Origin of the sequence: Klebsiella sp. S69 (genome assembly GCF_016516145.1) — a bacterium.
GTDB lineage: Bacteria > Pseudomonadota > Gammaproteobacteria > Enterobacterales > Enterobacteriaceae > Klebsiella > Klebsiella oxytoca.
On the sequence record NZ_JACVUU010000018.1, the window covers coordinates 1 to 115,343 of the forward strand.

At 56.8% G+C, this 115,343-nt stretch carries 102 protein-coding genes and 2 pseudogenes (1 of these 104 running past the window's edge); 39 read left to right on the forward strand and 65 right to left on the reverse strand.

Features of this window, described 5'->3' with window-relative positions; translation table 11 throughout:
* Positions 1-165: 165 nt before the first annotated feature.
* Positions 166-390, reverse strand: a pseudogene (locus IAE27_RS17720) (SDR family oxidoreductase); the annotation flags it as partial.
* Between IAE27_RS17720 and IAE27_RS17725 the strand changes: the two are divergent.
* Complete coding sequence (locus tag IAE27_RS17725) at positions 370-918, forward strand: TetR/AcrR family transcriptional regulator (protein ID WP_154022145.1); 549 nt, start codon at positions 370-372, stop codon at positions 916-918. The pseudogene IAE27_RS17720 and the gene IAE27_RS17725 sit on opposite strands and share 21 nt — an antisense overlap.
* Positions 919-920: 2 nt before the next feature.
* Here IAE27_RS17725 and IAE27_RS17730 read toward each other — a convergent pair whose 3' ends face one another.
* The 3 genes from IAE27_RS17730 to IAE27_RS17740 all read right to left on the reverse strand — a co-directional run bounded on the left by IAE27_RS17730 (position 921) and on the right by IAE27_RS17740 (position 4,477).
* Positions 921-1,664 carry a glutamine amidotransferase gene (locus IAE27_RS17730; RefSeq protein ID WP_154022146.1) on the reverse strand — a complete coding sequence of 248 codons (744 nt, stop codon included), beginning with the start codon at positions 1,662-1,664 and terminating at the stop codon, positions 921-923.
* Positions 1,665-1,768: 104 nt separating this feature from the next.
* Positions 1,769-3,688, reverse strand: a complete 1,920-nt coding sequence (gene mrdA, locus IAE27_RS17735; RefSeq protein WP_004102000.1) for a penicillin-binding protein 2 — start codon at positions 3,686-3,688, stop codon at positions 1,769-1,771.
* Between the two features lie 186 nt (positions 3,689-3,874).
* Entirely contained in the window at positions 3,875-4,477 is a 603-nt protein-coding gene (locus IAE27_RS17740; protein ID WP_004101997.1) for a helix-turn-helix domain-containing protein, read from the reverse strand.
* Between the two features lie 43 nt (positions 4,478-4,520).
* On the opposite strand from IAE27_RS17740, the gene IAE27_RS17745 reads away from it, so the two are divergent.
* Entirely contained in the window at positions 4,521-5,234 is a 714-nt protein-coding gene (locus IAE27_RS17745) for a B3/4 domain-containing protein (RefSeq protein ID WP_070557599.1), read from the forward strand.
* 31 nt (positions 5,235-5,265) lie between these two features.
* On the opposite strand, the gene IAE27_RS17750 is transcribed toward IAE27_RS17745, so the two are convergent.
* Both IAE27_RS17750 and IAE27_RS17755 read right to left on the reverse strand, forming a co-directional pair.
* Complete coding sequence (locus IAE27_RS17750) at positions 5,266-5,730, reverse strand: DMT family transporter (protein ID WP_070557598.1); 465 nt, start codon at positions 5,728-5,730, stop codon at positions 5,266-5,268.
* Positions 5,731-5,739: 9 nt separating this feature from the next.
* The gene (locus IAE27_RS17755; RefSeq protein ID WP_016809042.1) at positions 5,740-6,174 is read right to left on the reverse strand and encodes a DMT family transporter; all 435 of its coding nucleotides are present in this window, start codon (positions 6,172-6,174) and stop codon (positions 5,740-5,742) included.
* Positions 6,175-6,273: 99 nt separating this feature from the next.
* On the opposite strand from IAE27_RS17755, the gene IAE27_RS17760 reads away from it, so the two are divergent.
* Both IAE27_RS17760 and katG read left to right on the forward strand, forming a co-directional pair.
* Positions 6,274-7,206 (forward strand): LysR family transcriptional regulator, encoded by a 933-nt coding sequence (locus tag IAE27_RS17760; RefSeq protein ID WP_004101991.1) that lies wholly within the window; start codon positions 6,274-6,276, stop codon positions 7,204-7,206.
* Between the two features lie 265 nt (positions 7,207-7,471).
* Positions 7,472-9,655: a catalase/peroxidase HPI gene (gene katG, locus IAE27_RS17765; protein WP_154022147.1), complete on the forward strand. Its 2,184-nt coding sequence runs from the start codon at positions 7,472-7,474 to the stop codon at positions 9,653-9,655.
* Positions 9,656-9,705: 50 nt separating this feature from the next.
* Here katG and mgtU read toward each other — a convergent pair whose 3' ends face one another.
* The 5 genes from mgtU to IAE27_RS17785 all read right to left on the reverse strand — a co-directional run bounded on the left by mgtU (position 9,706) and on the right by IAE27_RS17785 (position 14,424).
* Entirely contained in the window at positions 9,706-9,792 is an 87-nt protein-coding gene (mgtU, locus tag IAE27_RS29885) for a magnesium transporter protection protein MgtU (protein ID WP_251009858.1), read from the reverse strand.
* Between the two features lie 11 nt (positions 9,793-9,803).
* The gene (mgtR, locus tag IAE27_RS17770; RefSeq protein ID WP_004101989.1) at positions 9,804-9,896 is read right to left on the reverse strand and encodes a protein MgtR; all 93 of its coding nucleotides are present in this window, start codon (positions 9,894-9,896) and stop codon (positions 9,804-9,806) included.
* Positions 9,897-9,914: 18 nt separating this feature from the next.
* Positions 9,915-12,647 carry a magnesium-translocating P-type ATPase gene (gene mgtA / locus IAE27_RS17775; protein WP_108703802.1) on the reverse strand — a complete coding sequence of 911 codons (2,733 nt, stop codon included), beginning with the start codon at positions 12,645-12,647 and terminating at the stop codon, positions 9,915-9,917.
* 155 nt (positions 12,648-12,802) lie between these two features.
* Positions 12,803-13,498, reverse strand: coding sequence for an MgtC family protein (locus IAE27_RS17780; protein WP_094298938.1), 696 nt, complete (start codon positions 13,496-13,498; stop codon positions 12,803-12,805).
* A gap of 413 nt (positions 13,499-13,911) precedes the next feature.
* Positions 13,912-14,424 carry an anti-virulence regulator CigR family protein gene (locus IAE27_RS17785; protein WP_070557596.1) on the reverse strand — a complete coding sequence of 171 codons (513 nt, stop codon included), beginning with the start codon at positions 14,422-14,424 and terminating at the stop codon, positions 13,912-13,914.
* A 289-nt stretch (positions 14,425-14,713) separates the two neighbouring features.
* Between IAE27_RS17785 and IAE27_RS17790 the strand changes: the two genes are divergently transcribed.
* Positions 14,714-16,123: an MFS transporter gene (locus IAE27_RS17790; protein WP_070557595.1), complete on the forward strand. Its 1,410-nt coding sequence runs from the start codon at positions 14,714-14,716 to the stop codon at positions 16,121-16,123.
* A gap of 17 nt (positions 16,124-16,140) precedes the next feature.
* Here the strand turns inward: IAE27_RS17790 and IAE27_RS17795 are convergent, their stop codons facing one another.
* A complete protein-coding gene (locus tag IAE27_RS17795; protein ID WP_154022148.1) occupies positions 16,141-17,304 on the reverse strand; it encodes an MFS transporter in 1,164 nt (387 codons plus the stop codon).
* Between the two features lie 104 nt (positions 17,305-17,408).
* Between IAE27_RS17795 and IAE27_RS17800 the strand changes: the two genes are divergently transcribed.
* Positions 17,409-18,308, forward strand: coding sequence for a LysR family transcriptional regulator (locus tag IAE27_RS17800; RefSeq protein ID WP_108703799.1), 900 nt, complete (start codon positions 17,409-17,411; stop codon positions 18,306-18,308).
* Here IAE27_RS17800 and IAE27_RS17805 read toward each other — a convergent pair.
* On the reverse strand, positions 18,305-19,210 hold the full coding sequence (locus IAE27_RS17805; protein WP_004101980.1) for a LysR family transcriptional regulator: 906 nt from the start codon (positions 19,208-19,210) through the stop codon (positions 18,305-18,307). The genes IAE27_RS17800 and IAE27_RS17805 overlap by 4 nt on opposite strands.
* A 156-nt stretch (positions 19,211-19,366) precedes the next feature.
* On the opposite strand from IAE27_RS17805, the gene IAE27_RS17810 reads away from it, so the two are divergent.
* Both IAE27_RS17810 and IAE27_RS17815 read left to right on the forward strand, forming a co-directional pair.
* Positions 19,367-20,179 carry a helix-turn-helix transcriptional regulator gene (locus IAE27_RS17810; protein ID WP_108703798.1) on the forward strand — a complete coding sequence of 271 codons (813 nt, stop codon included), beginning with the start codon at positions 19,367-19,369 and terminating at the stop codon, positions 20,177-20,179.
* Positions 20,180-20,263: 84 nt separating this feature from the next.
* Positions 20,264-20,881: a LysE family translocator gene (locus IAE27_RS17815; RefSeq protein WP_200092746.1), complete on the forward strand. Its 618-nt coding sequence runs from the start codon at positions 20,264-20,266 to the stop codon at positions 20,879-20,881.
* Between the two features lie 42 nt (positions 20,882-20,923).
* On the opposite strand, the gene IAE27_RS17820 is transcribed toward IAE27_RS17815, so the two are convergent.
* From IAE27_RS17820 to IAE27_RS17850, 7 genes are all read right to left on the reverse strand, one after another.
* The gene (locus IAE27_RS17820; protein ID WP_200092753.1) at positions 20,924-23,224 is read right to left on the reverse strand and encodes an FdhF/YdeP family oxidoreductase; all 2,301 of its coding nucleotides are present in this window, start codon (positions 23,222-23,224) and stop codon (positions 20,924-20,926) included.
* 190 nt (positions 23,225-23,414) lie between these two features.
* Positions 23,415-24,332, reverse strand: coding sequence for a bestrophin family protein (locus tag IAE27_RS17825; RefSeq protein ID WP_200092755.1), 918 nt, complete (start codon positions 24,330-24,332; stop codon positions 23,415-23,417).
* 326 nt (positions 24,333-24,658) lie between these two features.
* The gene (locus IAE27_RS17830; RefSeq protein WP_004112917.1) at positions 24,659-25,564 is read right to left on the reverse strand and encodes a cation diffusion facilitator family transporter; all 906 of its coding nucleotides are present in this window, start codon (positions 25,562-25,564) and stop codon (positions 24,659-24,661) included.
* Between the two features lie 201 nt (positions 25,565-25,765).
* Positions 25,766-26,635 (reverse strand): oxygenase MpaB family protein, encoded by an 870-nt coding sequence (locus IAE27_RS17835; protein ID WP_105890267.1) that lies wholly within the window; start codon positions 26,633-26,635, stop codon positions 25,766-25,768.
* 112 nt (positions 26,636-26,747) lie between these two features.
* Positions 26,748-27,179: an OsmC family protein gene (locus IAE27_RS17840; protein WP_004101962.1), complete on the reverse strand. Its 432-nt coding sequence runs from the start codon at positions 27,177-27,179 to the stop codon at positions 26,748-26,750.
* A gap of 80 nt (positions 27,180-27,259) precedes the next feature.
* Positions 27,260-27,739: a GNAT family N-acetyltransferase gene (locus tag IAE27_RS17845; RefSeq protein WP_154022150.1), complete on the reverse strand. Its 480-nt coding sequence runs from the start codon at positions 27,737-27,739 to the stop codon at positions 27,260-27,262.
* Entirely contained in the window at positions 27,739-28,641 is a 903-nt protein-coding gene (locus tag IAE27_RS17850; protein ID WP_108703795.1) for a LysR family transcriptional regulator, read from the reverse strand. The genes IAE27_RS17845 and IAE27_RS17850 overlap by 1 nt, the downstream gene beginning before the upstream one ends.
* A gap of 113 nt (positions 28,642-28,754) precedes the next feature.
* Here IAE27_RS17850 and IAE27_RS17855 point away from each other — a divergent pair, with 113 nt between their 5' ends.
* The 3 genes from IAE27_RS17855 to IAE27_RS17865 all read left to right on the forward strand — a co-directional run bounded on the left by IAE27_RS17855 (position 28,755) and on the right by IAE27_RS17865 (position 31,932).
* Positions 28,755-29,606 carry a Vmh family MBL fold metallo-hydrolase gene (locus tag IAE27_RS17855; RefSeq protein WP_023329672.1) on the forward strand — a complete coding sequence of 284 codons (852 nt, stop codon included), beginning with the start codon at positions 28,755-28,757 and terminating at the stop codon, positions 29,604-29,606.
* Between the two features lie 303 nt (positions 29,607-29,909).
* Entirely contained in the window at positions 29,910-30,050 is a 141-nt protein-coding gene (gene sra / locus IAE27_RS17860; protein WP_004101955.1) for a stationary-phase-induced ribosome-associated protein, read from the forward strand.
* Positions 30,051-30,234: 184 nt separating this feature from the next.
* Positions 30,235-31,932, forward strand: a complete 1,698-nt coding sequence (locus IAE27_RS17865) for an NAD-dependent malic enzyme (RefSeq protein ID WP_023329671.1) — start codon at positions 30,235-30,237, stop codon at positions 31,930-31,932.
* Between the two features lie 61 nt (positions 31,933-31,993).
* Here the strand turns inward: IAE27_RS17865 and IAE27_RS17870 are convergent, their stop codons facing one another.
* Complete coding sequence (locus tag IAE27_RS17870) at positions 31,994-32,668, reverse strand: response regulator (protein ID WP_023329670.1); 675 nt, start codon at positions 32,666-32,668, stop codon at positions 31,994-31,996.
* A gap of 984 nt (positions 32,669-33,652) precedes the next feature.
* On the opposite strand from IAE27_RS17870, the gene IAE27_RS17875 reads away from it, so the two are divergent.
* On the forward strand, positions 33,653-35,365 hold the full coding sequence (locus IAE27_RS17875; RefSeq protein WP_154022151.1) for an ABC-F family ATP-binding cassette domain-containing protein: 1,713 nt from the start codon (positions 33,653-33,655) through the stop codon (positions 35,363-35,365).
* 36 nt (positions 35,366-35,401) lie between these two features.
* Here the strand turns inward: IAE27_RS17875 and IAE27_RS17880 are convergent, their stop codons facing one another.
* Both IAE27_RS17880 and IAE27_RS17885 read right to left on the reverse strand, forming a co-directional pair.
* Positions 35,402-36,370: a helix-turn-helix domain-containing GNAT family N-acetyltransferase gene (locus IAE27_RS17880; protein ID WP_004101948.1), complete on the reverse strand. Its 969-nt coding sequence runs from the start codon at positions 36,368-36,370 to the stop codon at positions 35,402-35,404.
* 198 nt (positions 36,371-36,568) lie between these two features.
* Complete coding sequence (locus tag IAE27_RS17885; RefSeq protein ID WP_004101946.1) at positions 36,569-37,168, reverse strand: inorganic diphosphatase; 600 nt, start codon at positions 37,166-37,168, stop codon at positions 36,569-36,571.
* 257 nt (positions 37,169-37,425) lie between these two features.
* Between IAE27_RS17885 and adhP the strand changes: the two genes are divergently transcribed.
* From adhP to IAE27_RS17920, 7 genes are all read left to right on the forward strand, one after another.
* The gene (adhP, locus tag IAE27_RS17890; protein WP_004101944.1) at positions 37,426-38,436 is read left to right on the forward strand and encodes an alcohol dehydrogenase AdhP; all 1,011 of its coding nucleotides are present in this window, start codon (positions 37,426-37,428) and stop codon (positions 38,434-38,436) included.
* A gap of 294 nt (positions 38,437-38,730) precedes the next feature.
* The gene (locus IAE27_RS17895; protein ID WP_064351497.1) at positions 38,731-40,353 is read left to right on the forward strand and encodes a TIGR04028 family ABC transporter substrate-binding protein; all 1,623 of its coding nucleotides are present in this window, start codon (positions 38,731-38,733) and stop codon (positions 40,351-40,353) included.
* A 10-nt stretch (positions 40,354-40,363) separates the two neighbouring features.
* The gene (locus IAE27_RS17900; protein ID WP_154022152.1) at positions 40,364-41,308 is read left to right on the forward strand and encodes an ABC transporter permease; all 945 of its coding nucleotides are present in this window, start codon (positions 40,364-40,366) and stop codon (positions 41,306-41,308) included.
* Positions 41,305-42,156: an ABC transporter permease gene (locus IAE27_RS17905; RefSeq protein ID WP_004101938.1), complete on the forward strand. Its 852-nt coding sequence runs from the start codon at positions 41,305-41,307 to the stop codon at positions 42,154-42,156. The genes IAE27_RS17900 and IAE27_RS17905 overlap by 4 nt, the downstream gene beginning before the upstream one ends.
* Positions 42,153-43,757: a dipeptide ABC transporter ATP-binding protein gene (locus tag IAE27_RS17910; RefSeq protein WP_154022153.1), complete on the forward strand. Its 1,605-nt coding sequence runs from the start codon at positions 42,153-42,155 to the stop codon at positions 43,755-43,757. Before IAE27_RS17905 ends, IAE27_RS17910 begins: the two co-directional genes overlap by 4 nt.
* Positions 43,754-44,743, forward strand: coding sequence for a putative FMN-dependent luciferase-like monooxygenase (locus IAE27_RS17915; RefSeq protein WP_070557586.1), 990 nt, complete (start codon positions 43,754-43,756; stop codon positions 44,741-44,743). The genes IAE27_RS17910 and IAE27_RS17915 overlap by 4 nt, the downstream gene beginning before the upstream one ends.
* A 9-nt stretch (positions 44,744-44,752) precedes the next feature.
* On the forward strand, positions 44,753-45,844 hold the full coding sequence (locus IAE27_RS17920) for an alkylhydroperoxidase domain protein (RefSeq protein WP_154022155.1): 1,092 nt from the start codon (positions 44,753-44,755) through the stop codon (positions 45,842-45,844).
* A gap of 16 nt (positions 45,845-45,860) precedes the next feature.
* Here IAE27_RS17920 and araJ read toward each other — a convergent pair whose 3' ends face one another.
* The 5 genes from araJ to fdnG all read right to left on the reverse strand — a co-directional run bounded on the left by araJ (position 45,861) and on the right by fdnG (position 52,722).
* Positions 45,861-47,012: an MFS transporter AraJ gene (gene araJ, locus IAE27_RS17925; protein WP_108703790.1), complete on the reverse strand. Its 1,152-nt coding sequence runs from the start codon at positions 47,010-47,012 to the stop codon at positions 45,861-45,863.
* Between the two features lie 385 nt (positions 47,013-47,397).
* Entirely contained in the window at positions 47,398-47,739 is a 342-nt protein-coding gene (locus IAE27_RS17930) for a hypothetical protein (RefSeq protein ID WP_108703788.1), read from the reverse strand.
* Positions 47,740-48,129: 390 nt separating this feature from the next.
* On the reverse strand, positions 48,130-48,786 hold the full coding sequence (gene fdnI / locus IAE27_RS17935; protein ID WP_004112875.1) for a formate dehydrogenase-N subunit gamma: 657 nt from the start codon (positions 48,784-48,786) through the stop codon (positions 48,130-48,132).
* Positions 48,779-49,663, reverse strand: coding sequence for a formate dehydrogenase subunit beta (fdxH, locus tag IAE27_RS17940; RefSeq protein ID WP_004101920.1), 885 nt, complete (start codon positions 49,661-49,663; stop codon positions 48,779-48,781). The genes fdnI and fdxH overlap by 8 nt, the downstream gene beginning before the upstream one ends.
* Before the next feature lie 11 nt (positions 49,664-49,674).
* Positions 49,675-52,722: a formate dehydrogenase-N subunit alpha gene (gene fdnG / locus IAE27_RS17945; protein ID WP_135800187.1), complete on the reverse strand. Its 3,048-nt coding sequence runs from the start codon at positions 52,720-52,722 to the stop codon at positions 49,675-49,677.
* A gap of 226 nt (positions 52,723-52,948) precedes the next feature.
* Between fdnG and yddG the strand changes: the two genes are divergently transcribed.
* Positions 52,949-53,827, forward strand: a complete 879-nt coding sequence (yddG, locus tag IAE27_RS17950; RefSeq protein WP_004101917.1) for an aromatic amino acid DMT transporter YddG — start codon at positions 52,949-52,951, stop codon at positions 53,825-53,827.
* Here the strand turns inward: yddG and benD are convergent.
* The 7 genes from benD to IAE27_RS17985 form a co-directional block, all read right to left on the reverse strand.
* On the reverse strand, positions 53,824-54,597 hold the full coding sequence (gene benD, locus IAE27_RS17955; protein WP_023329660.1) for a benzoate diol dehydrogenase BenD: 774 nt from the start codon (positions 54,595-54,597) through the stop codon (positions 53,824-53,826). The two genes, yddG and benD, sit on opposite strands and share 4 nt — an antisense overlap.
* Before the next feature lie 9 nt (positions 54,598-54,606).
* Positions 54,607-55,623 carry a benzoate 1,2-dioxygenase electron transfer component BenC gene (benC, locus tag IAE27_RS17960; protein WP_154022157.1) on the reverse strand — a complete coding sequence of 339 codons (1,017 nt, stop codon included), beginning with the start codon at positions 55,621-55,623 and terminating at the stop codon, positions 54,607-54,609.
* A gap of 9 nt (positions 55,624-55,632) precedes the next feature.
* Positions 55,633-56,118 (reverse strand): benzoate 1,2-dioxygenase small subunit, encoded by a 486-nt coding sequence (gene benB / locus IAE27_RS17965; protein ID WP_004101914.1) that lies wholly within the window; start codon positions 56,116-56,118, stop codon positions 55,633-55,635.
* Complete coding sequence (locus IAE27_RS17970; RefSeq protein WP_126489096.1) at positions 56,118-57,500, reverse strand: Rieske 2Fe-2S domain-containing protein; 1,383 nt, start codon at positions 57,498-57,500, stop codon at positions 56,118-56,120. The genes benB and IAE27_RS17970 overlap by 1 nt, the downstream gene beginning before the upstream one ends.
* A gap of 104 nt (positions 57,501-57,604) precedes the next feature.
* A complete protein-coding gene (catA, locus tag IAE27_RS17975) occupies positions 57,605-58,531 on the reverse strand; it encodes a catechol 1,2-dioxygenase (RefSeq protein WP_004112858.1) in 927 nt (308 codons plus the stop codon).
* A 69-nt stretch (positions 58,532-58,600) separates the two neighbouring features.
* Entirely contained in the window at positions 58,601-58,891 is a 291-nt protein-coding gene (gene catC, locus IAE27_RS17980; protein WP_004101911.1) for a muconolactone Delta-isomerase, read from the reverse strand.
* Positions 58,892-58,903: 12 nt separating this feature from the next.
* Positions 58,904-60,070 carry a muconate cycloisomerase family protein gene (locus IAE27_RS17985; protein ID WP_162680301.1) on the reverse strand — a complete coding sequence of 389 codons (1,167 nt, stop codon included), beginning with the start codon at positions 60,068-60,070 and terminating at the stop codon, positions 58,904-58,906.
* A 121-nt stretch (positions 60,071-60,191) separates the two neighbouring features.
* On the opposite strand from IAE27_RS17985, the gene IAE27_RS17990 reads away from it, so the two are divergent.
* The gene (locus IAE27_RS17990) at positions 60,192-61,079 is read left to right on the forward strand and encodes an IclR family transcriptional regulator C-terminal domain-containing protein (RefSeq protein ID WP_162556072.1); all 888 of its coding nucleotides are present in this window, start codon (positions 60,192-60,194) and stop codon (positions 61,077-61,079) included.
* Positions 61,080-61,082: 3 nt separating this feature from the next.
* On the opposite strand, the gene IAE27_RS17995 is transcribed toward IAE27_RS17990, so the two are convergent.
* On the reverse strand, positions 61,083-62,573 hold the full coding sequence (locus IAE27_RS17995) for an MFS transporter (RefSeq protein WP_004112851.1): 1,491 nt from the start codon (positions 62,571-62,573) through the stop codon (positions 61,083-61,085).
* A gap of 119 nt (positions 62,574-62,692) precedes the next feature.
* Between IAE27_RS17995 and IAE27_RS18000 the strand changes: the two genes are divergently transcribed.
* The 6 genes from IAE27_RS18000 to narI all read left to right on the forward strand — a co-directional run bounded on the left by IAE27_RS18000 (position 62,693) and on the right by narI (position 71,595).
* Positions 62,693-63,268 (forward strand): TetR family transcriptional regulator, encoded by a 576-nt coding sequence (locus IAE27_RS18000; RefSeq protein WP_004101906.1) that lies wholly within the window; start codon positions 62,693-62,695, stop codon positions 63,266-63,268.
* A gap of 190 nt (positions 63,269-63,458) precedes the next feature.
* The gene (locus tag IAE27_RS18005) at positions 63,459-64,847 is read left to right on the forward strand and encodes a NarK family nitrate/nitrite MFS transporter (protein ID WP_023329658.1); all 1,389 of its coding nucleotides are present in this window, start codon (positions 63,459-63,461) and stop codon (positions 64,845-64,847) included.
* Between the two features lie 94 nt (positions 64,848-64,941).
* The gene (locus IAE27_RS18010; protein WP_200092757.1) at positions 64,942-68,682 is read left to right on the forward strand and encodes a nitrate reductase subunit alpha; all 3,741 of its coding nucleotides are present in this window, start codon (positions 64,942-64,944) and stop codon (positions 68,680-68,682) included.
* On the forward strand, positions 68,679-70,223 hold the full coding sequence (narH, locus tag IAE27_RS18015) for a nitrate reductase subunit beta (RefSeq protein WP_004101903.1): 1,545 nt from the start codon (positions 68,679-68,681) through the stop codon (positions 70,221-70,223). Before IAE27_RS18010 ends, narH begins: the two co-directional genes overlap by 4 nt.
* The gene (narW, locus tag IAE27_RS18020; RefSeq protein WP_108703785.1) at positions 70,223-70,918 is read left to right on the forward strand and encodes a nitrate reductase molybdenum cofactor assembly chaperone; all 696 of its coding nucleotides are present in this window, start codon (positions 70,223-70,225) and stop codon (positions 70,916-70,918) included. The genes narH and narW overlap by 1 nt, the downstream gene beginning before the upstream one ends.
* Positions 70,915-71,595, forward strand: a complete 681-nt coding sequence (gene narI, locus IAE27_RS18025; protein WP_004101901.1) for a respiratory nitrate reductase subunit gamma — start codon at positions 70,915-70,917, stop codon at positions 71,593-71,595. Before narW ends, narI begins: the two co-directional genes overlap by 4 nt.
* A 160-nt stretch (positions 71,596-71,755) precedes the next feature.
* On the opposite strand, the gene nhoA is transcribed toward narI, so the two are convergent.
* The 4 genes from nhoA to IAE27_RS18045 all read right to left on the reverse strand — a co-directional run bounded on the left by nhoA (position 71,756) and on the right by IAE27_RS18045 (position 76,156).
* A complete protein-coding gene (gene nhoA, locus IAE27_RS18030) occupies positions 71,756-72,601 on the reverse strand; it encodes an N-hydroxyarylamine O-acetyltransferase (protein ID WP_004112839.1) in 846 nt (281 codons plus the stop codon).
* A 76-nt stretch (positions 72,602-72,677) separates the two neighbouring features.
* On the reverse strand, positions 72,678-74,333 hold the full coding sequence (locus tag IAE27_RS18035; RefSeq protein WP_070557576.1) for an ABC transporter permease: 1,656 nt from the start codon (positions 74,331-74,333) through the stop codon (positions 72,678-72,680).
* Positions 74,334-74,489: 156 nt separating this feature from the next.
* On the reverse strand, positions 74,490-75,458 hold the full coding sequence (locus tag IAE27_RS18040) for an ABC transporter substrate-binding protein (protein WP_154022158.1): 969 nt from the start codon (positions 75,456-75,458) through the stop codon (positions 74,490-74,492).
* Positions 75,455-76,156: an ABC transporter ATP-binding protein gene (locus tag IAE27_RS18045; protein ID WP_154022159.1), complete on the reverse strand. Its 702-nt coding sequence runs from the start codon at positions 76,154-76,156 to the stop codon at positions 75,455-75,457. Before IAE27_RS18045 ends, IAE27_RS18040 begins: the two co-directional genes overlap by 4 nt.
* A 213-nt stretch (positions 76,157-76,369) precedes the next feature.
* On the opposite strand from IAE27_RS18045, the gene IAE27_RS18050 reads away from it, so the two are divergent.
* Entirely contained in the window at positions 76,370-76,951 is a 582-nt protein-coding gene (locus tag IAE27_RS18050; protein WP_004112829.1) for a flavin reductase family protein, read from the forward strand.
* Positions 76,952-77,108: 157 nt separating this feature from the next.
* Here IAE27_RS18050 and IAE27_RS18055 read toward each other — a convergent pair whose 3' ends face one another.
* Entirely contained in the window at positions 77,109-77,933 is an 825-nt protein-coding gene (locus tag IAE27_RS18055) for a helix-turn-helix domain-containing protein (protein ID WP_004112826.1), read from the reverse strand.
* A 203-nt stretch (positions 77,934-78,136) separates the two neighbouring features.
* Here IAE27_RS18055 and IAE27_RS18060 point away from each other — a divergent pair, with 203 nt between their 5' ends.
* Genes IAE27_RS18060 through IAE27_RS18070 form a run of 3 tightly spaced genes read left to right on the forward strand, consistent with a single transcriptional unit; the run spans position 78,137 to position 82,766 of the window.
* On the forward strand, positions 78,137-79,708 hold the full coding sequence (locus IAE27_RS18060) for a family 78 glycoside hydrolase catalytic domain (RefSeq protein ID WP_108703779.1): 1,572 nt from the start codon (positions 78,137-78,139) through the stop codon (positions 79,706-79,708).
* Positions 79,709-79,734: 26 nt separating this feature from the next.
* Entirely contained in the window at positions 79,735-81,117 is a 1,383-nt protein-coding gene (locus tag IAE27_RS18065) for a glycoside-pentoside-hexuronide (GPH):cation symporter (RefSeq protein WP_108703778.1), read from the forward strand.
* A gap of 44 nt (positions 81,118-81,161) precedes the next feature.
* Positions 81,162-82,766, forward strand: a complete 1,605-nt coding sequence (locus IAE27_RS18070; RefSeq protein WP_004101886.1) for a carbohydrate porin — start codon at positions 81,162-81,164, stop codon at positions 82,764-82,766.
* Positions 82,767-82,806: 40 nt separating this feature from the next.
* Here the strand turns inward: IAE27_RS18070 and IAE27_RS18075 are convergent, their stop codons facing one another.
* From IAE27_RS18075 to IAE27_RS18100, 6 genes are all read right to left on the reverse strand, one after another.
* Entirely contained in the window at positions 82,807-83,253 is a 447-nt protein-coding gene (locus tag IAE27_RS18075; RefSeq protein WP_064372056.1) for a hypothetical protein, read from the reverse strand.
* A gap of 78 nt (positions 83,254-83,331) precedes the next feature.
* Positions 83,332-83,628: a NadS family protein gene (gene nadS, locus IAE27_RS18080; RefSeq protein WP_004138143.1), complete on the reverse strand. Its 297-nt coding sequence runs from the start codon at positions 83,626-83,628 to the stop codon at positions 83,332-83,334.
* 75 nt (positions 83,629-83,703) lie between these two features.
* Positions 83,704-84,021, reverse strand: coding sequence for a type II toxin-antitoxin system RelE/ParE family toxin (locus IAE27_RS18085; protein WP_064372055.1), 318 nt, complete (start codon positions 84,019-84,021; stop codon positions 83,704-83,706).
* Positions 84,022-84,268: 247 nt separating this feature from the next.
* A complete protein-coding gene (pptA, locus tag IAE27_RS18090) occupies positions 84,269-84,496 on the reverse strand; it encodes a tautomerase PptA (RefSeq protein WP_004101884.1) in 228 nt (75 codons plus the stop codon).
* Between the two features lie 69 nt (positions 84,497-84,565).
* Positions 84,566-85,183 (reverse strand): glutathione S-transferase family protein, encoded by a 618-nt coding sequence (locus tag IAE27_RS18095; RefSeq protein ID WP_115239525.1) that lies wholly within the window; start codon positions 85,181-85,183, stop codon positions 84,566-84,568.
* A 125-nt stretch (positions 85,184-85,308) separates the two neighbouring features.
* Complete coding sequence (locus tag IAE27_RS18100) at positions 85,309-86,313, reverse strand: LacI family DNA-binding transcriptional regulator (protein WP_004112805.1); 1,005 nt, start codon at positions 86,311-86,313, stop codon at positions 85,309-85,311.
* Positions 86,314-86,617: 304 nt separating this feature from the next.
* Between IAE27_RS18100 and IAE27_RS18105 the strand changes: the two genes are divergently transcribed.
* Positions 86,618-87,814: an L-talarate/galactarate dehydratase gene (locus tag IAE27_RS18105; RefSeq protein WP_049592000.1), complete on the forward strand. Its 1,197-nt coding sequence runs from the start codon at positions 86,618-86,620 to the stop codon at positions 87,812-87,814.
* A 218-nt stretch (positions 87,815-88,032) separates the two neighbouring features.
* A complete protein-coding gene (locus IAE27_RS18110) occupies positions 88,033-89,343 on the forward strand; it encodes an MFS transporter (RefSeq protein WP_064396077.1) in 1,311 nt (436 codons plus the stop codon).
* Positions 89,344-89,408: 65 nt separating this feature from the next.
* Here IAE27_RS18110 and IAE27_RS18115 read toward each other — a convergent pair whose 3' ends face one another.
* From IAE27_RS18115 to IAE27_RS18150, 8 genes and pseudogenes are all read right to left on the reverse strand, one after another.
* A complete protein-coding gene (locus IAE27_RS18115) occupies positions 89,409-90,302 on the reverse strand; it encodes a transporter substrate-binding domain-containing protein (protein ID WP_162556071.1) in 894 nt (297 codons plus the stop codon).
* Positions 90,299-91,078: an amino acid ABC transporter ATP-binding protein gene (locus IAE27_RS18120; RefSeq protein WP_200092759.1), complete on the reverse strand. Its 780-nt coding sequence runs from the start codon at positions 91,076-91,078 to the stop codon at positions 90,299-90,301. The genes IAE27_RS18115 and IAE27_RS18120 overlap by 4 nt, the downstream gene beginning before the upstream one ends.
* Positions 91,062-91,991, reverse strand: a complete 930-nt coding sequence (locus IAE27_RS18125; RefSeq protein WP_200092761.1) for an amino acid ABC transporter permease — start codon at positions 91,989-91,991, stop codon at positions 91,062-91,064. The genes IAE27_RS18120 and IAE27_RS18125 overlap by 17 nt, the downstream gene beginning before the upstream one ends.
* A 9-nt stretch (positions 91,992-92,000) precedes the next feature.
* A complete protein-coding gene (locus IAE27_RS18130) occupies positions 92,001-92,510 on the reverse strand; it encodes a GNAT family N-acetyltransferase (RefSeq protein WP_016807839.1) in 510 nt (169 codons plus the stop codon).
* A gap of 11 nt (positions 92,511-92,521) precedes the next feature.
* Positions 92,522-94,795: pseudogene (locus IAE27_RS18135) on the reverse strand (NtaA/DmoA family FMN-dependent monooxygenase).
* A gap of 30 nt (positions 94,796-94,825) precedes the next feature.
* On the reverse strand, positions 94,826-95,947 hold the full coding sequence (locus tag IAE27_RS18140; protein ID WP_004101864.1) for an amidohydrolase: 1,122 nt from the start codon (positions 95,945-95,947) through the stop codon (positions 94,826-94,828).
* Entirely contained in the window at positions 95,944-96,945 is a 1,002-nt protein-coding gene (locus IAE27_RS18145; RefSeq protein ID WP_108703772.1) for an LLM class flavin-dependent oxidoreductase, read from the reverse strand. The genes IAE27_RS18140 and IAE27_RS18145 overlap by 4 nt, the downstream gene beginning before the upstream one ends.
* 491 nt (positions 96,946-97,436) lie before the next feature.
* The gene (locus IAE27_RS18150; RefSeq protein WP_023329650.1) at positions 97,437-97,976 is read right to left on the reverse strand and encodes an AAA family ATPase; all 540 of its coding nucleotides are present in this window, start codon (positions 97,974-97,976) and stop codon (positions 97,437-97,439) included.
* A 268-nt stretch (positions 97,977-98,244) separates the two neighbouring features.
* On the opposite strand from IAE27_RS18150, the gene ansP reads away from it, so the two are divergent.
* The gene (ansP, locus tag IAE27_RS18155; RefSeq protein ID WP_154022162.1) at positions 98,245-99,702 is read left to right on the forward strand and encodes an L-asparagine permease; all 1,458 of its coding nucleotides are present in this window, start codon (positions 98,245-98,247) and stop codon (positions 99,700-99,702) included.
* A 49-nt stretch (positions 99,703-99,751) separates the two neighbouring features.
* Here ansP and IAE27_RS18160 read toward each other — a convergent pair whose 3' ends face one another.
* Positions 99,752-99,973 carry a YgdI/YgdR family lipoprotein gene (locus tag IAE27_RS18160; protein ID WP_004101857.1) on the reverse strand — a complete coding sequence of 74 codons (222 nt, stop codon included), beginning with the start codon at positions 99,971-99,973 and terminating at the stop codon, positions 99,752-99,754.
* A 224-nt stretch (positions 99,974-100,197) separates the two neighbouring features.
* On the reverse strand, positions 100,198-101,259 hold the full coding sequence (locus tag IAE27_RS18165) for a YncE family protein (protein WP_115239519.1): 1,062 nt from the start codon (positions 101,257-101,259) through the stop codon (positions 100,198-100,200).
* Positions 101,260-101,522: 263 nt separating this feature from the next.
* Here IAE27_RS18165 and pqqU point away from each other — a divergent pair, with 263 nt between their 5' ends.
* Positions 101,523-103,634 carry a TonB-dependent receptor PqqU gene (gene pqqU / locus IAE27_RS18170; protein ID WP_004101853.1) on the forward strand — a complete coding sequence of 704 codons (2,112 nt, stop codon included), beginning with the start codon at positions 101,523-101,525 and terminating at the stop codon, positions 103,632-103,634.
* A gap of 73 nt (positions 103,635-103,707) precedes the next feature.
* Here the strand turns inward: pqqU and IAE27_RS18175 are convergent, their stop codons facing one another.
* On the reverse strand, positions 103,708-104,007 hold the full coding sequence (locus tag IAE27_RS18175; protein WP_017145949.1) for a DUF406 domain-containing protein: 300 nt from the start codon (positions 104,005-104,007) through the stop codon (positions 103,708-103,710).
* A 293-nt stretch (positions 104,008-104,300) separates the two neighbouring features.
* On the opposite strand from IAE27_RS18175, the gene rihA reads away from it, so the two are divergent.
* Positions 104,301-105,236 (forward strand): pyrimidine-specific ribonucleoside hydrolase RihA, encoded by a 936-nt coding sequence (rihA, locus tag IAE27_RS18180; RefSeq protein WP_200092763.1) that lies wholly within the window; start codon positions 104,301-104,303, stop codon positions 105,234-105,236.
* Positions 105,237-105,279: 43 nt separating this feature from the next.
* On the opposite strand, the gene IAE27_RS18185 is transcribed toward rihA, so the two are convergent.
* The 3 genes from IAE27_RS18185 to IAE27_RS18195 form a co-directional block, all read right to left on the reverse strand.
* On the reverse strand, positions 105,280-106,317 hold the full coding sequence (locus IAE27_RS18185; protein ID WP_004112778.1) for an NADP-dependent oxidoreductase: 1,038 nt from the start codon (positions 106,315-106,317) through the stop codon (positions 105,280-105,282).
* A 65-nt stretch (positions 106,318-106,382) separates the two neighbouring features.
* Positions 106,383-106,958, reverse strand: a complete 576-nt coding sequence (locus IAE27_RS18190; RefSeq protein ID WP_004101846.1) for a helix-turn-helix domain-containing protein — start codon at positions 106,956-106,958, stop codon at positions 106,383-106,385.
* Between the two features lie 165 nt (positions 106,959-107,123).
* A complete protein-coding gene (locus tag IAE27_RS18195) occupies positions 107,124-108,419 on the reverse strand; it encodes a porin (RefSeq protein ID WP_032728193.1) in 1,296 nt (431 codons plus the stop codon).
* Positions 108,420-108,912: 493 nt separating this feature from the next.
* Between IAE27_RS18195 and IAE27_RS18200 the strand changes: the two genes are divergently transcribed.
* Together IAE27_RS18200 and IAE27_RS18205 are read left to right on the forward strand one after the other, a co-directional pair.
* Positions 108,913-109,431, forward strand: a complete 519-nt coding sequence (locus tag IAE27_RS18200; protein WP_004112774.1) for a GNAT family N-acetyltransferase — start codon at positions 108,913-108,915, stop codon at positions 109,429-109,431.
* Positions 109,428-109,877 (forward strand): DMT family transporter, encoded by a 450-nt coding sequence (locus tag IAE27_RS18205; protein WP_004101838.1) that lies wholly within the window; start codon positions 109,428-109,430, stop codon positions 109,875-109,877. Before IAE27_RS18200 ends, IAE27_RS18205 begins: the two co-directional genes overlap by 4 nt.
* Before the next feature lie 8 nt (positions 109,878-109,885).
* On the opposite strand, the gene IAE27_RS18210 is transcribed toward IAE27_RS18205, so the two are convergent.
* Both IAE27_RS18210 and IAE27_RS18215 read right to left on the reverse strand, forming a co-directional pair.
* Positions 109,886-110,119, reverse strand: a complete 234-nt coding sequence (locus tag IAE27_RS18210) for a DUF2526 family protein (RefSeq protein WP_032728189.1) — start codon at positions 110,117-110,119, stop codon at positions 109,886-109,888.
* A 16-nt stretch (positions 110,120-110,135) separates the two neighbouring features.
* The gene (locus IAE27_RS18215) at positions 110,136-111,734 is read right to left on the reverse strand and encodes an ABC transporter substrate-binding protein (protein ID WP_017145954.1); all 1,599 of its coding nucleotides are present in this window, start codon (positions 111,732-111,734) and stop codon (positions 110,136-110,138) included.
* A 274-nt stretch (positions 111,735-112,008) separates the two neighbouring features.
* Here IAE27_RS18215 and IAE27_RS18220 point away from each other — a divergent pair, with 274 nt between their 5' ends.
* Positions 112,009-113,442 carry an aldehyde dehydrogenase gene (locus IAE27_RS18220; RefSeq protein ID WP_154022164.1) on the forward strand — a complete coding sequence of 478 codons (1,434 nt, stop codon included), beginning with the start codon at positions 112,009-112,011 and terminating at the stop codon, positions 113,440-113,442.
* A 3-nt stretch (positions 113,443-113,445) separates the two neighbouring features.
* Here IAE27_RS18220 and IAE27_RS18225 read toward each other — a convergent pair whose 3' ends face one another.
* Together IAE27_RS18225 and IAE27_RS18230 are read right to left on the reverse strand one after the other, a co-directional pair.
* Positions 113,446-114,702 carry a putative acyl-CoA thioester hydrolase gene (locus tag IAE27_RS18225; RefSeq protein WP_024274118.1) on the reverse strand — a complete coding sequence of 419 codons (1,257 nt, stop codon included), beginning with the start codon at positions 114,700-114,702 and terminating at the stop codon, positions 113,446-113,448.
* 80 nt (positions 114,703-114,782) lie between these two features.
* Positions 114,783-115,343: the 3' portion of an alpha/beta fold hydrolase gene (locus tag IAE27_RS18230; protein ID WP_135800800.1), read on the reverse strand. 210 nt of this gene lie beyond the right edge of the window; 561 of the gene's 771 nt are visible here — the last part of the coding sequence; the start codon falls outside the window, past its right edge; the stop codon is at positions 114,783-114,785.

The following is a 115,343-nucleotide window of genomic DNA, read 5'->3' on the forward strand; positions in this document are numbered from 1 at the left end:
TGAGGACGCGTAGCCCGGACAGATGCGCAGCATCGCCTCCGGGAAATTCTGCCACTTCGGGCGTTTTCCCCGAGGCGTTATATCTGCGCCGGACGTGCGATGGCGCGATGTTGTCGCACCGTGTATCGACTCTCCTTTCCGATACACGGTGAGACAAACAAACGATCAGGCGAGATAACGTGCCGCTGGCTCAGATTGCACGAAAGCGGGCAGCATAGCCTGACGCGTCGCGTTCAGCGTCTGCCACTGCGTTTCGTCCTGCAGCGGCGGTATGGTGACCAATTCGCGGCGGTCAAAACCGACCAGGGCGGCATCCACCAGTTTCTCCACCTCCATAACGCCGGGAATGGCGTTGACATCTTTACCGCTATGCTGCCAGATTTCGGTACGGTTGAAGAGAATAAGCAGACAATCCTGACCGCCGCCGGCCGGTTGTTTCGTGAGCGCGGTTTTGACGCGGTCACGGTCACCGATATTATGAAATCAGCCGATCTGACCCACGGCGGATTTTACGGCTACTTTAAATCGAAGGATGACCTGATCGCACAAACCCTTGCTGAACTGAAGATAGAGAGCGAAGCGGCGGATAACGACGTCGAATCGCTTATCGCACGTTATCTCTCACCCGAGCACCGGGATAATTTTGCCAGCGGTTGCCCGCTGGCAGCGCTGGCGGCGGAGACCATCCGCCAGTCTGAATCCGCACGCGATGAAATGACCGCGCGACTGCAGCAGCAGATAGCTTATCTCAGCGAAGCAATTAATGAGAAAAACCCGGAAAAGAGCCGTCGTGCGGCGATTGGCAACTGGTCTGCCATGGTCGGGGCGTTGATTCTGGCGCGAATGACCGCTGATTCGGCGTTTTCAGATGAAATCCTGCGAGAAACAGCGGCCTGGCTTGAGGAAAACCAGCGCTAACGTTACGCCGTTTCCCGATCCGGCGGCAGATAGCCGGCAACAAAGCGGGTCAAAATCGCCGAGGCCACCGGGCTTTCCTCAACCTCAAGGCTCAGCTTATCCGGGTCAATACCCTCGTTGCGCAGTGCCGCCTGACGGTACGCGATCAGCGAGCGGGCAATCGCCGGCGTGATTTCCGGGTGGAACTGGGTGGAGACGGCATGGGCGCCGTAGCGCACAATCTGGTGCGGATCGTGCTGCGACGAGGCCAGCACCGTCGTCCCCGGCGGTAATCGGGTGACCGTTTGCATATGAGTCAGATGCGCGCTGAACGGCGCCGGATGATCGGCCAGAAGACGATCCGCCCGCCCGCTTTCTGACAGCGAAATAGTTTTGCTTCCGGCCTCGCGCCCGGCAGGATGGTAATCCACCTCGCCGCCCAGCGCATGCGCCATCAGCTGATGCCCGTAGCAGACGCCAAACAGCGGCATCTCTATTGCCATTGCCTCGCGGATCCAGGTCGCGGTCATTTCGCTCCACGGCAGGCGTTCGGTCACCATATCCCATGAGCCGGTAATCACCGCGACGGTCGCGTTATCCGGGGCAGGAAGCGTCTCCCCGGCAAACACTCGCGCCACGCTGATTTTATTGCGCCACGGCGCCAGTAAATGACCAAACCAGGAGGGAAGATCGCCGTGGTCGGAGGCGATTTCATCCGGCGGGGTGCCGGTCTGCACAATAAGAAGCGTATTTCGGCTTAACGACATCGGAGGGCCTTTTTTCACAACAACACAGAGCCCTACTATGAGCAAAAGCGCCAGCGGCGGCAAATAACCAATCCGCTAACGCTTATGCTCCGGGCGAATAACGTCTACTGCGCGTCCGCGCTCTCCACCTGCGGCACCGCAGCCGCAGCACCCTGTTCAGCCGGCGCGTTGGCCGGGTCAAAGATATGGTCGAGGATGGCGCGTGCCGTCGGTCCTGCCACTACGCCATCGCCGCCGCCGTTCTCCAGAATCAGCGCCATCGCCACCTTCGGATGCTGATACGGCGCAAACAGGGTGTAGAAGATATGGTCGCGCAGGCGCACCGGGATCATCTTCGCGTTGTAGGTCTGATTCTCCTTCAGGCTGAAGACCTGGGACGTCCCCGATTTTGCCGCGATCTGGTACGGCGCGGTATGGAACAGCTTATACCCGGTGCCGTTTGGCAGGTTCGCCATGCCGTACATACCGTTGCGTACCACGTCCCAGTATGGCGAATGCGGATCGCCAATCTGCGGCAGATTCTGCGGTGGCTGATAGCGCTCGACCCTATTCCCCTGCTTCATGGAGTAAAGCAGATGCGGATTTTGCACTTTGCCGTTATTTATCAGGGTCGTCAGCGCTTTAACCATCTGGATCGGCGTGGCAATCCAGTAGCCCTGGCCGATGCCGACGGAAATGGTATCCCCCTGATACCACGGTTTTTTATGCACCCGCTGTTTCCACTCCCGGCTCGGTAGCACCCCGGCATACTCTTCGTTAAGATCGATACCGGTAGACTGACCGTAACCGAACTTGCTCAGCCACTCGTGAATACGGTCGATCCCCATCTCAAACGCCACCTGATAGAAAAACGTATCCGCCGACTCTTCGATCGCTTTGGTGACGTTAAGCATGCCGTGGCCGCTCTTCAGCCAGTCGCGGTAGCGGCGCTGGGTTCCCGGCAGCGTCCACGTCGGCGCGCCGAAGAAGGAGGTGGTTGGCGTGATTACGCCCGCCGATAGCGCCGACAGCGCCATGTAGGGCTTCACCGTCGACGCGGGCGGATAGAGCCCCTGGGTGACACGGTTAATCAGCGGACGGTCGGGGTTTTCGAGCAGCGAACGATAGGCCTGGTAGCCAATGCCTCTGACAAAGGGATTCGGGTCATAGCTGGGGCTGGAAACCATCGCCAGCACGCCGCCGTCGCGCGGATCGACGGCGACCACCGCCGCGCGCTGCCCCTTCAGCACCGACTCGATATACTGCTGCAGATGCAAATCCAGCGTCAGGTAGATGTTCTTCCCGGCCACCGGCGGCACCTCTTTTAGCAGACGCACCACCCGCCCGTGGTTATCCACCTCAACTTCCTGATAACCGGTGGTGCCGTGCAGCGCTTTCTCATAGTAGCCTTCGATGCCCTGCTTACCGATATTATGGTCGGCGGCGTAGTTCTCTTCTTCGCCGGCTTTGGCCAGCTTTTGCAAATCGCTGTCGTTGATCTTCGAGACATAGCCAACTACGTGCGCCAGTTCGGCACCGTAGGGATAAGCGCGCTGCTGGTAGCTCTCTACGGTAACGCCGGGAAAATGGAACTCATTGACGGCAAAACGCGCCACCTCAACATCGCTCAGGTCCGATTTTAAGGTCACCTCTTTGTAGCGGCTGGTGTGGTGCATATCGTCGCGGAAGTCGGCGATATCCTGCGGGGTTAAATCAACAATCGGCGTCAGCTGCTGCAGCAGCGCCGTCATATCGGCGATTTTGCTCGGGATCACCTGCAAACGGTAGAGGGTAATATTTTGTACCAGCGGGATGCCGTTGCGGTCGAAAATCAGCCCGCGGCTCGGCGCGATGGGCAGCATTTTAATGTCGTTCTGGTTTGAACGGGTCTGATAAAAGTCGTGCTGCTCTACCTGCAGGCGGTAGAGGTTAACAATCAGGACAGCAAAGCAGACCACCACCAGTAGAAACGCAATGACGGCACGGCGGATAAATAGCATCTCTTCCGCTGAATGGTCGCGAATTTCATCTCTCATAAGGGACATTAGCGGTCATTTACCTGGGTTACAAAGGGCCTGAAAAAGGAAAAGCGGGGAAGAATAGCGTTATCGCAGCGGGAGCCCTACCGAAAGGTTGCTAATGATTTGGCAGAAATGTATCAGCATGTTAGAGATTTAAAGTGACACCGTCACTGAAATAACCTCCATCGTAAGATCGACGGAGGCGAATGGCTAGCGCGCTTTTTCACTGACCGTCATGGTGAATCGCGTCACCGTCTCGCCGGCGTTAGCGTAGCTATGCGGGGCGTCGGTACGTGCGACGGCTGAATCACCGGCGGGAATCAAATAGAGGCTGTCGTTCACCGTTAATGTCAGGGCGCCCTCGGTCACAAAAAGCAGCTCCGTGGTCCCTTCTCCGTGGCCCGGAGAAGTAAAAATTTCGCCCGGATAAAGACTCCACTGCCAGAGTTCCACCATATCTGGACCGCTGGTTCCGGCCAGCAGTCGCGCGTGGCCGCCCTGTTCACCCTGCCACAGCGTGGGGATATCGCCTGCGGCGATCGCCTTTACCGGCGGCGCGGAGGCAACATTGACGAAATCGGCCACCGCAACGCCCATGGCTGACGCCAGACGGCATAACAGCGCAATGCTCGGGTTAGCCCGGCAGGCTTCAATGTCTACCAGCATCCCTTTGCTGACGCCCGCGCGCCTTGATAGCTCGTCGAGGGAGATCTTCTTTTCCGCCCGATAGCGCTTAATGCGCGCCGCAACGGCTTCATTGATGCTGGCGGCATCAGCGCCCGCCCCGGTCGTTATATTGACTTTTTTGGTCATCGGTCGATATCATGCTTTAAAATAGTCGTTAAAGGATTATCCAATGAATAACGTATTACCGTCAATCAGCCCACAGGTGTCGGCGCTGGCTCCCGGCTTTCGCGCCCTGAGCATTGATGTTATCTCTGCTCCCGTACGCGCGCCGCAGGTTGGCGCTGAAGCGCTCCGTTCCGCCTGCCGTGCGGTTATCTCCGGTGAGCCGCAGTGGGCGGAAGTACATTTGCAGGCCTGGAACGAGGTATTCCGCGCCTTTGGCGCAAAGCCTAAGCGCACGCCCTGCTCGGCGGAAGCCTTGCGCAGGCGGGTGCTGCGCGATGGCGAAATGGCAGCGCTCGATCCTATTGTCGATCTCTATAATGCGGTGAGCCTGCGCTACGCCGTGCCGGTCGGTGGGGAAAACCTGGCGGCTTACGTTGGCGTCCCGCAACTGAGGATCGCCGACGGCAGCGAGCCGTTCGATACCGTCAAAGAGGGAAAGATCGTCTTCGAAAACCCCGACGCGGGTGAAGTGGTCTGGTGCGATGACGCAGGGGTGACCTGCCGACGCTGGAACTGGCGACAGGGAGTACGCACTCGCCTGAGCGTAGAGAGTCCGCGGATGTGGTTTATTCTTGAAAGTCTGCCGGAAATGCCGCTTAGCGCGCTTCATGAGGCAGGAGAAATGCTGATGGCCGGTCTACTGTCGATGATGCCCGAAGCGAAAATGCATTCGCAGTTGATAACGGCCGACGTCTGGCTGACAGGGGGCGCCCGGTAGCGTATCGCTACCGGGCAAAACAGATGTCTCTCTACTGCTTATCTTCAGCTGCGGCCACTGAACTGGAGCGATAAATAAAGAACAACGCCAGCCCCAGACAGACGATCGCCCCCAGCCTGCCCGGGGAGAAAGAGATGGCGTCATTTCCCAGCCAGCCGAAATTATCAATCAGCAGGCTCATGGCCAGTTGGCCAAAAATCACCGCTACCGTGGCCGTCGCGGTGCCGATACGCTGAACCGCCAGCACCATAATCACGATATAGGGTACACCGCAAAACGCCCCCAGCAGCTGCCATTTCGGCACATCGAGCAGCGTCATCGTCTGGTGAGGCTCGAAATACAAAATCAGCAGCGCGGTGATCAATCCTCCCAAGGCGAAGGTGAGAAATGCGCTACGAAACACGCCAACCTGACTGCCTAAACGGCCGTTGATCGCCGCCTGCATACTCAGCATCGCGCCGCCGACCAGCGCCAACAAAATCATTATGCTACTCATTTTACAACCTCAGCTTGTGGCAATCAGAACCAGGGCGACAACGATTAACAGCAGAGCAATAAGCCGCCGCCCATCGATTTTACGTTTTGGCGAACCGAACAGACCGTAATGGTCGATCAGCAGGCTTTTACAGACCTGGCCGGCAAGAATGCCGATCATGGTCATAGCGATACCGATCACCGGTACGGCAACGGTTAAAATGACGACGTAAATGGGGCCCAGCACGCCTCCGGTGAGCTGCCAGCCGGGTAAAGAGAAAAATGAGGGGCTCTGGCGCGGGCCAAACAGCAGCATCAGCAAAAACGTGAGGGCGCTCCCGACGCCAAATATACTGAACGTCGCCCATAAATCCCCTACCTGACCGGCCAGCGGTCCCAGTAGCCCGGCTTCGACGGACAGACCCATGCCGCCGGCAATCACCAGAAAAATCAGTAATAACTGCATCATTAAATTCCGCTTATTAATCAGGCGGCAGAGCATAAAACAGCGAAGTAGTGTGAAAAACGGTACAATCAGGGAAACACTTTTGCGGATATTGCATAAATGAGCGATGCGGGTAATGTGAATTTTCGGGCGCTACAGCTGTTCATCGCCGTGTACGACAGCCAGAGCTTTTCCGTGGTGGCGCGACGGGAAGGCGTTTCCCCGTCCATGGTGTCGCGCGTCATTCATCAGCTTGAAGACTCCCTCGGCCAACAGCTGTTTTATCGTAATACCCGCGCAGTGGTGCCCACCGAAGCCGGACGTCTTTTTGCCGAACATGCCAGAGGCATCAGCGAACAGTTCAGCGCCGCCAGACGCGACCTGCAGGATCGGAGCCTTGAGCCTGGAGGGCTGGTGCGAATCAACGCCCCGGTCTACTTTGGCCAGCGCCATATTGCGCCATGGCTACCGGGTCTGAGCGAACGTTATCCACAAATGCAAATTGAGCTGGCGCTGACCGATGATTTTATCGATCCGCACCGGGAGGCGACCGATGTAATTTTCCGCATCGGTAGCCTGCCCGATTCCAGCGTTCATGCCAGAGTGCTGGGGATGCAGCATCACTATCTGGTTGCCGCCCCGCGCTATCTGCAGCGTCGCGGTGTTCCGCAGCGGCCGGAAGATCTTCGCCAGCACAGTACGCTGGTGTACAGCGGTTCAAACGGGCCTAACCGCTGGTTATTTCGCCTCGCGGAAGGCGAATGGGTTCACTATCCGCAAACCCCGCAGCTGGCATCCAATAACGCCGATGCGTTGCTGACCGCCGCGCTGGGCGGCATGGGGGTAGTACTTTTTCCCGACTGGATGGTCAACGAAGCCATTGGCGCGGGAAGACTGATTCATTTGATGCCTCATTACACCGCCGCGATTAGCAGCACGCCTTCGCCAGTGTCGGCGATTTATCCTCACGCTCGCCACCCTTCGCTAAACGTACGGACGGTAATTGACTATTTTGTCGACGTTTTTGGTACGCCTTTATACTGGCAGCGCTAAGCTTTTTTACGCATGAAAATTGTCGTAACGCAAACAATGCGTCTTCCCCGGCGCTGAAGCGGTTTTAACGATTCCTTTACCCTGAGGTTCCTATTATTGTGTTCGCGTTAATACCGAAAACTAATCATTCAACAATGACATATGTTCGGTTTTTACAAGAGCAATTGAACGGAATTATCTATTAAATCCGTAGTTTTATTCACATATCGTTTACTCGAAGCAGTGTATATCGTAATGGCATTCACAAAAGCAAACGGAGCCTGATATGAGCACGTCAAACGATCCATCGAACACCCCATCCGCAGGGAAATGCCCTTTTCACGCCGAAACGCCAACGCTAACGCAGAGCGCGGGCGGTGGTACCGGCAACCGCGACTGGTGGCCCAATCAGCTACGCGTCGATTTGCTGAACCAGCACTCCAATCGCTCTAACCCGCTGGGGGAGAACTTTAACTATCGGGAAGAGTTTAAAAAGCTCGACTATTCAGCGCTGAAAGCCGACCTGCATGCCCTGCTCAATGACTCGCAGGAGTGGTGGCCAGCGGACTGGGGCAGCTATATCGGGCTGTTTATTCGTATGGCATGGCACGGCGCCGGTACCTACCGCACCGTTGACGGTCGCGGCGGCGCCGGACGCGGTCAGCAGCGTTTCGCTCCGCTCAACTCCTGGCCGGATAACGTCAGCCTCGATAAGGCCCGTCGCCTGCTGTGGCCGATAAAACAGAAATACGGTCAGAAAATCTCCTGGGCCGACCTCTATATGCTGGCGGGCAACGTGGCGCTGGAAAATTCCGGCTTCCGTACTTTTGGCTTCGGGGCCGGCCGCGAAGACGTTTGGGAACCGGATATGGATGTTGACTGGGGTAATGAAACCGAATGGCTGGCTCACCGCCATCCGGAAAGCCTGAATCAGCAGGCCATTGGCGCCACTGAAATGGGTCTGATTTACGTTAACCCGGAAGGCCCCAACGCCAGCGGCGACCCGCTCTCCGCAGCCGCAGCGATTCGCGCTACCTTCGGTAATATGGCGATGAATGATGAAGAGATCGTCGCGCTGATCGCCGGTGGCCATACGCTGGGTAAAACGCACGGTGCTGCGGTGACCACCCACGTAGGCGCAGAGCCGGAAGCGGCGCCGATTGAAGCGCAGGGTCTCGGTTGGGCGAACAGCTACAATAGCGGCGCAGGCGCGGATGCCATCACCTCTGGTCTTGAGGTTGTCTGGACGCAAACGCCGACTCAGTGGAGCAACTACTTCTTAGAAAACCTGTACAAATATGAATGGGTACAAACCCGTAGCCCGGCAGGCGCGATTCAGTTCGAAGCGAAAGACGGCCCCGAAATTATCCCTGATCCTTTTAATCCAGAGATAAAACGTAAGCCGACCATGCTGGTGACTGACCTGACGCTGCGCTTTGACCCGGAATTCGATAAAATTTGCCGTCGCTTCCTTAACGATCCGCAGGCCTTTAACGAGGCTTTCGCCCGCGCGTGGTTTAAACTGATCCATCGCGATATGGGGCCGAAATCCCGCTATATGGGTCCGGAAGTACCGAAAGAAGATTTGATCTGGCAAGACCCGTTACCGGCAGCGATCCACAATCCGGGCGCAGAAGACATCGCCGCGCTGAAAACCGCTATTGCCGATGCTGGTCTGTCGGTCAGCGAGCTGGTTTCCGTGGCCTGGGCGTCGGCTTCCACCTTCCGCGGTGGCGATAAACGCGGCGGCGCCAACGGCGCACGTCTGGCGCAGGAACCGCAGAATGCCTGGCCGGTGAACGCTATCGCAACCCGCGTGCTGCCGACCCTGCAGGCGATTCAGCAGGCGTCCGGTAAAGCTTCGCTGGCCGATATTATCGTTCTGGCTGGCGTAGTGGGCATTGAGCAGGCTGCCGCTGCGGCGGGCGTTCAGGTTAGCGTCCCCTTTGCTCCAGGCCGCGTCGATGCGCGCCAGGATCAGACCGATGTCGAAGCGATGGATCTGCTGCAGCCGCTGGCCGATGGTTTCCGCAACTATCGCCGCATTGGCGGCGGCATTTCCACCGAAACGCTGCTGATTGATAAGGCGCAGCAGTTAACGCTGACGGCGCCGGAAATGACGGTACTGGTGGGCGGCCTGCGCGTGCTGGGCGCTAACTTCGACGGCAGCCGTCACGGCGTGTTTACCGACCGCGTGGGCGTATTGAGCAATGATTTCTTCGTCAATCTGCTCGATATGGGCACCGTCTGGAAAGCCGCTGATGAGCACGCTGAGCTGTTTATCGGTCGCGACCGTAAGAGCGGCGAAGAGAAATACACCGCGACCCGCGTTGACCTGGTCTTTGGATCTAACTCCGTCCTGCGTGCGCTGGCAGAAGTGTATGCCTGCAGCGATGCGCGGCAAAAGTTCGTTAGTGACTTTGTCGCCGCATGGACCAAAGTGATGAACCTCGACCGCTTCGATCTGTAACATCTTTACCGGCAGAAATGCACATCCCGGGCCACTGGCCCGGGATCCTCTTATCTAATCCAGATTGTCAGCAGAATAATGATGGCCGCAATAATCGCCACCTGAATAAAGACTTTATCCAGCGATCCTCTGCGCATCGCGCCCCCTTTCAGAACAGGATTTGCCAGATTGCTAACAGCAGCACCAGCAAACCCATCAGGAAAAATATCAGCGCGATGATGGTGTCCGGAGAACGATTCATCTCTGCGCCTCCTTATCATCAGAACCACTGACCGAAACGTTTGATATAGAAACGCTTCATGCCCTGCGCTACCAGGCAATAGCTGAGCAGCGTCGCGACCAGCCATGGGAAGTAGCTCAGCGGTAGCGGCTCCAGTCCGACCATCGCTCCCAGCGGCGAGAACGGAATGTAGATCCCGATAGCCATAATCACCGCGGTGGTTAGCAGCACCGGCAAGGTCGCCCGGCTCTGGATAAACGGAATTTTCTGCGTTCTCAGCATATGCACCACCAGCGTTTGCGACAGCAGTCCTTCAATAAACCACCCGGACTGGAACAGCGCCTGGGCTTCGACGTGATTTGCTGCAAACACGTACCACATCAGCGCGAAGGTGGTGATATCAAAAATGGACGAGGTTGGGCCAATCCACAGCATAAAACGGCCGATATTCTTCGCATCCCACTTGCGCGGCTTGCGCAGAAACTCTTTGTCCATTTTGTCCCACGGCAGCGAGAGCTGGGAGAGATCGTACATCAGGTTCTGAATCAGCAGATGAATCGCCAGCATCGGCAGGAACGGAATAAACGCGCTGGCCACCAGTACCGAGAAGACGTTGCCGAAGTTAGAACTGGCAGTCATATTCAGGTACTTAATGATATTGCCGAACGTCTCACGTCCTTTGATGACCCCTTCTTCCAGCACCATCAGATCCTTTTCCAGCAGGATGATATCCGATGCCTCTTTGGCGATATCCGCCGCGCTGTCAACCGAAATGCCGACGTCCGCATCGCGCAGGGCTGGCGCATCGTTGATGCCGTCGCCGAGAAAACCGACGGTGTGGCCGTTTTTCTGCAGCGTTTTCAGGATGCGCGACTTCTGCAGCGGCGTCAGCTTCGCGAATACCGAGCGCGTTTCCACTTCTCGCTCCAGGTCGCGATCCGTCATCGCTTCAATCTGGGCGCCGGTCAGAATACCGTGGGCATCGATGCCCACTTCCAGGCAAATACGCGCCGTAACCACCGGGTTATCGCCGGTCAGCACTTTCACCGCCACGCCGTTATCGCGCAGCGCGGTAATGGCTTTTCCCGCGCTCTCTTTCGGCGGATCGAGGAAAGTCAGCATCCCTTCAACCGTCAATCCCTGCTCATCGGCGGTGCATAGCGGCGTGGTCAGCGCGGAGTCATCCAGCTTGCGGGTTGCGACCAGCAGCACGCGGAAGCCCTGGGCGTTATAGTCCTTCGTTTTGGCTAACAGCAGATCGCGTCGGGTTTCATCCAGCGCCACAACGTTATCGCCTTCACGAAGATGCGTGGCGACCATCAGCATCTCTTCGACCGCGCCTTTGCAGATCAGGCTTTTGTCACCGTGGCGGACATCTTCCACCGACACCGAGACCCGACGGCGGACAAAATCAAACGGCAGTTCATCAAGTTTGACAAAACGCTCTTTGGTCGCTGGCGCAATCCGCCCCTCGCCAAAGCGCAGCACCGCCCGGTCCATCAGGTTGCGCGCCCCGCTCTGGCTGCTGCTGTTAAGCCAGGCCAGCGTCAGCACCCGGTCGCTCTCATGACAGCTGACATCAAGGTGATGCTCAAGGATGATATTGTCCTGAGTTAACGTACCGGTTTTATCGGTACACAGCACGTCCATAGCGCCAAAGTTCTGGATGGCGTTCAGCCGCTTGACGATCACTTTGCGCCGCGACATGGCGATAGCGCCTTTCGCCAGGTTGGAGCTGACGATCATCGGCAGCATTTCCGGCGTCAGGCCAACCGCTACCGCCAGGGCAAACAGCGAGGCTTCAACCCAATCACCTTTGCTGAAGCCGTTAATCAGCAGCACAATCGGTACCATCACCAGCATAAAGCGGATCAGCAGCCAGCTGACGCTGTTTACCCCGCGGTCGAACGCCGTCTGAGTACGCGTGCCGACGATGGATTTCGCCAGCGAACCAAACCAGGTACGGTTTCCGGTGGCCACCACCACCGCCTGTGCCCTGCCGCTGGTCACGTTAGTGCCCATCAGACAGATATTGCCCATCTCCAGCAGGCTTTTATCTTTGTTCGGCTCGGGAAGCCTGTCGCATCCTTTACCGGAAACGCTGGCCAGAACGTCATACTTTTCAACCGGCAGCGACTCGCCGCTGAGTATCGACTGGCTGACAAACAGGTCCCGGGATTCCAGCAGGCGGACGTCTGCCGGAACCAGATCCCCCGCCGCCAGGAAGATGATATCCCCGGGCACCAGCTCCTCAATGGCAATTTCTTCCTGCACCGGCCCCATATTCCCGGGACCGCGACGCAGCACCGTCGCCGTGGTGCGGACCATGGATTTCAGCGCCTGCGCCGCTTTGTTGGTGCGAAACTCCTGCCAGAAACGCAATAACCCGCTCAGGCTAACCATCGTGACGATAATGATGATCCCGGTCAGATCGGTCTCTTCGCCGTTACGCAGCGGTAGCCAGTAATCGGTCACGAAGCTGACGGCGGCCAGCGCCATCAGGACATAGATAAACGGGTTATTGAATGCCTGCAAAAGCTGGATCAACGCCGGCGGCGCCTGCTCATGCGCCACTTCATTGCGGCCGTATTCATCCAGTCGTTCAAGGGCATCTTCGGTGGTGAGCCCGTGGCGACTGCTGTTTAACCGCGCCAGCGTATGATCCGGGCTGTTAAATGCCTCGGTTTCAATGGCGAAGCTTTTTTTATGCTGCTTATCATTTTCTGACGCAGACCGGTTTATTTTCCGGTTTTCTATTTTCATGTCAGTCATGATTAATCCTCAAATTTAAGACGTCGTTATCCCTGCATAAATGACTTATGCATAATTCATTTTTACGTTATTAAACGCTTATTACTTTAATCGCCTGGGAATATCCATCATTCCCTCCTTAGACAAATGATTGTCAGAGTGAAATAGTCACGAAGTTAACTCCCCTCGACGCACCAGCGGACTGACGTAATCTTTTCGTCCCCGCCAATTCTTGTCATAATGAGATCTCGCGCTTTTCGACAGTCGGTATTTCCCACCAGTTCGATGCGGATTTCTTTATGCCCTTGTTCTTTTGCTGCCGTCGACACCAGTCCCTGAAGGCTGAGCGTCATCTCTTTACTGATATTAAGCAATAGCTGACGAATCGCGTTTTCATATTCGCTTTGACAGACAATATTCAGAACGTAGCATTTCTCTTCTTCTGTCGCGCCGGGGATCTGATTAATTCTCTGCGCCGCTTCGCGCAGTAGAATATTGGCGCAGAGGATTATCAGCGTTGCCGCCGCTGCTTGCCAGAACTGGCCTAAACCGCATAGTACACCAATCGCCGCAGAGCACCACAGGGTTGCGGCGGTATTCAGGCCGCGCACGTTCATGCCTTCACGCATGATGACGCCGGCGCCGAGAAAACCAATTCCGGATACCACCTGCGCGGCAATACGTCCGGGGCTGTCCGGCGATGTTGAAATGGAGCTCAGAATAAAAACCGCCGCGCCGGTGGCGACCAGCGAGTTGGTGCGCAGGCCGGCCATACGCTGACGCCACTGTCTTTCAGCGCCAATCAGCGCGCCCAACAGCATCGCGGCGAGTAAATTTGCGATATAAGGAAACATCAACATAGTTTCCTCCATTTTTGCTGGAAGAATTAACTATGTGCTTTATTAAGCACACGACAAATTGTCGCCCGGAAGGCGATTAACGTCGTGTTGACGGTGGAGGGAATAATGTATTTTTAAACATGAACATGACGATTATCCTCGCAGCCATGCTGCGTTATTTTTTATGGGATGCAATCGTCTGGATGAGGAGATTGCTGCCCGCCGGTTGGCAAGCAGCGCAGAAAAAATAGCGTCAGCTTGCCTTGATGTTTAAGTAAGGGTGACTGTCCAACATATTTCTCCTGTGTGAATTTGTGCTCATTATAGTCATTCAATTATTCGAGTAAAGTTAAAATCTCGCTTTAGTGACGATTTGTTTAGAATGACCTTAATGCGCAACTCCCGCCACGATAACCTTAACCCCGGCGCGAACCGGGGTTAATTTACTAATCAAAGACGCCATTAATTATCGACGTCACGATCGCCGTACTCAGCGCGATTAGCACCAAATCCTGGCCCACCACGCGCCATTCATAGCCAGGATAGTACGGCAGTTCGTTAAGCATCGATGCCGGAACCGCTTTTTTGGCAATCCCCGGCGGCAGAGGTTTTCCGCGAGCCAGATTTTTGGCGATTCCCGGCGGCAGCGACTGATAGCCGGTTAAGCCATAATTAACCGCCAGCGAGCGCGCTCTGGAGAAGCTGATATCGGCAGAGACATGATCGGGTTTGCCGTAATTTTTTCTCTGCCCCGGGTTTCCTTCTTTATGACCCAGGTTGCCCTTATCAACGTTGTTTTTACCGCTATTGCCGTTGTTACCGTTATTCCCATGGTTACCGCTATTACCATGATTACCGCCGCCATTGCCGTTACCGGGATTGGCGAAAACAGGCGTCGCTATCATGGTCAGCGAAAGCGCCGCCGCCAGCGCCGCTTGCAAAACTTGCTTTCTGGACATGATTTTTTTCCTGAGTGGGAGTACTCGCTTTGAATGTAGATGAATAACCTCAGCGCAACAATTTCTCGTTTTCCTAAATGAAATCCTGGTCAAAACTTAGCGGCATGATGGTGAATTCCTTCAACCTGCGGGCGGGTCAAACGCAGAAAACAGCATACAACGCCAACCAAACCATATTCACATTATTTTATTCTGCAAATGCCTTTTCCCCGATGCGATTTAAAATTTAAAACCATTAACAATCAAATAACATTAGCAGGCAAACATTTCATCTAAGGAAAATAATAATATGTCTACCACCCAGGTCCTGGGCGACGCCGCGTTCGCCTCTCCGGGACGCTCCCACTCCAGCCTGAACGCTCGCATTGATGCGCTGCCCGCCTCCGTTGGCCTGTGGTCTTTTATCACCCTTCTGGCGCTGGGCGGTTTCTTCGAGCTCTACGATCTTTTTCAGACCGGTTATATCAGTACCGGGCTGCTGGCAGAGAATATTTTCCATACCGGCGAACAGGGTATTTTCGGGATTTCAGACCAGGCCGCCTTCGCCTCGTCCACCTTTATGGGGCTGTTTATCGGCGCCAGCCTGCTTGCGCCGCTGGCGGACAAACTGGGCCGCCGCCTGACGTTTATGTTCGCCCTCGCCTGGTACGGCGTGTTTTCCCTGATGATGGCCCTGCAAAGCAGCGCTGAAGGGGTTATCTTCTGCCGCTTTCTGGTGGGCATCGGTCTCGGTATTGAGCTGGTGACCATCGACACTTACTTAAGCGAATGGGTGCCGACGCATCTGCGCAATAAAGCCTTCGCTTTCGCCTTCTTTATTCAGTTTTTATCGGTTCCCGCCGTGGCGCTGATGTCGTGGATGCTGGTGCCGATTACCCTTTTTGGCCTGACCGGCTGGCGCTGGGTGATTATCTTCGGCGCGCTCTGCTCATTGATCATCTGGGTCATCCGCAAGAAGCTGCCGGAATCGGCGCGCTGGCTGGAGGAAAAGGGCCGCCATGATGAGGCCCATAAGGTCATGTGCGAAATGGAACAGCGCTGCGGCGTTTCTCCCTCGCCGCGCCATCAGGCGCAGACGCAGGATCATCCGCGCAGGCTGGGAAGTTTTAAAGCGATCTGGGCGCCGCAGTACCGCAAACGCACGATTATGCTGATGGTGATGAACTTCTTCCAGGCCATCGGCTTCTTTGGCTTCGGCAACTGGCTACCGGCCCTGCTTTCCGGCCAGGGAGCGAGCATCACCCACAGCCTGCTGTATGCGTTTTTTATTACCCTCGCCTATCCGATTGGCTGCCTGTTTTGTACCCGCTTCGTCCATCGTTTTGAAAACAAATGGCAAATTGTGCTTTCCGCGCTGATGACGGTGGTATTTGGTACCCTGTTTGCGCTTCAGAACAGTCCGGTGCTGCTGGTGATCTGCGGGTTTATGATCACCTGGTCAAACGCCTGGCTGACCATTAGCTATCACGCCTACCAGGCCGAAGTTTTCCCGACCCATATTCGCGCGCGGGCGGTCGGCTTTTGCTACTCCTTTAGCCGCCTGTCCACGGCGATCACCAGCATTTTGATCGGCATTATTCTGCAATACGCCGGTACACCCGGGGTAATTAGCTTTATCGTCGCCAGCATGCTGATGGTGATGCTTTCAGTAGGCATCTTTGGACCAAAAACCCGAGGGATTAGCCTGGAGAATATTTGATGACTGCCGCCGCCGGTTTAATCGGCGGCGCGCGCGGCTAATTTTTTCTCCTGAACCCGTAGTAGCCACGGCAGCGGCAATGCGCTCAGGGCGCAGAGCAGCAATATCCCATTCATCGCCCGCACGCCGTTCCCGGCAACCGATAACAACCATGACGAAAGCAGAAAAGCCGCCGCCGTACTTAATGACATCAGGGTATTCTGTAAAAGGGTAAACCCCGCCCTGGCGCCATCCTCTGGAAAACGCATCGCCACTGCCGATGAGGCCACCAGGCGACAGTAGGCGGCCGCCAGAAACAACACCATAAACAGCCCGCCGCAGTGGTTGAAGGTAAAAGCGATGCTCAGGCTCAGTATAAACAGCAGACTGGCCAGCAGGCTGATGCAGTAGCCGCTGTAATGCTGGCATAGCTTGCCGGTGAGTTTAGTGGCGCACAGCCCCGCCAGTCCGCCAGCGAAAAAGATCCACGGTAATTGATCGCCGCTGACCCCCATTTTCGCCGTCAGTAACGGAACCAGCAGCGGAATGATTAACATCGCACTGAACTGCGCGAGGGCGTTGCCGGAGGCGTAAAACAGCACCGATGAAGACCAGCGCAAATCTGCCTGGCGGTTCGCCGCAATGGTCTGTTCCGGCAGCGCGAGTTTTATCAGTGGCAACGCAATCAGGCAGAGTCCGCCGATCGTCGCGGGGGCTATCTGCCAGCCGATTTTTTCACTGAGAAATAACATCGTCGGCATGCCGACGATGCTGACCAGCGAGAATGCGGCAATCGTTGAGGCCAACGCCCGAGGACGCAGGTGTACTGGCATAATGTTGACCAGCAAACTGCTGCCCACCCCCATCGTTGTTCCGCCGACCAGACCGGCGAGAAAACGCCAAAATAACAATCCGCTAAAACTGGTGGTGGTCAGCGTCATTATCGTTAATCCCCCCAGCAGGGCCATGTTGCAGAGCAAAAAGCGCTGCGGTTTAACGTTACCGACCCATCGCCAGACGCTGACCCCCGCAATGACGGAAGCCAGCGTATAAATGCCGGTGACGTAACCCGCCTGGCTTACCGGCACCTGAAACGTCGGCGCCATCCAGGCAAATAAGGGATTAAAAATCATATATTCGAGCGCGTTGATGAATTGAACAAAAGCCATGATCAACGTTATTCGTACCAGATATCCGGGCATGTAACACTCCTGACTGTGTAATACGGGGAGTCTAGCGTCTGGTAAAACCGGACATAAGACGGTAAAAATGGGGTTGTTAGTTATCAATATTGGGATAATCGAGAGTGAAAAGATTGGATCTCAACGCGCTGCGGGTCTTCGTCACCGTGGCGGAAAATGGCTCGTTTAGCGCCGGCGCAAAAGCGCTGCAGATGCCCTCATCGAACGTGAGCCGACAGATATCCCAGCTTGAGCAGAGCCTTCAGCTGCGCTTGATACAGCGCAGTACCCGACATATGAAGCTGACCTCTGCCGGTCAGACGCTGCTCGCCAGTATGCGACCCGTGCTGGAGCAGCTAGCCGCTACGGAAGCTGAGCTAACGCAACAGCAGGCAGAACCCGAAGGGCTCCTACGCCTGTGTCTCCCTAACGAAATTGGCCCCTCGCTGTTTGCGCCGCTAATGGCGCAATTTGCCCTGCGCTACCCAAAAATAACCGTGAGCTGTACGACTAATCTGGCGGGAACGGAGGTGTTAAAAGAGGATGTGGATATTGCGGTGATCATCACTCGCGGCAAAATGGAAGACATCAGCGTTATTGCGCGCCCGCTCTTTTCTTTTCCCTGCTGCGTGGTCGCTTCCCCGCAGCTGATAGCCAGAACGGGTATGCCGACAGACAGCGAGCAATTAACCTTGCTACCCTGTATCACCACCGTCAGCGCCCTCGCGGGGCAAGCCTGGCAGTTTGTCGCGGCGGACGGGAGCTTTAAAAAGGTTAACGTCAGCGGACACTATCGCGTCAACAGCGGCGAAATGGCGCTGCATGCCGCTCTTGCCGGCGTCGGATTCGCTATTCTGGGGGAACAGCCCTGCCGCCCGTTTATTAATCGCGGGGAGCTACAGGAAGTCACGCTTGAGTTACCGCCGGCGCCGTTACAGCTTTCAGCCCTCTATCGGGAGCGCCATTTTATGCCCGCCAGAATGCGCGTCTGGCTTGAATTTATCCAGAGGCAGATGGCAGGCTAAGCGCCTTCATCCTGCTGGCGTTCGCTAAAAATCGCCTGGGCATCGGCAAAGCATTTTTCCGCCAGCGACGATACCGGCTCTTTGTTGCGCATGATCAGCGCCAGCATCGAGTCGACCTCCGTTTCGGCGATCGGCCTGATTTCCAGGTTATCGCTTAACGCTTCCAGTCCGTTATTCAGCGGCATAATCGCGCAGCAGATCCCGGCCTGCACCGCCTGGATGATCTGAAACGTGGAGTCGCTTTCAAAAACGTATTTTGGCGCCAGCCCCTTGGCCTTAAAGCTCATTTCAATCGATTCTCGGTAGTACATGCCTTTGGTCAGAAAGCCCAGCGGCAGCGCGGCCAGCGTCTCCCACTCCGGCGTCGCATCGGTAAATTGATAATGACGTTTATCATGCAGCAGCCCCATACGCGTATGCGGCAGCCAGAGCACGTTGAACAGCTGGCTATCGACGTGGTGCAGGTAGCAGATCCCTAAATCCAGCTGGTTGCGGCTGACGCCGTCGATAATCTGTTCCGACGTCATGGACAGCAGGCTGAACTGCAGCTCCGGATAGTTCTCCGCCAGCGGTTTTATCAACTGCATCGGATTAAGGCTGGCTAAAGGCACCATCCCCACCCTTAGCTGGCCGACCATCTGCCCCCGACAGATAGCCGCCTCGGCTTCTAATCCGTCATGCGCCGCCAGCAGCGCTCGCGCCCAGGCCAGAATACGCTCGCCCTCCGGGGTAAATCCTTCAAAACGCTGTCCGCGCTGGATAAGGGTTAAATTGAGCTCTTCTTCGAGATTGCGAATACGCATTGATAACGTAGGCTGAGTAATGTGGCACGCCGCTGCGGCCTGGCCAAAATGTCGTGTTCTGTCGAGCGCAATCAGGTACTTAAGCTGTTTAATATCCATTATCATCCACTGTTTGCGCAATCTGCTGCCGGTGCAGCAGGCAAAATGTTAGTTAAATGTTATGTTCAGCGTTGATGAAATTCAAGCGCCGGTCAACCGTTGCTCGTCCTGCGTGCCTGAAGCTACACTCATGGGATGCACCGGCAGGAGATACCGTTGAAAACTCGCCTTCATCACGTTCAGCAGCACCGGCTGGCCATGCCAGGCCTGGAAGCCATATCGTTAGTCACGGATCAGCGCTTTCCGCGCCATTCCCACGACCAGTTCGGTATCGGGATTTTCACTCAGGGCGCGCAGCATTCATGGAGCCATCTGGGCAAAATTGAGGCCGTCGCCGGAGATATCATTATGGTTAATCCGGGCGAGATGCACGATGGTATTCCGCTGGATGGCCCGCGCAGCTGGCAGATGGTCTATCTCGACCCTGAGCGTGTCGTTGACGAGTTGCAGGGAGAGATGAAGGCTGAAGAGATCCTCCTGCGCCCGGTAGTCGAAGACCCGATGCTGCGCGGGCAAATGCAGCGGCTGTTTCGCGAGATCGTTGCCAGCGCGCCGGATGACGCCGCCGTGGAAGAAGCGCTGCTGCTCTGCCTGATGCAGGTTTGCCAATTTCATCTCTGCGCCAGGCGGCCGGGCAAAATCGGCTCCCCCGCCATCGTGCTGGCCAGACAATATCTCGATGATGCCCCCGAAGAGAAAATCTCTCTTGAGGCGCTTGCCAGGCTTTGCGGTCTCAGCCGCTTTCAGCTGATCCGCGGCTTCGCGCGCGCGACCGGCATCACGCCGCACGCCTATCTGATACAGTCCCGCGTTCGTCTGGCGCGTCGTCTGCTGATGGAGGGTCACTCCCTCGCCGATACCGCCTTCATGGCCGGTTTTGCCGACCAAAGCCACCTGACCCGCGCATTTCAAAAACAGTTTGCCGTCACGCCGGGCAGCTACCAGGCTATCGTTCAGGCGAGCCGCTAGCTGAAACTGTGCAATTTTGTTCAATACCCGCGCGGCGCTTTGCGAAATACTCAGGGCCTCGATTCTCTCCCACAGGAAGACATCATGGCATTTATCAGCCCTGAGTTTCTCTTAACGTCGCTTATCGCCGTCATCGCTCCCGGTACCGGGACGCTTTACACCATTGCCACCGGCCTGACGGCGGGCAGACGCATGAGTTTTGCCGCGGCCGTCGGCTGCACGCTGGGCATTATTCCACATATGCTGGCGGCGATAACCGGGCTGGCGGCCATCCTCCACAGTACGCCAGGCGCATTCGAGCTGGTTAAGTACGCCGGCGTTGCCTGGCTGCTGTATCTGGCGTGGGCCACCCTGACCCAGCGCGGGAGCCTGAGCGTGACAGGCATCGAGCAACGCAACTCGCGTCAGGTCATCAGCCACGCGATCCTGATCAATTTGCTCAACCCCAAACTACCGCTCTTCTTTCTCGCCTTTCTGCCGCAGTTTATCCAGCGCAACTCGACGTCGCCGATCGGCGAAATGCTGATCCTGAGCGCTGTGTTTATGCTGATGACGCTGCTGATTTTTCTGCTCTACGGCGCCTTTTCTGCGGCGATGCGCGGATACGTGCTGACGCGTCCGGGGGTTTTACAGGGGCTGAGAGCCTGCTTTGCCGCCGGTTTCGTCGGGCTGGGGGTTAAGCTCATTCTGGCGCAGAGGTAGCGATTTTGCCCACGACGCGACGATCGCCGTGGGCAAAAGGGGTTAGCGAAGCCCTGTCAGCGCGCGAATCTCTTTCGAGCGCAAGGTTAAGCGCACGGGCGCCGATTTATACGATGGCGTTCCACTCTCTTTATCAAGGTAATCCAGAGGAACCAGAACGTTAGCTTCAGGGTAGTAGGCCGCAACGGTGCCCGGGGAGATGTTGTAGGCAACCAGCGTGATATCTTCCAGCCGCTGATGGTGGCCAGGCAGCGCGGAGCGGATATCCACCCGGTCGCCGTGTTCAAATCCCAGCTCAGCCATATCCTGTTCGTTCATAAAGAGCACGTCGCGACGGCCAAACACGCCGCGATAGCGATCGTCCATGGCATAGATGGTGGTGTTGTATTGATCGTGGCTGCGCAGCGTCACCAGGCGCATCACCTCATGCCCTTCTACCTGCTGGTTTTCGTGCACCCCGTCGAAAACGGAGAACATCGCTTTGCCGGTCGGCGTGGGCCAGATACGCTCCGTCGGCGGCAGCGGCATGCGAAAACCGCCGGGATGGCGAATGCGCTGATTGTAGTGGTTAAAGCCGGGGATGGTCTGCTCAATCAGATCGCGGATCCGATCGTAGTCGGCGACCAGCGCCAGCCAGTCAATTTTGCTCTCCGTCAGCGTCGCCATGGCCATCCCGGCAACAATCGCCGGTTCCGAGCGCAGTTCAGGCGAACCGGGTTTCAGTTTGCCCGACGATGCGTGCACCATCGACATCGAATCTTCGACGGTGATCGACTGCCGTCCCGTCTCCTGCAGATCGAGTTCGGTTCGCCCAAGACACGGCAGGATGATGGTCTCTTTCGCCACCAGAAGATGCGAACGATTGAGCTTGGTGCCAATATGCACGCTCAAATCCAGTCCCCGCATCGCCGGAAAAGCCCGTTCGCTATCCGGCATAGCCACCGCGAAGTTACCACCAAGGCAGAGAAGCGCTTTCGATTCACCCTCGATCATCGCCTGCAGCGCTTTTACCGCATCATGACCATGCTCCTGCGGTGGCGTAAAACCAAACACCCGCTGCAGGTTGGCCAGAAACTGGGGGCTCGGCTTTTCCGTGATGCCGACGGTGCGGTTACCCTGCACGTTGGAGTGTCCGCGCAGCGGGCAGATTCCGGCACCCGGCTTACCGATATTGCCGCGCATCAACAGCAGGTCGGCTATCAGGCGGACGTTAGCGGTGCCCTTATTATGCTGGGTAATGCCCATGCCGTAGGTGATAATGGTGGCGTGAGATTTGGCATAGGCCGCCGCTACCCGTTCAAGATCGCCCCGCGTTAAACCCGACTCGCGCTCGATATCCTGCCACTGCGTCGCCTGTAGATCCTGCGCAAAGTCGGTAAAGCCCAGCGTATGCTCATCGATAAACGCCCGATCCAGCACTTTGCCCTGCTCTGCTTCCAGCTGCAGCAGCGCCTTCGCGATGCCCTTAAGCGCCGCCGCGTCGCCTCCCGCTTTGACCTGGAAGTAAGTCGATGCAATGTTGGTTGAGCTGTAGGTCGCCATCTCAATGACGTTCTGCGGATCGGCGAAACGTTCCAGCGCCCGCTCTTTTAGCGGATTGAAGACGATAATCGGCACGCCCCGGCGCGCCAGTTCGTGCAGCGTGCCCATCATGCGCGGATGGTTGGTTCCGGGATTGTGGCCGATAGAAATCACCAGCTCGGTCTTTTCAAAATCATCAAGTGAGACCGTCCCTTTACCGATACCGATGGACTGCGGCAGGCCGACGCTGGTCGACTCATGGCACATATTGGAGCAGTCCGGAAAGTTGTTGGTGCCATATTCGCGGGCGAACAGCTGGAACTGGAAGGCCGCTTCGTTAGAGGCGCGTCCGGAGGTATAGAACTCGACTTCATGAGGCTGCAGCGTCCGGAGAATGGCGCCGATACGGGCAAACGCCGCTTCCCATGAGACAGGACGCAGGGTATCGCTGTCCTTATCATAGGCCAGAGGCTGAGTTAATCGCCCGTAGCCTTCCAGCTCGAAATCACTCCTCGCCAGCAGCGACGTCACAGTGTTAGCCGCGAGAAACTCAGCCGTGACCCGTTTACTGGTGGCTTCCCAGGTCACCGCTTTGGCGCCGTTTTCGCAGAACTGAAACGTCGATTTATGCTCTTTGTCGGGCCAGGCGCAGCCAGGGCAATCAAAACCATCCGGCTGATTGGTCCGCAGCAGCGTGGCGGGAGCATCGAGCGCGTCCATTTGCGTACGCACGGCGATCGCGGTGGCTTTTAAGGCACCCCAGCCGCCCGCCGGACCATCATAGGGATGGACGCCGGGAACGACGCGTCTTCTATTACTCATGTTGACTCCTGATGCGCTTTCGGCGGCGGATTGCAGGTGAAATGCCGCCTGATGTCTTATCACCCGCTATCCGTCAAAATAGCGGGCGTTTTGTTAACGAAAGCATAACAATCAGGGCCATGACTGTATAATCAATGTTATCTATCACGCGTTAGATTTAACTTATTTAACGAATAATAAACACACAAAATCAGGTCAGATTGTAGTGGCGGTCCGGCACCAGTTTCTCCGGTAAGGGATACTGTCCGGTCATATCCAGCAGGTTGCGCTCAATGGTGTTACACATCGCGTTCAGCGGCAAATCGTTAGCGGCGGTACCGAACGGATCTTCCAATTCCTCCGCCAGCGAATCCCACGACAGGAAGGTGTAGGAGATAAACACCGACACGAACGGCGTCATATAGTGAAGATCGCCGACCAGCGCAAACGGCAGCAGCGCGCAGAACAGATACACCGTGCGCTGCAAAATAAGCGTATAGGCAAAGGGCACCGGGGTGCTGGCCAGCCGCTCGCAGCCCCCCAGCGCGTGGCCCAGCTCATCAAGTTTATTGTCCATCAGGCTGAAGGTGATATCGCCAATCTTCCCTTCTTCGCGCAGACGCCCCAGCTCATCACCTGCCAGCAGCAGAATACGGTTGGTCGGCATCGAGCTGGCGAGAATTTCCTTTACGCTGTGCGGCGGCAGCAGACGCGCTAAATCGGCGCTCGGATCCGTCTTACGCAGCTGATGCTTCAGACTCCAGCTAAACGCCACCAGATAGCTCACCAGGCGTTGATGGGCTGCGCTTTCCGTCGGCAGAATATTTTTCAGCTGGCGCACCAGCGTTCTCTGGGCAATCAGCACCGTCCCCCATAAATTGCGCGCTTCAACAAAGCGGTTATATCCGGCGCTATTGCGAAATCCGAGGAAAATAGCGATAGCGATCCCCAGCAGGCTAAACGGCGCGACGGTAAGATGGATCCCCAGCTGCTCATACCATTGATAGCTAATGATGGCGATAATCGACATCATTACGTTAAGCAGCAGGCGAAAAACAATTTTGGACAGCACGGAGCCGTGCCAGTCAAACAAGCGAAGGAACCAGTGTTGTTCTGGCCGGATAATCATTGTATTACTTCCTGAAATTTCGCACGGTTAATATCTCTGTCAAACGGCAAGTTACCTGGACATTGGCTTTCCTCGCACCCCGTTCGCTGACAGAAGTCAGATTCTGGGGACTCCCTGCGCCGCCGTCTTCCTGTAACTTGAATTATTCAGGCTATAGAGCGTTTCTATTAACCGATTGGATTCTTATATTGTTTAAAAACACGACATTGTGTCAGCCGGCTATTTATCAGCGATGAAAGAATAGCCGCTGAATTATGGTCCTTTTTTATTTCGCAGGCAATATTATCCGCAATCCGACATAACCCTCAAAAATCCAGGGGAATAATTTACGCGACAATCGCGGCGCTCTCTGCGCGACACGGGTCAATATGAATCATCATATGCAGAACGTTATGGTGGCTTAGCACCCGGGTCCGCACCAGCAGCGCAATATCGTGCCCCTCCGCTACCGATAAATGCCCGGGTACTTCGACATGCACATCGACCAGGATCAAATCCCCGGCACGACGGGTTTTCAGGTCGTGCAGCGCCACGACGCCGGGCGTTGCCAGGATAGTGGCGATTATTTGCCGCTCGCTATCGCTATCCACTGACCGATCCATCAGGTCATGGAGGGCGTCAGACGAAAAGGTATAGCCCATGCGGGTGACCAGCGCGCCGACAACCAGTGCGGCCACTGGGTCAAACCAGGCGTAACCGGCCAGATTACCGATGATGCCGACCGCAACGACTACTGAAGACGCGGCGTCTGAGCGGGCGTGCCAGGCGTTGGCAATTAGCATAGAGGACTGGATTTGCTTAGCCGCCCTTAGCATATAGCGGAATAAAATCTCTTTGGCGGTCAGCGCGGCGAGCGCCACCCACAGCGCGGTAATATGCACACTCTGAATAGATTCCGGTTGCAGTAGTTTGCCGCAAGCAGACCACAGCATACCCGCGCCAACCAGTAACAGCAGCGCGCCAATCACCAGTGAAGCGCCGTTTTCATAGCGCCGGTGCCCGTAGTGATGGTCGCTATCCGAAGGTTTGCCGCTTTTTTTATTGGCCAACAGCACAACGAAATCGGCCACCAAATCGGAAAGAGAATGAATACCATCGGCGATTAAGCCCTGCGAGCCGGAGAATATCCCGGCCAGTATCTGAAAACTGGATAAAAAGAGATTGACCATCACGCTGACCAGCGTCGTTTTACGCGCAACCTGGGAACGCTGCTTATCGTTACTTATTTTCATTACCGACATTTCCCCGAAGAAAAAGAGCCAGACTACGCGTTCAGGCTTAATTTTTCCTGAATAAGTCGCCGCCATTAAGAGAGTGTTTAATTATTTCTTCTTACCTTAAATATATAAATGAGAATAGTTTGTTTTTAAACAACATAGCCATATCAATAATAGCCATGGCTATATTTTCGCGTATTCAACAAAGGGGCAAAATTAAAACTGATTCATCCGGCGCATTGCGCAATGATACGCGCCGTTGCGCACCGAGGCGCGCAGTATGCGAGCGACGCCGTGAACCGCAAACCGCGCGCTGTGCCGCTGTAGCGTACTCATCGGCAAATTAAGCATCTCCTGTGCCCACGGCGGCAGCAGGTCAATTCCGGCGCGCATCATTATTCGCCCCACCGGCCGGCTCATAAGGCCCGGCAGACGGGTCGACAGCAGAACGTGGGCAACTTCCTGGGTTCGCTCATCGCAGCGCAGCGCCGGCCGCATATCCTGCAGGTAATCAGCAATCTGCCGCGGCGTCTGCGGGATATCCCGCGCCCCGAGGCGACGGGCAACTTCGGCCGCTTCCTCATAGTATTGCTCCTGACGCGCGGCGCTGACCACGGTCCGCTTGTAGCGCAGATGCGAGGCCATAAAGCTGCTGCATTCGGCGACGTGTACCCAGGTCAGCAAGTGTGGATCGCTGGCCTGATAGGGCGTGCCGTCTTTGTCCTGGCCGCCTACCCGCAGATGGATCTCCTGTACTTTTGCAATCAACCGTTCGGCATCGGCGGTGGTGCCAAAGGTGGTGGCGGAAATAAACTGGCTGGTGCGGCGCAGGCGGCCAAAGATATCTTCACGGAAATTTGAGTGATCCCAGACGCCCGCCAGGGCCAGCGGATGCAGCATTTGTAACAACAGCGCGCTGACCCCACCGCAGAGCATGGAAGTGAAATCGCCGTGAACCTGCCAGATAGCCGACTGCGGCCCAAAAAGCCCCGGTTCGCCTTTGGGATGTTCAAAATCGATCTCTTTTAGCGCCATGCCGGTTAAGCCCAGAACCTGAGCTTCAATTGTTCCGCGTATGCTGATCATGACCCACCTGCTCTCATTCGTGAGCGAGAAAGATAACATTAATCAACGGCGGGGGCATTGGCCTGAAACGGCTTTGAAGGAGAGCGCCCGCCGGAGGCGGGCACCCGAGAGGTCAGGAATTGAGCTGATAATCGAGGGTTATCTCAGCATTCAACACCTGAGAAACCGGACAACCGGCTTTTGCTTTCTGAATAATGCTGTCAAACGCATCGGCCTCAATGCCTGGCAGCACGATTTTGCTCTGTAGCGCGATCTGGGTAATGGCGAAACCGCCGCCGGATTTATCCAGCGTTACCACTGCCACGGTATCAATGGAGGTCGCGGTGTAGCCCTCTTCGCTCAGCATCAGCGATAGCGCCATGGAAAAACAGGCGGCATGTGCGGCGCCGATAAGCTCTTCCGGGTTAGTCCCCTTCACACCCTCAAACCGGGTGTTAAAACCATAAGGCTGCTGGTTCAGCGCGCCGCTCTCGGTAGAGACGGTTCCTTTACCGCTTTTTAGATCCCCTTCCCAATGCGCCTGACCTTTCTTATGGATTGCCATGATATCGCTCCTTTTGTGACATGAAAGGGTTAAGTATAGAACTCCCTTACGCATTTGGGCGGCACGCGGCGATTTTAGGATCAATCCGCAGCGATATTTTTACTCATATTGATGCCGGTAACGCGAAATCCGGTGACTTCATAGAGTCGGCGAGCGCGCGGATTATCGCTGGCGACGCGCAGTTTTATTTGGCGGATACCCAGGTTTTTTAATTCATGCTCAAAAGCCGCCATCGCTTGTTTACCCAATCCCTGCCCCTGCAAGGACGGAAAAATATAAAAATCACAGATAAAGGCGGAGCGTATTTCTGCGTCAGGCTTATACCAGAGATAGCCAACCCGCTTTTCTGTACCGTCAATTTCATCGAATAAGCAGCGTAAAGCCTGGCCGTGAGTATTGACGCCATCGGGCAGATCCTCGGCAATTTCGCGCTGCGCCTGGGCCAATGCCGCCTCCGGAGAAAGCGCGTAATTGGTCGCGATCTCCGCCGCATAATCGGCAATAAAATAGTTCAGGTACGCGGCGTACTCTTCATCGCGCATTGGGCGAATAACAATCATCACAAGGGTCCTTTTATATCGTTAGGTTGCGCCAGTTTTTGCTGAATCTCTTCAAGAAACAGCGGCAGCGCGCTCGGCTGGTAGTCCCGCGAGAGATAAATCCCATACACGTTTAAGGCTTTTGGCCGCCAGGTCGGTAAAACCTGTTTCAGCGCCCCGCTGTTGAGCGCCCGCTGCGCCTCCAGCTGCGGCAGCATTGCGATGCCGCAGCCGGCTACCGCCGCCTCCATCAGCAGCGAGGAGATCCCGGCGCTAAGGTTGCCGGAAACCGCCACCGCCACGCTTTCGCCGCTGGGGTCGCTAAACTGCCAGGTCTGACTGGCAAAATGGCTGTAATGCAGGCAGTTGTGGCGAGTGAGATCGTCCGGCGTTTGCAGCGGCCCATTCTGCTGTAGCCAGCGCGGCGACGCGCACAGCACCGAACGGCAAACGCCGAGACGGCGGGCGATAGCTCCCGGCTCCGGATTGTCGGTGATCCGAATCGCCACGTCGATCCTTTCGCCTATCAGGCTTACCGGATGATTGTTGATATCCAGCTCAAGACGCAGCTGCGGATAGCGGGCGAGAAAATCGGGCAAAAGCGGAGAAATCAGCTGCATCGCGGTAAAATGAGCGCAGGCTACGCGCAGCGTTCCGCTGGGGATCGCTCGTTCACTCTGCCCGGCGATCTCATCCGACAGCTGCGTCAGGGTGCGCGTTTTTTGCAGTACCTTTTCCCCCGCAGCCGTGAGCGTCAGCTTGCGGGTAGAGCGATGAACCAGTCGGGTGCCAGCCCACTGCTCCATCTGTTCCAGATAGCGGCTCACCATCGGCCGCGACATCCCCAGCGCCCGCGCGGCGGCGCTTAAGCTTCCCAGCTCACAAATACGCATATAGACCTGCGCGGCAATGACTCGATCCATAACTTGATTCCATCTGCACGTTTTATGAAACTCAGCATCTCTTTTTTCAGTAATTTTCGCAAATCAGGAAATCCGTAAAATAGCGCTTATTCACCTGACGAAGAGAAACGATCATGAAATTATCTGCCCTTGCCATCGCCACTACGCTGTTCAGCGCTTCAGTTCTGGCAGCCCCTTTAACGTTGCAAACCTATAACCCGCAGGAGAACGGTATTTTCGCGGTTAACTCCACCCTCGCCTCCGGCCCGCATGAAGCGGTGTTGTTTGACGCTCAGTTCAGCGTGAAGGATGGCGAGAAGCTGGTTGAAATGATTCAGAAAAGCGGTAAAAAACTGACCCGCATCGTGATTACTTCCGGCGATCCGGATTTCTATTTTGGCCTGCAGCCGCTGGTCAAAACGTTCCCGGAAGCCAAAGTGGTGGCAACCGCAGAAGTGGTTAAACACATTAACGCCACCAAGCAGGCCAAACTGGCGTACTGGGGCCCGCAGATGAAGGACGGCGCGCCGACCCTGGTTTATGTCCCGCAGGAGCTGACGGCTAATACCTTCACTATCGACGGCGAAAAGGTTGAGATCCGCCAGCCGCAAAATTATGCCGCCTATGTGTGGATCCCGGCGAATAAAGCCATTCTTGGCGGTACCGGCGTGGCGTGGGGTATGCACGTCTGGACGGCGGACACTCAGAGCGTCGAAAGCCGTCAGCAGTGGATAAATACGCTCGACGAGATGGCCGCGTTGCATCCGCAGCAGGTGATCCCCGGCCATTATCTCGGCACGCCGCCAGCCGGTGACCGGGCGATTACTTTTACTCGCGATTATTTGACCCAGTTTGAGCAGGCGCTCAAAGAGCATAAAGATTCCGCTGGCGTCATTAAGGCGATGAAACAGCGCTGGCCGGGGCTCGCGGAAGAGAGTTCGCTGGAGCTGAGCGCCAAAGTGAATACCGGCGAAATGAAGTGGTAAGTCTGGGTATTACGCGGGGATTTCTGCCTGGTGAAGGTTAATGCTATATCCAGGGGGTAAACCCGCCACCCGCCCGTCGGCCCGGAAAGGCGAACGCCTTACCGGGCACGATCCGCAGAAGCAGAGTGACCCCGGACCACTCTGAAAATGAAGCTGATTGTGCCGTCTCAATGTTGCTAATCCCGGCAAAATGGGCCACGCTAATGATCGCCGCGTGAAAAATAAGCGGCGTATTGAGGGTTAAATTTCGTCCGACAGTCGTCGGGCTTGTCCTTGAAACCGACACAGGATAAAGGAGTAAGAATGAAATCGAACCAACAGGCACGTCATCTTCTTGGTCTGAACTACAAACTTTCTCAGCAGAAAAAGGTCCTGCTGGAAGGCGATGCGGAAACCACGGTTAACCATGTTCGCGCCACCGGCCGCAAGCGCCGCGGTGGCTAATCTTTCAGCTAAGTGATGATAAAAACACCGTCCTTTCTCCAGGATGGTGTTTTTTTAAGACTATCCCCCTCATGTTTACCCTCCTTTGATGTCTTCTGCTTTATACTCTGCCCGCTGCCATTCCCTGCCAGCCCCCCGCCTGTCGCCGCGCCCGGGCTGAAGCGATTATCAAGGAGTTAGTGCGATGCAATTCATTCATAAGAAAAACCGCTCTCTTTACATCCCTTACGCCGGCCCCGTGCTGCTTGAATTTCCGCTGCTCAATAAGGGCAGCGCCTTCAGCATGGAAGAGCGCAGCAGCTTTAATCTGCTGGGCCTGCTGCCGGAAGTGGTCGAAACCATCGAAGAGCAGGCCGAACGCGCGTGGATCCAATACCAGGGATTTAAAACCGAGATCGACAAGCACATTTACCTGCGCAACATTCAGGATACCAACGAAACCCTGTTCTACCGTCTGGTCGGCAACCACCTCGATGAAATGATGCCGGTCATCTATACCCCGACCGTCGGCGCCGCCTGTGAGCGCTTCTCTGAGATCTATCGTCGCGCCCGCGGCGTGTTTATCTCTTACCAGAACCGCAATAATCTCGACGATATTCTGCAAAACGTACCGAACCATAACGTCAAGGTTATCGTGATGACCGATGGCGAACGTATTCTCGGCCTCGGCGACCAGGGCATCGGCGGAATGGGCATTCCTATCGGCAAACTGTCGCTGTATACCACCTGCGGGGGGATCAGCCCGGCCTACACCCTGCCGGTCGTTCTTGACGTGGGCACCAATAATCAGCAACTACTCGACGATCCGTTATACATGGGCTGGCGCCACCCGCGCATTACCGACGATGAGTATTACCAGTTTGTTGACGATGTTATTCAGGCGATTAAAGCCCGCTGGCCGGATGTGCTGCTGCAGTTCGAAGACTTCGCGCAGAAAAACGCTATGCCGCTGCTTAACCGCTATCGCCACGAAATCTGCTCCTTCAACGATGATATCCAGGGCACCGCCTCGGTCACCGTCGGTACGCTGATTGCCGCCAGCCGCGGCGCGGGCAGTCAGCTGAGCGAGCAGAAAATTGTCTTCCTCGGCGCCGGTTCCGCAGGCTGCGGTATCGCGGAGCAGATCGTCGCCCAGATCCAGCGCGAAGGGTTAAGCGAAGAAGAAGCCCGCAAACGCGTATTTATGGTTGACCGTTTCGGTCTGCTCACGGATGCGATGCCAAATCTTCTGCCGTTCCAGAGCAAACTGGTGCAGAAACGCGAACACCTGCAAGAGTGGGACACCACCAGTGACGTGCTGTCGCTGCTTGACGTGGTGCGAAATGTAAAACCGGATATCCTGATCGGCGTCTCCGGGCAGCCTGGGCTGTTCACCGAAGAGATTATCCGCGAGATGCATAAGCATTGCCCACGACCAATCGTGATGCCGCTGTCAAACCCGACCTCAAGGGTGGAAGCCACACCGCAAAATATCCTCAGTTGGACCGACGGAGAAGCGCTGGTCGCTACCGGCAGTCCGTTCGCTCCGGTAACGCTCAAAGGCAAGCAGTACGTCATCGCCCAGTGTAACAACTCCTATATCTTCCCGGGGATCGGCCTTGGGGTTATCGCTTCAGGCGCTTCGCGCGTGACCGATGAGATGCTGATGGCCGCCAGCGAAACGCTGGCGAAACATTCGCCGCTGGTGAATAACGGTGAAGGTCCGGTTCTGCCGGAGCTGAAAGATATCCAGAGCGTTTCGCGCGCTATCGCTTTTGCGGTGGGTAAAATTGCCCAGGAGCAAGGCGTGGCGGTGAAAACCTCCGCCGAAGCGCTGCTGCAGGCGATCGCCGATAACTTCTGGCAGCCGGAATATCGCAACTATCGCCGGACGTCAATATAACCACTAGCGTAACCGGGAGCGTTAATGCTCCTGGTTACCTGGGAAATAATTCTCTGGTTCGCTATTTTTTGATATCAAATCTATAGCCCTGCCGGCGAATCGTCACGATGGACTCAGATGAATAACACGCCCGAATCTTTTTACGTATCCGCCCAATAAGGACCATTAGTGAACTGCTGCAATATAGCTCACCTTCTGCATACAGCTGGCGCATAAGATCATCCTTGCTGGTAACTTTACCGCAGTTGCGGATTAATGTTTCCATAATAATATATTCAAAAGCGGTCAGATTTAAAGTAACACCATTTACCGACAATTCCCGACGCGAAAGATTTAGCAGAAATGGCGGTATTGAGATTAATTCTGATGACAATCCATAGTTGCGGCGAAAAAGCGCATTGATACGCGCAACCATAATATCAATATGAAATGGCTTACGGATGTGGTTGTCCGCACCGGCGTTGAGGGCGTTAACGCAATCCTGCCAGCACTCGCCTGTGCTCATAACCAATATCGGTACAGAAACCCCCTGGCCGCGCCAGTCGCGGATCAGAGCCAGACCCGCTTCATTTGTCGCGTCCAGATCAATAATTGCGATGTCAGGCGGATACTCTACGATATAGTAATTCGCTTCCTTGACGTTTTGTGCATCATCGACGATATGCCCTTGCTGCGTTAGCTGTACTTTCAAATGATGACGCAGCAGAGCCTTATCCGCAAAGACAAGTATGCGCATCTCCCCCCCCTATTTCGATAGTAATTAACAGGCGTGACCTTTTTATTTTTTAATAACTATATTGTGCGGCTGTTGCTGTACGTTAAGTAGCATGCGGCATTAAAAACGCTAATAAATAGTTTTTAGCGGTGATAATTAAATTTTTCATAAACCCGGCTCACGGCGAATAAAAATCCAAAGCGCTTTATAAGGATATAAAGCACCAGACAATTGATATAGTTATCTCAGGAAACGGCCTGGCTAACGTTTATTGAGGATAATCAGTCCTGCTGTCAGATTATCTCGCCAGGCTTATACAGACGAAACAAATATTAAACCACATGCCGTGGCTTATTCAACGTTAGCTATTGATGATCAAAATCTAAGCAAACAGATTTATTTAGCAGCATGAAAACAGTGAGCCCGGTTTTTAAAGTATATAAAACCGATAATCATTTTATCTGAAGCATAAATAGCTATAAGTATGACAAATAATTGATTTTGAACCATTACAGTTTGCAGAAAAATAATGATATATATCAATTGGTAGCGGAAATATTCTTCTTTTCTGTCGAATCGATTATGAAATGAGCGAGATTACGTAAGTTATATTGATTTCATGAATAATTCTTCTGCGTTATCGCTTTTGCGTTGCGCCAAAGCAGCGCTGCTAAGCCTGATAGGGTTCAAGCGCCCAGGATGTTAGTGGCAAAAGCGTGCCCGGCGTAAACGGATCGCTAGCCAAAACGGATTTCACCCATTACACTGCCTGCACCTATCAACTTACTGAATAAAAAAAGGAGGATCCCATGTCGTACCGTGAAATGTTTTTTTCACGTGCATTTGGCGATCGCACCTGCTCAAGCGTTATCGGTATCGTGCTGCGATAACTTCAGCTTGAGCGAAGAAACCAAAGACTGAATCCCTTCCCTCGGGCTTACCGGGTTATCGTCAGCGATGTTTGACGAGGCATAAACATGCCTGTAACTCTTGAGTAAGTTCACCATGAGTACATTACTAACTGCACAATCTCTCCATGTTGATACGGCGTTTGGCCCGCTGTTCACAAACCTCTCCTTTACCCTCAAAAAAGGCGACCGCATTGGCCTGATTGGCTATAACGGCTGCGGAAAAAGTACCCTGCTTAGAGTGCTGGACGGCACGATGATTCCGAATGGGGGCAGCGTGGCGCTGGCCAGCCACTGCCTGATGGCGCGGGTGGAACAGCATCTACCCGATACGCTGTTAGCGCAACCTCTGCTACAGGTGGTCCTGGAAAAACTTCCCGCCCTTGAGCGAGAGAACCAGCGCTGGCAAGCGGAACGGCTGCTGGCGGAGATGGGCTTTACGTCCGATGAAGCCCGGCTGCGGGCGTCAACCCTGAGCGGCGGTCAGCATACCCGGCTGCTGCTTGCCAGGGCGCTGATTCAGCAACCGGATCTCCTGCTGTTGGACGAACCGGGAAACCACCTCGACCTGCCGACCCTCCTGTGGCTGGAAAGCTTCTTGCAAACCTGGCAGGGGAGTTTCGTTCTGGTGTCTCATGACAACATCTTACTGGATGCTGTAACTAATGCGAGTTGGATCCTGCGCGACAAAACCCTGCATGCCTTCTCCCTGCCCTGCAGCGCTGCCCGTCAGGCGCTGGATGAGCGAGATGCCAGCGATGCGCTGCGCCATAAAGCCGAGCAAAAAGAGATTGACCGGGTCGCCGCCAGCGCCAAACGACTGGCTATCTGGGGGCGCACCTATGACAACGAAGATCTCTCGCGTAAAGCTAAGCAGATGGAAAAGCAGGTTCAGCGCCTGAAGGAGAGCCAAACCGATCTCACCGCCGGAACACCCTGGCGGCTAACGCTGCGCGGCGACATGCTGCGGGCAGACAGGCTGCTGGAGATGGATCAGCTTCCCGTCCCGCCCGCGCCGGGTCTGCCGGTCCTGTTTACTGCGGGTCTGGCTCGTCTGAAAAGCGGCGATCGGGTCGCGGTAATGGGCCGTAACGGCGGCGGGAAATCCTCCCTGCTGCGTCTACTGTGGCGACATATGCAGCAGGAATCAGCGGAGGACGGCTTACGCCTGCACCCGCGGCTGAAACCGGGTTATTACGATCAGACCCTGCATCAGCTTGCGGATGACAACACGCTTCTCGACGCGCTGGAGCCTTTTGAGCCGGCGGCGGACGCGCGCAAGCGGGCGCTGATCTCAGCCGGATTTAGCTGGGCTCGTCACGGGCAAAAGGTCGCCACCTTAAGCGGCGGCGAGCGTTCGCGTCTGCTATTTGTCGGCCTGTCTCTGGCCTGCTATAGCCTGCTGCTTCTGGATGAGCCAACCAACCATCTGGATATGGACGGCAAAACAGCGCTGGCGAGAACGTTGTGCGACTACCCAGGCGGACTGCTGCTGGTGAGCCACGACCGCGAACTCATTAACCATAGCTGCAATCGCTTCTGGCTTATTGACGAGCGCGGGCTGAGCGAATGGCACAGCGCCGAAGAGGTGTATGAGGTTTTACGCACTGCCGTTCGTTGTCCGGCCCCGGAGGTCGTGACGGAGAACCGCCGCGAAGCGGAGGAAGACCATGATACGCTGCTGGAACGGTTAGTGTCGCTTGAGCAACTGCTGGCCGACGATCTGGCCCGTAAACCAAAACATCAAAAACCGCAGCTGCAGGCGCAGTGGCGTAAGGAGATAGCCACCCTCAACGCTTTGCTAAGCTAAATGTTGTTCCCCGGCGCAGCCCGCTACGCCGGGGTTTTACTTAGTATGAGTCGCCGGTCGCGGTTTGATTCGACTAAACTGCTGCTCGGTCATCGTCCTGCCCCACTGTTCGCCCTGCCACTCTTTATCCAGCGTGAAACTAAAGGATTCATACAGCCTGCGGGCGGCGTGCAGGCCGCTGAAGGTCCATAGCTGTACTGATGCAAAGTCCCGGCTATCGCAAAAAGCCATGGCTTCGCTCAGCAGGCGCCGACCAATGCCGCTACCCCGGCAGCTATCGTCGAGAATAAACCAGCGCAGATGCGCCTGGTTATTCCCCAGATCCTCGCCGTCAATCGCTACCGATCCGACAATTTGCTCGCCCTGAACGGCCAGCCAAACACGGTTGCACGGTTTATCGAGACGAGCTGAAAATTCCGCCAGCCCGCTGGCGACTTTACTCTCGAAAAAAGCACCAAACTGATAATGTTTTGCATAATACTCGCCGTGCATTTGCGCTATGCGGCCAATCATTCCAGGCCGATAGCCGGTAGCGATATCAATCGTCTTTTTCGAGCCTGTAGCCTCGACGTCGCGGCATTTTTCCAACGCCCAGGCCCAGGTTGTGAGGCCCTGAGCGACGCACTGTCTTTGCGCATCGCTCAGGTGTTCCAGCGCATCCACTACCCGCATAGCGCCGTAGGCGTTAATTTTTTTGACCGTCGCCGCACCTTGCGCCGTTAACGCAAGCTGCTTAATCCGCCCGTCGCGGGAGGACGTTTTTTCCCGGAGTTCCCCGGCGGCAAGCAGACGGGAAAGCATCCTGCTGACGCTAGACTTTTCCAGCCCCAGGATCTGCACCAGCTGAGCGGCCGTCATCGCGCCGCGTAGAGAAATTTCCACAAGCGTATGTACCGCCGAAGGTGAGTACGCCGTAGCGGCCAGCGTGGTGCTCATAAAGCCCAGTTCACGCACCATCAGGCGGGAAGCGGTACGAATTTCATCAACAAGCGCGGGTGAGTTCATCTGAGGTCAGCTCTGTCAGAAATAGTTGCATGATACAACCATTTTCTGCTGCGTGCTGTCAAGCCGCCGTGTTGCCTCCTCCCTGAACTGGCCTCAGCTGAACGGGGTGAATACTTGCACTTTACTCGCGCGTGAAACCATGCCGATACCCATCTTACGGGGAAAAAAGAGGCCTGCCGGCTTTACCCGCTTTTGTACTTATTGCGGATTTTTCTCTTTCCACGCTTCCCATGCCGCTTTGATTTCCTGTTTCGCGGCGGCGGCATCGTTAAAGCCGTCCAGCTCGACTTTTTTGCGTCCGTCCGGCAGCTGTTTGTAAACCCGGAAGAAAGCCTGCAGACGCTCCTGCTCAATTTTCGGCAGATCGCTGATGTTAATCACGTCATCGTAGGTTGGGTCGATTTTACTTGCCGGAACGGCAATGATTTTGTCGTCCTTCTCGCCGCCATCAATCATCTTCAGCACGCCAATCGCGCGCAGCTTAATCAGCGTTCCCGGGGCCATCGGCGCGCGGGTATAAAACACCACGTCCAGCGGATCGCCATCCCCTGCCAGCGATTGAGTGAGCGAGCCGTAGTTAGCCGGATAGGCCACCGGCATCGACTGGAAACGATCGGCGATCAGAAAGCCGGTTTTGGCGTCCGTTTCGTATTTGATAATGCCGCCTGCCGGGATTTCGGTTACGGCGTAAAACTCTTCAGGGTTGTTGTTCGGCTGCGGAAAATCCAGCACGTTTTGCGCCTCAACGGCGGTAGAAAGCAGAAGGCCTGCGGCCAGGAGGGTTTTCGCCAGATGCATTGTCATATCGCTCTACGTTAATAAGAAATTGAAAAACAGAACGATAGAGATCGCGGATGAAAATTTCATGACATGCAAGTGACATAAATATGACGCGCAGAAACATAAGAAAAACTGTTCGAAAAACAAACAAAAGGAACCTTTAACCAGCATAAAAATCTATTATTACCTTGATTTATTGGCAATTTAAGCTATTGGTTAACATGCGTAAAAACAAATATTGTGTTAATACGCTTATGTTTAATAAGGAGAACAGAATGAAAGCTGCCGTCGTCACGCAAGATCATCAGGTCAATGTTACGGAAAAAACACTTCGCCCATTACAGCACGGCGAAGCCCTTTTAAAAATGGACTGCTGCGGCGTCTGCCATACCGACCTGCACGTTAAGAACGGCGATTTCGGCGATAAAACCGGCGTCATTCTGGGCCATGAAGGCGTGGGCGTGGTGCAGCAGGTCGGCCCTGGCGTGCACTCGCTCAAGCCGGGCGATCGCGCCAGCGTCGCATGGTTCTTCGAAGGCTGCGGTCACTGTGAATATTGTAACAGCGGTAACGAAACGCTGTGCCGTTCGGTAAAAAATGCGGGCTACACCGTTGATGGCGGGATGGCCGAAGAGTGTATCGTCATTGCCGATTACGCGGTCAAAGTGCCGGATGGTCTTGATTCTGCGGCAGCCAGCAGCATCACCTGCGCAGGGGTCACCACCTATAAAGCGGTAAAAGTTTCCCATATCAAACCCGGCCAGTGGATCGCCATTTATGGCCTCGGCGGGTTGGGTAACCTGGCCCTGCAATATGCGAAAAACGTTTTTAACGCCAAGGTCATCGCCCTTGACGTTAATGATGAACAGCTGAAACTGGCCGCAGAAATGGGCGCAGATCTGACCATCAATTCCCGCAGCGAAGACGCGGCCAAAATTATCCACGAGAAAACCGGCGGCGCCCATGCCGCAGTCGTGACGGCGGTCGCCAAAGCGGCGTTTAACTCTGCGGTGGATGCGGTTCGCGCCGGCGGACGCGTGGTGGCCGTCGGCCTGCCTCCGGAAGCCATGAGCCTGGATATTCCGCGCCTGGTACTGGACGGTATCGAGGTGGTTGGTTCTCTGGTGGGTACGCGCCAGGATCTGGCCGAAGCCTTCCAGTTTGCCGCCGAGGGTAAGGTGGTACCGAAGGTCACCCTGCGCCCGCTGGGTGATATCAACGCCATCTTTAAGGAGATGGAACAGGGACAAATTCGCGGTCGTATGGTGATTGATTTCCGCCGTTAATTTTCTCGCCTCTCTCGCTACGGGAGAGGTTTCATTTATCCCCTTATGCACGTAGCTCTGCTGCGCATATTTACATGATGCCCGGCAGAAATCCTTTCTTACGCTCATCATCGTTCAGCCGATAAATATCGAACCGGCTACCACCTTCATTAACAACGCTCTCCCCGCTATGCGCAGCCTGTGGTATGCAGGATATAAATGCTTTTTACGCAAATGCTTAGCGCAAATCCTTACTTCCTTTGTTAAAACGCGCGCCCGATGATGACTAAACAAGAGATAACAAAGGAATTCACCATGCACATCCGTTTTCGCCTGCCCGCGCTGGCGGCGCTATTTTTAACCGGCGCGTTTTCCGCCTGGGCCGCCGACGCCCCGGTTAAAGGCGGTACGTTAATCTATCTGGAGCAGCAGCCGCATACTAATCTTTACCCACCGGCCGGTGGCTTCTACCCCAACGGCGGCATTCTTAATCAAATAACCGATAAGCTCACCTGGCAGAACCCGAAAACGCTGCAGGTGGAGCCGTGGATCGCCGAAAGCTGGAGCGCCAACGCGGATAAAACCGAATATACCTTTAAGCTTCGCCCCGGGGTGACCTTCTCAGATGGCACCCCGCTTGACGCCAGGGCGGTCGCCAAAAACTTTGATACCTACGGCCTCGGTGATAAAGCGCACCGCCTGCCGGTGTCTGAGGTCATTAATAACTACGATCGCAGCGAAGTCATCGATCCGCTGACGGTAAAGTTCTACTTTAAAAAGCCCTCGCCGGGATTTCTGCAGGGCACCGCCACCATCGGCTCCGGTCTGGTATCCCTCAGTACCCTGGCGCGTAATTTTGAAGAGCTGGGCGATGCCCGCCATATTATTGGCTCCGGACCTTTTACGGTAAAAGATGAAAAGCCGGGGCGCGAACTCACTCTGGTCGCGCGCAAAGATTATCAATGGGGACCGAAAAATCTCGCCCAGCAGGGGCCAGCTAATCTCGATGGCATCACTTACATCGTTACCCCTGAAGATGGCGTGCGCATTGGCGCTCTGCTGGCGGGCCAGGCTGACTTTATCCGTCAGGTACAGGCCTACGATGAAAAGCAGGCCACCGGGCAGGGCTTTAAAATTTATGCTGCCCCCACGCGCGGCGTTAACGATAGCCTGAGCTTCCGGCCGGATAATCCGCTGGTTGCCGACCTGCGCGTTCGTCAGGCGCTGCTGCACGCCACCGACGCCAGGCAGATAGTCGAAACGCTGTTCTCCGCCAACTATCCGCAGGCGACCTCCGTCGTCGCCAGTACCGCCGCCGGGTACGTTAACCTCAGCGACAAGCTGGCTTTCGATCCGGCCAAAGCGAAACAACTGCTTGATGATGCGGGCTGGAAACCGGCTGCCGATGGTATTAGGGTCAAAGATGGCCAGCGGCTGGCCTTAACCGTCTATGAATCTCTGCCGCAACCGCAAAATAAAGAAGTTTTGCAGCTTGTCGCTCAGCAGTGGCGTCAGGTCGGCGTCGCGCTGGCGGTCAAAGCCGGCGATGCCGGCAGCCGTACGCTGGATAACCTCGATCCGCTGAAAACGCCGCTCACCGTGTCGGAAGTGGGCCGCGCCGACCCCGACGTGGTGAAAAGCATGTTTTTCCCCACTAACCGCGACGCGCTACTGCAAAAAGGCGGCTCCAGCGACAAAGTACAGGGCTTCCGCGACGATAAGCTCAACGCATTGCTGAGCGCGATTTCAGCCGAAGTTGAACCGCAAAAACGGCTCCAGCTCACCGGCGATGCCCAACGCTATCTGCTGGATAATGCCTACGTGATCCCGATATTTGAAGAACCGCAGGTCTTCGCCGGCGCCCCGTGGGTGAAAGGCGTCAGTTTTGAAGCGGTAGGCCGCCCGTCGTTCTATGGCGCGTGGCTGGAAAAGCACTGAGGAGCCTGCGATGAGCCATTATCTTCTGCGGCGAACCGGCCAGGGTTTACTGGTGCTATGGGCGGCATTTACCCTCTCTTTCATCCTGTTACAGGTGCTGCCCGGCGATGCGGTACTGATCAAGTTTCAGAATCCGGATCTGGGGCTCAGCCCTGAGCAGATCGCCGAAATGCGCCTCGCCTGGGGGGCCGATAGCCCGGTGTGGAAGCAGTATCTCCACACCCTCTTCGCCATGCTGCGCGGGGATTTTGGTTATTCGCTGCAGGCCGGACTGCCGGTGAGCGCGCTGATCGCCAGCAATCTGCCGCAGACACTAAGCCTCGCGCTCCCCGCCTTTGCGCTGGCGGTGGCGCTGGCTTTTACCCTCGCCTTCGCCTCACGGCTGCCGGGTCTGCGCTGGCTAAGCAATACGCTGCAATCGCTGCCGGTGCTGTTTATCTCCCTGCCGACGTTCTGGCTCGCTATCGCCCTGATACAGCTTTTCTCCTTACAGCTGCGCTGGATACCGGTGATCAATCCGGGACCGATTGAGGGACTCATTCTGCCCGTCGTCGCCGTCGCGGTACCGATTTCCGCTCCGCTGGCGCAGATTCTGATGCGCAGTCTGGATCAGGTCGCCGCGCTGCCGTTTGTGGCCGTTGCTCGTGCTAAAGGCATGAGCGAGACCGGCGTGCTGTGGCGGCACGTTACCGGCAATGCCCTGCTACCGGTGCTCAATATGGCCGGGCTGCTGCTCGGGGAACTGATCGCCGGAGCCCTGATTACCGAAACCGTGTTTGGCCGCGGCGGGCTGGGTCTGCTGACGCAGCAGGCGGTCAATAATCAGGATATCGCGGTACTGCAGGCGGTGGTGATGATCTCAGCCCTTGGTTTTGTCCTGATTAATCTGCTGGTCGACCTGCTGATGCCGCTGCTCGACCCGCGCCTGAAAACCGCTGAGGGAGGTACGCTATGAGTCTGGTTGATTACGCAATCGCCGCCCGCCGCCGCTCGCCAGACTGGCGCACGCTACGCTTCCAGCCCGGCCTGCTGCTGGCCTGGGCGATTATGATCGTTGCTGCGCTGATGGCCGTTGTCCCGCAGCTGTTTACCGCTTATAACCCGTTGGAAGGTTTCCCCGGCGCCCAGCGCCTGGCCCCCCAGGCGGGTCACTGGCTGGGCACCGACCAGCTTGGTCGCGATCTGTGGAGTCGAATCGTCTACGGCGCTGCCCATTCGCTCTCCGCTGCGCTGGCGGCAGTGGCGATTGGCCTGATCATCGGAACCGCGCTGGGTACGCTGGCCGGCGCGCTGGCGGGACGCGTGGAGTCGATCGTCATGCGGCTGGTCGACGTACTGCTGGCGATTCCATCCCTGTTGCTGTCCCTGACGGTCATTATTCTGCTCGGCTTCGGCACCCTCAACGCCGCCGTCGCGGTCGGGGTGGCGGCAATAGCCAGCTTTGCCCGCCTGGCGCGCGCGGAAGTCGTACGCGTACGGCGCAGCGATTACGTCGAAGCGGCCTACGGCAGCGGCGGCACCTTTTTTGCCGTCTTCTGGCGGCATATTTTACCCAACTCGCTCACCGCGGTGCTGGCCTTCGCCACGCTCCAGTTCGGCCAGGCCGTTCTGGCGCTCTCAACCCTGAGTTTTCTCGGCTACGGCACGCCGCCGCCGGTACCAGAGTGGGGATTACTGATCGCCGAAGGCCGTAACTACCTCTCCACTGCCTGGTGGCTAACGACCCTTCCCGGTATGGCGGTGATTGCGGTCGTGCTTGCCGCCAACCGTATTAGCCGTCAATTTAGCGGAGAACGCCGATGAATGTTTTAACCGTAGAAAACCTACGCATCAGCTATCGTTCGCAGAGTGAATGGCGTGAAGTCGTGCATAACGTCAGTTTTCAGGTAAAACGCGGCGAAATGCTGGCGTTCGTCGGCGAATCCGGCTCGGGCAAAACCACTACCGCCCAGGCGATAATGGGTCTGCTGGCGGAGAATGCCCGGCGCGACAGCGGGCGCATCAGTATTAACGGCGAAGATATTAGCGGCTGGTCAGGTAAACGCCTCGACGGTCTGCGCGGCGCGCGAATTAGCCTGGTACCCCAGGATCCAGGCAACTCCCTCAATCCGGTGAAAACCATCGGCGCGCAGGTAGGTGAAATTCTGCGCCTCCATCAGAAACGCAGCGCCGCGGAACGTAAAACGCAGGTACTGGCGCTGCTGGCGAAGGTTGGACTGAGCTACCCGGAGCAGCGCTTCGATCAATATCCGTACCAGCTTTCAGGCGGCATGAAGCAGCGAGTGCTGATTGCCATCGCCATCGCTCTGAAACCGGATTTAATCATTGCTGATGAGCCAACCAGCGCCCTTGACGTGACGGTACAGAAGCGGATCCTCGATCTGCTGGATACCCTGCGCCGGGAGTCCGGCACCGCGGTGCTGTTCGTCACTCACGATCTGGCGCTGGCAGCCGAGCGTGCCGACCGCCTGCTGGTCTTTCGTCATGGCGAAATTCAGGAGCAAGGCGCGACCCGCGATGTGGTACGGACGCCGCAGCATGCCTATACTCGCCAGCTGCTCAGCGATCTTCACGGCCCGGCGCTGACCATGGCTCCCGCCGGCGGTCGCGTACTGGCTACGTCCGCGATTCGCGTCGACGACATCAGCAAGCGCTTCTCATTAGGCCGGGCGCATTTGCAGGCGCTGGACGCCGTGAGTTTTGAGGTTAAGCGCGGCTGCACGCACGCGCTGGTTGGTGAGTCCGGTTCTGGCAAAACGACACTTGCGCGGATCCTGCTGGGATTCGAAAAGGCGGATAGCGGCCAGATTGCCATCGATGGTATTGATGCCGGGCATCTCAGTCGGGAGGCGCTCCGCCAGCTACGGCGTAAAATTCAGTTTGTCTATCAGAACCCCTTTGCCTCTCTTGATCCACGGCAAACGCTGTTTGAAATCATTGAAGAGCCGTTAAAGAACTTCGACCGCTTCAGCGCCGGAATACGACGCCAGCGCGTCGAAACGGTCGCCGCTCGCGTGGCGCTCGCTCCGGAGCTGCTGTCGCGAACCGCCCGTGAGCTATCCGGCGGACAGCGGCAGCGGGTGGCTATCGCCCGCGCCCTAATCCTTGAACCGACGATCCTTGTCCTCGATGAAGCGACTTCGGCGCTGGACGTTACCGTCCAGGCGCAAATTCTCGCCTTGCTGCAGCAGCTGCAGCAACAGCTGGGATTGACCTATCTGTTTATCACCCACGATTTGGCGACGGTTCGCCGTATCGCCCACAGCGTGACGGTACTGCGGGCGGGCCAGGTTATTGAACATGGCGATGTGGGCCGACTGTTCAGCGCTCCGCAGCATGAGTATACCCGCGAGCTTATTGCCGCTATTCCCCACTTTTCCCCCTCGAACAAGGAGGTCGCATGACGCGTAAACGACTGGGTTTTTTCACTCGCCTGCTGGACCACGTCGCGCCAGGTGAGCGCTATCGGCTGGCTACCGAACAAATTCGCCACGCCGAACGACTGGGTTTTGACAGCGCCTGGGTCGCTCAGCACCATTTTCATGAGCACGAAGGCGGCCTGCCGTCGCCGCTGGTCTTTCTCGCCCACGCGGCAGCGCATACGGAGCGCATTCGCCTGGGAACCGCCATTATCACCCTGCCGATGGAAAACCCGCTGCGGGTTGCCGAGGATGCGGCGGTGCTGGATCTGCTCGCCGATGGACGACTGGAGGTGGGCTTCGGGTCTGGCGGCACGCCGACCTCGTTTTTACCCTTTGGATTGACCATCGACCAGCGCAGCGCAGTCTTTGCCGAACACCTGCATCTGATTCAAAGCGCCTGGCGCGGAGATTCACTTTCGCATCCGGATAATCATCTTTATCCCCAGGCACCGCAGTTGGCGGAGCGTATCTGGATTGCCACCTTTTCCGTTGAGGGCGCGGTGCGCGCGGCTCAGGCCGGACACGGCCTGATGCTTTCGCGTACCCAGCCGCGTCCTTCAGGGCAGCCCACGCTGCCGCTGGACGCTATCCAGAATCCGATTATTGACGCCTATCTCGCCGCGCTGCCGCCGGGCGTCGAGCCACGGATCCTCGCCTCGCGGACGGCCTTTGTCGCCGATAGCCAGCAGTATGCGCTACAGGTCGCTGAACCCGGTCTGCGCCAGCAGGCAGCCCAGCATCGCGCCGCAGGTCATGATATTACTGGTGACACTGTCACTGATTTTTTGCCGCAGCTTGACGCGCACGTTGGCGACCCGCAGCACGTCGCCGCTTCTCTGGGGCGCGATAGCGTCCTGCGGCGGGTAACCGATATTTCGTTCCAGGTGCACTCCGTTGAACCCTCGCACCGCGACACGCTTCGTTCCATTGAGCTGATCGCTCAACATATTGCCCCGCAGATACGATAAGGAGTCACCATGACGCTCAGTCAGGATATATTGGCCGAACTGGCAGAAATTGCCCCCGATTCCGCCTTAGCGGCGGCGAGAGCCGTGCGCGAGGCGGCCACCCATCATGCTCAGGGAAGCTATGAAGCGCTGTTCGGTCAGCAGGATAACGACTTTCCGCTCGACGAACGTTTTGCCGTTGCCGCCAGGGTAGCGAAGCTGCATGAGAGCGATGCGCTGGCCGCCCACTATGCCGGGTTTGGGATTGCCGATCCGACCTCGCCGCGGCTGGTTCCGGCGCAGGCCTTTGCCCGGCTGTTGACCTTCGCGCCGGTAGAAGCCACGCCTTCGGCTCTGGAGGCATTAACCCGCGCCGGATGGAGCCCGCGCGCTATCGTGACGCTGGCCCAGTTGATTGCGTTTGTCAGCTTCCAGAGTCGTCTGTTGAACGGTCTACGCCTGCTCAACGGTAAAAGCGCCCCGGTTGCCGGGACCCCGGTCGTAGCCGGATTCTGGCATACCTCACCGCAAACCCTCAGCGGTAAACGCGCGCCGGTGCGCTTCACCCGCGATGAACTGCACTGGGAACCCTGGCTGGCGGCTAAACCGCTGGCGGAATTTACCCCGGATGAGCAGGCGCTGCTGGCGAAATTCGGCCACAGCGACTCGCCCTACTTCCGCCTGCTGGCGCGCAATCAGCCGGTGCTTGAGCAGCGTACGTTAACCGATAAAGGGATTTTTTATACTCCCGGCGGCCTGCCGCGCGCCGAACGCGAGCTGGCGGCGACGGTAGCGAGTAAAATCAACGGTTGTATTTATTGCGCCTCGGTGCATGCTCGCAAGGCCGCGCAGTTAGCGAAAGATGAAACGGCGGTAGAGACCCTGCTGGCGGTGACCCCGCGAGAGAAGCTGAGCGATGGGCAGACGCCGCGCTGGCAGGCGCTCATTGATTTTGCCGCAGCGATTTCCGTTACCCCTCCCGCCCTGGCCGCTAGCCACCTTGCGGCCGTCGAACAGCAACAGCTGAATACCCTCGCCCAACTGGATCTGCTGCAATCGGCAGCCTTCTTCGCCTGGGCCAACCGGTTAATGCTGACCCTCGGGGAGCCGTGGCAGGATTAGCCGCCTGCGGATTTCGTCAGACAGAACGCTGCTGATAGCGGGCATAAATCAGCAGTGAACTGAGCGCAAGAAACGAAAGCAGCGCGGCCGGTAAGGCAACAGAACGCCAGCCAAGGCCGGCCGTAATCATCATCCCGCCGAACAGCGCCCCGATGGCGCTTCCAAGATTAAAGGCGATCTGGCCGCCCGCCGCGCCCAGCATCTCGCCGCCTTTGGCATTTTGCAGCAGCATGATTTGCAGCGGCGCCGACAGGGCAAACAGCGCCGCGCAGCAGATAAACGCCAGGGTTAGTGAGGCGGTTTTATTCTCACCCAGCAGGAACAGGAGTAATAAGGTCAAAACGATAACGCCATCCGTCACGGCGGCAATACGTAACGGACTGTAGCGTGCGGAAACTTTACCGCTAAATAAATTCCCCAGAACCATCCCCAGACCCACCAGCATCATAATCATTATGATGGCGCTTTCACCGAAGCCGGAGACGTTGATCATAAACGGCTTAATATAGCTAAACCACGCGAAGACGCCGGCATTGCCGAACAGGGTGGCGGCAAAAATTAACCACGGCGCAGGCGAGGTTAAAAAATGAAATTGCGAGCGCAAGCGCGTGGTTGATTTATCAAATAACGTCGGCACCCACCAGGCGATGGACACCAGCACCGCGACGTCAAAGACCGCAATCGCCAGGAAGGTATAGCGCCAGCTGAACTGATGGCCAAGCCAGGTTCCTCCCGGTACCCCCAGCAGGTTGGCGAAGGTCATCCCGGCGATCATCCCCGCCACCGCTGCGGTAACCTTGCCTGGCGGCGCAATTTTCGACAGAATGATCGCGCCCACGCCAAAGAATGCGCCGTGCGGAAACCCGGAGATGAGGCGCCCCAGCGCCAGCATCGAGTAGCTGGAGGAGAACGTGAAGATGGCGTTGCCGATAATGCATAGCGCTACGAGAAACAGCATCACTGATTTTAGTGAAAAGCGGCTGGAGAATATCGCCATCACCGGCGCGCCGATCACGACGCCGGACGCATAATATGAAATCATGTTGCCTGCGGCAGGAATGGATATGCCGACATCACGGGCAATTTCAGGTAATACCCCCATGATGCCAAATTCCGCCATTCCGAGACCAAAAGTGCCAAGCGCTAACGAAAAAATAGTCTTTTTCATACATCTAATCACTTGTTATGGATTTTACCGGTCGCATTATTATGCATTCTCTGGCGGTAAACCAGTTTAAAACCTTCCGTAACCTGTTTATCCATAAAACAGCGTGATTACTTCATATCGAACGTTCATAAAAACAGCAATCATTAAATCCTGAATTGGCTTAATACCCAATGGCCAACCAATATAACAATGACAACGACAGGCGTGAACCAAACGTCAAAATCGAAAGCCCGGTAAATAAGCCCTGTAAGTACTATTGCGCAGATTAATATTACGTGAGTGCGAATGCCGTCATAAATATCCTTTAAAAAATAGCGAAGCATTGCTTTCATGATTTTATTGCCTCGGGCAGTCAGTCGCCGTTAACGCTTCATCCGCGAGTGAATTAGTGAACCTGCTGATGTTTGATCTTTTTCATCACCTTTGCTGCTTTGTATACCTCTCTTAGCGGAGCGAAGTGATGCGATACCCCACAGGCGACGACCAGCGGTAGCGCGAAAATAATGAGTTGCGCAGGATGCCAGGTCCCTTCATGTACCGCTTTCAGGATGCCGATCCCGATAATTAAAAGAACGAATACATGGACAAATATTGCCCTGGGCAAGCGCGATGCCGCTTCGTCAACGGCACAGTATAAAAGCGTCTTATATCTCGCCGTTAACTTATCGATCTGCTTATCTGTAAAGCCACTTTCATGCATGATTTTTATTAATTTAGTATCTTCCATTTTTTACTCAAATATAACCCGGACTTCCTTGAACCGTATACAGCTTACTCTTTATCACTGCGTAAAGACAACCCACAACATTAATTTCAGTGATTTTCTTTTCTGTGGAAGCCGCCGCGCAAAATACGCAAGGATCCGCCTGAATGATAGCGTTTTTATAGAGACAACGGATAATGACGTTAATAGCGCTACGTTGAAATAGCGACCCAACTGGCTTAATGGGAAAAAGGGAAATATCTGTCGTCAGAAAAAGAGAGCCCGTCAGAGTGCGCGCCCGGGCATAAATAAATGAGACAATATTTTCAACGCTGTCAGAGGTGAGCTAATTGATGCCCCTGAGGATATTAACCCCCGTTCCGGCATTAACCGGAACGGGTAATACGTTAAGGCTTACTTCAGCCCTTCGCGATTTTCCCTTTTCGCTTCCAGGCGCTCCACGTCGCGATACCAGCGCGGATGATGCTTCTTCGCCCAGCGTCGGCTCACCTTACCTTCAATCATGCCTTTAATCGATCCTTTAACCCAGAATGCCATATACATATGGATCAGAATCGCATGGATAAGAATAATGGCCGACGTTGCGTGAATCAGCAGACTATAGCGAATAACCTGAATCGGGAAATAGTGGGCAAAATAAGGCCGCCAGATAATCACCCCGGTGACCAGCAGCACAAATATCATGCTCATGATCGTCCAGAACATCATTTTCTGGCCAGCGTTGTATTTCCCTACCCGCGCCACTTTATGCTCATTGCCCTTAAGCACCTCGACAATCCCTTTCAGCCAGGGAATATCCTGTTTGTCGGGAATATTATGGTGGACAAATCGCACGAACATAAACATCAGGGCCACGAAAATCAGAACCCCGAAGAACGGATGCAGAATACGCCCCATCTGCGGGGTACCGAAGGTTTCGGTCAGCCACTGCAGCGTCGGGAAGAAAAACGAGATCCCCGACAGCGCCACCAGGAAAAAGCAGATGACCACCGTCCAGTGACAGGCGCGGTCAATAAACTTCGTGCGCACAATCATTTTCGATTTACTCATCATGCTCCTCCTCATCGTCATCCGCTTCCTTGTTCGGCCCAATCCCGATGTAGTGATAGATCAGCCCGGCAAAGGTGGCGATAAAGCCAACGGCGGAGAGCGGCTTCAGCGCGCCTTTCCACAGATTTATCGAGGTATCTATCTGCGGCTCCTTCGGCAGGTTATGGTACAGCTCCGGCTGGTCCGCATGATGCAGCACGTACATCACGTGAGTGCCGCCGACGCCAGGCGGGTTATACACCCCGGCATGGGAATAGCCGCGTTTCTTCAGTTTTTCCACACGCTCGTTGGCCACTTCCAGCATCTCTTGCTTGCTGCCGAAGTGAATCGCGCCGGTTGGGCAGGTTTTCACGCAGGCCGGTTCCTGGCCAACGCTGACCCGATCGACGCACAGGGTGCACTTATAGACCCGGTTATCCTCTTTATTGAGGCGCGGGACGTTAAAAGGGCATCCGGCAATGCAGTAGCCGCAGCCGATGCAGTTTTCCTGCTGAAAGTCGACGATGCCGTTTGCGTACTGAATAATCGCTCCGGCGGACGGGCACGCCTTCAGGCAGCCCGGATCCTCGCAGTGCATACAGCCGTCTTTGCGAATCAGCCACTCCAGCTTGCCGTTCTGCTCGGTTTCGCTAAAGCGCATTACCGTCCAGGATTTGGCGCTCAGATCGGCGGGATTGTCGTAAACCCCGACGCAGTGCCCGACTTCATCGCGGATATCGTTCCACTCGGAACAGGCCACCTGGCAGGCTTTGCAGCCTACGCAGGAGGAGACATCAATCAGCTTTGCCACTTCCGCCTTAAAATCCCGCGCGCGCGGCGCGGGGGTGATCGGATTGGTGGCGGAGCGTTTAATGATGTCCTGGGTTTCCATCGCCATTGCTTCGCTCCTTACGCTTTCTCGATGTTGACCAGAAACGCCTTATACTCCGGCGTCTGCGAGTTGGAATCCCCGACGTTCGGCGTCAGGGTATTGGCGATGTAACCTTTGCGGGCCACTCCTTCAAAACCCCAGTGCAGCGGAATACCGACGGTTTCCACCTGCTGACCGTTGACGTTGAGCGTTTGCAGACGACGCGTCACCACCGCCACCGCGCGAATAAAGCCGCGCATGCTGCTGACCGTCACCCGATCGCCATTGGCGATCCCTTTCGCTTTCGCCAGGCCTTCGCTGATTTCGACAAACTGCTCCGGCTGCGCAATCGCATTGAGCCGCGCATGCTTGGTCCAGGTATGAAAATGCTCGGTCAGACGATAGGTGGTGCCGACGTACGGGAATTTGTCCTTCTTACCTAAACGCAGGGCATCTTCTTCATACAGGCGTACCACCGGGCTGGAGACCACGCTCGGGTGCAGCGGATTGGTACCAAGCGGCGTTTCCATCGGTTCGTAGTGTTCCGGGAACGGACCTTCCGCCAGCTTATTCAGGGCAAACAGACGCCCCAGACCTTCCGGCTGCATAATAAACGGCCCGGTTTTGCTGCCCGGAGGCGCGGTATTGAAGTCCGGAATATCGTTGCCAACCCACTTGCTGCCGTTCCACTGGATCAGCATTCGCTTCGCATCCCACGGCTTGCCGTTCATATCCGCCGACGCGCGGTTGTACAGCACGCGCCGGTTGAGCGGCCACGCCCATGCCCAGCCGAGCGTATTGCCAAGACCTGACGGGTCGGCGTTATCGCGGTTGGCCATCTGATTGCCCTGCTCGGTCCAGCTGCCGGTATAGATCCAACAAGACGACGCGGTGGTACCGTCATCGCGCAGCAGCGCGAAGCTGTTCAACAGCTGGCCTTTCCTCGCCAGCGGCGCGCCGTTAGCGTCGTAGAGATCCGCCAGCGCGTAGCCGTTGTTCTCTTTCGCGACCTCTTCTGATTCCGGACGATCCGGCTGCTTGTAGTGCCACCCCATCTTCAGCAGCGGCTCGACGCCTTTGCCGCCCTCGGTGCGATACATCTCGCGCAGGCGGTGGTAAATCCCGGCCAGAATTTCGCCGTCGTTGCGCGCTTCGCCCGGCGCGTCCTGGCCCTTCCAGTGCCACTGCAGCCAGCGCCCGGAGTTGGCGATGGAACCATCCTCTTCGGCAAAGCAGGTGGACGGCAGGCGGAAGACCTCGGTCTGAATCGCTGCCGGGTCAACATCGTTCGACTCGCCGTGGTTTTGCCAGAAGGTCGAGGTTTCGGTCACCAGCGGGTCGATAACCACCATGTACTTCAGCTTGCTCAGGCTGCGGACCACCTTGTTTTTGTCCGGGAAGGACGCCACCGGATTGAATCCTTGGCAGATATAGCCCGTGACGTTGCCGTTATCCATCATATTGAAATACTTGATAACGTCATAAGCCTGGTCCCATTTCGGCAGCCAGTGGAAGCCCCAGTCGTTCTCTTTTTGCGCCGCGTCGCCGTAGAAAGATTTCATCAGGCTGACGAAGAACTTCGGGTAGTTGCTCCAGTAGTTCACCTGTTCGGGCAGCGTCGCCTTCGGCGTATTGGCAGCGAGATAGCTTTGCAGATCAACCTGCTGTTCCGACGGCAGCGTCAGGTAGCCCGGCAGACTGGTTGAAAGCAGGCCTAAATCGGTTAACCCCTGGATATTGGAGTGCCCGCGCAGCGCGTTGACCCCGCCTCCCGCCATCCCCATATTGCCGAGCAGCAGCTGAATCATCGCCATGGTGCGGATGTTCTGCGCGCCGACGGTATGCTGCGTCCAGCCCAGCGCATAGAGGAAAGTGGTGGTCCGGTCCGCCGCGCTGGTTGAGGCCAGCACTTCGCACACTTTCAGGAAGTCCGCTTTTGGCGTACCGCAGATGTTCTCCACCACCTCCGGCGTATAGCGCGAAACGTGCTGCTTCAGCAGGTTCCATACGCAGCGCGGATGCTGCAGCGTTTCATCACGCATCGCGAAGCCATTTTCGTCGAACTGATAGTTCCACGAAGACTTATCGTACTGACGCTTTTCGGCATCGTAGCCGCTGAACAGGCCATCTTCGAAGGCAAAATCGTCGCGCACCAGCAGGTTGGCGTTGGTATAGTGTTTAACGTACTCGGCATTGATTTTGTTATTTTCGATCAGGTACAGCAGCACGCCCGACAGGAAGGTAATGTCGGTACCGGAACGGATCGGCGCATAAATATCGGCCACCGACGCCGTACGCGTAAAGCGCGGGTCAACGACAATCAGCGTCGCATCATTGTTGTTTTTTGCCTCCATCGCCCAGCGGAATCCCACCGGATGGGCTTCGGCGGCGTTACCGCCCATTACCACCACGACATTGGCGTTTTTAATATCAACCCAGTGGTTGGTCATCGCACCGCGACCAAATGTTGGAGCAAGACTTGCTACCGTTGGTCCGTGTCAGACGCGCGCCTGGTTATCTACCGCCAGCATGCCGAGCGAGCGCACGAATTTTTGCGTTAGCATGCCGGTCTCATTGCTGGCCGCCGACGCGCACAGCATCCCGGTGGACAGCCAGCGGTTAACCGTCACGCCCTGCTCGTTTTTCTCAATAAAGTTGGCATCACGGTCGGCTTTCATCAATTTAGCGATACGGGTAAATGCTTCATCCCAGGAGATGCGCTGCCATTTATCCGAACCCGGCGCGCGGTATTGCGGATAGCGCAGACGGTTGTCGCTATGGACATAGTCCAGCAGCCCTGCGCCTTTCGGGCACAGCGCGCCGCGGCTCACCGGATGGTCCGGATCCCCTTCAATGTGATAAATCGCTTCTTTGGCGTTTTTCGCGCCGTCGCCCAGGCTATACATTAATAGCCCGCAGCCCACGGAGCAGTATGTGCAGGTGTTGCGGATCTCTTTGGCGCGCAGCAACTTGTAATTACGCGCCTGAGCCAGGGCCATTTTGGGCGCAAAACCCAATGCAGCGGCTGTTGTTCCGGCCATACCGCCTGCGCAGATTTTAAAAAACTTTCTGCGGCTGACGTCCATTGTTCCCCTCCATGCGGGATGTCTATTCATTGCGGGAGTGGAAATTAACAGCAATAACCCTGTTTTATTTGCGTCAAATCAATGTCCTGACCCCATGCCCCCTTAATAGTCAGCCGCGCCGAATTTCATTACTCCATTAGGATTAAGCGCTGTGGAAAATATCCCCCGAGGGCGAAAAAAAAGTGTTATAAAAGCCGACTGCGTTTGAACCAACATCAGGTTAAATATGGAGAAGAAAAAAGCCACGCTAATTGGATTCGCCGCCATCGTCCTCTGGAGCACCATGGTCGGGCTGATTCGTGGCGTAAGCGAAGGGCTTGGCCCGGTAGGCGGCGCGGCGATGATCTACAGCCTTAGCGGCCTTTTGCTCATCTTTACCGTCGGTTTTCCGCAAATACGTCAGATCCCCCGCCCTTATTTGCTGGCAGGCAGCGTGCTGTTTGTCAGTTATGAAATATGCCTCGCGCTGTCGGTAGGACTAGCCGGAACCCGCCAGCAGGCGATTGAGGTGGGCATGGTCAATTATCTGTGGCCCAGCCTGACAATTTTATTTGCCATTGTCTTTAACAATCAAAAAAGCAGCTGGCTGGTTATCCCGGGGTTATTGCTGGCTTTATTCGGCGTCACCTGGGTATTAGGCGGTGAGCATGGCCTGAACATTGACGAAATTATCAGCAATGTGGTTTCCAGCCCGCTGAGCTATATTCTGGCGTTCGTCGGCGCATTTATCTGGGCGGCCTACTGCACGGTCACCGCTAAATATGCACAAGGCAAAAACGGCATCACTCTGTTTGTTCTGCTTACCGCCCTGACCCTGTGGCTAAAGTTTCTGTTCAGCGAACAGCCGCCCATGGTCTTTAGCTGGCCGGTAATAGTCAAACTGATCGCGCTGTCCATTGCCCTGGGCCTGGGCTATGCGGCGTGGAACGTCGGCATCCTGCACGGCAACGTCAGCCTGTTAGCCGCCGCCTCCTACTTTACGCCGGTGCTCTCCTCCGCGCTTGCGGCGGTACTGCTCAGCGCCGCGCTCTCGTGGTCGTTCTGGCAGGGCGCCGGCATGGTGTGCGCTGGCTCCCTGCTCTGCTGGCAGGCGACCCGGCGCTAACCGAGGTCGCCGCCGGCGACCGGCAGCGTCACGCCGGTGATGTAGCTGGCCTCATCGCTGGCGAGAAACAGGATGGCATTGGCCTGTTCCGCCAGCGTACCGTAGCGATGCATCAGGCTGCTCGCCACCGTCTGATCGACCACCTGCTGATACCACGTCTGCTCCTGCGCCGACGGCAGCTCCTCATTCCGCGGCGTCCGGCGCGCAGGCGCCTCGGTGCCCCCCGGCGCCACGGCGTTAATGCGGATCCCGTTTGCGCTATATTCCAGGGCTAGCGAACGGGTCAACGCATTAACGCCGCCTTTCGCTGCGGAATAAGGCACCCGGTTCACGCCCGCCGTTGCCACCGACGAAATATTAACGATACTGCCCTTGCCCTGCTTCAGCATCCACGGTAGCGCAGCCCGACAGCCCCACAGGGTCGGAAACAGCGAGCGGCGAATCTCCTTCTCTATCTGATCCGGCTGATATTCCGCAAACGGCCGCGCCCAGATGGTGCCGCCGACATTGTTAATCAATACATCCAGGTGGCCAAAATGGGCCACGCCGTTGGCGAATGCCCGCTCGGTACTTTCCCATTGTTCAAGATCGGCTTCCAGCGCCAGCGCCTGGCAACCGACGGCGTTCAGCGCCGCCGCCAGTTCGTGAACATAGCGAGATCGGTCAATCAATAGCAGCCGCGCACCCTCACGCGCCGCTTGCTCTGCGGTCTGTCGGCCAATCCCCTGCGCGGCGCCGGTAATGGCCACGACTTTATGGTTAAATCGCATCGTTGCTCCTTATGCCGCCGCACTCTGGCTGGCGATGAATTTTTCATACCAGAACCCCGCCGGCGAAATGCCTCTCTCGCGCAGCGCCGTGGATACCGCATTGACCATCGGCGGTGGCCCGCACAGATAGATATCCACATCGCCATCGTTGAGTATTGCGTCATTAAGATGGTCGGTCACAAAACCGCGCTGCGGGCATTGGCTTTGCGCATCGGCAACCACCGGCAGCCAGCGATAAGCGGGAAGCTGGCCGGTAACTGCTTCAAGCGCATCAGTTTTCACCAGGTCACTGTCGCGGGTCACACCATAGAGCAAGGTGACGGGCCGGGCGCTGCGTTGCATAGCCAGCGTTTGCAGTATCGAGAGCAGCGGCGCTAAGCCGGTGCCCCCCGCCAACAGCAACAGCGGACGCTCGCCGCTGCGCAGATAAAAGCTGCCCATCGGGCCGCTTAGCGTCAGACGATCGCCGGGACTGGCCCGCTGCGTCAGCCACTGACTCATCAAGCCGCCGGGCACGTTACGGATCAGAAAGCTCCCCTCACGCGAGCCCGGTAGAGAGCTAAACGAATAGGCGCGCACCTGCGGCGTGCCGGGAACCTGAATATTGATGTACTGACCCGCCAGGAAGTCCAGCGGCTCATCCAGCACGATCGCCAGCTCAATGGCGGTGTCAGACAGGAGATTGACCGCTTTCACCGTCGCCCCCAGGCTTGCCAGCGCGGTCTTGCACTGGGCTGCCGCCGCCGGTACATCAATGACGCAATCGCTGGATGGCACCATCTGACAGGTCAGCACCTGGCGCTCTGCGGCTTCGTCTTCGCTGAGCGCCTCTTCAAGATACTCATCGCCCAGACCATATTCGCCGCTGACGCAGCGGCACTTGCAGGTGCCGCAAACGCCGTCCGAACAATCCATCGGCAGATTAACCTGCTGACGATAGGCGGCATCGAGAACTTTCTCTCCGGCGTGACATTGAATAAAGCGGGTGATGCCGTCTTCAAAATTGAGAGCAATATTAAAGGTCATAAACGCCTCTTAAATGTGGTAAACGTCAATCACCTGACGGATGTAATCGTTATTCAGGCGCACGGTTTTACGGATGATCTGCGGTTTGCCGGCGCTTTCAATCAGCGTGCAGCAGGTAGAGCCAAACCAGGTATCCGTCTGCTGATAGCGATGGCAGTAGGTGACCCAGTTGTAGCGCACCTCCATCCCCTGTTCGGTTTCGCCAAGCAGCTCAACGTTGCCGATCATATGAGTGGTGCGCGGTTCCGGCGTGCTGGCCCCTGAGCGTTCCGTTTTGATGCGGTATACCCGGTCTTCGAGGCCATCGCGGCTCGGGTAGTAAATCAGCGAAATTTCGCGCTGAGGGTCGCGGGTAAGCTTGTCGTCATCTCCCCAGGCGGGCATCCAGTACACCACCTGTGGACTGTAGCAGTTCAGCCAATCATCCCACTGGCGATCGTCAAGCAGGCGGGCTTCGTAATAAAGAAACTGGCGAACCTGTTCGAGAGTCAGCATCAGACCACCTCCACGCGTTGCGTGATCGATTGCTCGTAGCGCTGCTGCTCTTTTTCCAGCGCCGCCAGCATCACGTTTTGCCAGTGATGATGGTGGGCGATATACAAAGCTTCATCTTCCGATTTCACCCCGCTTAGCTGCGGCCTGAAGCCCGCCTGAAGGGCGTGTTCGTCAGGGCCGTCGACCCAGTGCAGCGCCCCGCGGCTGAGGTCGCTCCATGCCAGATTCTCACCGAGATAGCCGCGCTGGCAGGCGCTGAACTCTTCCAGATCGTCAGGCGTTCCCATGCCGCTAACGTTGAAGAAATCCTCATACTGGCGAATACGCAGCGCCCGCGCCTGGTCAGATTCGCCCTTCGGCGCGAAGCACCAGATGGTGACTTCGGTTTTATCCACCGCGATGGGGCGTATCACGCGGATCTGCGTCGAAAACTGATCCATCAGATAGACGTTTGGATAGAGGCACAGGTTGCGCGTTTCGTTGACCATCTGCTCGGCGCGGGACTGGCCGAATTCCACCTGCAGCCGTTCACGATGTTCGTAGACCGGCCGCACTTCCGGGTTCAGCACCCGGGTCCACAACAGCATATGTCCATTGTCAAAGCCGTAACCGCCGCCGACGCTTTTCGACCAGCCGTTTGCGTCTACCGCGTGCGTCCCTTCCGCTTCGTAGTTGCGGCGCGACATGGTGGAAGCGTAGTTCCAGTGGACCACGCTAACGTGATAGCCGTCAGCACCGTTTTCCGCCCCCAGCTTCCAGTTGCCTTCATAAACGTAGCTCGATGATCCGTTAAGCACCTCCAGCCCTTCCGGCGCCTGGTCAACGATCAGGTCGATAATTTTGCAGGTTTCGCCCAGGTACGCCTCCAGCGGCTGTACATCGGCATTCAGGCTGCCGAAAAGGAAGCCGCGATACGATTGAAACCTCGGCAGTTTCTTTAAATCGTGGGAGCCTTCATGCTTGAAAGTCTCCGGGTAACCGCCGGTACTTTCATCTTTGGCTTTTAAAAGCTTGCCGTTATTACTGAATGTCCAGCCGTGAAATGGACAGGTAAAGGAACTTTTATTACCGGTTTTACGGCGACACAGCATCGCCCCGCGGTGGGCGCAGCTGTTAATTAGCGCATGCAGTTCATTCTTTTTGTCGCGAGTTATTATTACCGGCTGGCGCCCAAGTGTCAGGGTGTAATAATCCCCAGGCTGCGCAATTTGGCTTTCATGAGCAAGGAACAACCAATTTCCTTCAAAAACATGCTTCATTTCAAAATCAAATAGCTGCGGATCGGTAAATATTGAGCGATGGCAGCGATAAATATGCTTTTCACGATCAACAATTAATGCATTGGTGATTTTATCTTTTAATGTGGTGAACATTTTTTGCATGAGTCGGCCCTCCTGCATAATTCAGGAATAGAAAACTGTGAGGTCGGAATTTCGCTTTATTCTCCGGCCACGACCTGGCCGGAGAAGAGAATTAACGCCGCGCGCTACTCCTGCGCGCGCAGGCGCGTACCGCGGTGTTCTTCATCGGCGTTAAGTGCTTTGCACAGGGTAAAATCAAAGCGCACTTCAGTATGTTCGCCTTCCAGCTCACGCTGCTGAATAAGCTCGCGGTCGCTGACTTTTACCGGATCGGCAATCAGGCCGTCGCGGGTAGCGAACGCGAAATCATCCCACAGGTATTTGTCGCCGTTGAGATTGATTTGGCTGGTCAAATGTTTATGACCCGGCGCGGAAACGAAGAAATGGATATGCGCCGGACGGTTACCGTGACGCCCCAACTGGTCAAGGAGTTTTTGCGTTGGCCCATCCGGCGGGCAACCGTAGCCGGATGGCATAATGCTGCGCACACTATAGCAGCCATCGGCGCCGGTGCGAATGCGGCGGCGCAGATTATATTCACTCTGGCTTTGATCGAAGAAAGAGTAGTTCCCGAGGGTATTGGCATGCCAGATATCAACGATAGCGTTGGCTATCGGGTGGCCCTGGGTGTCGCGAACCTGGCCATAAAGCCACATCACCTCCCCCGCATCTTTACCATCATCCATGCGGGTATGCCCGTCTGCCAGCGGCGCATTTGCCACGTACAGCGGGCCTTCAATAGTACGAGGAGTGCCGGTTTCCCGCTGCGCTGCGGCATCAATAGCGTCCTGGCGCAGGTCGAGGAAGTGTTCAAGGCCGAGGCCCGCCGCCAGCAGTGCCGCTTCCTGGCGGCCGCCTAATTCATGCAGATAATTCACCGCATGCCAGAACTCTTCTTCAGTGACGTTATAGTCATCAATCAGCGTGCAGATGTTTTCCAGCAGACGGTGAACAATCGTTTTAAAACGTTCGTCGCCGCCGGTTGCATTTAAACCTGCACTTTCACGCAATAAATGTTGCACAGCATCTTGTTGTACGAATGCATTACTCATAATATTTCTCACTTATCGTTGTAGGATATTCGCCGAATAGTTTCGGCGCGAGGTTAGTTATTATTTTTATTAACGGTCGTCTTCGCGAATCGAGGAGGGATGACGACAGAGCGCCTCCACGCGAATTTGCATAAAGGGATATAATGGTAGAGCCATTAAAATTTGATGCAGCTCTTCAGCATCTTTTACATCGAAAATACTGACATTGGCGTAAAGTCCGGCGACGCGCCAGATATGTCGCCATTTACCTTCACGCTGAAGTTGTTGTGAATACTTTTTTTCTCGCTGCTTAATTTCCTCAATTTCGTCGGCAGGAAACCCCAGCGGAATATTCACGGTCATATCGACTTTAAATAGCATAAAAATCCTCCATTATCCTTTGCGGCTATAGAAGCGCAGTTTGTCTTCATCCAGTTCAGCGCCAAGACCCGGCGTTTGCGGTAGCGTCACTTCGCCTTCGGCGAACGTGAGCGGCACGCTGACAATATCGTCCTTCAGCAATAACGGGCCAAACATCTCGCTGCCCCACTGTAGGGGGAGCGTCGACCAGGCGTGCAGCGAGGCCAGGGTGCCAACGGTCCCCTCAAGCATCGTGCCGCCGTAAAGCCCAATTCCCGCCGCTTGCGCCACCTTCGCCAGCGCCAGCACGCTGTTTGGCCCGCCCGCTTTGGCAATCTTCAGCGCATAGGCCCCGCTGAATCCCTGCTGCGCCAGGCGATAGCCTTCGTAATGGGTCGCTACCGCTTCATCGGCCAGAATAGCCGTGCCGATGTGATGGCTGAGGCGCACCAGCGTAGTGTTATCCTGAGCGCTAACTGGCTGTTCAATCAAATCGACCCCCATCGCCGCCAGCTCGCGGCAGCCCTTTGCCGCGACGGTGGCTTCCCACGCCTGATTCACGTCGACGCGGATGCTGGCCCGATCGCCCAGGGCTTCAACAATCGCGCGGGTATGGCGCAGGTCAGTCGCCAGCTCGCGCGCGCCGATTTTTAGCTTAAAGGCCCGATGGCGACGCTCCGCGAGTAGCCTTTCCCCCTCGGCAATATCTTTCTCGGTGTCGCCGCTCGCCAGCGTCCAGAGAACCGGCAGCGAGGTCGTCAGCGCGCCGCCAAGCAGCGCGGAAACCGGCAGGCCAAGCGCCTTTCCCTGCGCGTCCAGCAGCGCGGTTTCGATCGCCGATTTGGCAAAGGTGTTGCCTTTAACCGCGCCGTTCATTCGCGCGGTCAGGGAATTGAGATTATCGGCAGGCTGGCCCTTCAGCAGCGGCATCAGGTAATGGTTAATTGCCGAAACGATAGCTTCCGGGCTCTCCACGCCGTAGCTCAATCCACCGATGGTGGTGGCTTCGCCAATACCGCAAATCCCGTCCGAACGGGTTATGCGGACGATCGCCAGCGTCTGACAGCCCATCGTGGTCATGGAGAGTTTGTGCGGTCGAATGGTCGGGATATCTACCAGCCAGCTTTCAATACGTTCAATGGTCGCGGTCATCTTTTTTTCCTGGTGATGAAATACATAACTTTTCATCCCCCTGTTCATAACGTGGGGTAACGATTCTGTTGACAATAGGTCTGCACGGTCGGGACGGTCAACGGCGATAATCGAAATGTTGTGCGATTATCGACGCGGTTGTTAAATTGGGGTTAATAATGTGATCGACATGGTAAAAACAGCACAAGGAATCGCCGCGTTTTTCACCCGCGATATAGTGATGCCCCATGAACCTTTATCTTCAGTAAAAGAGGGGTATATGAGCGAAAATAAACCAGATACTCTCAGCGTCCGCCAGTCTGAACACGACCCTAACTTTATGCTGTCCCTGGCGCGCGGGCTGGAAGTCCTTAACGCGTTTACCCCGCAGCGGCAGCGCCTGACCATTTCCCAGCTTAGCCAAAAAACGCAAATCTCCCGCGCGGCTGTGCGCCGCTGCCTCTATACCCTCGCCGCGCTGGGTATGGTGCATAGCCCGGATGGCCGCAGCTATGAGCTACTCCCCCGCGTGCTGGCGGTGGGTCATGCTTACCTGGCCGGAACGCCGCTGGCGAAAGTCGCGCAGAGCGCCCTGGATAATCTGGGTAAAAACCTCGGAGAATCCTGCTCCGCCGCCACGCTGGACGGCGATAACGTCCTGTATATTGCCAGAGCGGCGGTGAATAACCTGCTCAGCGTAGATATCGGCCGCGGTAGCCGTCTGCCTGCGTGGGCCACGTCGATGGGACGCGTGCTGCTTAGCGCGTTGCCGGAAGAACAGCTTGAAGTGACATTGTCACGAGCCAGCTTGATCCGCTATACCCCGTATACGCTATGCGATCTGCCGGGTTTACGGCAGGAAATCGCCAGAGTGCGTATGCAGGGCTACGCGCTCGCTGACCGGCAAATTGAGGTGGGATTATGTTCGCTGGCGGTACCGCTGCTTTCCCGCAGCGGTCAGGTGGTGGCGGCGCTTAATGTTGGCGTTCCGGCAGGCTATACCAACGCCGCCGCGCTGAAAGAGAAAGCCCTCGCCCCGCTACGGCGGGCGGCGATGGCGCTTTCTCTTCAGCTGTAAGGGTTAATTCAGCTCCGGCGCCCTGGCCAGACTGCGCCAGATACCAGCCGCCAGCAGCAGAAGCAGGACACCGGCCGTCGCCAGCACGATACTGTGCGAATGAATAAACGCTGCCTTCGCCGCTTCGAGCAGGTTTTGCGCTGGAATAGCCGGCATCGACTGCGCCAGCTTAATCGCCTCGCTGATGGAGGAGGACGCCTGCTCCGCCGCTGCGCCGTCAACGCCCGACGGCAAAACAATCGATGAGGTGTAGCTGCGAGTCAATATCAGACCGAACAGGGCGATGCCCAGACCAGCCCCCAGCTCGTAGGCCATAGTTTCGATGGCCCCCGCCGCCGCCGCTTTCTCCTTCGGCGCTGCGGCCATAATGGCAGAGCTGGAAGCCAGCAGCGCGCTGGCGACGCTAAAGCCCAGCAGCGTCATCAGTCCCCAGGCCAACCACTGCTGGGTGCTGAAATCGGTCATCGACAGGCCGAGGAAGCTCAGCGCGCTGAGCAGCATTCCCCCGGTTGCCACCTCGCGCAGCCCCAGGCGCGAAACCAACATGCCGGCAATCGGCCCGCTAAAACCGCTGGCCACCATCACCGGCAGCATAAACAGCCCGGCCTCAAATGGCGTTTTGCTATGCACGAACTGCAGCTCCTGCGCCATCAGAAGTTCAAAGCCCACCAGCGTGATCAGCGCCGTCATCGCCATCATCACACCGCTTAAAATAATGCGATGGGTAAACAGTCGCATATCGACCATGGGCCGCGTCGCCATAAGCTGCTTGCGCACGAACCAGAACAGCATACCGGCGCCAGCAACCGCCACCAGCCCGGTTAACCACAGCGCCATTTGCCCTTTAAGCGCCGTTTTAGCACTGAATACCAGCATCAATATGGCGGCGATCAGGATTAGCGCCTGGAATAGATTCAGCGGCTGTTCCCGTCGTGCGGGCTGACGCGGCACCACTTTGGCGTTAATCGCTATCACCAGCAGCACGATCGGCACGTTGATCAGGAAAACCGAGCCCCAGTAAAAATGTTCCAGCAGCATGCCGCCGATCAGTGGGCCAAAGGCCGCCCCGCCGGAACCCACCGCCGCCCACAGGCCAAGGGCCATATTACGCTGTTGCGCCAGCGCAAAAGTGCTGCGAATACCGGCGAGCGTCGCCGGGACGATCATCGCTGCCCCTACCGCCAGTAGCGCACGGGACGCAATCAGCGTTTCGGCCGTCGGCGAAAACGCCGCCGCCAGCGAGGCGGCGCCAAAAATAGCGCTGCCGAGCAGTAGCAGGCGTTTAAAGCCTATTTTATCGCCCAGCGCGCCCATCGGCAGCACCATGCCGGCCATCACCAACGAGTAAATGTCAATAATCCACAATAGCTCATTGCCGCTGGTCCCCAGCGCTACGCTAAGCGTTGGCGCGGCCACGTGCAGAACGGTGGCATCAATCGCCACCGGAATATAAACCAGCAAAATCGCCATCAGCGTCAACCATTGCCGAGACATACTACCTTTCCTCAAAGTTGAAAATTGGACAAGTGTCCAGGACGGCGATCCTGCCCCAATGTTGAACGAGTGTCCAACTTTTTGTTACTATCGACCAAAAACGGGGGTCACCAGGCGTTATGAGCTACTTAAATCGCGATGCGCGACGGGAAGTTATTGTACTGGCAGCCATGCGCGTAGCGCTTAGAGGCGGATTCAGCGCCATGACCGTGCGCCAGATTGCCGCCGAAGCCGGCGTCTCCGCCGGTCAACTGCACCACCATTTCACTTCAGCAGGCGAGCTGAAAGCCCATACCTTTGTACGCCTTATCCGTGAAATGCTGGACATGCCGCTGGTCGCTGACGACGCCACGTGGCGGGAACGCCTGTTTTCCATGGTGGGCAGCGACGATGGCAAGCTTGAGCCCTATATTCGTTTATGGCGCGAAGCGCAGCTGCTGGCCGACAGCGATAGCGATATCAAAGGCGCATATTTGCTGACGATGAGTATGTGGCATGAAGAGACGCTGAAAATTATTCAGCGCGGAACCGAAGCAGGTGAGTTTACGCCAAAAGACCATGCGGAAAGTATTGCCTGGCGGCTCATTGCGCTGGTATGTGGCCTGGATGGTATTTACGCGCTGGGTATGGAGGAAATAGATGACGCCACCTTTAACCGGCATATCAATTATTTTATTTCGATGGAACTGTTCTGACTCAGGTTACACTTTGTAACAAATAATCCCCCTCTATTCTCCGCGCGTCGACTGCCGACGCGCTTTTCTTATCTATTCTTCATTCATTACAACTAACACATCGTTCGGCCCCTTCTTTCATTCTTTTATATTAATTGACTGTTTTACATCTTTATTCTTTTTGACTGGTAAATGTTCATTCGAGGGCAATATGCTGAGCAAAAATGAGAAAAAGAATCATTATCTTTTAAGCGAGTGGAAACCTGAAAACGCGGCATTCTGGGAAAATAAGGGAAAGAAAATAGCCCGCAGAAATCTTTGCATTTCCGTAGCTTGTCTGCTACTCGCCTTTTGCGTCTGGATGTTATTTAGCGCCGTCGCGGTCAACCTCAATAAAATCGGTTTTAATTTCACTACCGATCAACTCTTTTTATTAACCGCTCTGCCTTCGCTTTCCGGCGCGATATTACGCGTACCCTACTCCTTTATGGTACCCATATTTGGCGGGCGCTACTGGACGGTATTAAGTACGATTATTCTGGTGGTTCCCTGCATCTGGCTGGGAATTGCCGTGCAAAATACCGCTACCCCGTTTTGGGTATTTATCATTATTGCCTTACTGTGCGGTTTTGCCGGAGCGAACTTTGCTTCGAGCATGGGAAATATCAGTTTTTTCTTCCCCAAAGCCAAACAGGGTAGCGCACTGGGGATTAACGGTGGGCTCGGCAACCTCGGCGTCAGCGTGATGCAGATGATCGCGCCGGCGGTGATTTTTCTGCCCATCTTTGCTTTTCTCGGTGTTCATGGGGTGCCTCAGGAGGATGGATCTCTTCTCGCGCTTAGCAACGCCGCGCTCGTCTGGGTACCGCTGCTGGCGATCGCCACCTTCGCAGCCTGGGTGGGAATGAACGATATCGCCAGCTCGAAGGCCTCCATTCGCGAGCAGCTGCCGGTACTGAAGCGCCCGCATATGTGGCTGTTAAGCCTGCTCTACCTTGCCACCTTTGGCTCGTTTATCGGCTTCTCCGCCGGTTTTGCCATGCTGGCGAAAACGCAATTCCCCGACGTGAATATTCTGAAGCTGGCTTTCTTCGGGCCGTTTATCGGCGCGCTGGCGCGGTCATTTGGCGGCATTATTTCCGACCGTCTCGGCGGCGTGCGGGTCACGTTGATCAATTTTATCTTAATGGCGCTGTTCACCGGCCTGCTGTTCCTCACCCTGCCCGGCACCGGCTCCGGCAGCTTTCTCGCCTTTTACGTGGTGTTTATGGGACTGTTCCTTACCGCCGGTCTCGGCAGCGGTTCCACCTTCCAGATGATCGCCGTGATCTTCCGCCAGATAACTATCGACAGCGTGAAGAAGCGCGGCGGCAGCGATGAACAGGCTCAGCACGAAGCGGTGACCGACACCGCGGCGGCGCTCGGTTTTATCTCCGCAATCGGCGCCATTGGCGGCTTCTTTATCCCTAAAGCCTTCGGCACCTCGCTGGCGCTGACCGGCTCACCTGTCGGGGCAATGAAGGTCTTCTTTGTTTTCTACGTGGTTTGTGTGCTGGTGACCTGGCTGGTCTACGGCCGTCGTAAACCGGTAAAAAAATAACGACATCTTTGCCGGATGGCGGCTGAAGCCTTATCTGGCCTACAGGATAGTGCGGTCTTGTAAGGCCGGACATTATTGGAGCAGGAGAAATGTCATGAGTAAACTACTGGATCGCTTTCGCTACTTTAAACAAAAAGGCGAGAGCTTTGCCAACGGTCACGGCCAGGTATACAACACCAACCGCGACTGGGAAGACAGCTATCGGCAGCGCTGGCAGTTCGACAAAATCGTCCGCTCAACCCACGGCGTGAACTGTACGGGCTCATGCAGCTGGAAGATTTACGTCAAAAACGGTCTGGTCACCTGGGAAACCCAGCAAACAGACTACCCGCGAACCCGCCCGGATCTGCCCAACCACGAACCCCGCGGCTGCCCGCGCGGCGCGAGCTACTCCTGGTACCTTTACAGCGCCAACCGTCTGAAGTATCCGCTGGTGCGCAAGCGGCTGATTGCGCTGTGGCGCGAAGCGCTGGCTCAGCACGCCGATCCGGTGCAGGCGTGGGATAGCATTATGCAGGACCCGGTTAAAACCCTCAGCTACAAGCAGGTACGCGGCAAAGGCGGGTTTATCCGCTCAAGCTGGAAAGAGCTGAATCAGCTGATTGCCGCCGCCAACGTCTGGACCATCAAAAACTACGGGCCGGACCGGGTGGCGGGCTTTTCGCCGATCCCGGCGATGTCGATGGTCTCTTACGCCGCGGGTACCCGCTATCTGTCGCTACTTGGCGGCACCTGTCTGAGCTTCTACGACTGGTACTGCGACCTTCCCCCCGCCTCGCCGATGACCTGGGGTGAGCAAACCGATGTCCCTGAATCCGCCGACTGGTATAACTCAAGCTATATCATCGCCTGGGGCTCAAACGTCCCACAGACCCGAACGCCGGACGCCCACTTTTTTACCGAAGTGCGCTATAAGGGCACCAAAACCATCGCGATTACTCCGGATTTTTCGGAAGTTGCCAAACTCAGCGATCAGTGGCTGGCGCCGAAACAGGGCACCGACAGCGCGCTGGCGATGGCAATGGGCCATGTGATCCTCAAAACGTTTCACCTTGATAATCCCAGCGACTATTTCCTCAACTACTGTCGCACCTATACCGATATGCCGATGCTGGTGATGCTTGAGCGCCGCGAGGAGGGTTTCTACGTTCCCGGCAGGATGGTCCGCGCCGCCGATCTGGTCGACGATTTGGGCGAAAGCAACAACCCGGAGTGGAAAACCGTCGCGTACAACAGCGCAGGTGAACTGGTGGCGCCAAACGGTTCGATTGGCTTCCGCTGGGGAGAGAAAGGCAAGTGGAACCTCGAACAGCAGGCCGCCGGGCAAACCATTGAACTCAAACTATCGCTGCTGGATAGCCGTGACGACGTGGTGACGGTGGGTTTCCCCTACTTCGGCGGCAACGAAAACCCGCACTTTCGCAGCATCAAGCAGGATCCGGTGACGCTGCATCAGCTGCCGGTTAAGCAGCTCCCGCTGGCCAATGGCGAAACGGGACTGGTGGTCAGCGTTTATGATCTCATCCTCGCTAACTACGGGCTCGATCGCGGTTTAGACGACCCCAACGCCGCCAGGGACTTTGGCGAAATGAAAGCCTATACCCCGGCGTGGGCCGAACAGATCACCGGCGTCCCGCGCCAGCACATCGAGCAGATCGCCCGCGAGTTCGCCGATACCGCGCATAAAACCCACGGACGATCGATGATTATCCTCGGCGCCGGCGTCAACCACTGGTACCACATGGATATGAACTACCGTGGGATGATCAATATGCTGGTGTTCTGCGGCTGCGTCGGCCAGAGCGGCGGCGGCTGGTCGCACTATGTCGGCCAGGAGAAACTGCGTCCGCAAACCGGCTGGCTGCCGCTGGCGTTCGCGCTGGACTGGAATCGTCCGCCGCGCCAGATGAACAGCACCTCCTTTTTTTACAATCACGCCAGCCAGTGGCGCTATGAAAAGCTAACCGCCCGGGAGCTGCTGTCGCCGCTGTCCGACGCCAGCCAATTCAGCGGCCATCTGATCGATTTTAACGTTCGCGCCGAGCGCATGGGCTGGCTGCCTTCCGCGCCGCAGTTGGGGGTTAACCCACTGACCATCAAGGCGCAGGCCGCCGCAGCCGGACTGACCCCCGCCGACTACACCGCCCGGGCGCTGAAGTCCGGCGAGATCCGCTTCGCCTGCGAACAGCCGGATAACGGCAAAAACCATCCGCGTAATCTGTTTATCTGGCGCTCAAACCTGCTGGGCTCTTCCGGCAAGGGCCATGAGTATATGCTCAAATACCTGCTGGGGACCGACAGCGGTATTCAGGGCGAAGAGCTGGGGGCTACCGATGAGGTGAAGCCGGAAGAGGTGGAGTGGCAAACCGCGGCCATTGAGGGCAAACTCGACCTGCTGGTGACGCTCGACTTTCGCATGTCCAGCACCTGTCTGTTCTCCGATATCGTTCTGCCAACCGCCACCTGGTACGAAAAAGACGATATGAACACCTCGGATATGCATCCCTTTATTCACCCGCTCTCCGCCGCCGTTGACCCGGCGTGGGAGGCGAAAAGCGACTGGGAAATTTACAAAGATATCGCCAGAACCTTCTCTGAAGTCTGCGTCGGCCACCTCGATAAAGAGACCGACGTGGTACTGGTGCCACTGCAGCATGACTCCCCGGCGGAACTCTCTCAGCCCTTTGACGTGCTGGACTGGCGGAAAGGCGAATGCGAGCTGACGCCGGGTAAAACCGCGCCGTCGATTGCCGTGGTTGAGCGCGATTATCCAGCGACCTATGAGCGCTTTACCTCCCTCGGCCCGCTGCTCGACAAACTCGGCAACGGCGGTAAAGGCATCACCTGGAACACCCAGAACGAGGTCGATTTCCTCGGCAAGCTCAACTACGTCAAGCTGGATGGCCCGGCTAAAGGCCGCCCGCGCATCGACACCGCCATCGACGCCTCGGAAGTGATCCTCGCCCTCGCCCCGGAAACCAATGGTCAGGTGGCGGTCAAAGCCTGGCAAGCGCTCGGCGAATTTACCGGCCGCGAGCACACGCACCTGGCGCTGAATAAAGAGGATGAAAAAATCCGCTTCCGCGACATTCAGGCCCAGCCGCGCAAAATTATCTCCAGCCCGACCTGGTCCGGCCTCGAGAGCGAGCATGTGTCGTACAACGCCGGCTATACCAACGTCCACGAGCTGATCCCCTGGCGCACCCTTTCCGGCCGCCAGCAGCTCTATCAGGATCACCCCTGGATGCGCGCCTTTGGCGAAAGCCTGGTGGTCTATCGTCCGCCCATTGACACCCGCAGCGTCAGCCAGATGAAAGCGATCCCGCCTAACGGCTTTCCTGAAAAAGCGCTCAACTTTCTGACGCCGCACCAGAAATGGGGCATTCACTCCACCTACAGCGAAAACCTGCTGATGCTAACTCTGTCGCGCGGCGGGCCGATCGTGTGGATCAGCGAAACCGATGCTCGCGAACTGGGGATTGAAGATAACGACTGGATCGAGGCCTTCAACGCCAACGGCGCGCTCACCGCTCGCGCGGTGGTCAGCCAGCGCGTACCGCCGGGGATGACCATGATGTACCACGCGCAGGAGCGTCTGATGAATATTCCGGGCTCGGAAGTCACCGGACGGCGCGGCGGGATCCATAACTCGGTGACCCGCGTGTGCCCGAAACCGACCCATATGATTGGCGGCTACGCCCAGCTGGCTTACGGTTTCAACTATTACGGAACCGTCGGCTCCAATCGCGATGAGTTCATCATGATCCGCAAAATGAAAAATATTGACTGGCTGGATGACGAAGGTCGCGACGGGATACAGGAGGCGAAAAAATGAAAATACGCTCACAGGTCGGCATGGTTCTCAATCTTGATAAATGCATCGGCTGCCACACCTGTTCCGTCACCTGTAAAAACGTCTGGACCGGACGTGAAGGAATGGAATACGCCTGGTTTAACAACGTCGAAACCAAACCGGGCATCGGTTATCCAAAAAACTGGGAAGACCAGGAGGTGTGGGAAGGCGGCTGGGTGCGCGACGTTAATGGCAAAATACGCCCGCGTCTGGGCGGCAAAATGGGCGTCATCACCAAAATCTTCGCCAATCCGGTGATACCGCAAATCGACGATTATTATGAGCCTTTTACCTTTGATTATCAGCACCTGCACAACGCGCCGGAGGGGAAACATTTGCCCACCGCCCGTCCGCGCTCGCTTATCGATGGTAAGCGGATGGATAAAATCATCTGGGGGCCCAACTGGGAAGAGCTGCTCGGCGGCGAGTTTGAAAAGCGCGCCCGCGACCGTAACTTCGACAAGATTCAGAAGGAGATGTACGGCCAGTTTGAAAACACCTTCATGATGTATCTGCCGCGCCTGTGCGAGCACTGCCTGAATCCGAGCTGCGTCGCCACCTGCCCGAGCGGCGCCATCTACAAGCGTGAAGAAGACGGCATCGTGCTGATCGACCAGGATAAATGCCGCGGCTGGCGTCTGTGCATCAGCGGCTGCCCGTACAAAAAAATCTACTTCAACTGGAAAAGCGGTAAATCGGAAAAATGCATCTTCTGCTACCCGCGTATCGAATCCGGCCAGCCCACCGTCTGTTCGGAAACCTGCGTGGGGCGTATCCGCTATCTCGGCGTATTGTTGTACGACGCCGATCGCATTGAAGAGGCCGCCAGCACCGAGCGCGAAACCGATCTCTATGAGCGGCAGTGTGAGGTGTTCCTCAATCCCCACGACCCGGCGGTGATTGAAGAAGCGCTGAAACAGGGGATTCCACAAAACGTGATTGATGCCGCCCAGCGCTCGCCGGTGTACAAAATGGCGATGGACTGGAAGCTGGCGCTGCCGCTGCATCCGGAATACCGCACCCTGCCAATGGTCTGGTACGTGCCGCCGCTGTCGCCGATTCAGTCCTACGCCGACGCCGGCGGCCTGCCGAAAAGCGACGGCGTGCTTCCGGCCATCGAAAGCCTGCGTATTCCGGTACAGTATCTCGCCAATATGCTCAGCGCGGGCGATACCGGCCCGGTGCTGCGCGCGCTGAAGCGCATGATGGCGATGCGTCATTACATGCGCTCGCAAACGGTGGAAGGCGTCACGGATACCCGCGCCATCGAGGAAGTGGGCTTAAGCGTTGAACAGGTCGAGGAGATGTACCGCTATCTGGCGATCGCCAACTATGAAGACCGTTTCGTGATCCCGACCAGCCACCGCGAAATGGCGCGCGACGCTTTCCCCGAGCGCAACGGCTGCGGCTTTACCTTTGGCGACGGCTGCCACGGCTCCGACACCAAATTCAACCTGTTCAACAGTAGCCGTATCGATGCCATCAACATCACCGAAGTACGCGATAAAGCGGAGGGGGAATAATGCAAATCCTCAAAGCGATCGGCCTGCTGATGGAGTACCCGGATGAGTTTCTTTGGCAGTGCAAGGAGGAGGTGCTGGCCATGGTGCGGCACGACGCCCCCATGCTCAACGACTTCGCCGCTGAGATGCTGAATGCCCCGCTGCTGGACAAGCAGGCCGAATGGTGCGAAGTGTTCGACCGGGGCCGCGCCACGTCGCTGCTGCTGTTTGAACACGTGCACGCCGAGTCCCGCGATCGCGGCCAGGCAATGGTCGATCTGCTCGCTCAGTATGAAAAAGCGGGTCTACAGCTCGACTGTCGCGAACTTCCAGACCATCTGCCGCTGTATCTGGAATACCTCAGCATCCTGCCGGAAAACGAAGCGCGTGAGGGGCTGCAAAACGTCGCGCCGATTCTGGCGCTGCTGGGCGGGCGGCTCAAGCAGCGCGAGGTAGCGTGGTACCCGCTGTTTGACGCCCTGCTGAGCCTCGCCGGGAGCCCCCTCTCAAGTGACAGCGTCACGCAGCAGGTTAACAAAGAGTCCCGTGATGATACCCGGCAGGCGCTGGATGCGGTCTGGGAAGAAGAGCAGGTGAAATTTATCGAAGATAACGCCACAACCTGTGACAGCTCACCGTTACAGCAATATCAACGACGCTTTAGCCAGGACGTGGCGCCGCAGTACGTCGACGTCAGCGCGGGAGGCCCGAAATGATACAGTACCTGAACGTCTTTTTTTACGACATCTACCCCTACATCTGCGCGACGGTCTTTTTTCTCGGCAGCTGGCTGCGCTATGACTACGGTCAGTACACCTGGCGCGCCTCCTCCAGCCAGATGCTCGATAAACGCGGGATGGTGATCTGGTCGAATCTTTTTCATATCGGCATACTCGGCATTTTCTTTGGCCATCTGTTCGGCATGTTAACGCCGCACTGGATGTATGCCTGGTTTTTACCGATTGCGGTCAAGCAGCAGATGGCGATGGTGCTCGGCGGCGTCTGCGGCGTCCTGACGCTGATCGGCGGCGCCGGTTTGCTCTGGCGTCGTTTGACCAACCAGCGCGTTCGCGCGACCTCGACCACCCCGGATATCATCATCATGAGCATTCTGTTGATTCAGTGCCTGCTCGGGCTGAGCACGATTCCTTTTTCGGCGCAGTATCCTGACGGCAGTGAAATGATGAAGCTGGTTGGCTGGGCGCAAGGCATCGTGACCTTCCGCGGCGGCTCGTCTGAAATGCTCAGCGGTGTCGCCTTTGTTTTCCGCGTACATCTGGTACTGGGAATGACGATTTTCCTGCTGTTCCCGTTCACCCGTCTGGTTCACGTCTGGAGCGCGCCGTTTGAATATTTCACCCGCCGCTACCAGGTGGTACGTTCAAGACGCTGAGCAAAATCTGCAATCATCCCGGGTCGCGGCGTAAACGCCTCACCAGGGATACATCAACGCAGATGGCTGTGAACCGTAGCCCGGCTAAGCGTAGCGCAAGCCGGGTAACATCCACGTTTGACAGCCACCCCTTATCCAGCCAACGGTTCCTGTATGGTATTTACTTACCAGCCTCGGGATGGGTATCAAACGCCGCCATCACTGCCGCCAGTTCCGCTTCGCTGAAGCCATATTTGGCATCATCCACGCCGAGGCCAAAACGCGTTTGCAGCGCTTCATACAGCGCCGGAACATCCGCTAAATCCCGCTTTTCGACCACATGGTTTTTATCCCAATGGGTAAAGTGGAAATTGGTCAGCGTCATCTTGCCGCCATCCGGTAAGTGGCGGCACATCAGCAGATGATGGCGGAAGTGCGACTGCGGCCAGTGCGCTGACCAGAAGTTGCCCATCACATAGTCGGAAGCGTACTGGCGACCTAAGTCAAAATGGTACATCGACTGCCAGTGGCCGTGATGGCTGAACTGCAGGGTCCACTCTTCCCCTTCGTAGATCAGGCGATACTCACCGTGCGGGGTCGCTTGTTCCACATCGGCCAGCAGCTTGATCGGCGCGGTCAGGGTCTGGCCGCCGAAACCAACGTCAGCAATCCAGCGTTCGCCCTCCACGTCCACCAGCAGCAGCCGATGGGTACGCGGCGGCATATGCGGCGGATTGGCCAGCACCACGCGGCCCAGAAGGCTGCGCACATTGAAACCAATTTCGCGCAGCGCTCTCTCCAGCAGGCCGTTTTGCTCGAAGCAGTAACCGCCGCGACGACCGTGAATCAGCTTATCTTCCAGGGTGCGATCGTCGAGATGTATCTCTCTTGGCAGCAGCACATCCAGATTTTCAAAGGGGATCGCGCCGTTATGGTGAATATGCAATTCGCGAAGGGTATTAAGTGAAACACCCGGGGTGCCCGTCCAGCCCAGACGAGAAAAATAGGCGCTTAAAAAGGGACTCATCAATGCCTCCAGCAATCGGTGTCCGACATTTATAGCCTGTTTTTCCCGCCTGACCAGCTATTTTGTGCGATCGCATTTATCCGCGCGTGCCTCGCTGCATCAGCGCCAGTGCGCTGAGCATCAGCCCGAGACCGGTAAGCAGCGTCAGCGACGCCATTGCCATTCCCTGCCCCGCCGAGCCCTGCTCAAACTGGCGCCAGATAAACACCGCGACGGTTTGCGTTCCTGCTGGCGCGAGCAGCAGCGAAGTTACCAGCTCGCGGGAGGCGACGGCGAACACCATCAGCATCGCCGCCAGCAGCGCCGGGAAGACCAGCGGCAGAACGATCAGACGCAGCGCCTGCAGGGCCGTCGCCCCATGTACCCTTGCCGCAGGCTCAAGATTATTGCCAAGCTGGCGCAGCGCGCTGCCGACGTAGCGTACCGGCCAGGGCAGCAGCAGACAACTGTAGGAGAGCAGCAGCATAAACCAGCTGTTGTAGGGGGAAAGCGGCCAGAACGGCTGATTCCACAACAGAATCAACCCGACGCCTACCACCACGCCCGGCAGCGCCGCCGGCAGCAGCGATAAGGCATCGACTATCGCGCTCCCCTTGATTTTTTGCACCACAACCAGCCAGGCGGCGAGCAGCCCCACCAGCCCAACAACCCCAGCCGAAGCCAGCGCCAGCGAAAGGCTGGTTGCCAGCGCCGACAGCGCATCGCCCTGCTGAGCAAACAGCGCGGCAAAATGGCGAAAGGTAACGTTGTCAACATGAATACCGCCCGACAGCGTGCTCATCAGGCTGGTCAGCACCATCGATGCGCCAGGCAGCACCACCGCCAGCCCACCGACGCCCGCCATCACTAGCACCGCCGGAAGCGCCAGCCAGCCCAGCTCCGCCCCGCTATTCTCTCCCGGCTTGCCGGTGACGCTGGTGACCTCTTTATCGCCAGTCAGCCGTTTTTGCAGCCACCAGGCCAGCAGCGCCACCGCGATCAGCAGCAGCGACAGCAGCGATGCGCCGGGCAGATCGACAGGCCAGTCGGCAAGCTTTTTCTCGATGCCTACGGTCAGCATGACCAGCCCCGCCCGCGACCCGAGGGCCGCCGGAACGCCGTATTCCTCAATCGCCAGGGTAAACGCCAAAAGCATCCCCGCCGCCAGAGCCGGCGAAAGCATCGGCAGCGTGATGTGCCAGAACGCCCGCCAGGCGCTGGCGCCGTGCACCCGGGCGACAATCGCCAGCCGCTGACCGCTGGCCAACAGGCTGCGCGAGACGGCAAAGTAGACCACCGGAAAGATATTGAGCGTCATCACCAGCACAATCCCGATGCGGCTAAAAAGCAGATCGTTAAGATCCCAGCCGGTCAGCTGCTGCAGATAGCCATGACTTTGCAGCATCAGCATCCACGACAGCGCGGCAATATAGGGCGGCGTCAGAAAGGGGATCAGAAAGAGCAGATCCCACAGCCGCGGCAGCGGGATAGTAAACAATCCGCGCACGACGCCCAGCGGTAGACCGATGACCACGCTCATCAGCGCCACGCCGCAGGCCACCCACAGGGTACTGCCGAGCATCGTAGGCAGCTGCGGGTCGGCAATCAGTGTTGACACGCCGCTAAACGCGCCGCTCAGCGAGCCGGCGCTAAACCGGGGAAAAATCGCCTGGAGGACGATAAAGAGCAGCGGCAACGCCACCAGCACCAGCAGTGCCGCCAGCGTGCCCGCTGAAATAAGTCTCTGTTTCACGATATATTCCTGGATACGATCTTACCCGGCTCGCGCTGCGCTTAGCCGGGCTACAAAATCACGGCCGTTTACAGTCCGGTAGCCCCGACAGGCGCGCCAGCGCCGCCTCCGGGGAATGTGCCCGAACCAACTTTCGCAGCTTGGGGAAAAGTCGGTTTACTGGGCGAAAAGCGTATTAAAGCGGGAAAGCACCGCACTACGTTCGCTAGTGCCTTCGCCGGCGGTCGGCAGAATTTTCAGCTCGTTGAGCAGCGGGCGCTTCGCCGGAATATCGCTGCGGGCGGGCATAAGCCAGGCGTCGGCGACCAGCGCCTGGCCTTCCGGTGACAGCACATAATCAATAAAGGCCTTTGCATCGTCAGCATGCGGGCTGGTTTTGAGGATCATCATCGGCCGCGGCGCAATCACCGTGCCGCTGGCCGGGAAAATCACCTTTAGCGATTCGCCCTGATGGATATTGCCGTAAGAGACATAATCAACCGCGCCGAATACCGCCGCTTTCGCGCCCTGCATCACCGGCGTCACCGCCTGGGCATTCGGCCCGCTGACCGCCATGCCATTCTTCTTCAAGTCATTAAACAGCGCCCAGGCCTGGTCGCCCATGCCATTCTGTAACCCGATCAGCAAATCCAGCGATGCGCCGGAAAGCGCCGGGTCCGGCGTCGTCACTTTGTCTTTGAACGCCGCTTCGGTCAGGTCGCGCCACTCTTTCGGCTCCGGAGTGCCGCTTTTGGTATTCCAGACGATCCCCAGCGCCGAAATCCCCTGGGCAACGTAATCGGTGGATTTCAGGTTCGCCGGGACTTTATCGGCATTGGCGCTCTGATACGGCAGCAGCCAGCCGCGGTGATGCAAATCTTCCGCGGTATCCCACGAAGCGGAAATCAGCACATCTGCCTGCGGGTTAGCCTGCTCGGCCTCAAGACGCGCCATCACCTTACCGGTGGTGGCCTGAAATATATTCACCTTAACGCCGGTTTTCTTCTCATAGCCGCTGGCAAGGCTTTTCGCCAGCGAGCCCGGCCCGGCGGTGTAGACGGTGAGCGCCTGGGCGCTGGAGATCGTGGTGGCGGACAGCATCATCGCGAGCGCGGCTCCTTTGGTAACGGTGATAACGGTTTTCATACGGATTCCCCTGAGGTTGAAGTCACGGCGCGGACGGCGGCAATGCAGCCCGCAGATAAATGAACAATCTTGTCGGCCAGCAGCTCGGCTTCGCGACGGTCGTGGGTGACGTAGACGGCAGTGATGCCCAGCTGGCGCAGCAGGCGGCTCATTTCGAGGCACAGCGACTCGCGCAGCTCGCTGTCGAGATTGGAGAGCGGCTCATCGAACAGCAGCACACGCGGTTCTGCGACGATGGCGCGGGCCAGGGCAACGCGCTGCTGCTGGCCGCCGGAAAGGCCCGACGGTTTGCGCTCGGCGAAGCCGCTGAGACCGACCATCGCCAGCGCCTCCTCGACCCGTCGCTGTCGTTCCTTGTGCCCGATGCCGCGCATGCGCAGCGGGAAAGCCACGTTCTGCGCCGCCGTCATATGCGGCCACAGGGCGTAATCCTGGAAGACCATGCCGAGATCGCGCTGCTCCGGCGGCATACCCCAGCCGGCTTTCGCCACCAGCCGATCGCCGAAGTGAATGCTGCCGCTGGCGGGTACGGTTAATCCGGCGAGCAGGCGCAGCAGCGTGCTTTTGCCGCAGCCAGAAGGCCCGAGCAGCGCCACGATGCTGCCCGCATCGATATGCAGATCGATCTGATTAAGGACGGTGTTGGCGCCGAAGGCGAAAGAAACGCCGTCAAGCTTAATGCTGGTAAGCGCGCGCATTTTCGCCCTCCCGTTGGGAAAGCGTGGCTCTGCCGGCGGTCAACATCCGCCGGCCCGCGCTCACCTGTGTCAAAGACAGGGGAGCTAACATATTGTTATCCTCTTTGGGACTTAGTGACGCCGACTATAGGGAGCCTTGATGACGTATTGATTACATTTTCATTGCGGCTTAACGTGTTGTCTGGCATCAGACCCATTTACCAAGGAACGCATATGAGCCGTTTTCGCCACGTGGAACTCCAGTACGCCAGTCGCCTGCTCAACCATGGCCCAACGATTTTAATAACCAGCTACGATGCCCATACTCAGCGCCGCAACGTTATGGCCGCCGCATGGTCGATGCCGGTGGAGTTCGCCCCGCCGCGGCTGGCTATCGTGGTGGATAAAAGCGCCTGGACGCGGGAAATTATTGAGCGCAACGGCACGTTCGGCATCGTCGTCCCGGGCGTCGAGGCCGCCAGCTGGACCTACGCGGTCGGTAGCATCAGCGGACGCGATGAGGATAAATTTAACGCTTACGGTATTCCGGTGGTGCAAGGCCCGGAGCTGGGATTGCCGCTGATTGAAGAAAAGTGTCTGGCGTGGATGGAGTGCCGACTGCTGCCGGCAACGGCGGCTCAAGAGCAGTACGATACGCTGTTTGGCGAAGTGGTTTCCGCCGCCGCCGACGAACGTGCGTTTGTCACCGGACGCTGGCAGTTCGACGATGATAAGATCAATACCCTCCATCATCTCGGCACCGGCAACTTTGTCGCCAGCGGCCGCCACGTCCGCGCCAATACGCCAGAAGAGTAGCCCGGACAGACGCGCAGCATCGCCTCCGGGGCAATTCTTCACCACCCTGCTCGTCTCTCCCGGGGGCGGCGCGCAGCGCCTGCCCGGGCTACCGGGCCGCAGACCGCTGAGAACGCGTGGCCCGGACAGATGCGCAGCATCGCCCCCGGGGAGAGAACTAGCGCTGCAAACGCCGCCGGTCTTCGCTGGGAGTCAGGCCAAAAACCTTTTTATATAAAGTGGTAAAGTGATTACTATTGGCAAAGCCGCATAGATAAGCCACTTCGGTAATCGTCATATCGGTCTCGCGTAATTTTACGCGCGCCGAAACTAATCGTAGACGCTTTAAATAATTATCCGGCGTCAATCCCGTCGCCTCTTTAATATGGCGAAAAGCGGTACGCGTGGTCAGATGGAATTTCTCCGCCAGCTGCTGCCAGTTATGATCTTCAAAACAGTGCTCCTGTAGCCAGGTCAGCAATTTATGCAGCTTATATTTAGTGGTGCTATATTCGGCTTCGGTTTCGGCATGCAGAATCGTCGTCACCAGCTGGAAAAACGCGGCTTCGCGCAGGGCAATATTTTGCCCCTGCCGCAGCTCGGCAGAAAATATCTTATCCACCAGTTCCTTGCAGATATGGCGGGTGTCCGGCGCCAGCCAACCATAGCAGGACGCATTCTGCGCAGAGAAAGTCTGTAATAAAGTATCGAGAGGCTGTAAATAATGAAACCCTACCAACGGGTTAATCAGCACATTAATTAACTTAAGCGTCCCTAGCTCATCATAATAATGAACGTCACCCGGCTGAACGTAAAAAACGTCGCCCTGTTGAATATATAGTGGTCTGCCATTAATAACATGTAAACCGTGCCCTTCCTCAACGATCACCAGCTCAGCAAATTCATGACTATGTTCATGGCTATTATCTTCCGGATCGCTGGCGTACATGCCCAGCTTATCCTGCGGATGGGTGAAATAATACTCAACGGTCAACATCATCATCTATAAAGTCCAAAACGGCATACGGCGCAGAGGCAAGATAATGCATTTTCCCGACCGCCACGAGCAAGATTTTTGGAATTGTGATCGGCGACCCGCCCATCTCATTATCAGTGCCAATCTGGCAAATGCATTGGCATTGCCAGAGTGGTTGCCCCCGGGGCCGGCATCTTATGCTGCGGACAAATAAATACAGAGGACGCAGTATGTCACAGGCAATTCAGCATAATTCTCAGGTCTCGATGACCCGCCACCCGGATTTTCTACGCACCGCCGAGACGCTCCGGCCCGCGCTACGCCGCCAGGCGTACCCGCCGATCGCCGTGGTGGAAGCCCACGCCGACGCCACGGCACTGTTTGGCTGGCGCGCCGAACCGGTAAGTTCCCTGGCCGCGTTTTACCAGCGCGAGCTGAGCAGCGGCGATAGCGTCATTATTGATTTTGGCAGCCACTTTGTTGGCTACCTGCATTTTCTCTGTCAGAGCGTCGGGAGCCCACCGGACGCTCCGGCCCATCTGCAGTTCACCTTCGGCGAAACGCTGAGCGAAGTGTGTGAACCGTTCAGCGATTACCAGGGCTGGCTAAGCAGCAGCTGGCTGCAGCAGCAGGATCTGTGGCTTGATGTCTTGCCGGCCGAAGTTGATCTGCCGCGCCGCTACTGCTTCCGCTATCTGAAGGTGGAGGTCAAAGCCGTGTCGCGCAAGTTTCGTCTGCAGTTCAACCAGATTCAGGTGAATGCCGTTACCTCCGCCAGCGGCGCATGCCCGGCAGCGACAACCGCCGACCCGCAGCTCAAGGCCATCGACAGCGTTGCCGTTCTGACCCTGCAAAACTGCATGCAGGAGGTGTTTGAGGATGGCCCCAAACGCGACCGCCGCCTGTGGCTCGGCGATTTACGTTTGCAGGCGCTGGTGAACGATGTGACCTTCGCCCGTCACGATTTAGTACGCCGCTGCCTGTACCTTTTCGCCGGGCATACTCGTGAGGACGGTATGGTATCGGCCAACGTGTTCGTGCAGCCGGATGTCATTGCTGACGATACTTTTCTTTTTGATTATTCTCTGTTTTTTGTTGACGTTCTCTACAACTATCTGCAAAGCGCGGAGGATATTGCTACGGCCCGCGAGCTGTGGCCCACGGCCCGTCGTCAGATTGAACTGGCGCTGAAACGCTGCGACGCCTCCGGGGTTGTGCGCGATAGCGACGACTGGTGGGTGTTTATCGACTGGCAGGCATCGCTGAATAAACAGGCTGCAGCGCAGGGCGTGCTGATTTACTGCCTGCAGCGCGCCGTCTGGCTGGCGGAGCGTTTCGAACCTGAGCTGGCCGTCAGCTATCGCCAGCGTTTACAGCAGATTAAAGCTGCGGCCCTCGATGTCTTATGGGACGAGCAGCAAGGCTTCTACATCAGCGGCGAGCAGCGGCAGGTCTCATGGGCATCGCAAATCTGGCTGGTACTGGCGGAAGTCGGTACTCCTCAGCAGCGCCGGGAGATCATGCATAATCTGGAGCAAAATCCCCCCGCGATCGCCATGAACACGCCATACCTGCGTCACCACTATATTGCCGCCCTTTTGCAGTGCGGGCTGCGCGATGACGCTATTGCGCAGATCAAAGCCTACTGGGGAGCAATGGTCGACTACGGTGCCGATACCTTCTGGGAAATCTTCGACCCGGCGCATCCTGATTTTTCCCCTTATGGCAGCAAGCTGATAAACAGTTATTGCCATGCGTGGAGCTGCACCCCGGCCTGGTTTATTCGCCAGTACGGACTTTAACAACAACGATAAGCGAGTTTACTTTTATGGCAGAAACAACCTTTACCCTTTGGCGGCAGCGCCTTGGCTATGGCATCGCCGACCTCTCCTGCAACCTTGTGTGGCAGATGATCTCTCTTTATCTGATGTTCTTTTACACCGACGTGATGGGCCTGTCCGCTTATTACGTTGGCCTGATGTTCCTCGTGACGCGCCTGGTGGACGGCGTTGCCGACGTGCTAATGGGGCTGGTTATCGACAATACCGCCACCCGCTGGGGGCGCTGCCGTCCGTATCTGCTGATTGGCGCGATCCCCTTCGGACTGCTGTGTATTCTGGCCTTTTACGTGCCTGATTTTGGCACCACCGGTAAGCTGATCTACGCTTTTGTCACCTATCTGTGTCTGTCGTTTCTCTATACCCTCGTTAATATTCCATTCTGCGCCATGCTACCGTTTCTGACGAACGACTCGCGGGAGCGCACGACGCTGTCGGCGGTGCGCATTCTGCTCGGCTCGCTCGGCGCGACTATTGTCGCGGTCGCCACTCTGCCGCTGGTTGGCGCGCTGGGGAAAGGCAATCAGGAGCACGGCTTCTTCTATACGGCGGTGATTTTCGGCGTTATTGCCACCTTTTTTCTGCTGGTGAGCTTCCGGAACGTTAAGGAAAATATCAGTATTACTCAGGAGCGCATGACCTTAAAACGCGCCTGGGTCAGCCTGCGCGCCAACCGACCGTGGTTCGTCTTCGCCATCAATATTTTCCTGATGTGGGGCGCGTTTTTCTTCCAGACCGGGGCGCTGGTCTACTTCTTCCATTATTACGTCGGTAATAACGATCTCACGGCGATCGTCGCCGGGATCTCCACCTTCGTTCCTCTGCTGGGTACCCTCACCGTTCCGCTGCTCGCCAGCAGGATGAAAAAACGCCACGTCTATCTGGTAGCCAGCGCGATCAACCTGGTCGGCATGGGCATGATGATGGCGGCAGGCGTTAACAGCTGGGGTCTGGTTGCCGGAGCGGTGGTGCTATCGCTTGGCGCCGGACAGCGCACGGCAATTTACTTCTCTATGCAAGCCGATCCGGTGGATTACGGAGTATGGAAAACCGGCATCAATACCGCCGGCATTTTAACCTCCATCAACGGCTTTCTTGGCAAGGTGGCGATGGCGGGCGCGGGAGCCATTACCGGGGCCCTGCTCTCATCCGGCGGTTATATCGCTAACCAGACGCAAAGCGACGGCGCGATGCTGGCGATAAAAGCCTGCTACCTCTATATCCCGGCGCTGCTGATTGTGGCTTCAATGCTGTGGATTGGTCGCTTCTACCGACTCGACGACCAGTACGAGCAGATCCGCGCCGACCTTGACGCTGGACGCCGTGCGCCGTCGAACCCATCGTCCGTTGCTGGAGAAAACCACGCCCTTTAAGGCGCAGCACCCCCTTCATACCTCTGAAAAAAATAAGGATTGATATGCGTATCTCTTTGATTAGCGCAGCGGTTTGCTGCGCCCTTTTTTCGGCTTACGGCGCGAGTGCGGCCCCGCTCACCGTCGAACAACGGCTAGCGCAGCTGGAGGCCCGGCTTAATCATGCGGAGCAGGAGGCCGGAGAGGCCAAACGTCGGGCGCAGCAGGCGGAGCTGCGCACCAGCGCCGCGGAACAACGCGCGGCGGCAGCGGAAAAGCAGGTGCAGACCCTCAGTCAGCGCACCGCAGCGACCGAGCAAAAGCAGCAGGCTGCCGACAAACAGCTGGCGAAAAGCAGCCTCAGCGATGGCTTCGAGTTCAACGCCTACGCGCGCTCCGGGATGCTGGTTGACAGCCATGGTAAAGGCGCGCGCGGCGGCCCGGGTGTCTCCCCGGCCAGTTCGCTCAACGGCGATGCCCACGTTGGCCGTCTCGGCAACGAGAAAGATAACTACGTGGAGCTCAGCTTCGGCAAAAAAATGACCTTCAGCGACGGGTCATGGGCGCACTTTAAAACCATGCTTGCCGACGGGGCAACCAACCCGGATCCATGGGTACAGGATAACGACAGCCACCACCTGAACGTGCGTCAGCTGTACGTCGAGATGGGCAATTTCGCCGATTTTTCCGGGCCGTTCAGGAGCGCTTCCATCTGGGCGGGCAAGCGTTTCGACCGCGATAATTTCGATATCCACTTTACCGATAGCGATATTATGTTCCTCGGCGGTACCGGCGGCGGGATCAATGACGTGAAGTGGGGTGATACGCTGCGCGGCGATTACTCGGTCTATGCGCGTAACTTCGGCGATCTGGGTAGCGATAACTACCAGGATAACGATATACAGAACCTGATGTTCACCGCCAACCACTTCTGGAACAACTGGCAGCTGATGACCACGGCGATGACCGCCCAGGGCAATGATGATCTGAAAGATAATACCTCGACCACCGGCAGTTACGCTCTGCGCAGCGATAATACGGCGAAAAACGGCTACTACGCGATGCTGGCGTATCACGACAAACAGCAATTCTATGGCCTCGCGCCGGGCGTATCGGAGAGCGCCCTGCAGTACGGCGGCGGGCTGGGCGCCGAGGCGCGCCAGCCCGGCAGCGATGGCGATCTTACCGAGAACGCAAAGTCCCTGCGTTTTGCGTCCTACGGCATTTTGCCGTTGGGGAAAAACTGGCAGCTTGCACCATCGGTTATCGCCCAGCATAGCGAAGATCGCTACCGCGATGGCGACCGCTACGATTGGGCAACCTTTAACCTGCGGGTTTCCCAGGGGATCACCCGCAACTTCGCCCTGCTATACGAGGCGTCCTGGCAATATATGGACCTGAATCCCAACGGCCGAACCTATCGCTACGACAGCGGCGTGCATCAATACCAGGCGGTGAGCGGCGATTTTTACAAGCTGACCTTCGCCCCGACGTTCAAAGTTGGCGATGTGTTTGATATCAAAGCGAGGCCGGAGATACGTTTCTTTGTCACGTGGATGAATTGGGATAAAGACCTGGATCGTTATGCGATCAACGATGATTTCGGCAGTAAAGGCTTTACCGCCGGAGGAAACTGGAACTTTGGCGTGCAGACGGAGATTTGGTTTTAATAAAGCAGCCCGTCCGGGGCAAATGCCTGGACGGGTTTATTTAAATACACGTTGTCACTTTGTCACTATGCCAGTTCTGTATGAAGTAAAATAAACTAATAAAATAAAAACCATAACAGGCTATAAAGATAAAGGTTGTTTTTATAATTCCAATAAGTGACTTTCTTTTTTTCTCAACGATAAGAAGATCGTGAAACCTTTCTTGCTGTTGTTGTGGTGTTAAATTATTAAGTATTTTATTTTTTATATCATCGTGAATCTTTTTAAACGTTCGCTTTTCACCTGGAAAGCTACCGTGTAGAAGAAACAAAAAAATAAAGAAAAGCATAACGAAAGCCAATATCTGAATACTGGGATCAGTTACTCCCCAGCATCCAAGGGTAGCAATAAACAACCAGATACCATGAGTGTTTGCTCGCGCTCTAAACCTATCAATGTGAGCGCTGTATTTCTCGATTTCTTTCAAAATAGAATCGTTGGTTTCCATACGTAATACTCTCCTTTTTAAAGGCTCCGGTTACGAAAGAGGGCAAACTCTGCCATTTTCCTTGCGAAGAATAACCTTTCAAATAACCTTCAACAAGTTGATAATCAATGGATTGCCCTGAAGCAATAAAAGCAGCTTTCTGGATGCGCCGGTAGGATGACGTCGTTTCGTTTCCCAGCTTTTAACCAGCTCATAGCTAACGCCAACGGCGGCGGCGAAGTCCTGCTGTTTTAAACCTGTGGCTTCACGTATCGCTTTCACATCAACTTCGCTGAAGGTATGAACGTGGTGCACCTTCGGCGTTTGTTCACCCTTCTCAATCCTGACCATTTCTTCTGCACTAGCCAGCAGATCGGCAAACAATTCGTCTTTCATACACACCTCAGTTGGCTCTCTGGCGCTATCGATGTTTCGTTCATTAATAGCTCAGCCTCACTTTATGTTTATTGGCTAGTTTAATAACTCAGCAACCTGCCTTAACATCTTTTTCTGCTCCTGGCTTAACTCATCCTGTTCATTTTTAGGATAGATGAGCGCCAGGTAGATTCTTCCCTTTATCATTACATTATAGTAAATCACCCGCACGCCGCCGCGCTTTCCCGTTCCGGGACGACTCCAGCGGATTTTACGAAAACCTCCGGTTCCCGAAATGGTGTCACCTGCCTCAGGATCATTGATCAGGATTTCCTGAAAGGCCCGAAATTCATCATCCGGTAACAGCGCCTGGCGTCGTTTACTGAAGCCTTGTAGTTCAATAAAAGTAAACATCTCATTCCCTGATGTCCTTACGACTTATCAGACAAAATACATGTACAGGGTACATTAATCAAGAGGTTTTATGTACCTTGTACATGGTGTCGCGTTTGCCCACGACAAGATGTATCGCTCATGACTTCGCTTCAGTGCCCCCTCTCCCGAGGGGCACACAGCGCCTGCCCGGGCTACCGGATAGCAGACCACTGAGAACGCGTAGCCCGGACAGATGCGCAGCATCGCCTCCGGGAAAGAAAGCGGGTTACATGCTATAACCCGGTTTTTTAATCAGCTGTTCCATCTGCGGGGCGATTTCGCTGTCCCACACCTGTTGCCAGTCGCTCTCTTTAATTTCATTCAGGGCCACGCTCACCGAGCGCTCTTTGCTGTTGAGATGGCGAATCACCACCTCGGTAATATCGGCGGCCAGCGCCGCTTTTTGTTCATCATTCAGGTCGCGGGGAAAACATTTAATATCAATATGCGGCATAGCAGGCTCCTTTATTGTCAGGATGATAAAGCTAGCATAACCCGCATCATCTGGATCGCTTTTTGTGCTTTAAATCAGCTCGTTGCGGCGAAGAACGGCTTCGAGTTTGGGATGGCGATACACCGCATCCGCCACGGCGACGAATTTTGGCGTTTGCGCCGCAAACCACTCCCGTCGCGGGCCCCAGGCACACATTGCCGCAATATAGCAGTCCAGCAGAGTTATTTCCGCCCCCAGCGCATACGGCGCGGCGGCAAGCTGCTCCTCCAGCCACTGATAAAGCGATTTGCGATAGCTGATGCAGCTTTCCCGCAGCTGCTCTGGCGCATCGGCGGCCCAGCGCTCCGGGTAATCCGCAAAGGTAAAGGTGGGATAAACGTTCGCCACCAGCCAGATGAGCAGACGCTGAAAGGCATGCCGCTGCGGCGATCCCGGCGCCGGAGCCAGATCCGGTCGCACGTCGAGGATCATCAGAGCAATCGCCGCGGATTCGGTCATCACGCTGCCATCTTCAAGCGTGAGGGTCGGCACCTGACACAGTGGGTTAATCTGCTTGAGACGGTCGCGCTGCAGGCCCGGTTGGTCAAAGCCCTCAACGTTGACAAAATGGTACGGGATATCGGCCAGCGTCAGCATCAGTTCGCTTATCGTTGAGCCCCAGCCGGGTACGCCATAGACGGTGATCATATTCTGCGCCCTCAAGAAATTTGCCGCCCGTGAACAGAGCGGCGACGGGTTTAGCAACCTTGCAGTATAGGTTTGATTGAGCAATATCGCTATGGAGTCCCCCTCGCCCAGGCTAAACCACAGCGCTACGCCGACTCGCGCGCCACAAGGTGAAAGCCAATATCAATAATCGCGTCCCCTTCTTCGCCGCCTTCTATGCGGTCGGCAAGCAGCGTAGCCGCCTGCTCGCCAATGGCGTGACGGTCGACGCTGACGGTGGTGATCGCCGGACGATTGCTGGCGGCGAAATCCAGATCGCCAAAGCCGATCACCGCCAGATCCTGCGGCACGCGCAGCCCCCGGCTTTCCGCTTCCATAATCGCTCCCTGGGCAAGGGTGTCGGAACTGCAGACGATAACGTCAAACTCGCCACCGGCGAGCAGTTCGGCCAGACCGCGTCGCCCCAGCGCCAGCGATGCCGGAAGCGGCACCTCGACCTGCGGGGCAACGTTAATTCCACTTTTGGCCAGCCGGGCCAGGAGCCCCTGCTTTCGCAACGTCGCGCGCGCATCGCCTGCCCACAGCAGTCCCGGGCGACGGTAGCCTTTTTCCAGCAAATATTCGCCAATGGTTTCACCGACTTTTTCATGCGAAAAACCAACCAGCATATCCAGCGGCGTCGGGGTGAGATCCCAGATTTCCACCACCGGCGTGGCGGCGTTGAGGATCGTCCTCTTTAACGCCGGAGCGTGCTGAATACCGGTCAACACCACGCCATCCGGACGCCGGGAGAGTAAGGTTGCTACCAGCTCGGCTTCGGTCTGACGGCTATAGCCCGCCACGCACAGCAGCATATGATAGCCGCGCGCCGCCAGGGTATCGCTCAGCGCCTGGATGGTATCGACAAACATATTGTTATTAATTTGCGGCACCACCACCGCCACCAGTTTGCTGCGCCTGGAGGCCAGGCCGCCGGCCAGCGCGTTGGGGATATAACCCGTGGCCTGCACCGCCTGCATCACTTTCTCTACCGTTTTTGGCCTTACCAGCTGCGGCGTATTCAGCGCCCGACTGACCGTCATCGACGACAACCCGGCGCTGCGGGCCACATCATCCAGCGTCGGCGCGCGCGTCGGTTTTCTGCTTTTCACGGCTAAGCCCCTGTGTTGAGTCGTTTCCTGTGGCCATTATTGATGATGGTCCAGGCAATTGCCAGCGCCCGTCCGTACATCCCTAATAGAATCAACGACCTGCCGAATTAAATGTTATCGCTATCATTATGATTTGTGATTTTTCACAAACCTTTTTGGATCGTGACCTGCGCTGCATAATTTTACCCTTTATAACCGCTAATTGTGATCGTTTGTACAAATTAAAATCACTAACGTAGCGCAAAATCAGCGCCGGGATTAAAAATGTTAGCGCAAACATTTTATTACCAAAAGGGAACTCACTATGACCTCGAGCGCAAATTCCGACTCCGTGACCTACGCCAAAGCTTCCGGCGTCAAAACCGCCGCTGAAACCGGCGACCGCATTGAACATGTCAAACTGTCGCTGGCCTTTCTGCCGCTGGCCACCCCCGTCAGCGATGCAAAGGTTCTGACCGGTCGGCAAAAACCGCTGACCGAAGTAGCGATCATCATCGCGGAAATCCGCTCCCGGGACGGCTTTGAAGGCGTTGGCTTCAGCTATTCCAAACGCGCGGGCGGCCAGGGTATTTACGCCCACGCCACGGAGATTGCCGATAATCTGCTCGGCGAAGACCCGAATGATATCGACAAGATCTACACCAAACTGCTGTGGGCCGGGGCTTCCGTAGGTCGTAGCGGCATGGCGGTGCAGGCAATCTCCCCTATCGATATTGCGCTGTGGGATATGAAAGCCAAACGCGCCGGGCTACCGCTGGCGAAACTGCTCGGTTCGCATCGCGATTCCGTGCAGTGTTACAACACCTCCGGCGGCTTCCTGCATACCCCGCTGGAGCAGGTGTTGAAAAACGTGGCTATCTCACGCGAGAACGGGATTGGCGGGATAAAACTGAAAGTCGGTCAGCCGAATACCGCTGAGGATATTCGCCGTCTGACGGCAGTACGCGAAGTCCTGGGCGATGACTTCCCGCTGATGGTGGACGCCAACCAGCAGTGGGACCGTGAAACCGCTATCCGCATGGGGCGCAAAATGGAGCAGTTCAATCTGATCTGGATTGAAGAGCCCCTTGACGCCTACGATGTGGAAGGCCACGCACAGCTCGCCGCCGCGCTGGATACGCCGATTGCCACCGGCGAGATGCTGACCAGCTTCCGCGAACATGAGCAGCTGATCCTCGGCAACGCCAGCGACTTCGTGCAGCCCGATGCGCCGCGCGTCGGCGGCATCTCCCCGTTCCTGAAGATTATGGATCTGGCGGCGAAGCACGGACGCAAGCTGGCCCCGCACTTTGCGATGGAGGTACACCTGCATCTCGCCGCCGCCTACCCGCTCGAGCCCTGGCTGGAGCACTTCGAGTGGCTGAACCCGCTGTTTAACGAACAGCTGGAGCTGCGCGACGGGCGGATGTGGGTTTCCGAACGCCACGGTCTGGGCTTCACCCTGAGCGAACAGGCCCGCCGCTGGACCCAGCAAAGCTGCGAGTTTGGCAAACGCCCTTAACCGAATTCCCCGCATGGCGGCATAAGGGCTACAGGCCCCGTAGCCCGGCCAAGGCGCATCAGGCGCCGCCCCCGGGAGAATACCGCATTCTCCCGGAGGCGATGCTGCGCATCTGTCCGGGTTACCGGTCCGCGGACGACTGAAAACCCGTAGCCCTGCCGGGGAAATACCTCTTATTGGCTGTACCCACAATAAACAACCCTGCAAAGGAGTTGAAGATGACTACACCCTTAAAACGCAGCAACGTGCGTTACGGCATATTACTGTTTTTATTTCTGGCTACCGTATTTAATTATGCCGACCGGGCAACGCTGTCCGTTGTCGCGCCTATTATGAGCAAAGAGTTAGGTTTTGATCCCGAGGCGATGGGGCTGGCTTTTTCAGTTTTTGGCATCTCCTACGTCATTATGCAAATACCCGGCGGCTGGCTGCTGGATAAATATGGTTCGCGGCTGGTCTACGGCTGCGCGCTGATTGGCTGGTCAGTCGTCACCATGTTTCAGGGAACGATCTATCTGTTCGCCAGCCCGCTGATTGTACTGGTTATTCTGCGCCTGATGATGGGCGCGATAGAAGCCCCCGCCTTTCCCGCTAACAGCCGTCTGAGCGTACAGTGGTTTCCCAATAAAGAGCGCGGGTTCGTCACTTCGGTCTATCAGGCCGCGCAGTATATTTCCCTGGGGATTATTACGCCGCTAATGACGATTATTCTGCATAATTTAAGCTGGCACTACGTATTTTATTATATTGGCGCTATCGGCGTGGTGCTGGGGATATTCTGGCTGGCAAAAGTGAAAGACCCGTCTCATCACCCTAAAATTAACCAGCAGGAGCTCGACTATATTCGCGAAGGCGGCGGCGAACCGGAATTAGGTACGAAAAAAACGCAGCAGAAATTAACCCTCGCACAGATTAAAAGCGTTTGCGTTAATCGCATGATGATCGGCGTGTATATCGGCCAGTTCTGCGTAACGTCCATTACCTGGTTCTTCCTGACCTGGTTTCCGACCTATCTTTACCAGGCCAAAGGCATGTCGATTCTCAAGGTCGGCTTTGTCGCCAGCATCCCGGCCATTGCCGGATTTATCGGCGGCCTGCTGGGCGGCGTGTTCTCGGACTGGCTGCTGAAACGCGGCTATAGCCTGACGACCGCCCGCAAGTTGCCGGTGATCTGCGGCATGCTGCTCTCCTGCGTCATTGTGGTCGCCAACTACACCACTTCGGAAGTGGTGGTGATCGCCGCCATGAGCCTGGCTTTCTTTGCTAAAGGGTTCGGTAACCTCGGCTGGTGCGTGCTGAGCGACACATCACCCAAGGAGATGCTGGGAATTGCCGGTGGGGTGTTCAATATGTGCGGCAACCTGGCGAGTATTATCACGCCGCTGGTTATCGGCGTGATCCTCGCTAATACTCACTCCTTCGATTACGCCATCCTGTACGTCGGTTCCATGGGCGTACTGGGCCTGTTCTCCTACCTGTTTATCGTCGGGCCGCTGGATCGCTTAACGCTGACCCCGCGCGCCGCCTGATTTAAAACTCTGGCGAGCCTTCGCCTCCGCTGTTTCGCATCACACTCCTGCGAAACAGCGGTTTTTTAGTAGGTAATCCCCGGCGGATTCACCTCCGATTGCCTCACCTCTTCGCCCTGCTCGCCCCAGCGGGCCAGCACTTTCTGATACTCTCCGCGCGCTATCGCGCCATCCAGCGCGGCCTGAAGCGCATAGACCAGTCCGTTACCCTTCCTGGTGGTGGTGGCGACATAAGCCTTTTTTGGCCCCAGCCCGACAACTTTGGTTTTACCGCTGAGCGCCGCTTTGTAAGCGGCTACCGACTGCGGCCCAAAAAACACGTCCGCGCGACCGGACTGAATATAGAGATTGCCCGAAGCGTCATCGGTCAGGTAGACCGGTAGCGCAGGTTGTCGCCCGGCGGCTTCGTTTTCGGCGTTCCAGCCGAGCAAAATTCGCTCCTGGTTGGTCCCGGAGCCGACAATCACTTTTTTACCAGCGAGATCCGCCGGGCCGCTCACGCTGGCGATCTCGCTGGTCGATTTTACGGAAAAGGCCAGCGAATCGACGCGATAGGTGGCAAAATCAAACTTCGCTTTCCGCTGCTCGGTTACCGCAATATTCACCAGCGCCACGTCGTAGCGCCCGGAAGTAATCCCCAACGGCCAGTCCTCCCAGGCGGTGGGCACCAGCTTTAGCTTCAGCCCGAGACTGCCGGCCAGCAGTCGTGCGATATCCGGGTCGCTGCCGATACGCGTGCGGTTATCGCTGGCCAGCAGCGCCAGCGGCGGCGAGTTGAGCGCTGAAATCGCCACCGTTAAAGTACCCGGTTCGACGAAGGCGTAATCCGCCGGGATCTTCGCCACCGCCTGCTCATCGCGGGTTACCGGCAGCGGCTGCTCGTTGGCGCGCAGGTCGATAGCCGCCTGCGATGCCGCAGATAAAGAGAGTAACGCCAGGGTCAAAAATCCGTTTCTCATGCCGCTAATACCCTCGATAAAAACTGCTGCGTACGCGGGTGCTGCGGATGGTTCAGCACATCGTCGCTGCTGCCCTGCTCGACTATCTTGCCGTCGACCATAAACACCATCCGATCCGCCACCTCTTTCGCAAAGCCAATTTCGTGGGTGACCACGACCAGCGTGGTGCCGGAGCGCGCCAGCTTTTTAATCACATCCAGCACTTCCCCCACCAGCTCCGGGTCAAGCGCGGAGGTGGGTTCATCAAACAGTATCACTCGCGGGTTAAGCGCCAGCGCCCGGGCAATGGCGATGCGCTGCTGCTGACCGCCGGACAGGTGCCGCGACCAGGCGTCGGCTTTATTGCGTAGTCCAACTACGTCCAGCAGTTCGTACGCCCGCGCGATAGCCTCCTTCCGGGTCGCCTGTTTATGGGCGATGGGGGCTTCAATCAGGTTTTCCAGCACCGTCAGGTGCGGGAACAGGTTGAAGTTCTGAAACACGTAGCCAACGTTGATCCGCTGGCGAAGGATCTCCTTCTCTTTCAGTTCGTAGAGCTTGTCGCCTTTACGGCGATAACCGATATAGTCGCCATCGATCTGAATAAAGCCTTCATCAACGCGCTCCAGATGATTGATCGCCCGCAGCAGCGTCGATTTTCCCGAACCGGACGGCCCGAGGATCACCGTCACCGTACCGGGTGCTATTTCCAGCGATACATCGTCCAGCGCTTTATGGCGGCCAAAGTATTTGCTGACGCCGGTAATGGAGATATGACCGTTACGAGAGTTGAGCATGGGCGGACTCCTGCGGTTGGGGACGATGAACGGTTTCAACAACGCGACGGCTGCTGCGGGCGCTATTAACCGCCGAGCGGCGCTCGCTGCGGGCCAGGCCGCGCTCGACCAGATACTGAATCAGCGACAGCACGCTGGTGATCGCCAGGTACCAGGCGGCGCCGACCATCAGCAGGGGGATCACTTCCTGGGTGCGGTTATAGATCATCTGGATGGTGTAAAACAGCTCCGGCATCGCCAGCACGTAAACCATCGCCGTCCCCTTGGCGAGGCTGATAATTTCGTTAAAACCCGCCGGTAAAATGGTGCGCAGCGCCTGCGGCAGGATAATGCGCAGCGTGCGGCGGCTGGCCGGAAGCCCCAGCGCCGCCGCCGCTTCATACTGCCCGTGATCGACCCCGAGGAAACCACCGCGAATAATTTCGGCGGTGTAGGCGCTTTGTACCAGGGTCAGCCCGACAACGGCGGTAGAAAACTGCCCCAGCACGCTAATGGTCTCAAAGCTGGCCCAGCGAATAGCGGTGAACGGAATGCCGATCGACAGGGTGTCGTAGAGATAAGAGAAGTTGTAGAGAATAATCAGCACCACGATCAGCGGCAGCGAGCGAAACAACCAGATATAGCCCCAGGCAAGGCTGCTCAGCAGCCATGAACTGGAGAGTCGCGCCAGCGCCAGCAGTCCGCCGAAGATAACGCTGAGCGCCGTCGCCAGCAGGGTCAACAGCAGCGTCTGCCCAAGGCCTTCGAGGATCACCGGGTCAAAGAACCAGCGGGCAAAGACGCCCCACTCCCAGCGCGGGTTAAAGGCAACTGATTGAATCACCACCGCCAGCACCAGCAGCACCAGCACCGCGCCCACTGCCCGCAGCGGATAGCGCGCGGGGACAACCTTAATCGTTTCCTGAGTATGCATATTGGCTCCTTAAGCGCTCTGGCTCAGCGCGCTGACCGCCAGCGCTTTCGTAAAGCGCAGCCGACCATCGAACGGCGGCAAACTGTACTCTTCCGGATCGCGGTTGAGGTCAAACTGCGCCTCGTAGCCCTGGCTCAGATAGAGCCGCACCGCTTCCGGCTGACGAAAACCGGTCGTCAAAAAGATATGGCTGTAGCCCGCCAACAGCGCCCGACGTTCCAGCTCCTGCACCACTTTCGCCGCCAGCCCCTGCTGGCGCAGACGACGATGGGTCCAGATCCGTTTGATTTCTGCCGTATGGGCATCTTTCGGCTTATACGCGCCGGTAGCGATAATTTCCCCCTCCCGCTCCAGCACGATAAATAGCCCCTGCGGCGCCAGATACCATTCAGTCAGCTCGACTTCGGCATCGCGGGAAAAGTAGTCGCCGTAGCGCGCGGCGTACTCGCCGAACAGGCCCTCAATAATCGGCTGCAGCTCCGGTGCTTCCGGAGAGACATCGCGGAATAGATCGCTCATCATGCCTCCTGTTAGTCGCCGAGTCCGGCCGGGTTAATTTCCGATTGCGGGATGCTCTCCACGCCTTCGCCCCAGCGACTCAGCACCTTCGCGTAATCGCCGCTGCGGATAGCGCCGTTCAGCGCCGTCTGTACCGGTTCAACCAGACCGCTGCCTTTTTTCACCGTCACGGCGATATGCGCCGCCTTCGGCCAGCCGCCGTCAACGCTGCCCACCAGCCTGGTTTTGCCGGTCAGCGCCGCTTTCCACGCGCCGATTACGTTCGGGCCGAAGAAGGCGTCGGCACGCCCGGACTGCAGCGCCAGGGTCTGGGCGGCGTCGTCTTTGGTGTAGACCGGCGTAAACGGCTTCAGCCCCTTCTTGAGATTCTCGGCGTTCCACGCTAACAAAATCGCTTCCTGGTTGGTGCCGGAGCCGACGATAATCCGCAGCCCGGCAATATCTTCCGCTTTTTCAATTTTGCTCAGCGGACTGGTGCTCTTGACGTAAAAACCCAGCGAATCTTTGCGGTAGGTGGCGAAATCAAACTTCTCTTTGCGCTCTTTGGTCACGGTGATATTGCTGACCGCCGCATCATATTTGCCGGAAGCGACGCCAAGCGGCCAGTCCTCCCACGAGGTGGGTACCACGTTTAGCTCCAGCCCGAGATTGTCGGCCACCAGGCGGGCGATATCCACCTCGCTGCCGAGCAGGGTTTTGTTATCATCAGAAAACACGGTCAGCGGCGGCGAATTCAGCGCGGCGACCGCGACGGTCAGCTTACCCGGCACCGCCAGGTGGAGACCCTTCGGCAGTTGGGCGATAGCCTGCGGATTTTTTGCCGTGTGAATCGGCGTTTTGTTGGCTTCGAGGCTCACGCCGGTGCCGTTGATCGTGACGTTCTGCGCCCAGGATGACGCGCTCACGGCCAGCGCCAGCGCCAGTAATAGCGATTTTTTCTGCGTTTTCTGCATAGCGGGTGTTCTCTATTATTGTTTTTGGAATTGATTGACGGGCTCTGCCAGCCCTAAACTTTCGCGCAGCGTGGTGCCGGGATATTCTTCACGGAATAATCCACGCTGCTGCAGGATCGGTACCACCTGGTCCACAAAACGCGGGAAGGTATCCGGCGTACCGCCCTGGATAATAAAACCGTCCGCCGCGCGCTGTTCAAACCACTGCTGTAGCCCATCTGCCACCTCTGCGGCGGTTCCGGCAAAACGCGGTCGCGGGCTGGCTGCCTCCAGCGCGACCTGGCGCAGGGTCAGGCCGCGTTCGCGGGCGTTGCGTTTAATCTCATCGGTGGTGCTGCGAAAGCTGTTCTGCCCGAGGTCGCCGATATCCGGGAACGCCTCATCCAACGGATATTGGGCGAAATCGTGATGCTCAAAATAGCGGCCAAGATAATTCAGCGCGTCCTCAATCGATACCAGCGCGGCGGTGGTCTGGTATTGCTGTTCCACATCGTCGGCGCTATCGCCAACGATCACGCTGACGCCCTGGAATATGTGTAGTTCGCTCTCCCGGCGGCCGTACGCGTCGAGCTGGCTTTTGACGTCGCGATAAAAGGCCTGCGCTTCCGCCAGCGAGTCCTGATGGGTAAAAATAGCGTCGGCATGGCTGGCGGCTAATTTTTTACCGTCTTCGGAAGCGCCCGCCTGAAAGATAATGGGTCGGCCCTGCGGCGTGCGGGCAATATTTAGCGGGCCGGCCACTTTGAAGAAATCACCGTGATGATTAAGCGTATGCAGCTTATTTTTATCAAAGAACTGGCCGCTCTCTTTATTACGAATAAACGCGTCCTGTTCCCATGAATCCCACAGGCCTTTAACGACCTGAAGATATTCATCGGCGATGCGGTAGCGCAGCGCATGATCGGGATGCTGCGCCCGGGAGAAGTTTTTCGCTGAGCCTTCGAGCGGCGATGTCACCACGTTCCAGCCAGCGCGTCCTCCGCTCAGATGATCGAGGCTGGCGAACTGGCGAGCGGTGGTAAAGGGCTCGCTGTAGGAGGTCGACAAGGTGCCGACGAGGCCTAAACGCGAGGTTACCGCTGCAAGGGTGGATAATACGGTGAGTGGTTCAAAACGGTTTAAAAAATGCGGGATCGATTTTTCATTAATATATAAGCCATCGGCAACAAAAATAAAATCGAGCTTGCCCTCTTCCGCTTTTAACGCCGTCTGCTTCACGAACTCAAAGTTAATACTGGCGTCGGCCAGCGCGGCCGGATGGCGCCAGGCCGACATATTTCCCGATGCGCCATGTAAGATAGTGCCAATGCGCAGCTGTCGTTGTTCAGACATCGTTAATCCTTAGTCTATGACCCTGAATAATTAAAGTTCTTTCAACGCCTGCTCTGCCAGATCGGCAAAGTAGTGCGCCGCCGGCGCGATTAAGCGCTCATCCGGGTTAAACGCCGGATGGTGAAGACCAAACTCGCTGGCGCTGCCGATGCTGACGAACGCGCCGGGAATATGCTGAAGATAAACGGCGAAATCCTCTCCGCCGAGATGGAGATCCGCATGGTGCGTGCGGTAGCCGGATCGATCGGCCACGTGGCTGGCGAAAGCCGCCCAGCGCTCATCATTGACCAGCGCGGTCGGCCCGGCGTACCAGAAGACATCGATCTGCGCGCCGAAGGCGCTGGCGAAGCCGGCGGCAATCTCGCTCACCCGCGCCTTCACCCGCTGCTGGACTTCGCTGCTGTGGGTGCGCAGCGTACCTTCCAGCTCAACGCTTTCCGGCAGGACATTCCACGTATTGCCGCCCTGAATCCGCGTGACGCTCAGCACCACGGAATCGAGGGTGTTCACTTCGCGGCTGGCGACGCTTTGCAGCAGGGTCACCAGCTGGCTGGCCAGCAGAATGGCATCCTTCCCTTCATGAGGCCGGGCGGCGTGAGCGCCTTTGCCGGTCACCTTAAACACAAAGCGATCGACGTTGGCATAAAACGCGCCGCCTCGGGTGGCGAATTCCCCCACCGGCAGCCCCGGTTCATTATGCATACCGAAAATGGCGGAAACGCCCTCCAGCACGCCGGCGCGAATCAGGGTTTTCGCGCCGCCGAAGCTCTCCTCCGCCGGCTGGAACAGAATGCGGACGCGTCCCGCCAGCTGCGCTTCGCGTTGTTTCAGTAGTAAGGCCGCGCCAAGGATCACGCTGGTATGAATATCATGCCCGCAGGCGTGCATCACGCCGGCATTCAGCGAGCGAAACGGCACGCTGGCCGCCTCTTCGATCGGCAGCGCATCAATATCGGCACGCAGGGCAATCACCTTATTGCCGCTCCCAACCTCGGCAACCGCGCCGGTTTTCAGATCATATGGCAACAGGCTGATGCCGCCGCTTTGTAGCCAGTCGCGAATACGCGCGGTGGTGTCGACCTCCTGCAGCGAAAGTTCCGGATACTGATGCAGCTCGCGCCGCCAGCGAATTAACTGTTCAGCAAGGCTCATGGCTGGACCTCCGCGCTCAGATGCGCCCGGGCCAACAGACGCAGGGAGTTAAGGCGCGCCGCGCCGTCGCTAATAGGCGTGTCGATGATAAATTCGTCGATGTTCCACGCCGACTGCAAGGCATCCAGCTGCGCTTTCACCTGCTCGGGGGTGCCGGACAGCACGGCCGATTCCCGCCGGGCGATACGCGTCGGCCTGCTGCCCGCCTGACGGGCAAAGGCGGTCGCCTGCGCTTCGCTGCCGACGGTCACCCGCAGACCGTTTTCCAGCTCAACGCCCCACGCTTCGACGGATTTTGCCAGCGCCGCGGCCGCTGCGGCCTCTTCGGCCACAATAACCTGAACGGCGATAATCGCGTCGCGACGGCTCAGTTCGCGCCAGCGGGTTAACACCTCCCGCAGCAGCTGCTTATCGCCGTTGAGATGGGCGGCGAAGACGAAGTTCCAGTCCAGCTGCGCCGCCAGCTGCGCGCTCTCCAGGCTGGCGCCGAGCAGAAAACCGTCGGCGCGACGCGGCGGGATTGGGGTTGCGCGGACGCTCTCTTCACCATCGGTTTCGGTCAGCGACAGCCAGTTGTCGAGCTGCGCCAGCTGGTCGGCAAAACTCCCCTTTTGCTGGAGATTAAGTCCCTGCTGCAACGCGCGAGTGGAGAGCGGCAGTCCGCCGGGGGCTTTGCCCACGCCCAGATCCACGCGGCCCGGGGCAAGAGAAGCCAGCATATTGAAGTTCTCCGCCACCTTATATGGGCTGTAGTGCTGCAGCATAACGCCGCCGGAGCCAACGCGAATGCTGCGGGTCTGGCCGAGGATCCAGGCAATCGCCAGTTCCGGCGACGGGCTGGCGAGCTGGTCGGTGTTGTGGTGTTCGGCGATCCAGAAACGGTGATATCCCCAGGCTTCCGCCTGTTGCGCGAGCGTTAATGTGCGCGCCAGCGCCTGGGCGGCCGTTTCTCCGGCCGCCAGCGGGCTTTTATCCAGGATACTGATTCGATAAGACATTTCGCAGGCTCATGTGAATTAACATGTCTGCATTATTAGAAGCGCCCGCGGCTGGAGAGAAACAATTTATTTACATGTGCTCTGCCGAAAATTAGATATGCGGTGAGGTAAATGTCCCCGGAGGCGATGCCACGTCACGACACATTCCCCGGGTTGCGGCGTAAACGCCTTACCCGGGCTACGAGTTCTAAAAGTGTTACCTATGTTCCCGGTCTGCTCTGTCACCTATGTTTCCGGTCATACACGGCGCCGCCCCGGAAAAGAGCGCAGAGTGACAGAATTTCCCGGAGGCGATGCTGCGCATCTGTCCGGGCTACGCGTCCTCAGCAGCCTGCGGCCCGGTAGCCCGGGCAGGCGCTTTGCGCCGCCCCCGGGGAAAGAGCGCAGAGTGGCAGGATTTCCCGGAGGCGATGCTGCGCATCTGTCCGGGCTACGCGTCCTGAGCAATCTGCGGGCCTGTAGCCCGGCTAAGCGCAGCGCGAGCCGGGGGATTATCGGCTATTCTGCCGAAGCTCGCGCACCAGCGCCTCGGTCTGCTGCTGGTTGCGTAAGCGCACAAAGCGAATATGTCGATACTGCGGATCCTGCATATCCGCCAGATAGCGGCGGCGATTATTGCGCCAGGTTTTTAGCGTCCAGAGAATAATGGAGTCCCGGCTAAAGAAGGAGCGGCGGAAGGTTTCACAGTTACCGGTGCCGGGCCACAGTTCCTGGCGTCGGCTGGCACGCGATGCCGCGCGCCAGATAGCCTGGCGCATCGTGCGCCAGAAGCTGTAATCCACCCACACCACCAGATCCACGTCGCGCCATTTTACCGGACGACTGCGGTTATAGTTGCCGTCAAGCACCCAGCCTGGCGCGGCGAGCGCGGCGGCCAGCTTAGCGTAGAACTCATCGTCCGGCGTCCCTTGCCACTCGGGCAGCCAGTAGAGCACATCCATTTCGATATAAGGCAGAGACAGTTCCTGAGCCAGCCGACGCGCGAGGGTAGATTTGCCGACGCCGCTGGTCCCTACTACGTTGATTTTCATCGTGGCCTCTCGGGCAAAACGCGGGCGGAAAAGCATAGCGCAATACCGTTAAAACGCTGAGCAAAATTTCCAGGGCGCCGGGGAAGGACTTAAACCTGCCGATCTCATTGATATTTAAGCAAGTGCTGTCGACAAATCTTTTACGTGCGTCCATTTTCCGATGCGTGTAGGATTCTCCGCCATGCTCGCTTATCTCATTCATCAGAATGATGGGAGAGCCAGCAGCACGAACCACTTCATGGACATTGACAGGAAAATAGCGACATCAATGAATACAAAACACTCTAGCGTAGCGGAGCAGCACGCTTCCAAACGCCACTGGCTAAACTCGCAGGAGTCCGGCTACCACAAGGCGATGGGCAACCGTCAGGTGCAGATGATTGCCATCGGCGGCGCGATTGGTACCGGCCTGTTCCTCGGCGCGGGCGCGCGCCTGCAAATGGCGGGACCGGCGCTGGCGCTGGTTTATCTGGTCTGCGGCCTCTTCTCGTTCTTTATTTTACGCGCGCTTGGCGAGCTGGTGCTTCATCGCCCTTCCAGCGGCAGCTTCGTCTCCTACGCCCGCGAGTTCCTCGGCGAAAAAGCGGCTTACGTTGCGGGCTGGATGTACTTCATCAACTGGGCGATGACCGGGATTGTCGATATCACCGCCGTCGCGCTGTATATGCACTACTGGGGCGCCTTCGGCGACGTTCCGCAGTGGGTCTTTGCCCTCGGCGCGCTGGCGATCGTCGGCACCATGAATATGATCGGCGTGAAATGGTTCGCCGAGATGGAGTTCTGGTTCGCGCTGGTCAAGGTACTGGCAATCGTGGCGTTTCTGGTGGTCGGGACTATTTTTCTTGGCACCGGCAAGCCGCTGGATGGCAATGCCACCGGTTTCCATCTGATCACCGATAACGGCGGTCTGTTCCCGCACGGCCTGCTGCCGGCGCTGGTGCTGGTTCAGGGCGTGGTTTTCGCCTTCGCTTCTATTGAACTGGTAGGTACCGCCGCCGGCGAGTGTAAAGATCCGCAGACCATGGTGCCGCGCGCCATCAACAGCGTCATCTGGCGTATTGGTCTGTTCTACGTTGGCTCGGTGCTGCTGCTGGTGCTGCTGCTACCGTGGAATGCCTATCAGGCCGGGCAGAGTCCGTTCGTCACCTTCTTCTCGAAGCTGGGCGTGCCGTATATCGGCAGCGTGATGAATATTGTGGTATTAACCGCCGCGCTCTCCAGCCTCAACTCCGGACTGTACTGCACCGGGCGTATTCTGCGCTCCATGTCGATGGGCGGTTCAGCGCCTAAATTTATGTCGAAAATGAGCCGCCATCACGTGCCCTATGCCGGTATTCTGGCAACGCTGGGCGTCTATGTCGTTGGGGTATTCCTCAACTACCTGGTGCCTTCGCAGGTGTTTGAGATAGTCCTCAACGTCGCTTCGCTGGGCATCATCGCCTCGTGGGGATTTATTGTGGTGTGCCAGATGCGCCTGCGCAAGGCGATCAAAGAAGGCAAGGCCGCAGACGTCAGCTTCAAGATGCCGGGAGCGCCTTTTACTTCCTGGCTGACCCTGCTATTCCTGCTGAGCGTGCTGGTATTAATGGCTTTCGATTACCCGAATGGGACTTATACCATCGGTTCGATTCCGCTGATTGCCGTTTTGCTGTTCGCCGGCTGGTTTGGCGTACGCAAGCGCGTGCATGATATTCACAGCACTGCGCCGGATATTGAAAAACCGTAACCCGTCCCTTTTGCGGTTTGCCCGGTGGGGCAAACCGCAACTGCAGAACTTAATTATCTTCCACCAGCTGAGCAACATCGCTGCTGTTAATCTGGCGCTTATTGCCCGACTCATCGGTATAGCTGGTCATGCCGGTATCTTTATCCAGCTTCGGTTTGCCCTGCGTCACAATGGTTTGCCCGCTTTTCGTCGTCATCACGTAGTTTGAGCTACAGCCTGCCAGCAAAGCCAGCATTGCGCCGGCGCAAACGACCATCAATGTTCTTTTCATCATATCTCCAGGATTAATGCCACCGTCCCGCTTGCGCAGGAAAGCGGTAAGTTTATAGCCATTACATTTGTCAGGCTAATAAGCGTTTGTAACAGAGGGTGATATCGGTGAAGACGCTATTTTCTGTAAGGCACGAACCAGGCGGGGATTATGCCGACCGGGTAAGACGCAAACCGCCGCCCGGCAGAACGACTTTCAGGAGGGGCTTCCCCCTCCCGTGAAGATCACAGCGCGATGCGGATAACGTCATCCGGCTGGGTCGCCTCTTTCTGACGCGTCGATTCCTGCTTCACGCTTACGTACAGCGTTTTGCCATCGGCGGAAAGCATCAGGCTGTTCGGGTGGGTCGGGGTTTTGAAAGTTTTGACCACCTTGTAGCTCTTACCATCGATCACGCTCACTTCCCCGGCTTTGCGGTGCGTCACGTAGGCTTCATTGCGCGTCGGGTTAAACAGAACGGCCAGGGACTCCGGCGCGGCGATTTTCTCCAGCACTTTGCCATCGCGAATATCGACCACCAGCACTTCCGGCTGTTTACTGTCGGTGATAAAGGCGCGATGACCGGCGTTATCAAGGCTGAGATTCAGATAGAAGTGCTCTTTGCCATCATCCTGCAACTTCTTGCGCGAGAGGATCTTATTGCTGGTACTGTCGATAGTCACCAGCTCGCCGTCGGCGTTGGTGGTATAGATGCGGTTCGCTTCTGCGTCCACCGCCAGGCCGGTCGCCATTGCGCCGGTATTAGCGATAGTGTCTTTCAGCGTCAGCTTGTCGCCATCCACAACCCAAATCACGCTCTCTTTACCCAGGCCGGTGATGTAGACGGTATTGGTTTTCTCATTGACCGCCAGCTCGCGCGGCGCCAGCGGGCGCACGGTTTCGCTGCGCTGACGAGCGTCGAGCACCAGACGCCCTTTTACCTTACCGGTTTTAGCATCAATGGCAGTGACGGTGCTGTCGGTAGTGTTGCCAAACCACAGGGTCTGGGTGGCGTTATTGATCGTCGCGCCGAAGGGTTTCAGGTCGTTATGAATGATCTGGGTTACTTCGAGGGTCGTCGGATCGAGACGGTAAACGATGCCGCCTTTATCCAGCGAACGGCTTTGCGATGTGGCCACCCACAGCGCGTTCTCCTGCTGGCTATAGGCCATTTCGTATGCGCCCTTGCCGACGGCTTTGCGCAGCATTTCTTCCGCCGCATGGGCGCTAAAGCTCCCCGCCAGCAGTAATGAAGTTAACAACAGTGAACGGCGCAGACGCGGCGCGGACAGATGACGTAATGACATGACGACTCCCTTTGATAAAACAAATATATGCCTGCTCGACAGTGCTTCCGGGGCGCAAAATCATCGCTTTGCGCTATTCTTTGGAATGCGAATAGTAATCATTATTTATCGCAATGTGGAGCGTTAATTACCAGTTGTGTCCTGAGCATCACGCAATTCTTGCTATTTGTTAACTCAAATCCTGTTAAGTCTTTTCAAAAAATTTACAAAAGAGCTAACATATATACATATGTTCCGTTTGGTTCGTTTTGTGAGTAACGTTGATGAAAATCCTTTCCGTGCGCGCCGTCGCGCTCCCCGCTCTGCTTTTACCGCTGGTATCCGCTGCGCCAACCGCTATCGCCGCTGAACAGACCATGGTAGTTACCGCCGCGCCGTCGGCAGTCTCTGAACTCGATACCCCCGCCGCCGTCAGCGTGGTTAACGGCGATGAGATGCGCCAGGCTGCGCCGCGGGTTAACCTCTCCGAGTCGCTGGGCGCGGTACCGGGACTACAGGTGCAAAACCGCCAGAACTACGCGCAGGATCTGCAGCTTTCAATTCGCGGCTTTGGCTCTCGCTCCACCTACGGGGTGCGCGGGCTGCGCATTTACGTCGATGGCATCCCGGCCACCATGCCCGACGGCCAGGGGCAAACCTCGAATATTGATATTGGCAGCCTCGATTCGCTTGAAGTGCTGCGCGGACCGTTTTCCGCCCTGTACGGTAACTCCTCCGGCGGGGTGATCAACGCTACCAGCCAGACCGGCGCCCAACCGCCAACTCTCGAAGCCAGCAGCTATTATGGCAGCTTCGGTACCTGGCATTACGGCATGAAAGCAACCGGCGCGGTCGGCGACGGCACCCATGCGGGCGATGTCGACTATGTGGTCTCCACCAACCGCTTCACCACCCATGGCTCCCGCGACCATAGCGGCGCGCGTAAGAATCTCGCCAACGCGAAGCTCGGCGTGCGCATCAATGACGTCAGTAAGCTGACCCTGCTGTTTAACAGCGTGGATATTAAAGCTAATGACGCGGGCGGCCTGAGCTATGACGAATGGCAAAACAATCCGCGCCAGTCGCCGAGAGGCGATGAGTACAATACCCGTAAAACCATCAAACAGACCCAGGCCGGTTTACGCTACGAGCGACAGCTGAGCGAGCAGGACGATCTGAGCGTGATGATGTATGCCGGCGAGCGTGAGACCACGCAATATCAGTCGATCCCGCGTGCGCCGCAGCTCAAACCCACCCATGCGGGCGGCGTGATCGACCTGACGCGTCACTATCAGGGCATTGATACCCGCTGGACGCACCGTGGCGAGCTTCTGGTGCCGGTCACCTTTACCACCGGTCTCGACTACGAGACCATGAGCGAACGTCGCAAGGGTTACGAAAACTTTGTCATGAACAACGGCGCGCCGCAGTACGGGGAGAAAGGCGACCTGCGCCGCAATGAGCGCAACCTGATGTGGAACCTTGACCCTTATCTGCAAACCCAGTGGCAGCTCACCGAGAAGCTCTCTCTGGACGCCGGCGTGCGCTATAGCTCAGTCTGGTTCGATTCCAACGATTATTACATTACGCCGGGCAACGGCGATGACAGCGGCGAAGCCAGCTATCATAAATGGCTGCCGGCAGGCTCGCTGAAATATGCGGTAACCGACGCCTGGAATGTCTACGTCTCCGCCGGTCGCGGTTTCGAAACGCCGACGATCAATGAGCTTTCCTATCGCTCCGGCGACCAGGGCGGGCTGAATTTTGGCCTGCAGCCGTCGACCAACGAAACGGTTGAAATTGGCAGTAAGGCGCGAATCGGCAATGGCCTGTTAACTGCCGCGCTGTTCCAGACCGACACCGACAATGAGATTGTTGTCGATGCCAGCAGCGGGGGCCGTACCAGCTACAAAAACGCCGGGAAAACCCGTCGCCAGGGGATGGAACTGGGGCTGGATCAGCAGTTTGGCGAGAGCTGGCGTTTAAAAGCGGCCTGGACCTGGCTGGATGCGACCTATCGTACCAACGTCTGCGACGATGCCAGCTGTAAAGGCAATCGTATTCCGGGGATCGCCCGTAACATGGGCTACGCCTCCTTCGGCTACCAGCCCGAAAAAGGCTGGTACGCGGGCAGCGATATTCGCTATCTGAGCGATATTATGGCTAACGATGAGAACACCGCCAAAGCGCCGTCCTGGACAGTCGTCGGCCTGACGACCGGCTATAAATGGAGCTACGGCAAGATGGATATGGATCTGTTTGGCCGCGTCGATAACCTGTTTGACCGCCGCTACGCCGGTTCGGTTATCGTTAACGAATCCAATGGACGCTACTACGAACCGGCGCCGGGCCGCAACTACGGCATCGGGCTCAATCTGGCATGGCGATTTGAGTAACCCTTAACCGCTGAGCCTCAAGGGGATCGCTTGCATGATCCCCTTGAGGATTAGCTGTGGCGGCTTGCTGACGTTAAATCACGTTTCTTAAGGACAATTCGAAGATAATCTTCTCCGCCTGGCAGGAGAAAGCAATTGAAGCCTCAAGCTTAACCTCATCACCGGCGGTCTCAATGGTATAGTCAACCTGCGGCGGCTCGCTGGCGGGTGCGGCGGCTTCGGCACGTTGGCGAACGGCCGCCAGGGTGGACTCAGCCTCTTCACGGCTGACGAAGTTTTTCTCAACTCGCCATACGCAGTCCTCATTATCAATAATCGAACCTACATCAATGGCACAGCCTTTGGTACTGCATTTATCTACAACATCTTTCATTGCGGTTACCTCGTAAAATTTTCTTTAGAATAAGAATCCATTTGCGGAAAGCAAACCAATAATATTCGTATGGTTGAGTCGTTTTATCATTATACGCCACCGCGTGAAGCGACTTCTTGCGCCACCGCATGGCTACGCCCTGATTGCGCACAGATCGCGCATCCGTCCTGGCGAGAGAGCCCAAAATATCGGCAACCATTCGTGCACACCATCACACTATCCTGCGTTGAGCCTCGTCTATAGCGCTTTGCGGCGTTACCCTTGTCACAAAATAACGCCAACAAGGAGCTGCCATGTCACTGCCAGTGATTATCGATTGCGATCCGGGTCACGACGACGCGATCGCCCTCGTTCTTGCCCTCGCCTCACCCGAACTCGATGTGAAAGCCGTCACCTCCTCCGCCGGAAACCAGACACCGGAAAAAACGCTGCGCAACGTCTTGAGGATGCTCACCCTGCTTAAGCGCCCGGATATTCCGGTCGCCGGCGGCGCGCTTAAGCCGCTGATGCGGGAGCTGATTATCGCCGATAACGTGCATGGCGAGAGTGGGCTTGACGGCCCGGCGCTGCCGGAGCCGGGCTTTGCCGCGCAGGCCTGCACCGCCGTCGAGCTGATGGCGAAAACGCTGCGCGAAAGCGCCGGGCCGGTTACGATCGTCGCTACCGGTCCGCAAACCAACGTCGCCCTGTTGCTCAACAGCCACCCTGAACTGCATAGCAAAATTGCCCGCATCGTGATGATGGGCGGCGCCATGGTGCTGGGTAACTGGCAGCCGGCGGTCGAGTTTAATATCTACGTCGACCCGGAAGCGGCAGAGATCGTTTTCCAGTCCGGGATCCCGGTGGTGATGGCCGGGCTGGATGTCACCCACAAAGCGCAAATCAACGTCGAAGATATCGAGCGTTTCCGCCGTATCGGCAATCCGATATCCACTATCGTCGCCGAACTACTCGACTTTTTCCTTGAGTACCATAAGGATGAAAAATGGGGTTTTGTCGGCGCTCCGCTGCACGATCCTTGCACCATTGCCTGGCTGCTGAAGCCGGAGATGTTTACCACCGTTGAACGCTGGGTCGGCGTGGAAACGCAGGGGAAATATACGCAGGGAATGACGGTGGTCGATTTCTACAACCTGACCGGCAAGGCGCCAAATACGACGGTGATGCTCGACATCGATCGCCGGGCCTTTGTCGATCTGCTGGCCGAGCGGCTGGCGTTTTACGCCTGATGGTCAAACTATCCGGCAGGCGCGAAGCCTGCCGGGTACATGATTACTCGTCAGGAGAGACGCGTACCACGACCTTACCGAAGTTCTCACCCTTCAGCAGGCCGATGAGCGCCTGTGGTGCGTTCTCCAGGCCGTCAACGACCTGCTCGCGGTATTTGATTTTCCCTGCCTGCACCCAGCGCCCCATCTCCTGCTGGAACTCCGCAATCCGGTGACCGTAATCCTGGCCGATGATAAAGCCCTGCATCCGAATGCGTTTTTTGAGGATCGTCGCCATCAGCAGCGGTAAACGATCCGGGCCAGCGGGGAGCGCGGTAGCGTTGTAACCGCTGACCAGGCCGCAGACCGGCACGCGGGCCGATGTGTTCAACAGCGGCAGCACTTCATCGAATACTTTGCCGCCGACGTTCTCATAGTAGATATCGATGCCCTGCGGGCACGCTTCTAACAGCTTAACGGCAAAATCGGGCGCGCGGTGATCGATACAGACGTCGAAACCCAGCGTCTCTACCGCATAACGGCACTTCTCGCTGCCGCCCGCAATGCCTACCGTACGGCATCCTTTCAGCTTCGCTATCTGGCCGACCGTGGCGCCGACCGGCCCGGTGGCGGCGGCTACCACCAGCGTCTCGCCCGCTTTTGGCTGGCCGATATCGAGCAGTCCCATGTAGGCGGTAAAGCCCGGCATACCAAGGATACCCAGCGCCCAGGAGGGGTGTTCCGGGTTATCGCCCAGCTTCACCAGCCCGCTGCCATCGGAAATCTCATAATCCTGCCAGCCGCCGTAGCCGAGCACCCAATCGCCGGGCTGATAATCAGCATGGTTCGACGTTACAACGCGGCTTACGGTGCCGCCCACCATCACCGCGCCAATGGCGACCGGCGGCGAGTAGGAAGGCGCGTCGCTCATCCGCCCGCGCATATAGGGATCTAATGACAGAAAGACGGTGCGCAGCAGCAGCTGCCCCGGCCCAGGAGAAGCGACCTCACCCTCTTCCAGGCGGAAGTTCTCCCCGGTCGGCTCGCCGTGCGGACGGGATGCCAGCAGCCAGCGGCGGTGGCGTTGCGGATTAAAAGCCATAACAAACTCCTCTTTTGACAAGTCTGTATTGAGGCTAGCTGCTTTCCCGTCAGCGCGCATTGACATTATGAGGCAGATTGATTGAGCCGGACGACCAGATAGACGCAGGGCTGCGTGGTTTCATTAATGAAGCGGCAGTCGTTCGGCGGCCCGAGCTCCAGACAATCTCCCGCCTGCATTTCGTGGCGCGTAGTGCCTTCGATAAACACCAGCTCGCCCTGCTGCAGCCAGATAAGCTGTCGCGCCAGAGCATAAGAAGCCGCCGGCATCGGAATATCGCTGCCCCCGGGCAGCTCTACCTGCACCAGATCGATAGGCAAATCGCTACGCGGCGACACGTGACGACGCAGATAGTGGCTCTGCGGGTCGTGCCACACCGGCTGATTAGCCAACCGCAGCAGCTTGCCTTCCTGCATCTCGGCGCGGGCGATCAGCGTCGACATACTGATGCCAAAGGCGCCGGAAAGCCGCCCAAGCATAGAGGCCGTCGGGCTGCTTTCGCCGCGCTCGATCTTGTGGATCATCGCCCGGGACGCGCCCGCCCGATCCGCCAGTTCGCTCAGCGACCAGCCGCGAGATTCCCGCTCAATACGGATGCGTGCGCTGATGCGCTGGTTCAGGTTGTCTTCTATAGTGTTCATAGCGTGACACTATAGTGTAGGGCGTCTGTTTGCACAACCAGCCGAAAATGGCCGCTTATTCCGAGGAAAAGGCCCGACGTGATATTACGCCGGGCAATCTGGAGAAATCAGGGGATAATTAAACTTACATCCTTTAAGGCAATAAATGAAAAGAAAACGCCTCGACTAAATAAAGACGCGCAGGCCCACTGCGCCAAGATGATCGTCAATATTCCACGCCTCGTTATCGTTGCCCCAGGCTTTTTCGTAGCCGTATTCAAGATAGGTCACCGCGCTATTACCTAGCCAGTAATCAGTGCCTAATACCGTCGACTGGAAGTGCTGCCCGTCCATGGCATCCCCGCCCTGCGACCAGTTAAAATCAACGTACACTCCCCAGGCCGGCGTGATTTTAAACTGTGAGTCATATTCCAGGCCAAGCACCGTTTCCTGGTCATCACCATGCCGGGTATTACGATCGTAATGACCGCTGGTCGCCGCTTTAACATCATTAACTTTATTCAGGTAATACGTCACCTCCGCGCCGTTATACCAGGCGTGGTCACCGACGTTGGCGGTATATTTTGCGTTCATCCCCATGGAATACGTATTGCCGTCATAGGCATCACCGTTATTATCGGTGTAATGAAAGCAGTGACCATTCGGGCCAAAACTCTGGCAGCCGCTGGCTGATCCGCTATTTACCGTGTAATGATTATAGGCAACGGCGCTGGAGACGGAGAAGCCGTTATCCCAGCGATACTGCGCGGCGGCCGCGGCGCCGCCGTGAACGGTGGCTGAACCATCGCGGTAAGCGTCATGCAGGTTCGGGCCATCGCCATAGGCCGCAAAGCCGATGCTGTCGACGTTGTCATTACCTTGCCCCATGACGCCAAGGGTCATATTTTTATCATTAAAATAGTAGATTGCCGCGGAATTAATAATATCCGTCGACATTCCGGCGGTATCATGTTTCGCCTTTCCACCCCAGGCATAGGTTGTGTCAATGCCCAACCCCCAGTCGGTAGGCGCATATTGTTTACCGAAGGTCACTACACCATATCGATCGTTACCAATACCGGCATAAGCCTGCCGGGTATAAACATCGTTGCCCTGGTCATCTGTTGCGGAATCTAAACCATGAACGCCGGTCTCATAATAACCTACGGCATAATTACTCAGGCCGTTCAGATCAAAATTATGCCGTAAAGCTACCCCCAGCCGCGAGTCATTATTCTGTATATTATGTTCCTGGCTATGATGAGAATCCGTTTTGGCCATTAAACGTACGGATCCTAAAATACCGATCGCCGTATCATCATTGCTCCACAGCGTCTCCCCTTTAGTCTGCGTTGCGGTATAAGCCGGTGCCGCCTGTAGCACATTGGTTTCAGCCGCCATGGTGGTATTGACTAATACATTACCCATAATAATTGTCAGTATCGAAGGCACTACTACTTTCATATTTTTCCTACGCGCCATTGCTTCACCCTTATCAGCAAAATGAATCCCTGCGTATAAATACGCATAATGGTATGAATGGAATATCGTTATAAAATCCACCAGAGTTATGCCGTATATTTTTCCATACGCACTCTGATTAATGACAATATATCTTCCGGGGTTAAGCTATTTCTATTGCGTAAAAATAAAAAAGGGAATGCTATCACAATGATTTGTATCATCTTCAATACAATCATGAAGTTATCGTAGCCACAACTTCATTACTAAATGTCATCAAAATATAAAACCGGTAAATAAAAATTGAAAATATGACTGCCGAGTAATAGTGATACGTTTAATCAGTTGTAAAACAGGAAGTATTGATTTGAATGATGAGACAGGAGAGTCCTGGACAGACAACCGACGGAGTCGGCAAGCCAGAGGAAAAATTTATGGCTAAAACAGATGACAGCCTTGCGTACATTATTGTAATAATAGCGTACTACTATAGTGTACAAACCTGAGGGTTACCATGATCATCCGCCATGCCAGCAAAGACGATTGCGCGGCAATCGCAGAAATCTACAACCATGCGGTCGTCCATACCGCCGCCATCTGGAACGATAAAACCGTCGATACCGACAATCGCATCGCGTGGTATGAAGCCCGACAGATCGCCGGTTATCCGGTGCTGGTGAGTGAAGAAAACGGCGTCATTACCGGTTATGCTTCCTTCGGAGATTGGCGCGCCTTTGATGGCTTTCGCCATACCGTCGAGCATTCCGTATATGTCCATCCTGAGCATCAGGGCAAAGGGCTGGGCCGCAGCCTGCTGGTGGCCCTGATCGCCGAAGCTAAGCGGTTGAATAAGCACGTGATGGTTGCCGGTATTGAAGCGCAAAATGAGGCTTCTTTACATCTGCACCACACGCTGGGCTTTATCACCACCGGACAGATGCCGCAGGTCGGCACGAAATTTGGCCGCTGGCTGGATTTGACCTTTATGCAGCTACAGCTTGACGATCGCCGCGATCCGGACGGCGGCGCATGAATCAGACGCTGACCCTGGCCTGTTTGATTGCCGCCGGCATTGGGCTGGTCGTACAAAACACCCTGATGGTACGAATTACCCAGTCCGCATCGACCATTCTGATCGCTATGCTGCTGAACTCGCTGGTCGGCATCGTGATTTTTGTCACGATACTGCTGCTGAAGCACGGCGCGGCAGGGATTCAGGAGCTGGCGGTCAGCGTAAAGTGGTGGACGCTAATTCCGGGTTTGCTGGGTTCGTTCTTTGTCTTTGCCAGCATCAGCGGCTATCAGAACGTCGGGGCGGCGACCACCATCGCAGTATTGATTGCCAGTCAGTTGATCGGTGGCCTGGTGATGGATTTACTTCGCGCGCATGGCGTTCCGCTTCGCGCGCTGATTGGCCCACTCTGCGGTGCGGTAATGCTGGTTATCGGCGCCTGGCTGGTGGCCAGACGCCAGTTCTAGCGCCTGGCTTAGTGGATCTCGCCGCCGCGGGTCAACTGCTCCCGGCGCGCTTCCTGTTCCTCATGCTGCTGGCGGCCATGATGAGCAATAGCGTTACGCAAACGCTGCTGCTGCACGTAGCGCTCTTCTCGCCCCAGCCCGGCGTCGTCGCTTAATGTAATCAGCAGTTCGTTCATATGGGTAATGACGCTTTCGGCAATCGCCGCGTCCACGCGCGCGACGACCTCATCCAGATGCGACATGCTTCCTCCTTCCGGCTTAATTAAGTTTAACTTTGGAAAAATCGCTCCCCATCAGGCTCACGCTGTATCCGCTAACGTTACTGCGCGTCGCGTAGAAGGTTTTGCCGGTTGCCAGGGTGATCCATGGGGCCTGCTGATAAAAAATCTCCTGCGCCTGAGCGTAGAGTTTAGCGCGCTCCTGCGGGTCGCTCACCAGGATAGCCTTTTTCACCAGCGCATCGTAGGGCTTATCGCACCAGCGGGCAACGTTGGAGCCGGTTTTAATGTTATCGCAGCTTAACAGGGTACCGGCAAAGTTATCCGGATCGCCGTTATCTGACATCCAGCCAAACAGCGCGCTGTCATGCTCCCCTTTGCGCATACCGGCGAGGTACTCGCCCCACTCATAGGTGACGATTTTGGCTTTGATGCCAACTTTGCTCCAGTCATTCTGGATCATTTCAGCGATACGGCGCGAATTAGGATTATACGGGCGCTGCACCGGCATCGACCAGAGGGTGACTTCGGCCCCTTTTTCCAGCCCGGCCTGTTTAAGGAGATCTTTCGCTTTTTGCGGATCGTAGTCGTAATCGGGCAGATCTTTCTTATAGCCCAGCATATTGGCAGGGATCGGCGATTTCGCAACGCTGCCGGACTCCAGGAACACCGCTTTCACGATCGCCTGCTTGTCGGTGGCATAGTTGAGCGCCTGCCGCACCAGCAGGTTATCGAACGGCTTTTTCTCGGTATTAAACGCCAGGTAGCCGACGTTGAGCGCCTCAACCGAATGCAGCGCCAGATCTTTATTACCTTTAATCACCGGGAATTGTACCGGCGACGGCGCGGGAATAATCTGGCATTCATTGGTTTGTAGCTTCGCCAGCCGTGTCTCAACGTTCGGGGTGATCGAGAAGATCAGGTGTTTAGTCGGCACTTCACCATCCCAGTAGTGCGGGTTGGCAACATAGCGGATCAGCGAATCCACCTTATACTGCTGGAGGGCGTAAGGTCCGGTGCCGACAGGCCAGGTATCGATATACTCCGGCGTGCCTTTTTTCAGCATTGCATCGGCATATTCGGCAGACAGAATTGACGCAAAATCCATCCCCCAGTCGGCGAGGAATGCCGCATTGGGTTCGTTGAGCACAAACTGAACGTGGTAGTCATCGATCTTTTTGACCTCTTTAATCAGCTTATCCAGCCCGACGTCGTGAAAGTATTCGTATTGCCCGTGGGAAACATTGTGATAAGGATGATTCGCATCTTTCTGGCGCAGCACCGAGAACAGCACATCATCGGCGTTGAAATCGCGGGTCGGCTTAAAGAATTTATTGCTGTTGAACTGCACGCCTTTACGCAGGGTAAAGGTCCAGGTTTTGCCGTCCGGAGAGACGCTCCATTCCGTCGCGAGGGAAGGAACAGGCGTGTTTTTGACCGGATCAAAGTTTATCAGCCGGTTATACAGCACCTGAGAGCTGGCGACAAAAGAGGGCCCGGAACTGGCAATCTGCGGATTGAAGGATTCCGGAGAGGCTTCGGAGCAATAGACCAGCGTATCATCGCCCGCCGCCAGCGCGCTTGCCGCCGGCAGAAGTGCGCTCAACGCCAGCGCAATAAACGTTTTCCCTGTAAACATGGTTATAAACCTTATGAATTTGTTATAAGTCCTTTAATAACAGCACAGGGGAATTCAACCGGCAAATAATCAATTGGTATCAGGTTATGCTAAAAACCGCTTTTTCGCCGATTAATTCAGCATCTCTACTCTCACCCCCCTCCCCTCGATTTCAGTCATAAATGTGAAGCGTGCGAAAGGTTGCGAAAAAACAGGGCGATAACCGCCCGGGCGGCATCACGCGGCGGCGCAACCCGGTACACTCGGCAAATCGCAACGCCAGGAGAAACCTACAATGACAATAACCTGCACTCTCTACACCAACGGCCAGTGGCACGATGCGGAAGGCCATGCCACTTTTACCCGCCACAACCCGCTGACGCAAGAAAACGCCTCCGTTGCCAGCGCCGCCAGCCTGGCTGACGCTCGCCGCTGCGCCGATACCGCCGGCGCGGCGTATCCGCAATGGCGCGATACGATACCCGCAGAACGGCGACGCCTCCTGCTGGACGCTGCCGAAGAGATGCTGCGCCGTGAGGCGAAGTTTATTGCCGCGATGGCGGCCGAAACGGGAGCTACCGCGCACTGGGCCGGTTTTAACGTGCATCTGGCCGCCGATATCCTGCGCGAAGCCGCCGCATTGACCACGCAAATCGAAGGCCAGGTGATCCCCTCTAACGTGCCGGGAAATCTGGCGTTGGGCATCCGTCAGGGGGCGGGCGTCGTACTCAGCATGGCGCCGTGGAACGCACCATTGATTCTGGCGACTCGCGCTATCGCCACGCCGCTGGCCTGCGGAAATACGGTTATTCTCAAAGGCGCGGAGCTCTCGCCGGCGACTCAGGGGCTAATTATCGATGCCCTGGCGGCGGCGGGCTTCCCCGCCGGCGTGGTGAATTATCTGACCTGCACTCCCGCCGACGCTCCTGCGCTGGTGGAGTCTCTAATAGCGCACCCCGCCGTACGCCGCATCAACTTCACCGGTTCGACGCCGGTAGGACGGATTATCGCCCGCACCTGCGGGGAGCATCTGAAACCGGCGGTGCTTGAACTGGGCGGCAAGGCACCGCTGCTGGTGCTTGACGACGCTGACCTCGAACAGGCGGCTGCGGGCACCGTTTTTGGCGCATTCGCCAACGCCGGACAAATCTGCATGTCGACCGAGCGCATCATTGTGGATGCGGCCGTCGCGGAAGAGTTTGTGGCGCTGCTGGCCAGGCGCGCGGCGGCCCTGCCCGCCAGCCTGCTCGGCCCGGTGGTAGAGATGAAGACCGTCACCCGCTGCAATGCCTTGATAGAGGATGCGCTGGCGAAGGGCGCGCGCCTGCTCACAGGCGGCACATCCAATTCGACGCAAATGCGCGCCACCCTGCTCGATGGCGTCACCCGGGAAATGCGCATCTGGCATGAGGAATCGTTCGGCCCGGTAAAATCGATTATTCGCGTTCAGAACGAAGCCGAAGCGCTGGCCGTCGCGAACGAAAGCGAATATGGCCTCTCGTCGGCGATATACAGTCGGGACAGCGCCCGGGCGTGGAACCTGGCGCAAAATCTGCAAACCGGCATTTGCCACATCAACGGCCCCACCGTGCACGATGAAGCGCAAATGCCGTTTGGCGGCTGTAAATCATCGGGCTATGGCCGCTTTGGCGGACGCTCGGGGATTGCCGAGTTTACCGAGCTGCGCTGGATCACGCTGCAAATGCTCCCGCGCGAGCTGCCGTTTTAAGTTTCAAGGCCGCCAATGGTTCTTGAATTCCCACAGGCGATTAAAGGCCACGTCATCCAGCTGTCGTTCTGCGGAAATATTGCCGCGGAACGGTCGGGAGGTGGTGGCCGCAGCGCCCCATGGGGAAAGCCGATCGTAGCTTTGATCGATAGCGCTGTTGGCGATCAGCACCTGTCCGTTGGCGGTCTGCCCCGCTAAATAGCCGGTCTTGCCTGCCCCCTGATCCCAGGCGCGGCCCAGCTTTGCCTTGAAACTGCCCTGATAGCCGCTGTCGCCGGTAAAGCGGCTGTTCTTCACCAGAAAGCCGTATGGATTATCCGGCAACGTGTTCGGCGCCAGCACGTAAGCCTCGGGAGAACGGCGCGTCGAGACGGTGTGGAAATGCACATTGTCAAAGACCGCATTCGCCCGGCCGAAGACATAATCCACGTCCCCTTCGACGTAGCTGTCTTTGACGTATACGCGGCTAATGCGATCCGTCACCGCTTCATTACGCAGGTTGCTGGTATTCAAATAGAGCGTATCCTGGCGTCCCAGCAAACGGACTTTCTCCAGCTGCACGCGATCGCCATCCGTCCGCAGAGCCACCCCCTGGTGGGTACCGCCATCAACGGTATCCAGCAGACTGTTGGCTACGCTAAGATTAACCAGCTGGAAATCAGCGCTTTGCGACCACATCACCGCCGCGCAGTTGGTGCCTATTGTCTTACTGGTACGCCCGGCGCAAAGCGCATACTGGTACCAGGCGGGGTCGCCTTCACGATACTGATGCTGGCCGTTCACCTGCTCGCGATAGCGCTGCGCAGAAAATTGTGAATCCAGCGCCAGCTCAATCCTGACCTCTTCGGGCTGCTCTCCGGCACCATAAAGGGTTATCGGCGGCGCCCCTGCGGGGATATAGACCGTTTCCCGATAGATGCCTGGCTCGATACGGATATAGATACGCTCATTCTTTGCCGAATGCTGGGCTATTGCCGCATTAACCGCCTGCTGAATGCGAGAGTACGGCGCTCCCGCAAGCGCCACGCGCCAGGCGCTTTCCGTTTGCGGAAGGCTAACTGGCGATGGCGACCATGGCCCATCCGGGGCACTCAACGCGCCGCCCTGCGCAAAATAGCGCTCCATGGTGAAGCTTGCCGCTTCCGCCGCCGTAAGCTGCGGGCGGGAAGCCGTCCCGCGCGGATGTTGCGTTACGCACCCTTGCAGAAGCAGAGGCGTACAGAGTAAAGCCGAGATACCCAGGATGTTGATTATTCGCATTTCACGCTCGCCACATATAAAGGAAACGGAATATCAAAATAAATGAAATATTGTTTCTTTTTGTATGTAGCGATCACGAATCAGACTTCTGCCTCAATGCTGGCATAAAAATTGTCCAGCGTGCGGGCCAGCGCCGATGGGTTTTCCCACGCCATTGAATGCCCGGCCAGCGGGATCGCTAACAGCGGGATCCCCGCCGCGACAGTATCCGTCGCTTCATGAGCCGGTAACGAATGCTCTCCGTAAATCAGGGCCTTAGGACAGGATAAATGGATAAAGCGGGTAAACCAGGACGGATTAGCGCCCTTCACCAGGCTGGACGCTCCGCGCCACACCGCCCACGGAGCGCTGTTTTGCAGGCAACCGGCCCAGGGCGAGGTTTCGGCACTGAGCATCTCGGCATAGCCCCGGGCAATAAAGCGCTCTTCGGTTTGTTCCGCGATGCGCCTGCTGTACATACCGCCCCCGGGATAGAGATTGGGTTCGGCCACCAGCAGCCCCAGCACCCGTTCGGCGAGCCATTCTGCGGCTTCAATCGCCACGCTGCCGCCCATGCTGTGACCATATAAGTAGCAGCGCGTTAGCCCTAAGCTATCCAGAAGCTCAACTATTACTCCGGCCTGATCGCCGATGCGATAGCC

Bases quoted from the DNA above. Each gene is read 5' to 3' on its own strand.
- IAE27_RS17725 (WP_154022145.1), top strand. From the start codon at position 370: ATGCTGCCAGATTTCGGTACGGTTGAAGAGAATAAGCAGACAATCCTG.
- IAE27_RS17730 (WP_154022146.1), bottom strand. From the start codon at position 1,664: ATGTCGTTAAGCCGAAATACGCTTCTTATTGTGCAGACCGGCACCCCG.
- mrdA (WP_004102000.1), bottom strand. From the start codon at position 3,688: ATGTCCCTTATGAGAGATGAAATTCGCGACCATTCAGCGGAAGAGATG.
- IAE27_RS17740 (WP_004101997.1), bottom strand. From the start codon at position 4,477: ATGACCAAAAAAGTCAATATAACGACCGGGGCGGGCGCTGATGCCGCC.
- IAE27_RS17745 (WP_070557599.1), top strand. From the start codon at position 4,521: ATGAATAACGTATTACCGTCAATCAGCCCACAGGTGTCGGCGCTGGCT.
- IAE27_RS17750 (WP_070557598.1), bottom strand. From the start codon at position 5,730: ATGAGTAGCATAATGATTTTGTTGGCGCTGGTCGGCGGCGCGATGCTG.
- IAE27_RS17755 (WP_016809042.1), bottom strand. From the start codon at position 6,174: ATGCAGTTATTACTGATTTTTCTGGTGATTGCCGGCGGCATGGGTCTG.
- IAE27_RS17760 (WP_004101991.1), top strand. From the start codon at position 6,274: ATGAGCGATGCGGGTAATGTGAATTTTCGGGCGCTACAGCTGTTCATC.
- katG (WP_154022147.1), top strand. From the start codon at position 7,472: ATGAGCACGTCAAACGATCCATCGAACACCCCATCCGCAGGGAAATGC.
- mgtU (WP_251009858.1), bottom strand. From the start codon at position 9,792: ATGCGCAGAGGATCGCTGGATAAAGTCTTTATTCAGGTGGCGATTATT.
- mgtR (WP_004101989.1), bottom strand. From the start codon at position 9,896: ATGAATCGTTCTCCGGACACCATCATCGCGCTGATATTTTTCCTGATG.
- mgtA (WP_108703802.1), bottom strand. From the start codon at position 12,647: ATGACTGACATGAAAATAGAAAACCGGAAAATAAACCGGTCTGCGTCA.
- IAE27_RS17780 (WP_094298938.1), bottom strand. From the start codon at position 13,498: ATGGAGGAAACTATGTTGATGTTTCCTTATATCGCAAATTTACTCGCC.
- IAE27_RS17785 (WP_070557596.1), bottom strand. From the start codon at position 14,424: ATGTCCAGAAAGCAAGTTTTGCAAGCGGCGCTGGCGGCGGCGCTTTCG.
- IAE27_RS17790 (WP_070557595.1), top strand. From the start codon at position 14,714: ATGTCTACCACCCAGGTCCTGGGCGACGCCGCGTTCGCCTCTCCGGGA.
- IAE27_RS17795 (WP_154022148.1), bottom strand. From the start codon at position 17,304: ATGCCCGGATATCTGGTACGAATAACGTTGATCATGGCTTTTGTTCAA.
- IAE27_RS17805 (WP_004101980.1), bottom strand. From the start codon at position 19,210: ATGGATATTAAACAGCTTAAGTACCTGATTGCGCTCGACAGAACACGA.
- IAE27_RS17815 (WP_200092746.1), top strand. From the start codon at position 20,264: ATGGCATTTATCAGCCCTGAGTTTCTCTTAACGTCGCTTATCGCCGTC.
- IAE27_RS17820 (WP_200092753.1), bottom strand. From the start codon at position 23,224: ATGAGTAATAGAAGACGCGTCGTTCCCGGCGTCCATCCCTATGATGGT.
- IAE27_RS17825 (WP_200092755.1), bottom strand. From the start codon at position 24,332: ATGATTATCCGGCCAGAACAACACTGGTTCCTTCGCTTGTTTGACTGG.
- IAE27_RS17830 (WP_004112917.1), bottom strand. From the start codon at position 25,564: ATGAAAATAAGTAACGATAAGCAGCGTTCCCAGGTTGCGCGTAAAACG.
- IAE27_RS17835 (WP_105890267.1), bottom strand. From the start codon at position 26,635: ATGATCAGCATACGCGGAACAATTGAAGCTCAGGTTCTGGGCTTAACC.
- IAE27_RS17840 (WP_004101962.1), bottom strand. From the start codon at position 27,179: ATGGCAATCCATAAGAAAGGTCAGGCGCATTGGGAAGGGGATCTAAAA.
- IAE27_RS17845 (WP_154022150.1), bottom strand. From the start codon at position 27,739: ATGATTGTTATTCGCCCAATGCGCGATGAAGAGTACGCCGCGTACCTG.
- IAE27_RS17850 (WP_108703795.1), bottom strand. From the start codon at position 28,641: ATGGATCGAGTCATTGCCGCGCAGGTCTATATGCGTATTTGTGAGCTG.
- IAE27_RS17855 (WP_023329672.1), top strand. From the start codon at position 28,755: ATGAAATTATCTGCCCTTGCCATCGCCACTACGCTGTTCAGCGCTTCA.
- sra (WP_004101955.1), top strand. From the start codon at position 29,910: ATGAAATCGAACCAACAGGCACGTCATCTTCTTGGTCTGAACTACAAA.
- IAE27_RS17865 (WP_023329671.1), top strand. From the start codon at position 30,235: ATGCAATTCATTCATAAGAAAAACCGCTCTCTTTACATCCCTTACGCC.
- IAE27_RS17870 (WP_023329670.1), bottom strand. From the start codon at position 32,668: ATGCGCATACTTGTCTTTGCGGATAAGGCTCTGCTGCGTCATCATTTG.
- IAE27_RS17875 (WP_154022151.1), top strand. From the start codon at position 33,653: ATGAGTACATTACTAACTGCACAATCTCTCCATGTTGATACGGCGTTT.
- IAE27_RS17880 (WP_004101948.1), bottom strand. From the start codon at position 36,370: ATGAACTCACCCGCGCTTGTTGATGAAATTCGTACCGCTTCCCGCCTG.
- IAE27_RS17885 (WP_004101946.1), bottom strand. From the start codon at position 37,168: ATGCATCTGGCGAAAACCCTCCTGGCCGCAGGCCTTCTGCTTTCTACC.
- adhP (WP_004101944.1), top strand. From the start codon at position 37,426: ATGAAAGCTGCCGTCGTCACGCAAGATCATCAGGTCAATGTTACGGAA.
- IAE27_RS17895 (WP_064351497.1), top strand. From the start codon at position 38,731: ATGCACATCCGTTTTCGCCTGCCCGCGCTGGCGGCGCTATTTTTAACC.
- IAE27_RS17900 (WP_154022152.1), top strand. From the start codon at position 40,364: ATGAGCCATTATCTTCTGCGGCGAACCGGCCAGGGTTTACTGGTGCTA.
- IAE27_RS17905 (WP_004101938.1), top strand. From the start codon at position 41,305: ATGAGTCTGGTTGATTACGCAATCGCCGCCCGCCGCCGCTCGCCAGAC.
- IAE27_RS17910 (WP_154022153.1), top strand. From the start codon at position 42,153: ATGAATGTTTTAACCGTAGAAAACCTACGCATCAGCTATCGTTCGCAG.
- IAE27_RS17915 (WP_070557586.1), top strand. From the start codon at position 43,754: ATGACGCGTAAACGACTGGGTTTTTTCACTCGCCTGCTGGACCACGTC.
- IAE27_RS17920 (WP_154022155.1), top strand. From the start codon at position 44,753: ATGACGCTCAGTCAGGATATATTGGCCGAACTGGCAGAAATTGCCCCC.
- araJ (WP_108703790.1), bottom strand. From the start codon at position 47,012: ATGAAAAAGACTATTTTTTCGTTAGCGCTTGGCACTTTTGGTCTCGGA.
- IAE27_RS17930 (WP_108703788.1), bottom strand. From the start codon at position 47,739: ATGGAAGATACTAAATTAATAAAAATCATGCATGAAAGTGGCTTTACA.
- fdnI (WP_004112875.1), bottom strand. From the start codon at position 48,786: ATGAGTAAATCGAAAATGATTGTGCGCACGAAGTTTATTGACCGCGCC.
- fdxH (WP_004101920.1), bottom strand. From the start codon at position 49,663: ATGGCGATGGAAACCCAGGACATCATTAAACGCTCCGCCACCAATCCG.
- yddG (WP_004101917.1), top strand. From the start codon at position 52,949: ATGGAGAAGAAAAAAGCCACGCTAATTGGATTCGCCGCCATCGTCCTC.
- benD (WP_023329660.1), bottom strand. From the start codon at position 54,597: ATGCGATTTAACCATAAAGTCGTGGCCATTACCGGCGCCGCGCAGGGG.
- benC (WP_154022157.1), bottom strand. From the start codon at position 55,623: ATGACCTTTAATATTGCTCTCAATTTTGAAGACGGCATCACCCGCTTT.
- benB (WP_004101914.1), bottom strand. From the start codon at position 56,118: ATGCTGACTCTCGAACAGGTTCGCCAGTTTCTTTATTACGAAGCCCGC.
- IAE27_RS17970 (WP_126489096.1), bottom strand. From the start codon at position 57,500: ATGCAAAAAATGTTCACCACATTAAAAGATAAAATCACCAATGCATTA.
- catA (WP_004112858.1), bottom strand. From the start codon at position 58,531: ATGAGTAATGCATTCGTACAACAAGATGCTGTGCAACATTTATTGCGT.
- catC (WP_004101911.1), bottom strand. From the start codon at position 58,891: ATGCTATTTAAAGTCGATATGACCGTGAATATTCCGCTGGGGTTTCCT.
- IAE27_RS17985 (WP_162680301.1), bottom strand. From the start codon at position 60,070: ATGAACAGGGGGATGAAAAGTTATGTATTTCATCACCAGGAAAAAAAG.
- IAE27_RS17990 (WP_162556072.1), top strand. From the start codon at position 60,192: ATGGTAAAAACAGCACAAGGAATCGCCGCGTTTTTCACCCGCGATATA.
- IAE27_RS17995 (WP_004112851.1), bottom strand. From the start codon at position 62,573: ATGTCTCGGCAATGGTTGACGCTGATGGCGATTTTGCTGGTTTATATT.
- IAE27_RS18000 (WP_004101906.1), top strand. From the start codon at position 62,693: ATGAGCTACTTAAATCGCGATGCGCGACGGGAAGTTATTGTACTGGCA.
- IAE27_RS18005 (WP_023329658.1), top strand. From the start codon at position 63,459: ATGCTGAGCAAAAATGAGAAAAAGAATCATTATCTTTTAAGCGAGTGG.
- IAE27_RS18010 (WP_200092757.1), top strand. From the start codon at position 64,942: ATGAGTAAACTACTGGATCGCTTTCGCTACTTTAAACAAAAAGGCGAG.
- narH (WP_004101903.1), top strand. From the start codon at position 68,679: ATGAAAATACGCTCACAGGTCGGCATGGTTCTCAATCTTGATAAATGC.
- narW (WP_108703785.1), top strand. From the start codon at position 70,223: ATGCAAATCCTCAAAGCGATCGGCCTGCTGATGGAGTACCCGGATGAG.
- narI (WP_004101901.1), top strand. From the start codon at position 70,915: ATGATACAGTACCTGAACGTCTTTTTTTACGACATCTACCCCTACATC.
- nhoA (WP_004112839.1), bottom strand. From the start codon at position 72,601: ATGAGTCCCTTTTTAAGCGCCTATTTTTCTCGTCTGGGCTGGACGGGC.
- IAE27_RS18040 (WP_154022158.1), bottom strand. From the start codon at position 75,458: ATGAAAACCGTTATCACCGTTACCAAAGGAGCCGCGCTCGCGATGATG.
- IAE27_RS18045 (WP_154022159.1), bottom strand. From the start codon at position 76,156: ATGCGCGCGCTTACCAGCATTAAGCTTGACGGCGTTTCTTTCGCCTTC.
- IAE27_RS18050 (WP_004112829.1), top strand. From the start codon at position 76,370: ATGAGCCGTTTTCGCCACGTGGAACTCCAGTACGCCAGTCGCCTGCTC.
- IAE27_RS18055 (WP_004112826.1), bottom strand. From the start codon at position 77,933: ATGATGATGTTGACCGTTGAGTATTATTTCACCCATCCGCAGGATAAG.
- IAE27_RS18060 (WP_108703779.1), top strand. From the start codon at position 78,137: ATGTCACAGGCAATTCAGCATAATTCTCAGGTCTCGATGACCCGCCAC.
- IAE27_RS18065 (WP_108703778.1), top strand. From the start codon at position 79,735: ATGGCAGAAACAACCTTTACCCTTTGGCGGCAGCGCCTTGGCTATGGC.
- IAE27_RS18070 (WP_004101886.1), top strand. From the start codon at position 81,162: ATGCGTATCTCTTTGATTAGCGCAGCGGTTTGCTGCGCCCTTTTTTCG.
- IAE27_RS18075 (WP_064372056.1), bottom strand. From the start codon at position 83,253: ATGGAAACCAACGATTCTATTTTGAAAGAAATCGAGAAATACAGCGCT.
- nadS (WP_004138143.1), bottom strand. From the start codon at position 83,628: ATGAAAGACGAATTGTTTGCCGATCTGCTGGCTAGTGCAGAAGAAATG.
- IAE27_RS18085 (WP_064372055.1), bottom strand. From the start codon at position 84,021: ATGTTTACTTTTATTGAACTACAAGGCTTCAGTAAACGACGCCAGGCG.
- pptA (WP_004101884.1), bottom strand. From the start codon at position 84,496: ATGCCGCATATTGATATTAAATGTTTTCCCCGCGACCTGAATGATGAA.
- IAE27_RS18095 (WP_115239525.1), bottom strand. From the start codon at position 85,183: ATGATCACCGTCTATGGCGTACCCGGCTGGGGCTCAACGATAAGCGAA.
- IAE27_RS18105 (WP_049592000.1), top strand. From the start codon at position 86,618: ATGACCTCGAGCGCAAATTCCGACTCCGTGACCTACGCCAAAGCTTCC.
- IAE27_RS18110 (WP_064396077.1), top strand. From the start codon at position 88,033: ATGACTACACCCTTAAAACGCAGCAACGTGCGTTACGGCATATTACTG.
- IAE27_RS18115 (WP_162556071.1), bottom strand. From the start codon at position 90,302: ATGAGAAACGGATTTTTGACCCTGGCGTTACTCTCTTTATCTGCGGCA.
- IAE27_RS18120 (WP_200092759.1), bottom strand. From the start codon at position 91,078: ATGCTCAACTCTCGTAACGGTCATATCTCCATTACCGGCGTCAGCAAA.
- IAE27_RS18125 (WP_200092761.1), bottom strand. From the start codon at position 91,991: ATGCATACTCAGGAAACGATTAAGGTTGTCCCCGCGCGCTATCCGCTG.
- IAE27_RS18130 (WP_016807839.1), bottom strand. From the start codon at position 92,510: ATGAGCGATCTATTCCGCGATGTCTCTCCGGAAGCACCGGAGCTGCAG.
- IAE27_RS18140 (WP_004101864.1), bottom strand. From the start codon at position 95,947: ATGAGCCTTGCTGAACAGTTAATTCGCTGGCGGCGCGAGCTGCATCAG.
- IAE27_RS18145 (WP_108703772.1), bottom strand. From the start codon at position 96,945: ATGTCTTATCGAATCAGTATCCTGGATAAAAGCCCGCTGGCGGCCGGA.
- IAE27_RS18150 (WP_023329650.1), bottom strand. From the start codon at position 97,976: ATGAAAATCAACGTAGTAGGGACCAGCGGCGTCGGCAAATCTACCCTC.
- ansP (WP_154022162.1), top strand. From the start codon at position 98,245: ATGAATACAAAACACTCTAGCGTAGCGGAGCAGCACGCTTCCAAACGC.
- IAE27_RS18160 (WP_004101857.1), bottom strand. From the start codon at position 99,973: ATGAAAAGAACATTGATGGTCGTTTGCGCCGGCGCAATGCTGGCTTTG.
- IAE27_RS18165 (WP_115239519.1), bottom strand. From the start codon at position 101,259: ATGTCATTACGTCATCTGTCCGCGCCGCGTCTGCGCCGTTCACTGTTG.
- pqqU (WP_004101853.1), top strand. From the start codon at position 101,523: ATGAAAATCCTTTCCGTGCGCGCCGTCGCGCTCCCCGCTCTGCTTTTA.
- IAE27_RS18175 (WP_017145949.1), bottom strand. From the start codon at position 104,007: ATGAAAGATGTTGTAGATAAATGCAGTACCAAAGGCTGTGCCATTGAT.
- rihA (WP_200092763.1), top strand. From the start codon at position 104,301: ATGTCACTGCCAGTGATTATCGATTGCGATCCGGGTCACGACGACGCG.
- IAE27_RS18185 (WP_004112778.1), bottom strand. From the start codon at position 106,317: ATGGCTTTTAATCCGCAACGCCACCGCCGCTGGCTGCTGGCATCCCGT.
- IAE27_RS18190 (WP_004101846.1), bottom strand. From the start codon at position 106,958: ATGAACACTATAGAAGACAACCTGAACCAGCGCATCAGCGCACGCATC.
- IAE27_RS18195 (WP_032728193.1), bottom strand. From the start codon at position 108,419: ATGGCGCGTAGGAAAAATATGAAAGTAGTAGTGCCTTCGATACTGACA.
- IAE27_RS18200 (WP_004112774.1), top strand. From the start codon at position 108,913: ATGATCATCCGCCATGCCAGCAAAGACGATTGCGCGGCAATCGCAGAA.
- IAE27_RS18205 (WP_004101838.1), top strand. From the start codon at position 109,428: ATGAATCAGACGCTGACCCTGGCCTGTTTGATTGCCGCCGGCATTGGG.
- IAE27_RS18210 (WP_032728189.1), bottom strand. From the start codon at position 110,119: ATGTCGCATCTGGATGAGGTCGTCGCGCGCGTGGACGCGGCGATTGCC.
- IAE27_RS18215 (WP_017145954.1), bottom strand. From the start codon at position 111,734: ATGTTTACAGGGAAAACGTTTATTGCGCTGGCGTTGAGCGCACTTCTG.
- IAE27_RS18220 (WP_154022164.1), top strand. From the start codon at position 112,009: ATGACAATAACCTGCACTCTCTACACCAACGGCCAGTGGCACGATGCG.
- IAE27_RS18225 (WP_024274118.1), bottom strand. From the start codon at position 114,702: ATGCGAATAATCAACATCCTGGGTATCTCGGCTTTACTCTGTACGCCT.